Genomic DNA, 115,343 nt, shown 5'->3' with positions numbered 1-115,343 from the left:
CGGCTTCCTTCTCGACCAGGATGTGCGCCAGCGTCTGCACGGTTTTGCCCAGGCCCATGTCGTCGGCCAGAATGCCGGCAAAGCCGTATTCGCGCAGGAATTGCATCCATGACAGGCCATCGGTCTGGTAGTCGCGCAGCGTGGCCTGCAGACCGGCCGGCGTGACCACCCGCTTGACCGAACCGAACTGGTTCAGGCGCGCGCCCATGTCGCGCAGTTCGGCGCCGCCGGTCCATTCCATTTCCACGTTGCGGGCCAGCTCGTCCAGGCGGGCCGCGTCCAGCGTGGCCATGCGCAGCGAGGTCTTGATCTTGTCGCTGAAATACAACTCGCCCAAGGTGTTCAGAATCGGGCGCACGCGGCCCCAGGGCAGGGCCACGCGGCTGCCGTCCGGCAAGGTGGCCAGCATCTGGTCTTCCTCGCCGTGGTTGGCAATGACTTTCGGATTGAAATCGTTGGGCGTGTTGCGGATCAGCTGGACCAGCACCGGCAGCAGCGGCACCCGCTCCTGCTCGACCATGATGCCCAGTTCCAGATCAAACCAGGCGCGCCCGCCGTCAGCCTCGTCTTCCGTGACGTCGGCGTACCAGTCGCCCACTTCCTGGGTGTCGTAGCGGTACTTGACGGTTTTTTCGATTTTCCAGCCGGCTTCTTTCAGTGCGCTGATGCCGTCGCGCGCGAAGCGTATCCATTCGGCCTGGCTCGGCAGCAACAGGCCGCCCTTGACGCTGCTCAGCGGCAGGGTGGCCGGGGCCACAAAATGACGCTCGGTCAGCACCGCCAGCGCATCGTCCTCGGCGCCGCTGTCGCGCTGGATGATCTCGGTCACCTCGCCTTTCTGGCGCACCACGCGCTGCGACGGGTCGAACGACACGCGCTCGCCATCGTAGTCGAAGGACAGCACGGCAAAGTCATTCCAGCGCTGCAGCGAGCCGTCGGCCAGCATGGCGGCGTCCAGCGTCAGCACCGGGCGCGGCTTGACGTCGTCGCGGATGCGCTGCGGCAGCGGCTGCGGCAGCGGCATCAGGCCTTGCAGGCCGTGGGCCAGCAGCAGCTGCGACACCCGCATCTTGTCGTTATTGGTCAGCAGCGGCGCCTGCGCCACCAGCGCCTGCAGGTCGGCCAGCGGGATCTGGGTGCCGCCCTGATTGAGTTGCAATACCCCGCACGACAGGTTATCGATGTACCACGGCGGATCGGTCGGCAGCATGTAGTCGACCTGATCGGCGCCGACGTGCTTGGCGCCCGGCGGCGGCGCCACCTGCCAGCCCAGGCGCAGGCCCTTGCCCTCTTCGCGCCAGGCCAGATTGGCTTCGCGCAACACGCCGCCCTTGAGCGGATACACCAGACCGTTACCGACATCGGCCCACGAGTTCGCCCACAATAATTTGTCTTGCTCGGCGAGCATATTCAACAGCGCCGCGCCGATCTTGCCGCGCGGTTCGGTGGCCGAGCCAGTCTGGGAATTCTGGCCGCTGCGCATGGCCACGAAGAAGCGGATCAGGTCCTCGTCGGCCGGGGTCATGAAGCTGGGCGGGGTCGACAGCAGCGAAAACACTTCGCTGACCGGACTGGCCGCCGCCACGTCGCCATTCGGGCGCAGGCGGGCCTTGTACAGGCACAGCGCCACATGACGGCCGCCGCTGGTGGGCGCCATCACATAAATCAGTTTGTATTGGGTTTGCTTGGGGTCGTTATCGACCGGCGGCGGGGTGAGCTTGGCTTTCGGGTGGGCTGCCGCATCCACACGCTGCAGCCAGGTGGCAACAGCGTACGACAATTGATTCGCAGGCGGCGCAGGGCGCGTTGGGGCCGGTGCTGGAGCAGCAGGGGCGGCAGGGGCGTCGTCGCGGGTAAAATCCATAGGTCGCATTGTTGGTCAAGATGGTTCAAAAACGGCAACAGGCAATATTATCCGCCATTGAAGCGTTCGTGTTCATGTAATTCTGTATAAAAACTGCCTATCAAAGTTGGGCCGCCCACGTTCGTGACCTTTTGGGCGGCCGATGTCGTATTATTCCGGCCTTGTCTGTCTAGGAATCATCACCATGTTGCCTTCCATTGAACAACGTCTTGCCCTGGAACTGTCCGCCAAGCCGGCCCAGGTTGCCGCCGCCATCGCCCTGTTGGACGAAGGCGCCACCGTTCCCTTCATCGCCCGCTATCGTAAAGAGGCGACCGGGGGCCTGGATGACACCCAACTGCGTCTGCTTGAAGAGCGCCTGCGCTACCTGCGCGAGCTGGAAGATCGCCGCGCCAGTATCGTGGCATCGATTACCGAGCAAAACAAGATGACACCAGAGTTGTTAGATGCTGTCATGCACGCAGAAGACAAGACCCGCCTGGAAGACTTATATCTTCCGTATAAGCAAAAACGCCGCACCAAGGCCCAGATCGCCATCGAAGCCGGCCTGGCGCCGCTGGCCGACGCCCTGCTGGCCAACCCGGAACTGCACCCGGAAACCGAGGCCGCCAACTACCTGCGCGTCGCGTTCACCACCGCCGACGGCAACAACCCGGGCGTGGCCGACGCCAAGGCCGCGCTGGACGGCGCGCGCCAGATCCTGATGGAACGCTTTGCCGAAGATGCCACCCTGCTGCAATCGTTGCGCGAATATGTGCAAGAGCATGGCATTGTTGAATCGAAAGTTATTGAAGGTAAGCAAGAAGAAGGCGAAAAATTTGCCGACTATTTCGATTATTCGGAGCCGCTGGCCAGCGTGCCGTCGCACCGCGCGCTGGCGCTGATGCGGGGCCGCCGCGAAGGCATCCTGGACGTGGCCTTGCGTCTTGATAGTGAGCCGGAAAAACCCAAGTGGGACGCGCCGCACAACCCGTGCGAGAGCCGCATCGCCGCCCGTTTCGGCATCAAGAACGCCGGCCGCCCGGCCGACAAGTGGCTGTCCGACACGGCGCGCTGGACCTGGCGCGTGAAGAGCTTCATGCACCTGGACACCGAGCTGATGGGCGCGCTGCGCGAGAAAGCCGAGCTGGAAGCCATCAACGTGTTCGCTACCAACTTGAAAGCCTTGCTGCTGGCGGCCCCGGCCGGCCAGCGCGCCACCATGGGCCTGGACCCGGGCCTGCGCACCGGCGTGAAAGTGGCGGTGGTGGATGCCACCGGCAAGGTGGTGGATACCGCCGTGATTTATCCGCACCAGCCGAAGAACGACTGGGAAGGCTCGCTGCACACCCTGGGCAAGCTGGCCATGAAGCACAATGTGTCGCTGATTTCGATTGGCAACGGCACTGCTTCGCGCGAGACCGACAAGCTGGCGCAAGACCTGCTCAAGCGCTTCCCCGAACAGAAGATGAACAAGATCGTGGTGTCCGAGGCCGGCGCGTCGGTGTACTCGGCCTCCGAGTACGCCTCGAAAGAGCTGCCGGACATGGACGTGTCGCTGCGCGGCGCCGTGTCGATCGCGCGCCGGCTGCAGGACCCGCTGGCCGAGCTGGTGAAGATCGATCCGAAATCGATCGGCGTCGGCCAGTACCAGCACGATGTGTCGCAGACCCAGCTGGCGCGCACGCTGGACGCCGTGGTCGAGGATTGCGTCAACGCGGTTGGGGTGGACGTGAATACCGCCTCGGCGCCGCTGCTGGCGCGCGTGTCCGGCTTGTCGAGCTCGGTGGCGCAGGCGATTGTGTCCTACCGCGACCTGAAAGGCGCTTTCACCTCGCGCGCGGCGCTGAAATCCGTGCCGCGCCTGGGCGACAAGACGTTTGAACAGGCCGCCGGCTTCCTGCGCGTGATGCATGGCGAGAACCCGCTGGACGCCTCGGCGGTGCACCCGGAATCCTACCCGGTGGTGGAAAAAATCCTGGCCGACATCCAGAAGGACATCAAGTCCGTGATTGGCGACAGCGGCCTGATCAAGCGCCTGCAGCCGGCGAAGTACGCCGACGACAAGTTCGGCGTGCCAACCATCACCGACATCCTGAAGGAACTGGAAAAGCCGGGCCGCGACCCGCGGCCGGAATTCACCACCGCCACCTTCAAGGAGGGCGTGGAGGAAATCAAAGACTTGCGTCCGGACATGATCCTGGAAGGCGTGGTGACCAACGTCGCCGCCTTTGGCGCGTTTGTCGACATCGGCGTGCACCAGGATGGCCTGGTGCACATCTCGGCCCTGTCCAACACCTTCGTCAAGGACCCGCACACGGTGGTCAAGGCCGGCCAGGTGGTCAAGGTCAAGGTGCTGGAAGTGGACGAAAAGCGCAAGCGCATCGCCCTGACCATGCGCCTGACCGACAGCGCGCCGCAAGCCGGTTCACAGCCGCAGCAGCGCGGCGACCGCAATGACCGCCGCGCCATGGGCCAGCACCAGAAGGACCAGCAGCGGCAGCAAAACCGCGAACCGGCGATGGCCGGCAGCATGGCCGCAGCCTTCGCCAAGCTGCGGGGGTAAAATAACGGGCACCGGCATTTTCTTATAAAATGCCGGTATTCCACATCTTTTTACCCTAGAGGCAGCTATGAGCGACGTACAAACCTGGATCAAAGAAACCGTGACCAACACCCCGGTGGTGCTGTTCATGAAGGGCACCGCCCAGTTCCCGCAATGCGGCTTTTCCGGCCGTGCTATCCAGATCCTGAAAGCGTGCGGCGTTGAAAACATTGCCACCGTCAACGTGCTGGAAGATCCGGAAGTGCGCCAGGGCATCAAGGACTACTCGAACTGGCCAACCATCCCTCAGCTGTACGTGCGCGGCGAATTCGTCGGCGGCTCGGACATCATGGGCGAAATGTTTGAATCCGGCGAACTGAAGGCCCTGCTGGACAACCATGGCTAATACGCCGCGGCGGATCGTCATCGCCATCACCGGCGCCACCGGCGCGGTGTATGGCGTGCGTCTGCTGCAGCATTTGCAACACAGCGCGGCCGTCGAGACCCATCTGCTGCTCTCCGAAGCCGCGGTCCTCACCCTGCACCAGGAAACCGGCCTGCAGCGGCGCGAGGTGGAAGCACTGGCCCACGTGGTGCACAAGGTGCGCGATGTCGGCGCCACGATTGCCAGCGGCTCGTTCCAGAGCGAGGGCATGATTATCGCTCCCTGCTCGATGAAAACCCTGGCGTCGGTGGCGCATGGCCTGTCCGACAACCTGATCGCCCGCGCGGCCGACGTGGTGCTCAAGGAGCGCCGCCGGCTGGTGCTGATGGTGCGCGAAACGCCGTTCAACCTGGCGCACCTGCGCAATATGACGGCGGTCACGGAAATGGGCGGGATCATCTTCCCGCCGCTGCCCAGCTTTTATCACAAGCCCCGAACCATCGAAGAGATGGTGGACCACACGGTCGCCCGCGTGCTCGACCTGTTTGGCATCGAACACGCCCTGGCGCCGCGCTGGGCGGGGCTGAAACCGGCCAATTAACGCTTGTCGTAGTAAGAGCTGGCGGCGCGCTTCAGTTCACGGGCTTCTTCCACCATGCGGCGCTGGGCAATGCGCTTGCGCATCACTTCAGCATGCTGGGCGGCGCTCATGGGCGGGGCGGTCATCAAATCTTTCAGCTGGGCGGCATTGCTGTAGTTGCTTTTCATCAAACGGCTCAAAGCGTGACTCCCCGAAAAATAGGTTCTGTCCTATTGTGCCTGAAATCCGTGGCGGAACCATGACATTTCGCAAAGGTGGCGAAAATAAAAAGGGCGCTGCCTTGCGCGCGCCCCGCTCCAAACAAAAACCGGCCGATCCTGAACCTGGTTTCATGAATATACGGCGCCAGCATGGGGCGCCGCAGTCCATATTTCTGCGTAGTACTACGTAAAAATAACTACTTTTGGTAGTTCACTCGCACCAGCATGCGGATAAATTCGCGCGCGATCTGGCGGTGATGTTCGTCCAGCCGCTGCAAATCGGCAATCAGCTTGACGTCCGCCGACTCAAAGCGCGACAAACCATTGGCGCTGTCGCTGTTCGGCGCCCCTTCTTCCGGGCCGCCAAAACGCAGCCATTCGGCCGGCACGCCCAGCCATTGGGCGATCATGCGCAGCTTCTCCTGAGTCGGAATCGCCTCGCCTACCAGCCATTTCCGGGCTGCGTGGACGGTAATCGGCCGGCCGTCGAAACGGATATTGAATTCGCGCGCCAACCGGGTCGGACTGTCGGGCGAGTAGTGAGCGTTCTTGAGAGCCTGTTGCAGGCGTTGGCTAAAGCTTTCGCGTTCATTAGAGGAATTCATAATTGAACTATTTCACGTTGCGCCATGAAAGTCAGTCTCTGCGAAGCGGGCCGGGATTGTGACGTCATGGGATTTTTTAATTAACATTCTATCCTCTGCCGGGGCAAACGTCAGCGAAATTGCAGGGTGAATTTTATTCGGCCCCGATGCCTGGTTGATTATCATGCTGCCGCGCCGCCTTTCACGTCGCACGATACCATTGCGCATGCCCGCCAGTCACCTTGTGCCACCAACTCTACGTTTGGCGGTGGGTTTCGCGCTACAATGGCTTGACGTTGACGTAAACGGAAATCCATCAAAACCATGTCCACTTACACCATTACCGAACTGGCCCGCGAATTCGACATCACGGCCCGCGCCATCCGCTTTTACGAAGATCAGGGCCTGCTGAGCCCGTCGCGCGAAGGCGCCGGCGGCCGCAACCGTGTCTACACCGGCCGCGACCGCACCCGCCTCAAGCTGACGCTGCGCGGCAAGCGCCTCGGCCTGTCGCTGGCCGAAATCAAGAGCCTGGTCGACATGTACGAAACGCCCAAGGATTCGGTGGCGCAGATGCACCGCTTCCTGACCGTGCTGGCCCAGCACCGCGAGACGCTGGAGCAGCAGCGCGAAGACATCGAAATGTCACTGGCCGAGATCCAGGCCCACGAAGACGAGTGCAAGCGCCTGCTGGCCGCCCAGCACGCTGCTTGACGTTTACGTTAACGTCACATCGGCGTATCATGGCCGCTTCAAACCCATAACGAATAGAGGAAGACATGCTCCATCTCCCAGGCCTGACCTTTGACCATGGCGAGGACATCGCCGCGCTGCGCGAGGCCGTGCAGCAGTTCGCCGCCGCCGAGATCGCCCCGCGCGCGGCCGACATTGACCGCAGCGACCAGTTCCCGATGGACCTGTGGCGCAAGATGGGCGAACTGGGCGTGCTGGGCATCACCGTGCCGGAAGAATACGGCGGCGCCAACATGGGCTACCTGGCCCACATTGTGGCGATGGAAGAAATCTCGCGCGCCTCGGCCTCGGTCGGCCTGTCGTACGGCGCCCACTCCAATCTGTGCGTCAACCAGATCAAACGCAACGGCACCGAAGAACAAAAGCAAAAATACCTGCCCAAGCTGATTTCCGGCGAACACGTCGGCGCCCTGGCCATGTCCGAGCCGAACGCCGGTTCCGACGTGGTCAGCATGAAGCTGCGCGCCGACTTCAAGGGCGACCGCTGGGTGCTGAACGGCACCAAGATGTGGATCACCAACGGCCCCGACGCCGATGTGCTGGTGGTGTACGCCAAGAGCGACCTGGAGGCCGGTCCAAAAGGCATGACCGCCTTCCTGATCGAAAAAGGCTACAAGGGCTTCTCGATCGCGCAAAAGCTGGACAAGCTGGGCATGCGCGGCTCGCACACCGGCGAGCTGGTGTTTGAAGATTGCGAGGTGCCGGCCGAGAACGTGCTGGGCGGCCTGGGCAAGGGCGTCAACGTGCTGATGTCGGGCCTGGACTTCGAGCGCACCGTGCTGTCCGGCGGCCCGCTGGGCATCATGCAGGCGTGCATGGACGTGGTGGTGCCGTACATCCACGACCGCAAGCAGTTCGGCCAGCCGATCGGCGAGTTCCAGCTGATGCAGGGCAAGCTGGCTGACATGTACTCGACCATGATGGCCTGCAAGGCCTACGTCTACGCCGTCGGCCAGGCCTGCGACCGCGCCACCACGCCGGAGCAGGTGCGCAACCTGCGCAAGGACGCGGCCGGCGCCATTCTGTACAGCGCCGAGAAAGCCACCTGGATGGCCGGCGAGGCGATCCAGACCCTGGGCGGCAACGGCTACATCAACGAGTACCCGGTCGGTCGCCTGTGGCGCGACGCCAAGCTGTACGAAATCGGCGCCGGCACCAGCGAAATCCGCCGCATGCTGATCGGCCGCGAGCTGTTTGCCGAGACCAAGTAAAATGAATGTCGCACCGGCGCAGGCCGGTGCCCATAGAGCGCCGGCGTAGCCAGCTCAGCATGGGTACCGGCTTCCGCCGGTACGACGATGATGACCATCATGACCCAGGCCGCTTTCCCCAAACTGCTGCGTTCGCAAATCGCGTTCGACATCGCGCGCACCATCCGCGACGGTTTCGACAAGCACTACCGGCTGTTCCGCGCGACCAGCCAGCAGGCCAAGCAGCACTTCGAGCGCGGCGCCTGGGCCGAAGCGCAGCAAGCCGCCCGCGCGCGCATCGACTTCTACGACCAGCGCGTGCTGGAATGCGTGCAGCTGCTGGAAGACGAATACGAACCATCCGAACTGACCGACGAAGTGTGGCGCGAACTCAAGCTGCACTACATCGGCATGCTATCCGACCACAAGCAACCGGAGCTGGCCGAAACCTTCTTCAACTCCGTCTGCTGCAACATCCTGCACCGCAGCTACTTCCACAACGAATTCATCTTCGTACGTCCGGTGGTCTCCACCGAGTACATCGAAACCGCCGAACTGCGCCCGACCTACCGCGTCTACTACCCGGCGGCGGACGGCATGCATTTCACGCTCAAGCGCATCATCACCAACTTCCAGCTGGAAGCCAGGTTCGCCAACCTGACGCGCGACGTCGAACAAGTGGAAGCGCGCCTGAAACAGCTGTATGGCGACGCCCGCATCGAACCGAATCACCAGTTCCAGGTGCTATCAAGCCTGTTCTTCCGCAATAAGGGCGCTTACATCGTCGGCAAAAGCATCAACGGCAACCGCGTCTATCCTTTCGTGGTGCCGATCCTGCACAACCGCCATGGCGAACTGGTACTCGACACCGTGCTGTGCGACCCGGAGCAGATTGCCGTGCTGTTCTCGTTCACCCGCGCCTACTTTTTGGTCGACATGGAAGTGCCGTCGGCCTACGTGCAGTTTCTGCGCACGCTCATGCCGCGCAAGCCGCGCAGCGAGATCTACACCATCCTCGGCCTGCAAAAGCAGGGCAAGACGCTGTTCTACCGCGACTACCTGCAGCACCTCAAGCACTCGTCCGACCTGTTCGACATCGCGCCCGGCATCCGCGGCCTGGTGATGCTGGTGTTCGCGCTGCCGTCCTTCCCGTACGTATTCAAGGTGATCAAGGACTTCTATCCGGCGCCGAAGGACACCACGCGCGCGCTGATCAAGGAGAAGTACTTGCTGGTCAAGCACCACGACCGCGTGGGCCGCATGGCCGACACGCTGGAGTATTCCAACGTCGCCTTCCCGCGCAGCCGCTTCAAGGAAGAACTGCTGGCGGAGCTGAAGCAGCATGCGCCATCGATGCTGGAGGAGGACGGCGACCAGATCGTCATCAGGCACCTGTACATCGAGCGCCGCATGGTGCCGCTCAATCTGTGGCTGACCGAAAAAGAACACGACGACGCGCAGCTGGAACATGGCGTGCTTGAATACGGCAACGCCATCAAGGAACTGGTGGCCGCCAACATCTTCCCCGGCGATATGCTGTACAAGAACTTCGGCGTCACGCGCCACCAGCGCGTGGTGTTCTACGACTACGACGAAATCGAATACATCACCGATTGCCACTTCCGCGCCATCCCCGAGCCGCGCAACGAGGAAGAGGAAATGGCATCGGAGCCGTGGTATCCGATCGGCAGGCACGATGTCTTCCCCGAGCAGTTTGGCAGCTTCCTGCTGGGGAACCAGAAGATCCGCAAGTACTTCCTCAAGCATCACGCCGACCTGCTGACGCCCGAGTATTGGCAGTCGCGCAAACAACGCATTATGGATGGGGTACTGGAAGACGTTTACCCCTACCCGCAGCACATCCGCTTCTCGCACAAGCATGACTCGAACATCCCCGCGGTGACACCACCGCCTTTTATGGAGACCTTAGAAAATGAATGATCCTATCGTAATCGTCGGCGCCGCACGCACGCCCATGGGCGCCTTCCAGGGCGACTTCTCCGCCAAGTCCGCGCACGACCTGGGCGCCGTGGCGATCCAGGCCGCGGTCGAGCGTTCCGGCATCGACGGCAAGCTGGTGGAACACGTCTACTTCGGCAACTGCCTGATGGCGGGCCAGGGCCAGGCGCCCGCGCGCCAGGCCCTGCTGAAGGCCGGCCTGCCCACGTCCACCGGCGCAGTCACCCTGTCCAAAATGTGCGGCTCGGCCATGCAGGCCACCATCTTCGCGCACGACCAGCTGGTGGCCGGCAGCGCCGACGTGGTGATCGCCGGCGGCATGGAATCCATGACCAACGCCCCCTACCTGATTCCCAAGGCACGCGGCGGCTACCGCATCGGCCACGGCATGATGTTCGACCACATGATGTACGACGGCCTGGAAGACGCCTACTCGCGCAATGAGAAAACCGGCGAAGGCCGCTCCATGGGCACCTTTGCCGAGGAGTGCTCGGCCAAATACGAATTCACCCGCGAGGCGCAGGACAACTTTGCCATCGAATCGGTGAAGCGCGCGCAAGTGGCAACCAACGAAGGCTATTTCAAGTGGGAGATCGCGCCCGTCACCGTGACCTCGCGCGCCGGCGACATCGTCATCGATAAAGATGAAGGCCCGCTGAAAGCCAAAGTGGAAAAGATCCCGACGCTGCGCGCGGCCTTCAAGAAAGACGGCACCATCACCGCCGCCTCGTCGTCCTCCATCAATGACGGTGCCGCCGCGCTGGTGATGATGCGCGAATCGAAAGCCAGGGAACTGGGCCTGACGCCGATCGCCCGCCTGCTCGGCCACGCCACTTTTGCGCAGGAACCGAACTGGTTCACCACCGCACCGATTGGCGCCATCGAAAAGCTGTACAAGAAAGTCGGCTGGGGCACCAAGGACGTCGACCTGTTCGAGATTAACGAAGCGTTCGCCGCCGTGCCGATGGCGGCCATGCGCGACCTCGACATCCCGCACGAGAAGGTCAACATCCATGGCGGCGCCTGCGCGCTGGGCCATCCGATCGGCGCCTCCGGCGCGCGCATCATCGTCACCCTGCTGGGCGCACTGAAACGCAGCGGCGGCAAGAAGGGCGTGGCTGCGCTGTGCATCGGCGGCGGCGAAGCGACCGCGGTGGCCGTGGAGCTGGTGTAATGGCGACGGCAATGGTCATCGGCGCCTCGCGCGGCATCGGCCTGGAACTGGTGAAACAGTACCGGGCCGACGGCTGGCGCGTGATCGCCACCGCGCGCAAGCAGGAAGACTGCGACGCACTGGCGGCGCTGGGCGCCGAGCCGCACAAGCTGGATGTGAACAACGTTGAAGCGGTGGCCGGCATCGGCTGGAAACTGGATGGCGAAGAGCTGGACGTCGCCATCCTCAACGCGGGCGTGTATGGCCCGCGCCACGACGGCTTCCCGATGGAGACCGACTTCAACGCGGTCATGCACACCAACGTGCTGGCGGCGATGCGCCTGCTGCCGGTCATCGCGCCGATGGTATGTGCGGCCAAGGGCAAGCTGGCGGTGCTGTCTTCGCGCATGGGGTCACTGAGCGAGCGCAATTCGCCGGTGGGATCGCTGTACCGCGCCAGCAAGGCTGCCTTGAATTCGGTATTGATCGACACGGCGCTGATACATGGCAAACAGGGCGCGACCTGCGTGGCCTTCCATCCAGGCTGGGTGCGCACCGACATGGGTGGCAGCGGCGCGGATCTCTCGGTAGAAGAGAGCGCGGCAGGCATCCGCAACACGCTGGCGACGCTACCCGCGTCCGCCCAGGCGACTTATCGCAACTACGATGGCACAACCATCGGCTGGTAAAGAATAGAAGAGACAACATGATACTGAGTCAGGAACACGAAATGATCCGCGACGCCCTGCGCGCTTTTGCACAGGAACGTCTGGCCCCCAACGCGGCGCGCTGGGACAAGGAGCACCACTTTCCGAAAGAGGAACTGAAGGAGCTGGCCGCACTGGGCGCCTTCGGCGTCGCCGTGCCCGAGGAACTGGGCGGGGCGGGCATGGATTACGTGTCCCTGGCTTTGGTACTGGAAGAAATCGCGGCCGGTGATGGCGGCACGTCCACCATCATCTCGGTCAACAACTGCCCGGTATGCAGCATCGGCATGATGTATGCGAACGCGCAGCAGAAGGAACAATGGCTGCGGCCACTGGCGCAGGGCGACATGCTGGGCGCCTTCTGCCTCACCGAACCGCACACCGGCAGCGATGCCGCCGCCCTGCGCACCACCGCCACGCGCGATGGCGACCACTATGTGCTGAACGGCGTGAAGCAATTCATCACCAGCGGCAAGCATGCCGATGTGGCGATCGTGATGGCGGTGACCGACAAGGCGGCCGGCAAGAAAGGCATCAGCGCGTTCTGGGTGCCGACCAGTACGCCGGGCTACATCGTGGCCGGCATCGAACACAAGATGGGCCAGCATTCATCGGACACTGCGCAAATCCTGTTTGAAAACTGCCGCGTGCCGGCTGCGAATTTGATTGGTGAGGAAGGCCAGGGTTACAAGATCGCGCTGTCCGGGCTGGAGGGTGGGCGTATTGGTATCGCCTCGCAATCGGTCGGCATGGCGCGCTCCGCGTATGAAGCGGCGCTGAGCTACGCGCGCGAACGCGAGAGCTTTGGCAAGCCGATTTTCGAACATCAGTCGGTGCAGTTCAAACTGGCCGAGATGGCGATGCAGATTGAAGCCGCGCGCCAGCTGATCCTGCACGCGGCGGCCATGAAAGACGCCGGCCTGCCCTGCCTGAAAGAAGCCGCGATGGCCAAGCTGTTCGCCTCCGAGATGGCGGAGAAGGTGTGCTCGGACGCGATTCAAATCCATGGCGGCTACGGCTACGTCAGCGACTTCCCGGTAGAACGCATCTACCGCGACGCGCGCGTCTGCCAGATCTACGAAGGCACCAGCGACATCCAGAAAATCCTGATCGCCCGCGCCCTCTGACCGTCGTACCGGCGAAAGCCGGAATGAAGTTGCTCAGGTGTCTGCCGCCAGCGCTGCGCCGATGGCGTAGAAGGTCCCGCCGGCGATGTAATGCAGGCTGCGCAGCGAGGAGTCGGCGGTCTCAAAATGCCAGTGGCCGTTGCTGAATATGCGGTCATCGGCATATGCGGCCACCACTTCGCCGATGAACAGGTCATACACCTGCTCATTGCGCGGCTCCGGCAGCACTTTGCAGATCAGCCATGCCGACGATCCGGCCACCAGCGGCACATCATGACCATCCACGCGGAACAGTTCCACGCCGGCTTTTGCCAGCTTATCCGGCGTATCGTTGGCGCTGACGTGGCCTACCTCGTAGGTCAGCTGCAGCTGCCCCACATTTGGCACCTGCAACGCGAAATAGCCGCTCTTCTCCACCAGCGGACGCGTGGCCGTGGCCTTGTCCAGCACCAGCGTTACCTTGGGCGGCGCAAAATCCAGCGCGCACGACCACGCCGCCGACATCACGTTATCCACACCACCATGCGAAGCCGACACCAGCACCGTCGGCCCATGATTCAACAAACGATAAGCCTTCGCCAGTTCCACCGGCTTGATATGCTGATCCAATCCAGACTCCTTAACCTTTAACCGCGCGGCGGCACGATATACACAACCTTGCCGATCATCGCTTTCGCACTCACAAAACCCCAGAAACGGCTATCCAGACTATTGTCCCGGTTATCGCCCATGACGAAATAGCTGGCGGCTGGCACGGTGCAACGTATCGTCTCGTCATCGGTCGTACATTGCTCCGGCAACTCATAGGCACTGCTGCCATGCCAGGGGGTTGCGTCGCTGTTGATCAGAATATCGTGTTCTGTCTGATCCAGCTTTTCCCGATAACGCTTGAAGTAAATTAACCGGTCCGCATCCAGATAGTCTGCCTGCTGGTTGCCCCGCACATCCACGCCATTCACGAACAGACGCTTGTCGCGATAAACGATTTTATCGCCCGGCAGGCCGACAACGCGCTTGAGATAGGTCGTGCGCGGGTCACGCGGATAATCGAAAGCCATGATGTCGCCGCGCTGGATAGGCGCTGATATCGCCGCGCTGCCCAGCCGTACGCCCATCGTGCTGAAATGGCCGTAGCCCCACTTCTGAACCAACAAGGTCGCTCCCCGCATCACGGTCGGCTGCATGGAGGTGGATGGCGCACGAAATGGCTCGTACAGGAAAATTCGCAACGCCGATACCACGATGACCGCGGCAGCCACCACCGCCAACAGTCCGTACCAACGGGAGTACCAGTGCCGCACCTCGCCTCCGGTCCGCTCTGCTGCCAGGCGGTATGCGCGCCAGGCCCAGAACACGGCCAACACGAGCGAGACCACGCCAAGTAACAGTTCCAGTTGCGGCCCCGGCAGTAAAAAACCGGCTAGGCCAACAGTCAGTCCCACGGCAAAGCTGATCGCGCTCCAGCGCGGCGCACCGACGTATAGAAATCCTAATGGCGCAGCAAAAAAGCCGAGGATTAATGCAATCCACTTTTTAGGTTTCAAATAAGCTCCACACGAGAAAGAAAGATGCCAGCCTGACAAACAATGACGGCAAGGTCAAGCATCGGCATTTTCTGGACGAAAAAAAAGCCCGCATCGCTGCGGGCTTCGTTCCAATGTATTACCTATTCTTTAATCGTACCGGGCTCCCTGGCTATCTGCCAGGTGAGGCGGCGTCCCAGGCGCCCATGCTATCTGCGTGGTGCCCCTGGCGTGTAAATCGACCAACGTATTCGGAATTACAACCCCGGCTTCTGCGTCACCTGCGCCATCGAACTTACACAACTCTGGGCGCGGCGCGTCGGCCGGACGTGGGACTGTTTGCATGCAAACCTCAACCACAAACGGAGTGTACCACACTTTTTGTGCGATGCACAAATTATTTTATTTGTGTGGTTTGCGTGGTCATGGGCTGCGGCGCGCGGTTGGGTCGTTCGCGCCCCACGCGCTCGAACTCGGAAATCACCTGCGCGCCAAACAGCAGCAGGGTGGCGCCGATCTCCAGGCTGAACATGACCACAATCGCGGTCGTCATCGAACCATACACCACGTTCACCTGCGACAAGGTAGTGAAGTACCACACCAGTATCCGCCGCGCCACCTCCCACAGCAGCGCCGCCGTCACGCCGCCGATCAGCGCGTGCGACAGCGACAGCCGTCCGACCGGCATCACCAGGTAAATCGAGGTCAGCACCAGCACCTCGCCGCCCAACCCGAGCAAGTACAACAGCACGCCCGAGACGCCGTTCAACGACCAGCTATAGCCAAACAGCCGCACGCTCTCCTGGCCCAGCACCTGCAGGCTGCCCGCCACCAGCGTGACTACCAGCATGCCCGCGCCCAGCGACAGGATGTAGCAATAGGGCATGATGGCCGAGACCATGAAATGGCGCCGCCGTATCGCCACCCGGTGCTTGAAAATCACGCACATGGCGTTCTCCAGCACCGTAAAAGCCAGCGAACTGAAGAACAGCATGGTCACCACCAGTACCCCGCCCACCAGGTCGCGATGCTCCAGAAAATGCGCCACTTCCGTGACAATGGGCTTGGACTGCCCCGGCACCAGCCAGTTCAGGTATCGACCGACGGTCAGCAGCAATTCATCCTGATCGATCACATGCGACAGGGCCACCACCACCAGCATCAACAGCGGCAGGATCGACAGCAGCGAGTAATACGCCACCGCGCCCGCCAGCAGCAGGCCTTGATTGGCGCGGAAACCTTTCAGGCATTGCACCGTGAAATCCATGGGATGGCCGGCCACATAGGCCAGCGCCCTGCGGTTGAATAGGTTCATGCTGTCATTCTAGGCACAGCTCAGTGTGCGGTATGTGCGTCTACGTCCAGATAGCGCCAGTTGGTGAACTCCACCGGGTGACGACGGTAATTTTTCAACCACGGCTGCTGCAAGTCGGCGGATATGGGATGCGTCAGCAGCACCCACGGCGTGTAGGCGTGGATGATGTTCGCCAGCTCATCATACAGGGCCGTGCGCTGCGGCGACTCTCCCATCAAGCGGGCTTGTTCATAGCGCTGATTGTATGCCGGCAGGTTGAAACGGGCGTAATTGGCGCGGCCGGCATTGGGGCCGTACAGCAATTGGTAAAAGTTATCGCCATCGGGGAAGTCGGCCACCCAGTTGGTTTCAAACATCATCACCGCGCCGAGGCGCGAGGCTTTGATGATCTCGGTTTTCTTGTCGCTCTTGAAGACGACCTTGAGGCCGATGGCGTTCAGGCTCTTGCGCCACAGCTCGTCGCGCAGGCGGCCGACGGTGGAGGCTTCGCTGTGCATCACCAGCGTCAGCGGCTTGCCGTCCGGCTGGCTGCGGAAGCCGTCCTTGCCCTTGCGGTAGCCGTAGCGCTCCAGCAGGGCGTTGGCCAGCGCCGGATCGTAAGCGACTGGGCTGCGGTACCGCGGGTCGTTGCCCAGCACATTCGGCGGCAGCGGCGTGACGGCGGGCAGGGCCAGGCCTTTCTTCATGACCGCCACGTCCTCGGCGCGGTTGTAGCCGAGCGCGATGGCGCGGCGCAAGGCGACTTTCTCCTTGCTGTAGCCACCGATCAGCGGGTCGTCCATGTTCATCCACATGTAATACGTTTGCAGTACCGGGAAGGGCGCGAGGACAATGCCTTTGCGGGCCAGTTCCGGCCTGAGCCTGGCGTCGTCGGTCAGCACCATTTCCTTCATCGATTCCGGCAGCTGCTCAAGGAAATCGAATTCGCCGTTCAGGAAGCCCAGCACGCGCGACTGGTATTCCTCAACGATTTTAATGTCGATGCGGTCCAGGATCGGCAGGCGCTGGCCCTGGAATGCTGTTGGGCGGAAATCGCGGTTGGCCAGCAGCACAATCTGGTCGCTGCGCTTCCAGGTGCCGATCTTGAACGGGCCGCTGCCGACCGGGTGGTTGCCGGCTTGGGCGCCGTAAGCTTCCACCACCTCGCGCGCCACCACGCTGGTGGCCGGCATCGCCAGGTAAAACAGGAAATTGGGATCGGGGGCTTTCAGGCGGATGCGCAGGGTGAGGCGGTCCACGGCCTGGATCTCGGCCACGCCGTCGAACAGGTACAGCCAGGGCGATTTCAATGCCGGCTCATGCAGGCGTTTGAAGCTGTAGACGTAGTCGTCGGCCGTGACCTGGCGTTTTGCGCTCTTGAAGGCGGCGTCCGGCGTGAAATAGACGTCGTCGCGCAGGTGGAAGGTGTAGGTTTTGCCATCGTCGCTGAGTTCCGGCATGGCGCTCAGCGTGTTGGGGATGAGTTTGACCGGGCGGGCCAGATAGTCGTAGCGCAGCAGGGGATCGAACAGGTTTTCCAGCAGACTGAGGGTGGCGATGTCCGAGGCGACGGCCGGGTCGAGCGCGGTTTCGCCGGTGCTGAGGAAGGCGTGCAGGACTTTTTGCCCGGCATGGGCGCCGGCGTTCGCCGGAGCGACGGTGGCCAGCGCCACCACCACTGCACAAATTTTCAGCATCCTTTGCATGCGGCCTCGCACGGTAAAGCGGCAGCTTATAACTTTTTGCGCTTGCTTACCCGCTATACTTTGCAGATTCACTACTGCCCCCACGAAAAATGTCGCTCAATTACATCTGGTCCGGATTTTTCCTCGTCGGCTTTCTGGCCGCGCTGGCGCAATTCCTCTTCCTGGGCGACACGGAAATCTTCAAGCGCATCATCGACGGCACCTTCGATTCGGCGCGCACCGGCGTGATGGATATCGCCCTGCCGCTGGCCGGGGTGATGACGCTGTGGCTGGGCATCATGAACATCGGGGAAAAAGCCGGTGCCATCGACCTGCTGGCCAAACTGATCGCGCCGTTCTTCTCGCGCATCTTCCCCGGCGTGCCAAGCAACCATCCGGCCACCGGCCACATGGTGATGAACTTCTCGGCCAATCTGCTGGGCCTGGACAACGCCGCCACGCCGTTCGGCCTGAAGGCGATGGAAAGCCTGCAAACGCTCAACCCCAACAAGGACGAGCCGACCGATGCGCAGATCATGTTCCTGGTGCTGCACACTTCCGGCCTGACGCTGATCCCGCTGGCCATCATGGCGCAGCGCTCTATCCTTGGCGCCGCCGACCCATCCGACATCTTCATTCCCTGCATGGTGGCGACCTATGTGGCGACCATGACCGGCATCATCGCGGTCGCCATCCGCCAGCGCATCAACCTGTTCAACCGCGTGGTGGTGGGCTGGCTGGGCGGCATCACGGCGTTCATTGTGGCCGTGGTCTGGTACTTCACCAACTACCTCACCAAGGGCGAAATCGAAGTCGTCTCCAAAGTGTTCAGCAATTTCGTGCTGATGGCGGTGATCGGCGGCTTCATCATCGGCGCCCTGCGCAAGAAGGTGAATGTGTACGAGGCCTTTATCGAGGGCGCCAAGGGCGGCATCCAGACTTCGCTGACCGTGATTCCATATTTGGTCGGCATGCTGGTGGCGATCAGCGTGATCCGCAACGCCGGCCTGCTGGGCTTTGTGGTGCAGGGCTTCAACTGGCTGTTCAGCGCCATCGGCATGAACACCGATTTCGTCCCCGCGCTGCCGACCGCATTGATGAAGCCTTTGAGCGGCAGCGCCGCCAAGGCCATGATGATCGACACCATGCAAACCTACGGCGTCGATTCCTTTGTCGGCCGCCTGGCCTGCGTGTTCCAGGGCTCGGCCGATACCACCTTCTACATAGTCGCGCTGTACTTTGGCTCGGTCGGCATCCGCAAGACGCGTTACGCGATCTCCTGCGGGCTGATTGCCGACCTGGCCGGCGTGATTGCTGCGATTGCGATTTCCTATGTCTTCTTCCATTAAGTCTTTGGTGCTGGCCGCGCTGCTTGCGGCCGGCCTGGCCCATGCCGCGCTGCCGGAACCGGTGGCGCAGCTGATGCAGTCCGCGCAGATTCCGCAGGAGGCGGCCGGCGTCATCGTCATGCGCGGCGACACCGTGCTGGTGTCGCACAACCCGACGCTGAGCATGCAGCCGGCATCCACCATGAAGCTGTTCACCACGATGGCGGCGCTGGAGCAGCTGGGCCCCGTGTTCCGTGGCCGCACCGAGTTCCGCACCAATGCCGACGTGGTCAACGGCGTTTTGCAGGGCGACCTGATTCTGCGCGGCGGCGCCGATGCGGACTTGAACGAAGATGCGCTGTCGCACATGCTGCAAGCGCTGCGCAACCAGGGCATCCGCCGCATCAAGGGCGATATCGTGGTGGACCGCCAGCTGTTCCAGCCATCGCGCCCGGATGCGGGGCAGCCGCCGTTTGACGAATATCCATGGGCGTACTACAACGTCATTCCGAATGCGGCGCTGGTCAACACCAACCTGCTGAAAGTGGAGATGCGCTCCAGCGCCGACAAGCTGTCGCTGGTGATGCTGCCGGAGCTGGACAAGGTCAGCATCCGCTCGGAGATGAAGCTGAGCGACACCCCCTGCGCCGCATGGGAAAACGGCTGGCGCTCGCCGGACTACACGCGCAAGGGCGACCGCATCGAAGTCGTCCTGCACGGCAGCTTCCCCAAAGACTGCGTGAAATCCACCAGCATCAACGTGCTGGATAGCCAGGACTACCTGGCCCGCCTGCTGCTGGCGGAATGGCGCCAGCAAGGCGGCACGCTGAGCGGCGAAGTACGCGACAGCGGCACCACCATACCTGCCAGCCGCCTGCTGGCCGAACATGTCTCGCGCACGCTGCCTGAAATCCTGCGCGACACCAACAAACAATCCGACAACACGCTGGCCCGCACCATCTTCCTCAGCCTGGGCAGCCTGGAAGCCGACCCCACGCTGGGCAGCCGCCCGCTGGCTGCGGACGCCGGCCGCGCCAGCACCGCCATGCGCGCCGAAACCGCGATCCGCGCCTGGCTCCAGCAGCACAACATCGACGGCAATGGACTGGTAGTGGACAACGGCTCCGGCCTGTCGCGCAGCGAGCGCGCCACACCGGCGCAACTGGCAGGCGTCCTGCAAGCGGGTCTGAAAAGCCTGTGGATGCCGGAATTCCTGGCCAGCCTGCCGATCGCCGCCACCGACGGCACCATGCGCCGCCGTCTCAAGGACAGCCCGGCCGCGCAGCGCGCGCGCCTGAAGACCGGCAGTCTGAAAGGCGTGATCGCAGTCGCTGGCTACGTCCCGGACGCCAGCAACCAGCCCTGCATCGTGGTTGCCATCCTCAACGACGAGCACGTCGCCAATGGCGCCGGTCGCGCCGTGCTGGACGCCCTGACCGACTGGGTGGCGCGGCAGGGGGGCGCTACAGCGCAGGCGCCGCTTCCGCCGCCAGATAATCGATAAAGGCGCGCACCTTCAACGGCAGATGCGGTCCGGGCGGGTACACCGCATACACGTTGCCGGCATAAGGCTCGTCCAGCTCCCAGTCCGCCAGCACCTGCCGCACCCGTCCCTGTTCCAGCGCCGCGCGCGCGGTAAAGTTGGGCAGCAGGCCGATGCCGCTGCCCGCCTCCACCGCCGCCAGCAGCGCCACGCTGTTATTGATCGTCAGCCGCGACGGCACGCGCAGCGTGCTTGCCGCGCCTTCGCGGCGAAACGTCCATTCCTCGCCAAAGCGCGCATAACCGAGATAGCTGCAGGCATGGCGGGGCAAATCGTGCGGCGTGGCCGGCGCCCCATGCGCCGCCAGATATTGCGGCGACGCCACCAGCACATAGCGCACCTTGCCCAGCGGACGGGCGGCCAGTCCCGGCGCCGGCTCGGTGGCGATACGGATCGCCAGGTCCACACCTTCCTCGACCAGATCGACATTGCGGTCGACCAGGATCAGCCGCACCTGCACCTCGGGATACCGCTCCAGAAAGACCGGCAGCCGCGGCGCCAGCCAGATCTGCCCCAGCGCGACCGGCGCCGTCACCGCCAGCACGCCGTTGGGACGGGCGCGATAACTGCCCGCCAGCGCGTGAATCTCGCGCGCGGTGCTCAGCATCCGCACGCAGCCGGCATGGACGTGCTGGCCCAGTTCCGTCAGCGACAGTGCACGGGTGGTCCGGTGCAGCAGACGCCCTCCCATGTGCGTCTCCAGGCGCGACACATGACGGCTGACGGCGGAGGTAGTCAGGCCCAGGATCCGCGCCGCCGCCGAAAAGCCGCCGCTGTCGACCACCTGGGCAAACACTGCCATTTCCTTGAGCATCTCCATGATTTCACCATTGCACAAGCTTCAACAATGTTTTGCATTTTAATGTAATTGTGTATTTTTTAGACGAGGTCCATACTCAGCCCATCACATCGCAAGGAGCCATCATGAAACAACGCAAACTGGGCAATCAGGGCTTGACCGTTTCCGCGCAGGGCCTCGGTTGCATGGGCATGACGCATGCCTACGGACCGTCCGACCAGCAGGAAGCCATCGCCACCCTGCACCGCGCGCTGGAACTGGGCATCAATTTCTTCGATACGGCCGAGGTCTACGGCCCGTATAACAATGAGGAATTGCTGGGCCGCGCTTTTGCCGGCCGCCGCAGCGAGGCCATCATCGCCACCAAGTTCGGTTTCGATATCCGCGATGGCGCCACAGTGGGCGTCACCAGCGATCCGGCGCAGATCCGCGCACACGTTGAAGGTTCGCTGCGCCGGCTGGGCACCGACTACATCGATCTGCTGTACCAGCACCGCATCGACCCCAAGGTGCCGATCGAGGAAGTGGTGGGCGTCATGGGCGAACTGGTGCGCGAAGGGAAGGTGCGTTATCTGGGGCTGTCCGAGGCCGGCGTGGCAAACATCCGGCGGGCCCACGCAGTGCATCCGATCAGCGCGCTGCAAAGCGAGTATTCGCTGTGGGAGCGCAATCTGGAAGACGATATCATTCCCGTGTTGCGCGAGCTGGGCATCGGACTGGTGCCGTTCAGCCCCTTGGGACGCGGCTTCCTGGCCGGCACCGCCAGGCGCGCCGAGGAATATCCGCCGGAAGACTTCCGCCATCAGGACCCGCGCATGCAGGGTGCCAACTTCGACGCCAACATGCAGGCGGCGCAGGCAGTGCGCGATCTGGCGGCCGCGCGTGGACTGGCGCCCGGGCAGGTGGCGCTGGCCTGGGTGATGCAGCAGGGCGAAGACATCGTGCCAATCCCCGGCACCCGCCGCCGCGTCAATCTGGAGCAGAACGCGGCCGCCGCCAACGTCCTGCTCAGCACCGCCGAGATGGCCGCACTGGAAAGCGCGCTGCAACAGGTGGCCGGCCCGCGCTACAGCCAGGAACGCATGGCCACGGTCGACCGCTAGCCGGTCCGGAGCCACGCGGCGACGCTTGACTTGCATGCGACATCTGTCGCACAATGGTGGCAACAGTCGCACACGGGGCATCGCATGGCTATTTCCATTTCCTTTACCGGCATCGATTTGCTGGCATTCCAGTTCCTGCTGGCCAGCCTGGGCTGCGTGGCCGCCGGGCTGGGGGTGTGGGCCGTGACCGCGCTGGCCCGCCGCTGGCTGCCCGGCATTGCCGCGCAGCGCACGGTGTGGCTGCTGGCCCAGTGCACCATCGCCGCCGCCTTCCTGCTGGTGCTGGTGCCGCACAGCGAGCGCCTGCATCTGCTGCCGCCGATCGATATCGAAAGCTTTACCGCCGAACCGGCCGCCACTACCGCTGCTGGCGGGCTGGCCGCCGCCAGCAGCGGCCAGCCCGCCAGCACACCAAACCAGGACCGCACCCCGCGCAACTACCTGGCCTGGGCCGCCAAGGCCTGGGTGCTGATCTACGCGACCGGATTCGGCCTCGCGCTGCGCCAGTGGCTGCACAGCCGCCGCGCACTGCAAGCCCTGGCCAGCGCCGGCGACCACACAGCCACCCGGCCAGTCGACACCATCGAAATCGACGCCCCCATCTCGCCCATGCTGTTTGGCCTGCTGCGCCCACGCCTGCTGTTGCCGCGCCATCTGCACGGCTTTGCCGACCACCAGCGCCAGCTGATCATAGAGCACGAACTGACCCACTGGCGCCGCCGCGACCTGCACTGGGCCGGCGCCGGCATCGCACTGCAAACCCTGTTCTGGTTCAATCCCTTCATGCATTTGCTGCGTCGGCAGCTGTCGTGGGCGCAGGAACTGGGCTGCGACCGCGACGTGCTGCACGGCCGTCCGCCGGCACAGCGCAAAGCCTACGCCGCGGCGCTGGTCGCCCAGCTCACGCTGCAACAGACCAGCATGCCGACCGCGCTCGCCTTCGGCAACGTCACACCCGACAGCATGGCTGGCCGCATTGCGCTGATCCGCGCGCCATCGCGCCACAGCCGCTGGACCGGCGTGGCCGCAGCGGCCGGACTGGCCGCAGTGCTGGGCGCCAGTCTGACGCTGCAACCATCGCTGGCGTCGCAAACCAGCGCTCAGCTGTCCTGCACCGCGCTGATGGACGCCGCCAGCGGCCAGCGCCTGCGCTACGACGGCCAATGCGAACAACAGGTCACGCCAGCCTCCACCTTCAATATCGTGGTCGCGCTGATGGGCTATGACAGCGGCATACTGACCGACGAACACACGCCTCGGCTGCCCTACAAGTCCAGCTACGCCAGCTGGAACAAGGAATGGCAGACCGACACCGACCCATCCAGCTGGATCGCCAACTCCACCGTGTGGTACGCGCAGCAGGTCACCACCCAATTGGGCCAGCAGCGCTTCCAGCGCTATATCGACAGCTTCAACTACGGCAACCGCGATATCTCGGGCGACACCGGCAAACACAATGGCCTGACCCAGTCATGGATTGGCTCTTCGCTGCAGATTTCGCCGGCCGGACAGCTGGAGTTCCTGCGCAGGATCGTCACCCGCCAGCTGCCGGTTTCGGACCAGGCCTACGAGATGACCGCGCGCATTCTGCATCCGCAGACGCTGGCCAATGGCTGGACCATTTACGGCAAAACCGGTACCGCCTCGCCGGTCCAGCCCAATGGCCGCGACGACGAAAGCCGCCAGTACGGCTGGTATGTCGGCTGGGCCACCAAGGGCGCACGCACCATCGTGTTCACCCGCATGACACTGGACCACCGACAGCAGACCTACGCCGGGCCAAGGGCCAGGCAGAGCTTCCTGCGCGACGTGGCGTCCCAGCTCGACACGCTTTAATCCCCAACCCAAGGAGCCAACTTGTCTACTCTGAGCCGCATGGCATTCGCCATCGCAGCGTGCTGCTGCACGCCCTTCGCCTACGCCGCCGACCTGAAAACGGTGGTCGACCAGGCCGTCCAACCGATCATGCAGGAGTACGACGTGCCCGGCATCGCGGTCGCCGTGACGGCTGACGGCAAGACCCGTTTCTTCAACTACGGCCTGGCGTCGCGCGAGCAGAAAACGCCGGTCAGCGAGAACACGCTGTTTGAACTGGGCTCGGTCAGCAAGACCTTCACCGCCACGCTGGCGGCTTACGCGGTGGCGCAGGGCAAGCTGTCGCTGGACGATCATCCCAGCCGCTACATGCCGCAGTTGAAAGGGACGCCTGTGGATAACGCCACGGTTCTCCACTTCGGCACCTATACCGCTGGCGGTTTTCCACTGCAGCTCCCTGAAGCGGTGCAGAACAATGAGCGCAGCATGCTGGCCTACTTCCGCGACTGGCAGCCGAAAGCCGCGCCGGGCAAGCTGCGCGAGTATTCCAATCCGAGTCTCGGCCTGTTCGGCCATCTCACCGCGCTGGCGTTGAAAGAGGATTTTGCCGAGGCTATGCAAAAGCATGTGATCTCGCCGCTTGGGTTGAACAACACCTACGTGCGCGTGCCGGAAAGCGCGATGCCAAACTACGCATGGGGCTACGACAAGGACAAGCCTGTGCGCATGCAACCCGACCTTTTTGCCGAACAGACCTACGGCGTACGCTCCACCAGCGCCGACATGATCCGCTACGTGCAGGCCAACATCGATCCGCAGGCGTCCATGCGGCCGATCATCGCCGGCACCCATGTCGGCTACTTCCGCACGGGCCTCATGACGCAGGGTCTGGGATGGGAGCAGTTTGCATACCCGACCTCGCTGGAGCATCTGCTGGAAGGGAATTCCCCCGAAATGCTTTTCAAGGCCAACGCCACCAAACGTGTCACGTCGCAAGCGGAATCCGGTTTGTACGACAAGACCGGTTCAACGCGCGGTTTCGGCGCGTATGTGCTGTTCGTGCCGGAGAAGAAAATCGGCGTGGTGATTCTGGCGAACCGCAACTATCCGATTCCTGCGCGCGTAAAGGCGGCGCATGCGATTCTGACACAGCTGGAACAGTAAACTGCGCTAAAGCACGCGCGTGTAGTGCTGGCGGACGTGCGTGCGATCGCCGCAATCGAAGTGCCACCATTCGGTGTTGATGCCGTGCCAGCCGTTGTGCAGCATGGCGTTGCGCAACCAGCGGCGGTTTTCGATTTGCTGTTCGGTCAGGGCTCCGATCGCCAGCAGGCCTTCTTCCAGTGCCGGATGCGAACGTTCAGTGAGGTCGTCGAAGCCGGTGCCCATGTCAAGTTCACGGCCTTGGGCATCCAGCAAGGTGAGGTCGAGCGCCATGCCAAAGGAGTGGATCGAGCCGCGTACCGGATCGGCGATGTAGGTCAGCAGATCTGTGCCTTGCAGGGCGGACCAGAGTTGTTCCTGCACGCGCTGAGGGCGCAGGGCATCCAGTACCAGCAGCTTATAATCCGGCTTGCGCGCAGCCAGCCACGCGACGGCGTTTTCCAGCGCGGCGGCGGCGTCCTTGTGCAGCCAGCGGCAATCCAGAGGAGAGTAGAGATCGCGGCCGACGAAGTTGTCGGCCGTGGCGTAGCGCAGATCGGCCGCGATGCCTGCAATGCTGTCCAACCGGCGGAAATCAGGATGGCCGGGGATCGCTTCGCAAGCAACGGGCGGCGCGGTCATGACAATGCCGCGTCAGAGCGACTCGGTCGGCTCGGTCACCGGTGCCGGCGCGGCGGGCAACGGCGCGGGCACGGTGGCTGCAGGCGTGCTGCTTGCGGCGCCTTGCGCGGCAGCGGGCGACGACACAGGCGATGCGCCGTTTGTGGGCCCCTGCGCGGCGGGCGATGGCGTGGACGGGGCGGCGCGGGCGGCGTCTGGCGCGGCGCTGGCTGGCACCGCCGGCACAGGGCTGGTCAGCACGTCCAGCATCGCGGCGGTTTCCGCATCCGGCGTGCCGTCGTAGAGCGATGGGCGGTACTTGGTCTGGAACACCGAAATCACATTGCGCGTGGCCTGATCCAGCTCGCCGTTCTGCGGCACCGCATAGCCGATCTCCGCCAGCTTGCGCTGGAACCACACCACATCCGGCATCTGCTCCTGCAAGCCCGGAAGGCGCGCCGCCACGCGGCTCGGTTCCGGCCAAGGAATCAGTCCCGCATCCGCCAACTGCTTCCACGGAAACGCCGGCCCCGGGTCCTGCTTGCGCTGCGGCGCGATATCGTTATGCCCGAGGATGTTCCCCATCGGGATATTGTGCCGCTTGACGATATCCTTCAACAGCAAAATCAGCTGATCAATCTGCGCCTGGGAAAACGGCGCATACACCCGTCCCTGCGGCGTCTCCTTGAAGCCCGGATTTACAATCTCAATCCCGATCGATGCCGAATTGAGCTGGTTATAAATCTTCCAGCTGCTCAGCCCTGCATGGTTCGACTGACGCGACTCATCCACCAGCGTATAGAAAAACGGCTGCTCCGTATCCGTCAGCAGATAATGCGCACTGACCTGCGTGCCATGCGCCAGCGTGTTGATGGAACGCGGCAGATCGCTCACCGTGTAATGCAGGATCACATACTTGATACGGTCACTCTGCGCACGCGCAGTCAGCGAATGATCGAAGCGTGGACCTTGCGGCGGCGGCACCGTGGCGCAACCGGCCACCAGGGCAGTCAAAGCGAGTAGCGGAACAATTTTCATAAGCGTGTCGGCATCGGTTCAATGATGGGAGTGTAGAGCAATCCGCGCCGCCGCGTGGTGCGCCAGCGTGTGCCGCTGCGCCATCGACAATTCAGCAGGCAACGCGGCGCGCATGCTCTGCGCGATCAGCGGATGCAGATGCGCCGCCCGTCCGCCCAGCGCAATCGGACGCGCACCGTAGCGGCCCACCAGCGCCAGCGCAATCCGCGCCAACTCGCTGCCCGCCCGTTCAAGAATGTTGCGCGCCACCGGATCGGTATCCGCGCTGGCGGCGACGGCCAGCGCCAGCCGCCCGATCGCGCCGCGATCCTGCCCGTAAATAAACTGGCGCGACAGCGACCAATCACTGCCGCCGATCTGCGCAAACACCGCGCGCGCCATGGCCGACTGCTGCCACACGCCCGGCTGCTCATCTTCCAGACGCCAGATATGGCGCATGGCTTCGCGCGCGATCCAGAACCCGCCGCCGCCATCATCCAGCGTCACGCCACGCCCGCCGGCGCGATGGAACTGGCCATCCGCATCGATAAACGCAGCGATCGAACCGGTGCCGGCATACACGAGATAACCCTCGCCCGGCGCAAAGCTGTCCAGATACGCAATCTCCACATCGTTGCGCATGCCAACGGCGGACGGCGCCAGCTTCAGCGCCTCCGCCAGCATCTGCGTGGCCTGCGTGCTGACGCCGTCAAAACCCGTCAAGCCGGCGCACACGCGCACCGGCTGACCGGCAGCCAGCACCTGCGTCGCCAGCATGGCGAAGATGCCGCGCACCGCATCGCGGCCGGCGGTGCTGGCCATCTGCGTGGCCGACATGCCGGCCACGCTGCCCTCGGCCACGATGGCGCCCGCCGCATCAGCCAGTGCCCAGCGGGTTTGCGTGCCTCCTGCATCGATGCCCAGACCGAGATGGCTCATCTTCAACTCCGTGTGTAGACGTTGATACGTTCACTTTCATTGCCCAGGCGGTCCACCGCGCTGACCACCACCGACTGCGCCGCGCCGCCGGCCGCATCGTCAGCCAGCAGCAGCAGCGGACGCGAAGCCGGCGCCACCGCAAAGCGCCACTCGCCACCGTAGCGCGACCAGATCGCGTAATGCGCCACCGCCTTGCCCGCGCCGGCGGACAGCTTCAAGGCCACGCCATTGCTCTCGCGCCGCGCGGCGGCCTGCGGTGCGGCCGGCGCTTCCGCCCCCAGCCACGGCGTGGCCGGCGTCAGCGCGGCGGTTTGATAAGCCTGCGATTTCAACTGATCCGCAATGCCCTTGCGGTTTTCCATCAGCGCCGCGATCGAGAAGTGCAGGTGGCCGCGCACGCCATTGCGGCTGCGCGTGACGCCGATCTGCTTGACGATTTCCTCCGGCGCGAAAGCCTTGGCGGTGTTGTCAATGCGGCTGGTGTACAAGCCTGGCCACACATGGCGTGCGCGCGTGTTCTGCGCCAGCCAGTAATCGAGCAGCACATCAAAAGCCTGCGGCGCCTGCGACACCGGCCAATACAACTGCGGCGCGAGGTAATCCAGCCAGCCATTGGCCAGCCACAGTTCCGCATCGGCATACAGCTTGTCGTACTGGCTGAAACCCATGATGCCGGCCGGACGGCGGTCCGGACGGCCAATGCCGAATGGGCTGATGCCGAATCGCACCCACGACTTTTCCTTGCGGATGCCGAGGTACATCGCTTCGATCAGCGAATTGACATTCTGACGGCGCCAGTGCGCGCGGTCCAGAGAGCCGCCGGCCAGCAAATAGCGCTGCCACGAGGCCTGGTCCGGGAACTCCAGCTCCTGTTTGGCGCCGACGCCGCCATCCAGCGCCACGCCTTCCGGCCCGGCGGCATTCGGCGTATCGATCGGATACGGGTAGAAGTAATCGTCGATGTGGACGCCGTCGATATCGTAGCGGCGCACCACATCCAGCACCACGTCCAGCGTATGCTGCGAAGCGGCCGCCTCGCCCGGGTCCATCCACAGATAGCGGCCATACGGCTTGACCACTTCCGGCTGCGTGCGGCCGATGTGATTGGCCGCCAGCGGCGACTTGGCCGTCGCATGCCGCGCGCGATAGGGATTGAACCAGGCATGCAGCTCCAGTCCGCGCGCGTGCGCCTGCTCGATCCAGAACTGCAGCGGGTCCCAGGCCTGTGCCGGCGGACGGCCCTGCTGGCCGGTCAGGAATTCCGACCATGGCTCCAGCGTGGACGGATAAATCGCATCCGCGCTCGGGCGCACCTGTAGCACGATGGCGTTCAGGTTCAGCGCCCTGGCGCGGTCAAGAATGGCGAGCGCTTCGGCCTGCTGTCTGGCCATGCCCAGATTGCTGCGGCTGGGCCAATCGATATTGGCGACGGTGGACACCCAGGCGGCGCGGAATTCGCGCGGCGCAGGCGGCGGCATATTGGCGTTGACCACGGCCGGCGCCGACGGCGCGGAGGGAACACCGGCAGGCGCAGCCGGGCCACCGGGCACGCTGCCGGCTTCCGGCACAGGCGCCATCGGCGTGCTGGAACATCCCTCAAGCAAGGCCGCGATGCCGGCCGCCACGCCGGCCGACAGGGTCAGCCGCTTCTTCGCATTAAAAACCAAAACCACTCTCCGAATCAGTCGAGATCGTATTGTAATAGCTATTTCCGGCCAAATTCGGCCGGGATGCGCACCAGCGCGGCCATCACAAACGCGGGCAGGGTGGAAACACAGGCCCAGATGAAGAAGTTTTGATAACCCAGCTGCTGCTGTAGCCAGCCGCTCACCATGCCCGGCAACATCATGCCGAGGGCCATGAAGCCGGTGCAGATGGCGTAGTGGGCGGTTTTATGCTCGCCATCCGCCACCAGCACCATGTACAGCATGAACGCGGCAAAGCCGAAGCCATAGCCGAATTGCTCGATCGCGAGGCAAACCGATACCAGCGCCAGGTTGTCCGGCAGCGCCGTGGCCAGATACACAAACACCAGATCCGGCACATGCATGATAAACACCATCGGCATCAGTGCGCGCTTGAGGCCAAAGCGCGACACCGTCACCCCGCCGGCCAGCCCGCCGATCACCAGCGCACAGACGCCGATGGTGCCGTAGACCAGGCCGAAATCCGAGGTGCTGAGGCCCAGCCCGCCCTTGTCGCGCGGATCGAGCAGGAACGGCGCCGCCATTTTCAGCAGTTGTGCTTCGCCCAGACGGTACAGCAGCAGAAATCCCAGCGTGGTCAGGATGGCCGGCTTCTGGAAAAAGCTGCGGAAAGTGTGAACAAAGTCCTGCCACAGCGCGCCGCCGCTGACATGGCTGCGGTCCGCATCCGGGCGCGGCAGCATGACATGGTGATATGCACACAGCGCCAGATAGAACGCGGCCATCAGCGCAAACACCAGCGACCACGCCTGCGCCGGATCGCCGCTCGATTTGATCAGTTCGCCAGCGATATAGACCAGGCCGCCTTGTCCGCCGATCATCGCCAGCTTGTAAAACGCACTGCGCACGCCGACAAACGCCGCCTGCTGACGCTGAGTGGGCAGGCCGAGCATGTAGAAACCATCGGAAGCGATATCGTGGGTGGCCGAACTGAAGGCCATCAGCCAGAAAATCGCCAGGGTCCAGCGGAAGAAATCGGGCGCGTGCAAAGTCAGCGCCACCGCCGCCAGGCTGGCGCCGCCGACCAGCTGCATGGTCACCGTCCAGCGCCGCTTGGTGCCGAACATCTCCACAATGGGCGACCAGAGCGGCTTGACCACCCAGGGCAAATACAGCCAGGCCGTATAAAACGCCAGATCGGCATTTGAGATGCCCAGATTCTTGTACATCACGGTCGACAACATCATCACCGCCACATACGGCACCCCCTGCCCAAACGACACACTCGGCACCCAGGCCCAGGCACTACCTTCACGCATATCCACACTCCGGGGTCAGGTCCGTCATTTCTACACGAACTGAACTGTAACAGGCATTACGGATCAGATCGTGTAGAAATGACGGACCTGACCCCGGATTTATTGCAGGGCGGCGCGGACGTTGCCGTTGGTGTGGTCGAGCAGGGCCTGGGCCTGCTCGGCGGTCTGTTTTTTGAGCAGCATGATGATCGCGACCTTGACCTGGTGCTGGCATTGTTCCAGCGCGGCGCGGGCGGTGGCGGCGTCGGCGCCGGTGGCGTGCATGGTCAGACGGATGGTGCGTTCGGTCAATTTGGCGTTGGTGGCTTGCAGGTCGACCATCAGGTTGCCGTAGACTTTGTGCAGCCGCACCATCAATGCCGTCGACAGCGTGTTGAGGACAATTTTCTGCGCCGTGCCAGCTTTCAGGCGGGTGCTGCCGGAAACCACTTCCGGCCCGGTGTCGAGCAGGATGCCGACGTCGCAGCCGCTCAGCAGGGGCGTGCCGGCATTGTTGGCGATGCTGACCGTCAACGAACCCACCATGCGCGCCGCCTGCAGCGCGCCCAGCACATACGGCGTGGTGCCGGAGGCGGCCACCAGCAGGATCACATCGTTGTAGGAGGGATAGAGCAGCCGCAAGTCGGCAGCGCCCTTGTTGCGGTCATCCTCGGCCCCCTCGACCGCCTCGAACATGGCGCCCAGGCCGCCGGCCAGCACCGCCACCGCGCGCTCATGCGGCCACGAAAACGTCGGGAACAGCTCCACGCTGTCCAGGATGCCTAGCCGGCCCGAGGTGCCGGCGCCGACATAAATCAGCCGGCCGCCCGCCGCGATCCGCGGCGCCATCGCCGCCACTGCCGCGCTGATGCTGGCCGCAGCCGCCTTCACGGCTTGCGCCGCCGAGGCCTGGTCATCGACCAGGGCAGCGACCAGCTCCTCTACCGGGTAGAGGTCCAGCTGCGTATGCTGCGCACTCGGCGTCTCGGTCTTGAGCATGGTTCAGGTTGCGCGGCGCATCTCCGCCACGAAGTCATAGTGATCGCTATGGCAATACGAATGCGTCAGCTCCATCGCCTCGCCCGATTCCAGATAGGCGATACGGGTGATGTACAGTACCGCCTGCCCCTCCGGCACGCCCAGCTGCTTGGCTAGCTCGGCCGAGGCGTTCATGGCGCGGATGTGCTGCAGCGCGCGCGCCGGCGCTTTGTTGATGCCTTCCAGATACTGGTAAAGCGAGTTGCCGACCGCATTCGGGTCGTTCAGCACAGTCTGCGGCAAGACCGAGACTTCGTAGGCCATCACCACATCGTCCGCCAGACGCAGACGTTCCAGACGCGCCACCTTGGAATACGGCGACAGGCCCAGGCTCAGCTGTTCCTCCGGCGTGGGCGTGACAATCGCCCGCTTGAGCCAGCGCGAGCCGGGAATATGGCCGCGCTGCTGCAGCTGTTCCGAAAAACTGGTGAGGTTGGACAGCGGCTGCTCGATCCGCGGCGCAATATAATTGCCCGATCCGCGACGGCGCACCACCAATCCCTGGTCCACCAGCTGGTCAATGGCCTTGCGCGCCGTGACCCGCGACACGTTCAACAGTTCAGACAAAGTCCGCTCGGACGGCAGCGCCTGATCGACCTGGTAGCGGCCATTGAGTACATCGTCGCTCAATTTGCGGGCAATTTGCATGTACAACGGCGAACTGTCGTTGGCGTCCGCCTTGAATTCAACACTTGTCTGGCTCATTCCATTCTCCTCACGCCTCTAGTGTAATAGCGATGGGGAAAACGTGTGCGCATCGCGAGGTGTGAATCAACAATATTTATGCATCTAGCATAACGCGCGGCACGGCAGAATGCGCATATTTGGCGGATAATGCGGGGTTTGCACCACCAGCCCCGGCTGTTTTGACCATGTCCAAGAAGTCCCCCGCGCCTGCCGGCTGCCCCTGCGGCGGCCCCGCGCTTGCCACCTGCTGCGGCCCGTATATTGCCGGCGAGGCCATCGCGCCAACCGCCGAAGCGCTGATGCGCTCGCGCTATACCGCCTACGGCCAGCGCAACGAGCCCTACCTGCTGGCCACCTGGCACGTCAGCACCCGCCCGACCGAGCCCATCATGAGCGCGGAGGAAAAGGTGCAATGGCTGGGACTTGAGGTAAAATCTGCTTTACGTTTACGTCAACGTAAAGCAGATGATGCCGATCTGACCAAAGATACGGTGGAGTTTGTCGCCCGGTTCAAGATCAATGGCCGCGCGCAGCGCCTGCACGAGATCAGCAATTTTGTCCGCGAACCGGCAGAAGGAGGAGACCTGCGCTGGTTTTACGTTGACGGTAGTTTTCCAGAATAAATGATTAATTCGGGGTCAGCTCTGACATTCGGACATCAGGGAACTAAGTTGAAATGGATTAGTTCCGCCATGTCCGAATGTCAGAGCTGACCCCGACGAGAAAAGGAAAAGCAATGCCGCAGATCGAAAGCAAGCTCAACCCTCGTAGCGAGGATTTCCAGGCCAACGCCGCCGCCATGCAGGCTGTCGTCGCCGATTTACGCGATAAGGTCGCCAGGATCGCCCTCGGCGGCGGTGAGGCGGCGTCGGCCAGGCACGTCGCCCGCGGCAAGCTGTTGCCGCGCGACCGCGTGCAGATGCTGCTCGATCCCGGCACGCCTTTCCTGGAACTGTCGCAGATGGCGGCCTACGGCATGTATGACGATGCGGCGCCGGCCGCCGGCATCATCACCGGCATCGGCCGCGTGGCCGGGCAGGAGTGCGTGATCGTCTGTAACGACGCCACCGTCAAGGGCGGCACCTATTATCCGATGACGGTCAAGAAGCACCTGCGCGCGCAGGAAATCGCTGACCAGAACAATCTGCCCTGCATTTATCTGGTGGACTCGGGCGGCGCCAATCTGCCGAATCAGGATGATGTGTTCCCGGACCGCGACCACTTCGGCCGCATTTTCTACAACCAGGCCAACCTGTCGGCCAAGGGCATCCCGCAGATCGCAGTGGTGATGGGCTCCTGCACCGCCGGCGGCGCTTACGTGCCGGCGATGAGCGACGAATCCATCATCGTCAAGGACCAAGGCACCATCTTCCTCGGCGGCCCGCCGCTGGTGAAGGCGGCCACCGGCGAGGTGGTGACGGCGGAAGACCTGGGCGGCGGCGATGTCCACACCCGTCTGTCCGGCGTGGCCGACCATCTGGCGCAGAACGATTTGCACGCGCTGTCGCTGGCGCGCACGATTGTCTCGAATCTGAACCGCACCAAGCCGCAGCAGGGCGCCTTGCGCGAGGCGCAGGAACCGGCATATGCCGCCAAAGAGCTGTACGGCGTGATCCCGGTCGATACCCGCAAGCCGTTCGATGTGCGCGAGGTCATCGCCCGCATCGTCGACGGCAGCGAATTCGATGAATTCAAGGCCCGCTACGGCACCACGCTGGTGTGCGGCTTCGCCCACATCTTCGGCATGAAGGTCGGCATCATCGCCAACAACGGCATCCTGTTCTCCGAATCGGCGCTGAAAGGCACGCACTTCATCGAACTGTGCGCGCAGCGCAAGATCCCGCTGGTGTTCCTGCAAAATATCACCGGCTTCATGGTCGGCCGCAAATATGAAAACGAGGGCATCGCCCGCAATGGCGCCAAGATGGTGACGGCGGTCGCCACCGCAGCGGTGCCCAAATTCACCGTCATCATCGGCGGCAGCTTCGGCGCCGGCAATTACGGCATGTGCGGCCGCGCTTTCTCGCCGCGCTTCATGTGGATGTGGCCTAACGCGCGCATCTCGGTCATGGGCGGCGACCAGGCGGCATCCGTGCTGGCCACCGTCAAGCGCGATGGCATCGAGGCCAAGGGCGGCGCCTGGTCGGCCGAAGAGGAAGCCGCATTCAAGCAGCCGATCAAGGAGCAGTACGAGCATCAGGGCCACCCGTATTACGCCACCGCGCGCCTGTGGGACGACGGGGTGATCGATCCGGCCGATACGCGCATGGTGCTGGGCCTCGGCCTGTCCGCCGCGCTGAATGCGGAAATCGAAGACACCAGGTTCGGCGTGTTCCGCATGTAAGGAGCGACGAGATGACCTACACCACGCTCACCATCGCCCGCGAAGGCCACGTCGCCACCGTCACACTGAACCGCCCGGACGTGCGCAACGCCTTCAACGAAACCACCATCGCCGAAATTAAGCAGGCCTTCAGTGAACTCGGCGATGATGCCGCGCTGCGCGCCATCGTGCTGGCGGCGAACGGCCCGGCCTTCTGCGCCGGCGCCGATTTGAACTGGATGAAAAAAATGGCGGGCTACACGCACGCCGAAAACCATGCCGACGCTCTGCAACTGGCGGGGATGCTGCGCACCATCTACCTGTGCCCCAAGCCCGTGGTGGCCAGGGTGCAGGGCGATTGCTACGCCGGCGGCATGGGTCTCGTGGCCGCGTGCGACATCATCGTCGCGGTGGAGGAGGCCAATTTCTGTCTGAGCGAAGTGAAACTGGGCCTGATCCCCGCGACCATTTCGCCTTACGTGATCAAGGCCATGGGCGAAAACGCCGCACGCCGCTACTTCCTGACGGCCGAACGTTTCGGCGCGCGGGAAGCGTTGCGCATCGGCTTTGCGCATGAAGTGGTTGCCGCCGCGTCGCTCGATGCGAAAGTGGCGGAAATCGTCAAAGCGCTGGTCAACAACAGTCCGAACGCCGTCCACCAAGCCAAAGTGCTGGTGCGTGAGGTGGTCGGGCAAGAAGTCAACGATGCGCTGCTGGCCGATACGGCCGAACGCATCGCGCAAATCCGCGCCTCGGACCAGGGGCGCGAAGGCGTGGCTTCCTTCCTGGAGAAGCGTAAGCCTGCCTGGCTAAGTTAGGAGCAGTTTTGGAATTGAATAAACAAAGCGACTGGGTAGCGCGCAGTTTGCGCAGTGTGTGGCATCCGTGCACCCAGATGCAGCATCACGAAACCGTGCCCTTGATCCCGGTCAGCCGCGGCAAGGGCGCATGGCTGTATGACCATGACGGCCGCCGCTACCTCGACGCGATCAGCTCGTGGTGGGTGAACCTGTTCGGCCATGCCAACCCGCGCATCAACGCGGCGCTGAAGGACCAGCTGGATACGCTGGAACACGCCATGCTGGCCGGTTTCACGCACGAGCCGGTGATTGCGTTGTCCGAAAAGCTGTCGGCGCTGACCGGCCATGTGCTGGGCCACAGTTTCTACGCCAGCGATGGCGCGTCTGCCGTTGAAATCGCGCTCAAGATGAGCTTCCACTCGTGGCGCAACAATGGCCACGAAGGCAAGCAGGAATTCGTCTGCCTGAAGGGCAGCTACCACGGCGAGACCATCGGCGCGCTGGCCGTGACAGATGTGGCTTTGTTCAAGGACGCCTACGGCCCGCTGCTGCGCGCCTCGCAAACCGTGATGTCGCCGGACGCGCGCCTCGCCGCGGAAGGCGAAACCGCGCAAGACGTGGCCCGCCGCGCCGCCGCCGATGTCGAGCGCCTGTTCATTGAACGTGGCGACAAGATCGCCGCCATCATCATCGAGCCGCTGGTGCAATGCGCCACCGGCATGGCGATGCATGATCCGCTTTACCTGCAACTGGTGCGTGCCCTGTGCGACCAGCACAACGTGCACCTGATCCTGGACGAAATCGCGGTCGGCTGCGGACGCACCGGCACCTTCTTCGCCTGCGAGCAAGCTGGCGTGTGGCCGGACTTCCTGTGCCTGTCGAAAGGTATCAGCGGCGGCTACCTGCCGCTGTCGCTGGTGATGACGCGCGACGACATCTATCAGGCCTTCTACAGCAACGACGTCACGCGCGGCTTCCTGCACTCGCACTCCTACACCGGCAACCCGCTGGCCTGCCGTGCCGCCCTGGCGACGCTGCAAATCTTCGAAGAGGACGATGTGTTGAACGCCAACCGCGCAAAGGCCGAGCGTCTGACGCAAGCCCTGCAACCACTGGCGCAGCACGAACAGGTGCGCAACTTCCGCCAGCGCGGCATGATCTGGGCCCTCGACGCCATCGACGCGCCGCAAGACTTCTCGCGCCGCTTCTTCGCCACCGCGACCGAACACGAACTGCTGATGCGCCCCATCGGCGCCACCGTCTATATGATGCCGCCGTATATCCTCAGCGAGGAGGAAATCGAAGGCCTGGCTGCCAACACGCTGGCGGTGTTCAACAAAGTGATGGCGGGCTGACGATGGAACTGCTCAAACGCCTCAACCAGCAGCTGCAAGCGCTGGACGACCAACAGCTGATCCGCAAGCGCCGCACGGTCGATTCGCCGTGCGGGCCGCGCGTCAGCGTGGATGGCCGCGAACTGCTGGCCTTCTGCAGCAATGACTATCTCGGCCTGGCCAATCACCGCAAGATCAAGCTCGCGCTGCAAGAGGGCGCGGCGATCTACGGCGTCGGCAGCGGCGCATCGCATCTCATCAGCGGCCATGTGCGCGCCCATGCGATGCTGGAAGAACGGCTGGCGCAATTCGTCGGCGCTCATCTGGAAGCGCCGCGCGCGATCAGCTTCTGCACCGGCTACATGGCCAACCTGGCCGTCATCACCGGCCTGACCGCAGGCGACAAGGAAGCCGAGATCTTCTCGGAACAGTTGAACCACGCCTCGCTGATCGATGGCGCGCGACTGTCGCGCGTGAAGACCCATGTCTATCCGCACGCCGACCTGCAAGCGCTGGAAGCCCTGCTGAAAGCCAGCAAGGCCGCCACCAAGGTCGTGGTCACCGACAGTGTCTTCAGCATGGACGGCAACCTGGCGCCGCTGCCTGCGTTGCTGGCTCTGTGCGAACAGCACAACGCCTGGCTGGTGGTGGACGACGCCCACGGCTTCGGCACGCTGGGTGCCAATGGCCACGGCGCGCTGGAGCATTTCAAGCTGCGTTCGCCGTATCTGGTCTATATGGGCACGCTCGGCAAGGCGGCCGGCGTCGGCGGCGCATTCGTCGCCGCGCATGAGACAGTCATCGAAACGCTGATCCAGAAAGCCCGTCCCTACATCTTCACCACCGCCACGCCGCCGGCGCTGGCGCACGCCCTGCTGACCAGCCTGGACCTGCTGGAAGGCGAGGAAGGCGTCACGCGGCGCGCACATTTGCAGGCATTGGTGGCACAATTGGACGATGGCCTGCGCCTGGAGCGCTGGCAGCGCCTGCCCTCGAAGACTGCGATCCAGCCTGTCCTGATCGGCGATAATGCCGAAACCATGCGCGCCGGCGCGGCTTTGTACGGACAAGGCCTGTGGGTCGGCGCCATCCGTCCGCCCACCGTGGCGCCCGGAACTGCGCGCCTGCGCGTCACGCTGTCGGCAGCACACAACAGCATGGAAGTCGCAAAATTGATAGGCGCGCTCAATGCATTGGAAAAGGAGCTGAAATGAGCCTGGACGATCCTGTGTTAGCAGTCGCTCCACAAACGCAAGCCTCGGCGGCAGGCAGCGGCGTGCCGCCGCGCTTCAACTGCTTTGTCACCGGCACCGATACCGAAATCGGCAAGACGCTGGTGTCGTCCGCCATGCTGCACGCGCTGGTGCAGAGCGGCGTGCGCGCTTGCGGCATGAAACCCGTCGCCGCCGGCGCGGAACTGGCCGGCGACGGCAAATGGCATAACGACGACTGCGACCGCCTGGCCGCCGCCGGCAATGTCCACCTGCTGCAGTCGATCACCACGCCGTTCCTGCTGAAGGAGCCGGCCGCCCCGCACATCGCCGCCGAGCTGGAAGGCATCACCATTTCGCCGGTGCCGATCCTGGCGGCCTACGTGGAAATCAACGCCGCCTCGGATGCGGTGGTGGTGGAAGGCGTGGGCGGTTTCATCGTGCCGCTGAATGACGAATTTGATACCGCCGATTTAGCCGAGCAGCTGGCGCTGCCGGTGGTGCTGGTGGTCGGCCTGCGCCTTGGCTGCATCAGCCATGCGCTGCTGACGGTGGAAGCGATTTTGTCGCGCGGCCTGAAACTGGCCGGCTGGGTGGCAAATGAAACGCAGGCCGACATGGCTTTTGCCGATGAAAACGTGATGGCGCTGGAGCAGCGCATCCCGGCGCCATTCCTCGGCCGCGTGCCGCGCCTGGACGACCCGACCGCCGAAGCAGCGGCCGACTATATCGATTTTACGCAGCTGCCCAACTGGCCGCTGCCAAACGCAATTTGAACGAAGAAGGAACCAAGATGTCCGAGAACACCCTGCAAGAACCCAAGGTCGTTTCCCTGCACCGCCCGACCGCGCCGATCCAGCCTGCGGCGTCCACCTGGCCGCGCGAAGAAGTGCTGGCATTGTTTGACCTGCCGTTCAACGATCTGCTGTTCAAGGCACAGCAAGTCCACCGCGCCAACTTCCCGGATGGCGACGTGGAACTGGCCACGCTGCTGTCGATCAAGACCGGCGGCTGCGAAGAAGATTGCGGCTACTGCCCGCAAGCGGCGCGCTACGACACCGGCGTGGAAGCCAAGAAGATTCTCGACATCGACACCGTGCTGGATGCGGCCAAACAGGCCAAGGACAACGGCGCGACCCGCTTCTGCATGGGCGCCGCCTGGCGTAGTCCCAAAGACCGCGACATGGACAAGGTGGAAGAGATGGTACGTTCGGTGAAGGCACTGGGCCTGGAAACCTGTGCCACGCTGGGCATGCTGGAAGAGCATCAGGCGCAGCGCCTGAAGGATGCCGGCCTCGATTACTACAACCACAATCTGGATACCGCGCCAGAGTTCTACGACAACGTGATTTCAACCCGCGAGTATCAGGACCGTCTGGACACGCTGGGCCACGTACGCGAAGCGGGCCTGAAGGTTTGCTGCGGCGGCATCGTCGGCATGGGCGAATCGCGCGAGCAGCGCGCCGGCCTGATTGCGCAGCTGGCGAACCTGAATCCATATCCGGAATCGGTGCCGATCAACCATCTGGTGCAAGTGGAAGGCACGCCGCTGCACGGCTTGCCGCCGCTGGACCCGTTTGAATTCGTTCGCACCATCGCTGTGGCGCGCATCACCATGCCGAAAGCGCGCGTGCGCCTGTCGGCCGGTCGCCGCGAACTGGGCGAAGCGGTGCAGGCGATGTGCTTCCTGGCCGGCGCCAACTCGATCTTCTACGGCGACAAGCTGCTCACCACCGATAACCCGGAAGCTAACGACGACCGCGCGCTGCTGGCCAAACTGGGGCTGCAAACCCGCGGCGCCGTACTGGATTCCGCACCGAAGGAAAAGTGCGGCTGCTGATCCAGCCGCATTAAAAGCATCACCATAAAAAAACTTCCAGCCATAAGCTGCAAAGAGAGAGACGATGTTTACAAAAATTCTGATCGCCAATCGTGGTGAAATCGCCTGCCGTGTGGCCGCTACCGCGCGCCGCCTCGGCATCAGGACCGTGGCCGTGTATTCGGAAGCGGACGCCAACGCCAAGCACGTCGCCGTGTGCGATGAGGCAGTGCTGATCGGCCCTGCCGCCGCCAAGGAGAGCTATCTCCGCGGCGACAAGATCATCGCCGCGGCCAAGGCCACCGGCGCGCAGGCCATCCATCCGGGCTATGGCTTCCTGTCGGAGAACGCGGAGTTTGCGGATGCGTGCGCGGAAGCCGGCCTTGTATTCATTGGCCCGCCGGCATCCGCCATGCGCGCCATGGGTTCCAAGTCCGCTGCCAAGCAGCTGATGGAGAAGGCCAATGTGCCGCTGGTGCCGGGTTATCACGGCGATCAGCAGGATGCGGAGTTCCTGCATGGCGAAGCCGATCGCATTGGCTATCCGGTGCTGCTGAAGGCTTCGGCCGGCGGCGGCGGCAAGGGCATGCGGGTGGTGGAGAACTCGGCGCAGTTCAAGGATGCGCTGGCGTCCTGCAAGCGCGAGGCGATCAGTTCTTTTGGTGACGACAAGGTGCTGGCGGAGAAATACCTACAGCGTCCGCGTCACATTGAAATTCAGGTGTTTGCCGATACGCTGGGCAATTGCATTTATTTGTTCGAGCGCGATTGCTCGGTGCAGCGGCGCCACCAGAAAGTGCTGGAAGAGGCGCCGGCGCCGGGCATGTCGGCCGAGCGCCGCGCGGCGATGGGCGAGGCGGCGGTGGCCGCTGCGCGTGCTGTCGGCTACGTCGGCGCCGGTACAGTGGAGTTCATCGCCAATCAGGATGGTTCGTTCTATTTCATGGAGATGAACACCCGCCTGCAGGTTGAGCATCCGGTGACCGAGATGATTACCGGGACCGACCTGGTGGAGTGGCAGTTGCGCGTGGCGGCCGGCGAACCGCTGCCGAAGCAGCAGCACGAACTGGCCATCAACGGTCACGCCATCGAAGCGCGTATCTACGCCGAGAATCCGGAAAAAGGCTTCCTGCCATCGATCGGCACCCTGCGCCATCTCGGCACGCCGGACGCCGTCTCGTTTGAGCTGGGCGGCGTGGCCCTCGGCGCGGCGCCGGCAGCTGTGCGGATCGACTCCGGTGTGCGCGAGGGCGATGCGATTTCACCGTTCTACGATCCGATGATCGCCAAGCTGATCGTCTGGGGCGCCGACCGCAAACAGGCGCTGGCCCGCATGGCGCAAGCGCTGGCCCAGTACCAGATCGTCGGCCTGGCCACCAACATCGCCTTCCTGAAACGCCTGGTGGAAGGCCAGGCCTTCGCCACCGCCGATCTGGACACCGGCCTGATCGAACGCAATCACGACAGCCTGTTCCCCGCCGCGCAGCCGGCACCTGCTACCGCGCTGGCCCTGGCAGCGGCAGCGCTGCTGGCCGGCGAATCGCGCGCGGCCGCGCCGGCCAGCGCCAATCCCGCCGATCCATGGAGCCGCGCGACCGGCTGGCGCATGAACCAGTCCTACGCCCGCAAACTGGCCTTCGCTGATGAACATGCGGCCTACGACACCTACGTAACGTATCGCCCTGAAGACTGGCTGTTCAGCACCGGTACGGCCGCACCACAAATCCTGTCGCTGGCAGCGCGTAGCGGCAACGACTACAGCATCAAACTGGGCGACACCGCTACCCACGGCGCGGTGCTGCGCGACGGCGACGTCTTCCACGTCTTCGCCAACGGCGCCCACTACCAGCTAACGTGGAACGACCCAATGGCGCATGCCGGCGAAACCGAATCCGAAGGCGGCCGCCTCACCGCGCCAATGCCGGGCAAGGTAGTCGCCGTCCTCGCCAGCAAAGGCCAGGAAGTGAAAAAAGGTGAGGCGCTGGTCATCATGGAAGCCATGAAAATGGAACACACCATCGCCGCCCCGCATGATGGTATCGTCGACGACATCCTCTACAGCGTCGGCGACCAGGTGGCAGACGGCGCACCGCTGCTGGCCTTCAAGGCGGCGTAAGGAGAACAGCATGCGCATACTGCTCCACCGCGCCGATGGCAAGACTGAACCGTGGATCAAGGACTTCGCCAAATATCTGCCGGAAGCCGAAATCGAAATCTGGCACGCCGGCGAAAAATGCCAGGCCTGCGATTATGCCGTGGTGTGGTCGCCGCCGGAAGCCATGCTGGACGAACTGGCCACCGTCAAAGCCATCTTTGTCACCGGCGCCGGCGTGGATGCGTTGCTGAAATTCGGCGACGCGCTGCCGGCCCACATCCCCATCATCCGCCTCGAAGACGCCGGCATGGCGCTGCAGATGGCAGAATACGTCACGCACTCGGTGCTGCGCTACTTCCGCCGCTTTGACGAATACGAAGCACAGGCACGCGCCGGCCAATGGGCGCCGCTGCCGCAGCATCACAAGGAAGATTTCGCCATCGGCGTGCTGGGCATGGGCGTATTGGGCACCCGCGTGCTGCAAGCGCTGGCGCCGTTCGGCTTCCCGCTGCGCGGCTGGAGCCGCACCGAAAAAACCATGCCGGGTGTGCAGACCTTCGCCGGCCCCGATGGCCTGGACACCTTCCTGCGCGGCACGCGCGTGCTGGTCTGCATGCTGCCGCTGACGCCGGACACCAGCAACATCATGGACCGCACCAACATGAACAAGCTGCCGGAGGGCGCGTACATCATCAACGTCGCGCGCGGGGCGCACATCGCGGAGCCGGATCTGCTCACGCTGATCAAGTCCGGCCACATCGCCGCCGCCACGCTGGACGTGTTCCGCAATGAACCGCTGCCGGCGCAGCACCCGTTCTGGCAGGAGCCGCGCATCACCATCACGCCGCACATCTCCGCGCTGACCTTGCGCCGCGAGAGCGTGCAGCAGATTGCCGCCAACATTCGCAAGACGGAAGCCGGCGAACAGGTCGCCGGCGTGGTCAACCGCACACTGGGATATTGAAATGAGCAGCTTACCGAAACAAGTCAAAATCGTTGAAGTGGGCCCGCGCGACGGCCTGCAGAATGAAAAGGAAAACGTCCCGGCCGAGATCAAGATCGAACTGGTGAACCGTCTCACCAGCGCTGGCTTCCAGAACATTGAAGCGGCGGCGTTCGTGTCGCCCAAGTGGGTGCCGCAGATGGCCACCAGCGCCGAGGTGATGGCCGCCATCGAGCGCAAGCCGGGCGTGATCTATTCCGCGCTGACGCCGAACATGCAGGGTTTTGAGGCGGCGCTGGCGGCCAAGGCTGACGAGGTGGTGATCTTCGGCTCCGCCTCGGAAGCCTTCTCGCAAAAAAACATCAACTGCTCGATCGCGGAATCGATCGCGCGTTTTGAAGGCGTGGCGAAGGCGGCGAAGGAACACGGCATCCGCCTGCGCGGCAGCATCAGCTGCGCTTTCGGTTGCCCATACCAGGGCGAAGTGCCACTGGACGCGGTGGCCGACGTGGTGGGCCGCATGCGCGATCTGGGCTGCGATGAAATCGACATTGCCGACACCATCGGCGTGGCCACGCCGCGCAAGACGCAGGCGGTGATGGAGCGCGCCATCCGGGAATTCCGCGTGGACGGCTTGTCCGGGCACTTCCACGATACGTATGGCCAGGCGCTGGCCAACATCTACGCCAGTCTGGAGCTGGGGATTGCGATTTACCATTCGTCGGTATCGGGCCTGGGCGGCTGCCCGTACGCCAAGGGCGCGACCGGCAATGTCGCCACCGAGGATGTGCTGTACATGATGCAAGGTCTGGGCATCGAGACCGGCATCGACCTCGACATCGTGGTGGATGCGGGGCAGTTCATTTCGCAGTTCCTTAACCGCAAAGGCGCCAGCCGCGCGGGCAACGCCATCGCCGCCAAGCGCGCTGGTTGATTACATCTGCCGGAACTGGCGCGTGTAGGCCTCGCTGACGGGGAGTTTGTCGGCGCGGCCCTTGATGCGGATTTCCATCGCCGTGCCGTCGCGGTCGATGCGGTCCACCGCTTCCAGATTGACGATGGCGCCGCGGTGGATCTGCGCGAACTGCGAAGGGTCCAGCTGCTCGATCAGGCTTTTCAGCGGCAGGCGTATCAAGGCCTCGCCATCATGCGTGACCACGCGCGTGTATTTGCCGTCCGATTGGAAGAACTGCACATCGCGCACCATCACCAGCCGCACGGTGTTGCCGGCCGATGCCTTGATCCACTTGAGATGCTGCACCGGCACCGGCGCGATCTGCTGCCACACGCCGGCCGGCACCGGCGCCGCGCTGCGCGTCTTCAGGCGCTTCACCGTTTGCAGCAGCCGCGCCGCCGTCACCGGCTTGACGATGTAATCCACCGCGCCCGCTTCAAACGCTTGCACGGCATGCTCGGCGTACGCCGTCACGAACACGATCTGCGTCGCTTCGTCCACATGCTGCGCCACCTCCATGCCGCTCAGGCCCGGAATCTGGATGTCGAGGAAAACCACGTCCGGCTTCAGCGCTTCCAGCATCGACACCGCCTCGACGCCGTTTTCCGCATGGCCGGCGATCTCCAGTTCCGGCCATAGCGCATGCAGCTGGTCGCGCAGTTCGGCCGCCAGCAGCGGTTCGTCTTCTACGATCAGGGCGATCGGCATCCCTACTCCTTGTTGATGGCCAGCGTGGCAATCACGCCACCGGGGTCTCCGGCCGTTACCGACAGCGAGGCGCGATCGCCATACAGCAGCTGCAGCCGCTCGTGAATATTCGACAGGCCAAAACCCTGTCCCATCTGTTCCGTCAGACCGACGCCATCATCGCACACCTGCACGCGCAAGGCGTCGCCGTGCAGCACGGCGCTGATGACGATTTCGCCGGCGCGGCTGGCACGCTCCAGGCCATGCTTGACGGCGTTTTCCACCAATGAGATCAGCATCGCGGGCGGGAAGGGCTGGGCCAGCGCGACGTCATCCGCCTGAATGCGGAAGCGCAGGCGCTGGCCCATGCGGATCTGCATGATGGACAGATAATCGCGCACCAGCGCCAGCTCGCGTTCCAGCGTGGACGACACCGAGCGCATGTCGGGCAGGGCGTTTTGCAGATAGCCGACCAGGTGATCGAGCATTTGCTGCGCGCTGTCGGCATCGGTGCGGATCAGGTATTTGAGGTTGGCCAGCGTGTTGAACAGGAAGTGCGGCTCGACCTGCGCCTGCAGCGCGGACAGCTTGGCGTTCAACGCGGCGCGCTCCAGTTCCTGCTCGCGCTTGATGGCGCGCAGGGCGCGGTCTTTTTGCTCGAACTGCGCATGCAGATGAGCGGCCACCGTCGCCACCGCCTGCAAGGCGCCGCCGCGCTGCACGGTGAAAAAGTCCATGCCAAAGCGGCGGCGGATGCGCACCTCGACCGGCTGCCCCGGCTCGCCGCCCACCACCACCTCGGTGCACTGCGTCAGCCACACCGGCCGGCGCGGGCCGATCAGGATCTTGCCTTCGAATGGCGAATAGCGGAACACGGCCGGCCCGCCATAACCCAGCGCCATGCCCACCGCGAGGCCGGACAGGGTTTCGGTGCAGACGTTGTAAGTGGTCAGCGGATCGAGCGGCGAAATCAGCACCCGGCCCGGGCGCGCGCTCATCATTTCTTCCGTCAGCGGGGTGCCGGCCTCGGATAGTTCTTTCAAGCGCAGCGTCGCCAGATTGTTGCCGATGATGAAAGGCACCAGCGCCGGCCACACCACGCCAAAGAAGATGTTCAGCCAGGTCCAGCCGCCGGCGCGCAAGGCGCCACGGTTCGGCAGCGACAGCAGGAACGCGATCAACACCGCCGCCACGATGACGCCAATGATTGCCACCAGCGCCCACATGCGCAGCAGCGATTGCCAGCGGTAACGCCACACCAGACGCGGATCGTGCTCGACGGCAGCGGACTTGAGGTAAAAGGGTGTTGTATTCATCAGCCCATTCTAGCGCCGGCCACGCGCGGCAGCGGCGCGTGCGACGAAAGGGCCAAAAACCGGCATAAGAAAGGAAAAAACCCTGTTTGACGTTGCCATCAAACAGGGTTTTTAGATTTTGGTCGGAGTACAAGGATTCGAACCTTGGACCCTCTGGTCCCAAACCAGATGCGCTACCGGGCTGCGCTACACTCCGAAGAAGCAAGATAATACAGCCTCGCGGCGCGGCCGTCAAGTGCCCGTTCAAATCGGTGCTATGATCTGAAGATCATGAGTGCCACCATTTCATTCGACAGACCAGCCAGGCTACGGCGTCCGGGCATCATCGCGGGGGGTGTGATCTCGTTGCTGCTGCACGCAATGTTGCTGTTCGGCTATCGGTTGTCGAGTCCACCTGCACCGCCGCAGCCGGCACGCGCGATGACGGTATGGCTGCAGCCGCCGGCGCCGCCGAAGATCGTCGCCAGGGTCGAGCCGCCTGCCGCCAGGCCGGCGCCGCAGCGCCAGCGCGAGCCGCGTGGAGCGGCCCGGACCACACCGCGCGAACGCACGCCCGCGGCCGTCGCGCAGCAGGCGCAAGCGCAGCCATCTTCCGGACCGCAGGCCGTCACCGTGCTGCCGCGCGAGCAAGACCCGCTGTACGCCGATCAGCAGCAGAAAAAGTTCAACATGGACGAGGCGCTGAAAACCGCCCGCAGCGTGGCCAAAGAAAAGGCCGGGCCGGGCACGCTGACGGCACAGCTGGAATCCCATCCGCTGTACCCTGAGGACCATCAGACTCAGTTGCAGAAAGGCGTCGCCAGCGCCAAGAAATACGATTGCCTACAAGCCGGCGCGGGAATGGGCCTGCTTGCCCCGCTGGCCTGGGCATTCGACAAACACTGCAAATTTTAGCCTTTCAGCGCCAGTGCGCGGTCGTACAGGGCGTTCTTCTTGCGACCGGTAATTTGCGCGGCCAGGCCGGCCGCCTGTTTAACAGGCAGCTCCGCCAGCAGAATCTGCAGCAGACGATCGGCCTCGGCGTCGTTTTCATCATCGGCCGGGGCGGCGCCTTCCAGCAGCACCACGAATTCGCCTTTTTCCCGGTGCGCATCGGCCTGGATCCACGCTGCCGCCTCGGACAGCGGGCAACGGTGGATTTCCTCGAACATCTTGGTCAGTTCGCGCGCAAACACCACCTGGCGGGTCGGCTCAAACACCGCGGCCAGCGCGCTGGCGCAATCCAGAATGCGGTGCGGCGCCTCGTAAAACACCATGGTGGCGGTGACCGTACGCAGCGTGCCGAGGACATTCTCGCGCTGTTTGGCCTTGGCCGGCAGGAAGCCGACAAAGTAGAACTGATCGTTCACCAGCCCGCTGGCCGACAAGGCCGTCACCGCCGCCGACGCGCCCGGCAACGGCAGCACCCGCAGCCCGGCCGCGCGCACCGCATCAACGATGCGCGCGCCCGGATCGGACACCGCCGGCGTGCCGGCATCCGACACCAGCGCGATCCGCTCGCCGGCTTGCAGGCGCGCAATCAAGGTTTCCGCCGCCTCACGCTCATTGTGCTGATGCGCGGCAATCAACGGCTTGTGCAGGCCGAAGCGGTTCATCAGGGTGGCGGTATTTCGCGTGTCCTCGCATGCAACAGCATTGACCAAGCTCAAAACGTGCAGCGCGCGCAGGCTAATATCCGTCACATTGCCGATGGGGGTCGCCACGACGTACAAGGTTGCGCTAGGATAGGTCTGGTGCGCCGTTTCGCCCAGGACGGGCAGGCTGGCGATGGTACGGAAATCGAGATCGCTCATTGGGGGTAGGATGAAAAGTGTGAGGTTGACGCTGCTGTGCATGGCTGCCGCAGTGCTGAGTGCATGCAGCACGCCGTTTTGTGACGCGCCGGGTGGATTGTGCTCGCCCCAGCCGGCAAAAACAAGTGTGCCGCCACCGGTAGTCGTCCAGCCCGCCGCGCCGCTGCCGCCCAAGGCGCCGCCCGGCCCCGAGCTGCCGCCGGCGGAAGTGTTTGCCGTCACCGTGCCGGGCGCCACTGCCGAGCCCGATACCAGCGCCGGCGCCGGCGCTGGCGGCCAGCCGGCCAGTCGCCAGGCCGACACCGGCGCCCGCTTCGTCAATGACAGCGCGCCGCCGTCCGGCACGCCGATCCGCATCGGCCTGCTGCTGCCGCTGCGCTCGGACACGCTGGGCGCGGCCGCCGAATCGGTGCGCGCCGGCTTCATGGCCGGCCTGGAGCGCGATCGCGACAACATCAGCGTGACCGTGCTGGAAACCGGCGACGTGCCGCAGGACATCCTCGGCGCCTACACCCGCGCGCTGCAAACCGAAGACATCGTGGTCGGCCCGCTGTCGCGCACGGCAGTGGCGGCGGTGGCCGGCAGCTCGCTGGTCAGCAAGCCCACCATCGCCCTGAATTATCCGGAAGGCCACGGCCAGCCCGGCGCCCTGACGCTGCCGCCGCAGATGCTGGCCATCGGCCTGTCGATCGAGGAAGAGGCGCGTCAGGCCGCGCAATGGGCCGCCGCCGACCAGCCCAGCGGCAGCGCGCTGGTGCTGACCACCAGTTCCGCCTGGCAGCGCCGGGTGGCGGCCGCCTTTGCCAACCAGTGGGAGGGGCGGCTCGGCCGGCCGCTGCGCATCGTCGAGCTGAGCGCGGCGGACGGCTACCTCAGCGATCCGGAACTGGTGCAATTGCGCGCCCGCCTGCGCCAGGACAGCCCGGCCGTGCTGTTCTCGGCCATGGGCGCGGACCAGACCCGCCAGCTGCGCATCGCCCTCGGCAGCGTGCTGACCACCGAGCCGGACAATCCGATTTTCAGCACCGCCGACAAGCTGCCGCCAGCGCCGCCAGTGCCCACCGAGCAGTTTGCCAGCCTGCCGATCTATGGCACCTCGGCGCTCAATCCGGGCGCCGGCTTCCCTGGCCGCGACCTGGATGGCGTACGCCTGCTGGACCTGCCCTGGCAGGTGCAGCGCGACCACCCGGCGGTGATGGTTTATCCGCGCCCGCTGCAGAGCGGCGCCGGCAGCGCCGACATGGCGCGCCTGTACGCGCTCGGCATCGACGCCTTCCGCGTGGCGCGCGAGATCGCCCGCCATCCGGCCGGCCGCTTCCAGCTGGACGGCGTGACCGGCAGGCTGACCGTCGATTTTGGCCAGGGCCCGGCCAGCTTCGAGCGCATCGAGCAATCGGCCATCTACCAGAACGGCGCCCCGCAGCCGGCCCGCCCATGAGGATGCCATGCCGCGCACCCCACAGCAGCGGCTGGGCCGGCAAGGCGAGGACCGGGCGCTCAGCCACCTCCTCGGCCAGGGCCTGACGCTGCTGGAGCGCAATTTCCTGTGCAAGGCCGGCGAAATCGACCTCATCATGCTGGAAGGCCCGACGCTGGTGTTCGTGGAAGTGCGCCAGCGCGCCGGCAAGCGCTACGGCGGCGCGGTCTACAGCGTCACCCCGGCCAAGCAGCAGCGCCTGTTGCGCGCCGCGCAATATTATCTGTTACGCCATAAAATTCCACCGCCGTGCCGCTTCGACCTGATTGCCATCGACGATCAAAAGTTGTCATGGATACAAAACGTGCTGGAGATGTAAGCATTTTTAACAGCGCTTGTCCGGCCAGCCGGACGACTGCACTATAATCAGCACACTATGACTAATCAACGCATCCTCTCGCACTTCCACGAAAGTGCCGAACTCAAAATCCAATCCGCCACCGTCCTCGCCCCGCACATTGCGCAGGCGATCGAGATGATGTTCTCGGCGCTGTCCAACGGCAACAAGATTCTTGTGTGCGGCAATGGCGGTTCGGCCGCCGACTCGCAGCACTTTGCGGCCGAGCTGGTGGGCCGTTTCGAGCGCGAGCGCTTCCCGCTGCCAGCCATCGCCCTGACCACCGATACCTCGATCCTGACCGCCGTGGCCAACGACTACAGCTACCGCGAGATCTTCTCCAAGCAGGTGCAGGCGTTCGGCCAGGCCGGCGACATCCTGCTGGCGTTCTCCACCTCGGGCAACTCGGCCAACGTGATGGCGGCCATCGAGGCGGCGCTGGAGCGCGAGATGCGCGTGGTGGCCCTGACCGGCAAGGGCGGCGGCGCCATCGGCAAGATGCTGACCGACGCCGATGTGCATATCTGCGTGCCGCACGACCGCACTGCCCGCATCCAGGAAGTCCACCTGGTGACCATCCATTGCATTTGCGACGGCATCGACGTCGCCCTGTTCGGAGGAGATGTGAATGAATAATTCCAGCGCTATCTGGAAAAAGGTACAACGTCCGCTGGCCATGAGCGTGCTGTGCGGCGCCATGCTGGCCTCCTTGTCGGGCTGCGTCGCGCTGGTCGCGGGCGGCGCGATTTCCGGTACGCTGGCGGCTTCCGACCGCCGCACCTTTGGCGCGCAGACCGAAGACCGCGCGATTGAAGTCAAGGCAGCCATCAAGGTCAACAACGTGGGCGGCGATGCGGCGCACGTCAATATCAACAGCTTCAACCGCCGCGCCCTGCTGACTGGCGAAGTGCGCGATGAAGCCATGAAAGCGCAGATCGAGCGTGAAATCCGCGGCATTGAAGGCGTGATCGACGTCATCAACGAGCTGGACATCGCCGGCCCGTCGAGCTACACCTCGCGTTCCAACGATACGCTGATCACCACCAAGGTCAAAGCCAGCCTGGTGGACGCGAAAGATATTTCGGCCAACTCGTATCAAGTCGTGACCGAGCGCGGCGTGGTCTACCTGCAGGGCCGGGTGACCCAGCGCGAAGGCCAGATCGGCGCCGACATCGCACGCGGCGTCAGCGGCGTGACCAAGGTGGTGAAGGTGTTTGAATACATCACCGAAGAAGAGTGGAAGACTTACCAGCCGAAGCCAGCCAACACCGCCAATAACGCGAGCAGCCAATGAGCGATACCTCCCGCGCCTGGATCAAGCCGGTCATCGCCGCCGTGGCGGTTGCCGTCATCGGCCTAGGCGCTTACGCCACGGTTTCCAAGCGCGAGGTCGCGCCCGAGCTGACCTTTGTAAGCATCAAGGGCGAGCAAATCACGCCCGAGAGCCTGAAGGGCAAGGTGGTGATGGTGAATTTCTGGGCCACCTCGTGCACCACCTGCGTGGCCGAGATGCCCAAGATGGTCGACACCTACAACAAATTCAAAGGCCAGGGGCTGGAATTTGTCGCCGTGGCGATGAATTACGATCCGCCCAACTACGTGCTGAACTATGCTGAAACGCGTCAGTTGCCCTTCAAGGTGGCGCTGGACACGGACGGCTCGGCCGCCAAGGCCTACGGCAACGTCGCCATGACGCCGACCACCTTCGTGATCGGCAAGGATGGCAAGATCCTCAAGCGCTACCTGGGCGAGCCGGACTTCCCGGCCCTGCACCAGCTGCTGGCAGCCTCGCTGAAAGGCTAGAAACCAGCCTGCAGCGACAGGTACAAGCCGCGCTGCTGCTTCGGATTGAAGATGGTGATGTCCCCCAGGTTGGCGTACGCCGCCGTCACTGAAAAATTCTTGGTCGGGAACCAGGCGAGGAAGGCGTCGTAGTACGCCTTCTCGTCGTCCACGCCGAGGTTGTGCGGCTTGCGGCGGTACTCGGCGCCCAGCGCCAGCTTGCGGTTGATCAGATACGCGGCCGAGAATTCCGGCATCAGGCGGGTATCGTCATTCCTGTCGCCGCCAAAGCCGAGAATGCCCATCTGGTTGGCGCGCGTGGCGCGCAGCGTGGCATTCAGCAGCAGGCTGTGTTCCAGATAAATCTTGGTGGCCGAGAGATAGTAGTCGTAGCCGCTGTCATCCTTCGCGCCCAGTTGCCTGACATTGGTGACGCCCAGCGCCTCCAGCCCGCGGATGCCCTTGTTCTTCTTGTACATGATGCCGATGGCCACCTGCGGCAGCCATACATCCTGCTCATACACCGCGTCGCCCAGCACTTTCAGCTTGAGACCGATGAGGTCCTGCTTGATGTCCAGCTTGTCCAGCGGCGCCAGGCTGCCCTTGAATTCCTGGTTGGCAAAGGACAGTTCCAGACGGTCGGCAATGCCGGCCGTCACCCCATAGGTATTCAGCTGGTAGTCCTGCGTGCTGACGTAGGTGTAGTGCGCGTTGGCGCCCCAGCTGTCGCGCGTGCCGTAGCCGCTGATCAGCGCCCACGGCGTGAGGCCGCCGCCGCCCGCGCCTTCCACCTGCGACACGCCGCCGGTGGCCAGCAGCTTGCCCATGTCCTGCGCGCCCGCAGCGGCGCACACGCAGGCAGCCAACAAGGTTGGAATGATTTTGTTCATGGTTCGGCTCCCGGCGGACTATTGGGTGACGATGTCGCGCTGCATCGGCGCCAGCTTGGCGACCAGCTTGAGCGCAACGCTGCTGGGGACATTGTGCTGTTCCATGGCGATCTGCAAATCCTCGGTCAGCGCGTTGAACATGGCGTTGGTGATCTTCAGATCCTGGTGCACGGTCTTCATGTCGCGCACGGTGCCGACGCCGTCCATGGTCTTGTCGCGGTACTTGCCGGTGTACTTGCAGGGGCCGCCGGCGAACTCGCAGAACTGCTCCTGCAAGCGCACGTTCAGCTGCGGAATATCGAAGTCGGTGAAGTTGTCCTTGATGCGCGGATCGGCCAGCACCAGCGTGAGGAAGGTATCAACAATCTTCTTGATACCTTCCTTGCCGCCCAGGCCCTGGTAGGTGGAGTCTTCAGTGTAGGGCGTCTGGGCCAGCGCCAGCGACGAAGCCAGCAGCAGCCCGACAGCAAGCAGGCGGGGGCGTTTAATCATGGTTCATCCTCATGTGTGGTGCACGCATGAGGATGAATTTATCAGAAGTGATACCCCATGGCTACCCGGAAACTGCGGCCCGGATCAAACCAGGAGCGTCCCGTGTTGCCAATGTACTGCTGATTGGTCTGCTTGGTCACGGTCCGGGTCAGGTTGCTGACCGCGGCGCTGGCCCACAGATTGGCGGTGAAGTTGTAGTTGAAACTGGCGTCCCACTGTCCCACCGCCTCCTGCCACACCGGCAAGCCCCAGCCCACGTCCGTCGGCGCGACGCCGTTGACCAGGCGGGCCGGATCGGCGCTGACGGCATCGTTGCCGCCGGCGCCAAACGCATTGGTCGCCAGCAAGGTACGCGAGCGCCAGCTATATGCCAGTCGTGCCGAAATCGGCCCGCGGTCGTACATCAAGCCCAGGTTGAAGGCGTGCCTGGACATGTTGACCACCGGCAGATCCTTGAAGGGCAGGCCGTTGGTGTCGCAACCGTAGAGATTGTTCATGGAGGTGGCCGTGCCGTTCTTCGGGCAATACGGTGCGGTGTACGGATGGTACAGGTCCTGCTTGCCGTCCAGATAGGTCCAGTTGGCGGACACGCCGAAGCCCTTCGCCCAGTCGGGTATCGCCTCCAGGCCTGGCAGTTTATCCAGGTAAGTCTGGCCGGCGATTTCAATGCCGCCCTGCCACAGCTTGGCCGCATTGGCCGGCCCGGTGATGACGAACTCCTGCGCATTGCCGGCCAGATCCTTCACGCTTCGCGTGTAGGTATCGTTCATGATGATGTCCTTGATCTTCTTGTAGAACACCACTGCCGTGAGCGACTGGCCGGCGCGCGGATACCATTCCAGCGACAGATCGAAATTGTTCGATTTAAGCGGCTTCAGGTTCGCGTTGCCCGAGTTGGTACCAACGTAGCTGACCGACTTGATGGAAGTGACGCCGTTGACAGTGACGTTTTCCACCTTCTGCTGCAGATTGACGTATTCCTGCAACTGGTCGAAGCCAGGACGGGCAATGCCCTGGGACAGCGCAATGCGCGACTGCAGCTTGTCGGTCAGGCTCACCTTCAGGTTCAGGCTCGGGATCACGTCGGTATGATTGCCCTTGACGTCCAGCGGCTCGTTGAATACGCCAAACCGTGGCAGGGCAGGGTTGGTGGTGTCGCTATATTGCGGATTGAATACCGTATAGCCGTGCGACTGCGAGCTCGACCGGATCACCCGCACCCCCGCATTGCCTTCCACCGGGTACTTCAGGTTGTCGAAGCCGAAACGCAGCGTGCCATACAGGGCCTGGGTGTTTTCGCTGGCGGTCGACAACGCGCCCTGCACGGGATTTTGCGGGTTGATGTCCTTGGGATCGTTCGAGAAGATCATCGGCCGCCAGTCGCTGCCCTGGGTCGAGCAATCGGTGTTGGTGTTCCTGAGCTTGTTGGCATCCTCGCATTGCAGACGCTTCACCGCCAGCAGCGCCGCAGCCTGGGCCGGATAATTACGCACCGCGGCCAGCGTCGGCACCACGATGGTGGGCGGCGTGCCGATCCTGCCGTTGAAGAAGTTGGGGAAGGTGTATTGCTGGACCGGGGCCAGATTGGCATAGCGCGGATCGCTCAGGTAGCCGAAATTGCCGCGCGGCTGCCAGTTGCTGCCCCACTCGGAAGGCAGCGGCGGCCGGCCTGCCACCGGGCTCTGCAGCACCGACCATGGCTCGGACAGCGAATACCAGCCGCTGCCGACGCCAATCGCATGCGACATCGAGCGGTGCGTTACCCGCACGCCAAAGCGCAGATCGCGCAGCACGTCGCTGTCGAAGACGAACCTGGCGTCGCCCTTCCAGGCATACATGTCGCCCTTGGCCTTGTTGAGGTAAGGCTGCAGGGTGTTGAAGTAGTAATTGCCCGGATCGGCCAGGGCGGCGCGGGCGGCGGCGTCGAAACTGACGGTGGGCCGCGGCGTGGTCAGGTCGAAGCTCATGCTGGGCACGAAGGTGCCCATATTGATCATGTTGCCGTCGCCGCCATTGGTGGCATGCACCCACTGCAGATCGCTCTGGAAGGTCCAGCGCTCATCCATCCGCCACTTCAGGTTCCAGGAGATATCGCGCGTGCGTCCATGCGCATTGTCGTAAGAGCTGGTGGTGCCTGCGGACAAACCGCCGGCCGCGAACTGGTTCTGGCCGACGCCGCCCGGATAGCTCAAGGTGCCTTTTTGCAGGATGCCGTTGGCGTCATACTGGGCGTTGGTCAGCGTGAGGTCATACGGCGTCAAGCCGAGATTGCCGTCCGACGCGGTGCTGAAGATGCCGCCGTTGACGCTCTCGGAACGGAAACCCGAATCGAAGTAGGTCAGCGACGACTCCTTGTCGTTCTTCTTCCATTGCAATGCGGCATAGATCCCCGCGCGTTCCGACTCGCCCTCGCTGGTGCCCCAGGAGATGCCGTTCGGCACCCACACCGTCTTGCCGGGCACCGGCTTGCTCAGCGGGTAGTAGGCGCCCAGGGTGTAGGAGTCCGAGCGGAACGCCGACTTGCCGTAGGAGATGTCGATCAGGGCGCCAATTTCGCCCATGTCGGTCGACCAGCGGTTGGAATACAGGCCGGAGAAGGATGGCGTATTCTTCTTGCCAAACGGGGTATAGCTGTCCGAGAAGGACAACGCGCCCGATTGACCCTTGGAGTCAAACGGCAGCCGCGTGCGCAGATTGACCTGGCCGCTGATGCCGCCTTCGATCAGCTCGGACGACGGGTTCTTGTACACGTCCACGCCGGCCATCAGTTCCGGCGGGATGTCGCCCCAGCTCAATTCGCGTCCAGGCCAGCCGGCCGAGAAGCCTTCGCGTCCGTTCAGGGTGGACGAGCCCCAGGACAGGCCGCGGATCTGTACGCCCGAGCCCTCGACGTTGTAGGACAACGGATTGCTGGCGGCGTTGGTGCGGGTGCGCGAGGTGTTGCGGTCCATGGTCACGCCCACCACCCGCTGCAGCACTTCGGTGATCGACTTGTCCGGCAGCTTGCCGGCCTCGTCAGCCACGACCGAGTCGACGATCAGTTCGGACTCTTGCTTGATCTTTTGCGAGGTCTCCAGCTGCTTGCGCTGGCCGGTCACGATCACGATTTTGTCCGGCGGCGTGTCCGTGGCGGCCGGCGCCGACGTGTCGGTCTGCGCCAGCGCGCCGCCGCTGTACAGCAGCGCCAGCTGCGCCGCCGCCATCGCCAGCGCGGTCATCTTGAGCGGTTTCCTGTTGCTCATCGTCCCTGTGTTTTTCATTATTGTGTTCCTCTTGTTATTGGAAGCTGATGGCGCCGGTCAGCGTCAGCTTGCTGGTAAAGGTCGGCGCGGCCGTGCCCGTGCTCGATACCGTGGTGTTGGCGTTGACTGCGGAAAACTCGATCTTCGAGATCGGGTAGTCCTGCAATTCACTCCACAGATCCAGCCCGCTCAGGCCGCATGCCTCGTTGACCGTGAACTGGTCGCGGAGACCGACGCTGTAGTCGGCGGCGGCGGCCTGGGTCGGCGTCACCACGGCGCGCAGCTTGACGTTGCAGTCCTTGCCGTCCTTGAGCGCGTAATGGCCGAGGTACAGATCGACGTTGATGGCATTTTTGCCGGTGCTGAGCCACTCGCTGTTCTGCGCCAGATTGAACTTCAGCGCGGCCTGGGCATCGATGCGCACGCCGAGTAGCGTATCGGTGCCCTTGGCCATCTCCTTCAGGGTGCCGGCCATCATGGTGAAGCCATAGTAGGCGCCCAGGCCGGCCGGATCTGCCGGCTGGATGCTGTAGAAATACGAGAAGCTGCTGCCGTCGGCGGAAACGGCGCTGCCGCACCAGCTGCCGCCGCACCACCAGCCGTCGGCGCTGCTGCCCGCATAGGTGCCGACGCTGCCCTGCTCCTTGGTGGTCGCGGTGTCCTTGTAACCGCTCAGGAAAGTCAGCGCGGGCGCTTTTTCCGTGCCGATTGGGATACTGCGGTCCAGCTTGACGCTCGCAAAAATATCATCGCCGCTCTGCGTGGCGGTGACCACGCACAGTCCGTTGGCCAGCTTGGACAATGTGCTGCCGCTGACCGAGCACACCGTCGGCGTGCTGGTCGAGAAGGTCACGGGCCGGCCGGTGTTGACGGTTGCGCTCAGCGTGGCCGGCTGCCCATCCAGCGCCTGCGAGCCGGGGTTGCGGAACACAATCGTCTGCGGCCGTTTGGGAATCACGAACAACTGGCTCTGCGAGGCCGCGGCGTAGCCCTGGTAGCCGGACTGGGTGGCGGTTATCGAGCACTCGCCGGCGATCAGCAGCGACGCGGTGCTGCCGTTGACGGTGCAAACGGTCGGCGTATTCGAGGTGAAGGTGATCGGTCCGCCGGAACTGGCCGTGGCCACCAACTGGGTGGTCGCCACGGCGGGCGGGACAGCCACGGTGGGGCCGCCCGGAAAGTCGAAGGCGATGGTCTGCACCGCGCCGCCGGCACCGCCGCTGCCACTGCCGCCGCCGCCGCAACCGGCCAGCAGTGCGATGCCGGCCAGGCCCAAGGCCGACAGCCGGAATCCTGTCACTCGTTTCATCATGATACTTTGTCTCCTCGATTGTGCTTACAGAAATGTCCCCGCCAGGCTTGCGCCGCTGCGCGGGAAAAACTTGTCGCTAGCGCGCCACCATCCGGCGCAGATAGGCCTCGTGCGTGGGCATGGCCGCGACCACGGCGGCAAAGCGCGCGCGCCGCTGGCGCAAGGCCTGCAACGCCTCCTCGCGCGTGAGCTCCTCCAGCCCCGGGTCGAGGCGCTCGGGCCAATGGCCCATGCCGGCATGGATCGCCAGCCAGCTGTGGGCGTCAAAGCCTTCCCACGCGTACTGGTGCAGCACGCCGGCCTGGCGCCAGGCGTGCAGCTTGAACGCCAGGGTGTCGGGCACGGTCATGCTGGCCATGTCACGCCACAAGGGGCTGTCGCGGCGCGCCGTCAGGCAATAGTGCAGAATGATGAAATCGCGGATGCGCGCAAACTGGCGCGCCATGCCGGTGTTGTAATAATCGATCTCGGCCGCAGTCGGCGGCCGGCCCTGCTGCAGCAAGGGGATCAGATGGCCGAGGCCGCTCTGGATCAGGAAAATGCTGGTCGATTCCAGCGGCTCCAGGAAGCCGGACGCCAGCCCCAGGCCAACCACATTACGGACCCAACTGCGCTGCCGGTGGCCGGTGGTGAAACGCAGCAGACGCGGCTCGGCCAGCGCGCGGCCATCCAATTGCTGCAGCAATTGTTCGCGCGCGCGCTCCTCGTCGAGGTAGCGGCTGGCGAACACATGGCCGTTGCCGATCCGGTTGCTGAGCGGAATACGCCAGGCCCAGCCCGCCTCCAGCGCGGTGGCGCGGGTGTAGGGCGTCAGCGCCGCGCCGGTCAGTTCGCTGGGGACGGCCCAGGCCCGGTCCACCGGCAGCCAGTGGCTGAAGTCGACAAACGGCTCGTTCAGGGTGCGGCCCAGCAGCAGGGCGGCGAAACCGGAACAGTCGATAAACAGATCGCCATCCAGCGCGCGGCCGTCGGCCAGCATCAGCCGGGCCACGCCGCCGTCGGCGCGGCGCACCACCTCGACCACGCGGCCCTCGGTGCGCCGCACGCCGCGTTGCAGCGCCAGCTTGCGCAGGAAGGCGGCGTACAGCGCGGCGTCGAAGTGGTAGGCATAGTTGAAGGGGCGCTCCTCTTCCGAGGCCAGCCCCTGGAAACGGCCCTGGCTGGCCATTACGGTCGACAGGCACTGCTCGCCCAGCGTGCCGAGGCCAGCGTCGCCTACCCGGCGGAAATGGCCCCACAGGGCGTCCGGGCCGCTCAGCGCGCCAAAATCGCCAAAGGTATGGAAATAGCGTTCGCCGCGCTCGCGCCAGTCGCGAAACTCGATGCCCAGCTTGTAGGTGCCGTTGGTGGCGCGCAGAAATTCCGCCTCGTCGATGCCGACCAGGCGGTGGAAATTGCGGATCGACGGAAACGTGGCTTCGCCCACGCCAACGATGCCGATCTCCTCGGATTCCACCAGCTCCACGGTGCTGGCGGGCAAAGCGCTTGCCAAGGCCGTCGCGGCCATCCAGCCGGCCGTGCCGCCGCCAACGACCACAATACGTTTGTATGCGCCGTCCATCCCTGTCCCCGTTGATTTAACCAGCGCCACGAGGCAGTACGTTGATCCCGGAGCGCGAGTTTCTTATATATTTGAAACATCATTTTGGAATGCAACGCTTCACGCAGGCAATTCCAAAAATGCTCAAAACAACAGAGAAAATTGCGTAAATGTAGGGACGGCTAGGCCGGGTACAACACCATTTGTGTGCAACGGAACAACGCGATGGTTTTGCCGGTCGCCTTGTTGATGACGGTAGCGTCCCACACCTGGGTGGTGCGGCCGAGGTGCACCGCACGGGCGGTGGCCACCACCGTGCCTTCCCGCGCGGTGCCGAGATGGTTGGATTTCAGCTCGATGGTGGTGAAATTCTGGGCGCCCTCCGGCAGGTGCGCAAAGCAGGCATAGCCGCAGGCGGTATCGGCCAGCGTGACCACGCTGCCGGCGTGCAGGAAACCGTTCGGCGCCAGATGATGCCGGGCGACCGTGAATTCCGCCACGATCTCGTTTTCCTTCACCGAGGTGATGACGATGCCCAGATGATCCGGCAGCGTGCCCTTGCCGAAGGTGTTGAAGTAGTCGGGAGTGAATTTGCTGGCGTCCATTATGCCCACTGTATCGGCGCTTGGCCGTTGGAGGTTAAGTAATCGTTTGCGCGCGAGAACGGTTTGCTGCCGAAGAAACCCTTGTGCGCGGAGAACGGCGACGGGTGCGGCGAAGTGATCACCAGATGCTTGCGGCTGTCGATCAGCGCGCGCTTGGCGATGGCGTAGCTGCCCCACAGGATAAAGACGAGGTGCTCGCGCTGCTGCGACAGGGCGCGGATGGCGCTGTCGGTAAACGTTTCCCAGCCCTGGTTGGCGTGCGAGCCGGCCTCGCGCGCACGCACCGTCAGCACGCTGTTGAGCAGGAATACGCCTTGTTGCGCCCAGTCGCTGAGGTCGGTCTGGCGCCGTTCAAGGCCGAGGTCGCTGTGCAGTTCTTGGAAAATATTCTGCAGGCTGGGCTGCGGACGGTTGCCGTCCGGGACCGAAAAGCAAAAGCCCATGGCGGCGCCTGGCGTGTGATAGGGGTCTTGCCCGAGGATCACCACCTTGACGTCGTGAAACGGCGTCAGGTCGAAGGCGCGGAAGATGTTCTTGCCGGCCGGGCAGCACTGCCCGGCGGCGTATTCGGCCCGCACAAAGGAGGTCAGGGATGCCCAGTAAGGCTGTTCAAACTGGTGCTGCAGTTGCTGCTTCCACGACTCCTCGATGCGCACACTCATGCTTATACCGGCTGCTTGGTCACGCGCAGGTAAGGCTTGATGGTGCGGAAGCCGGGGAACTTGGTTTCCGCTTCCTCGTTGCTGACGGCGGTGGTGATGATGACGTCTTCGCCGTTTTTCCAGTTCACCGGGGTGGCGACCTTGTGCTTGGCGGTCAGCTGCATCGAATCCAGCACGCGCAGGATTTCGTCGAAGTTGCGGCCGGTGGTCATCGGATAGGTCAGGGTCAGCTTGATGCGCTTGTCCGGGCCGATGATGAACACCGAGCGCACAGTGGCGTTGGTGGCCGGGGTGCGGCCTTCGTGCGTGCCTTCTTCCTCGGCCGGCAGCATGTTGTACAGCTTGGCGACGGCCAGGTCGGTGTCGCCGATCATCGGGTATTTGACGGCCGCGCCCTGGGTTTCCTCGATATCGGCGGCCCACTTCTCGTGGTTTTCCACCGCGTCGACCGACAGGCCGATCAGCTTGGCGTTACGCTTGGTGAATTCCGGCTCGATCTTGGCCATGTAGCCCAGTTCGGTGGTGCAGACCGGGGTGAAATCTTTCGGGTGCGAGAACAGGATGGCCCACTGATCGCCGATCCAGTGATGGAAATCGATCTTGCCGTGAGTGGTATTGGCCGTGAAATTCGGGGCGATGTCATTAATGCGCAGCGACATGATGGTTTTCCTATAATGTGGTGGTAAATTATAGAAATAATACTAAAAAAGGCTCCCGCGGGAGCCTCTTTTTTACTAGCCGGCGGCCAGCACGTTATGTGCCTGTTCGTCCGCGTGGTAGGACGAGCGCACCATGGCGCCCACGGCGGCGTGCTTGAAGCCCATTTTGTAGGCTTCTTCCTCGAACATCTTGAACACGTCCGGGTGCACGTAGCGGCGTACCGGCAGGTGGCTGTTCGATGGCGCCAGGTACTGGCCGATAGTCAGCATGTCGATGTCGTGTTCGCGCATGTCGCGCATCACCTGCAGGATTTCTTCGTCGGTCTCGCCCAGGCCGACCATGATGCCCGACTTGGTTTTCACGTTCGGGTACAGCGCCTTGAAGTCTTTCAGCAGCTTCAGCGAGTGCATATAGTCCGAACCCGGACGCGCTTCCTTGTACAGGCGCGGCACGGTTTCCAGGTTGTGGTTCATCACGTCCGGCAGGCCGTCGGCAAAGATGGCCAGCGCTTTCTCTAGGCGGCCGCGGAAGTCCGGCACCAGCACTTCGATCTGGGTCTTGGGCGACAGCGCGCGGGTGTTGGAGATGCACTCGACAAAGTGCTGGGCACCGCCGTCGCGCAGGTCGTCGCGGTCCACCGAGGTGATCACCACGTAGCTCAGGCGCAGCTTGGCGATGGTGTGCGACAGGTTGGTCGGCTCATCCTTGTCCAGCGGGTCCGGACGGCCATGGCCGACGTCGCAGAACGGGCAACGGCGGGTGCACTTGTCGCCCATGATCATGAAGGTGGCCGTGCCCTTGCCGAAGCATTCGCCGATGTTCGGGCAGCTGGCTTCCTCGCACACGGTGACCAGCTTGTTCTCGCGCAGCGTTTCCTTGATTTCATAGAAACGGGTGTTGGGCGAACCGGCCTTGACGCGAATCCAGTCCGGCTTCTTCAGACGCTCGACCTGTTCGACCGGCACGATCTTGATCGGGATGCGCGAGGTCTTGCTGGCGCCTTTTTGCTTTTCGCTGGGGTTGTAAGCTGGAGTAGTTTCGGTGGTCATAATCAGTTTATTCGTTTGTCGCCAGGACGCGGACTAATTCCTCGGCCAGTTGCTGTTGTACGTCAGACAGCATTGCCTGCGCGCCAACGGTGCGCATATCGACTGTTTCCAGTCCGGCATAGCCGCAAGGATTAATCCAGGAAAACGGGGCCAGATCCATCGCCACATTCAGCGACAGCCCGTGGTAGGTGCAGCCATTGCCGCGTACCTTCAAGCCCAGCGCGGCAATCTTGGCGCCTTTGTGGTCGCCGCCGGCCATGTAGATGCCCGGCGCGCCGGCAACGCGCTCAACGACGAGATTATACGCCTGTAGCACGTTGATGATCGCCTGCTCGATTTTATGCACAAACTGGCGCGCATACAGCTTGCCGCCCGGCTTGTTGCGGCGCAGGTCCATCAACAGATAAATCACCACCTGGCCGGGGCCGTGGTAGGTGACTTCGCCGCCGCGGTCGGTCTGCACCACCGGAATCCCGGCAGCGCCGGCCAGCAGGTGGCCGCGGTCCGCGCCCAGCCCCAGCGTGTAGACCGGCGGATGCTCGACGATCCACAGTTCGTCGCGCGTGTCCGGCGTGCGGGCGTCGGTGAAGGCCCGCATGGCGGCAAAAGTACTGTCGTAATCGGCTTTGCCGAGATGCTTGATCTCGGGAGAGGTTGGGGACGTCATCCCGGCATTATACCCCGGCTGCCGCTTTCAGCCCGGCTGGTGCCTTGCCAGCCAAGCCTGCACCGACGGCCGCTGCCACTGGAAATCGACGTATTCCTGCAGCCTGGCCGGCACCGGATCGCCGTTGCGCACCAGGCGGCTCAGCATGATGGCGAGGTCGGTATCGGCGATCGACCAGGCGCCGAACAGGTGCTGCGGCCCGTGCACGAAATGCTCGGCCACGTGCACCAGCTTGGCGGCGGCCTGCTGCGCGCTCTCGCTCAGCGGCGCGCACGGCTTCCTGAAGAACACGGTCTCGGTATCGCGCTCCACGCGCACCGGCACCAGATCGCTGCGCACCCAGGCCTGGATCTGGCGCGCCTGCGCGCGCTGGCGGCGCTCCCGGGGATACAGCGCCACGTACTCCGGCGCCGGGAAGGTCTCGTCCAGGTATTCCGTGATGGCGCTGGACTCGGTCAGTACGAAATCGCCCTCGACCAGGGCCGGCACGCGGGCGGTCAGCGCGCGGCCGGCGTAGGCGTCCAGCCGCTGCTCGCCGCTGGCCAGGTCCACCGTCTTGACGCTGAACGGCAGCCCCTTCTCGGTCAGCGCCACAAACACGGACAGGGCGTAAGGACTGGTGTAAAGGCTATCGACGTACAGTGCAAAAGACATGGCAGCTCCGCTTAGGTAGATTTATTCACATGGTAAACCTTGTATAAGTCCCTGTATAACGGTATATTTTCGCAATTCTTGTTAGTTTTACTCACATAGTTATCCACAGGATGACACGCCGTTTGCCCAATTTTTCCGCCTTACGCGCCTTCGAGGCGGCGGCCCGCCACGAGAATTTCTCGCGCGCGGCGGAGGAGTTGCACCTGACGCATGGCGCCATCAGCCACCAGGTGCGCGGTCTGGAAGAAGAGTTGGGCCGGCCGCTGTTCGTGCGCCATGGCCGCCAGGTGAAAATAACTAACGACGGGCTGAAGTTCGCCCAGTTCCTTGGCAAGGCCTTTGCCGACATTGCCGCCGCCACCGACGCCATGCGCGCGGCCAGCATCAGCCAGCGGCTGACCATCACCTCGATTCCCTCGTTTGCGGCGCGCTGGCTGGCGCCGCGGCTGGGCAAGTTCATCGAGCTGTATCCGGATATTGAAGTGGTGCTGCAATCGAGCGGCACGCTGCAGGACCTGGCGCGCGAGGGGGTGGACGTTGGCATCCGCTTTGGCCGCGGCCACTATCCGGGCATGGTGGTGCTGCGGCTGATGGGCGATGTCTATTACCCCGTAGTGAGTCCCCACTATCGCAGCGGACAGCTGCCGCTGGTGCCAGCCGACCTCGGGCGGCACACATTGCTGCGCTCGGTCGAGCACTGGACGCCGTGGTTCAACGCGGCCGGACTCGACCTGCCGGAGCCGTCCGGCGGGTTGCTGTTTGAGGATTTGTCGATGCTGATCCGTTCCGCTGCCGATGGCAACGGCGTGGCGCTGGTGCGGCACGTGGTGGCGATGCAGGAGATCGCCTCCGGGCAGCTGCTGCGGCTGTTCAATATCGCCGCGCCCAGCCCGGACGAGTACTTCTTCGTCACGCCGCCCAGCGCGGCCGGCAAGCCGCAGGTGCAGGCGTTCCGTAACTGGCTGCTGGAAGAGATCGAAGCCTTCCAGCGCCAGCAGGCCTGATTTACATCACGATTTTCACCATCGGGTGCGCCGACAGCTCGGTGTACAGCGCATCCAGCTGAGCGCGGCTGGTGGCGCGCACGGTGCAGGTCAGGCCGGTGTAATTGCCCTTGGCCGAAGGACGCACTTCCATGCGGCCTTCGTGAAAATCGGCGTCATGCTTTTGCACGACCAGAATAATGGTGGGGGCGAAATCTTCGTGAGTGGGCCCCATGACCTTGATCGGGAAGTCGCTCGGATATTCAATGAGGGACTCTGATGGGGGGATGGCGCGCATAGTGTTTCCAATCTAATAAAGGTGATTGCCGCCACGATGGCGGCAATCACCCTATATTGTAGCCCGATCAGGACTTTGCAAGCGCCAGCGGCTCGCTGCTGTGGCCGGACAAACGCTGCAAGCGCGCCAGCGCCGACTCATTGCCCAGCGCCGGCTGGCTGACCGATTTGCGGATCGCTTCCAGCTCGGCGGCCTGGTCCAGCGGCTGCTGGCCGATGTCGGTCACGATGCGCAAGCCTTCGGCATCGTTGCGGATGCTTTCGGCGCGGCGGGTCAGGGCGCTCAGCGCGCTCGACTGGCCGCGCATGCCTTGCAGGCCGGCCAGCTGGGCCTGGCGCTCGGCGCGCAGCTGCTGCAGATCCTGCTGGGCACGGGCCGAGGCCAGCGCCTGCATCGCCTTTTTCGCCTGCGCGTCGAACTCGGCCAGCTGTCTGGACAGGGCATCGACGATGGTCTGCAGCTCGTTCATGTACTGTTTGGCGTCGGCTTCTTCCTGCAACTCCTGCGGCAGGCGCGCCTTGTTGCCTTCCAGCTCGTCGCAGAACAGGGTGATGGTCGATTCCGAAATCTTGCCGGCGGCCAGGCGCTCGGCCAGGGTGCCGGCGGCCTGCTCGTCGGTGGCGATCAGCTGGCGCAGCTTGACCACGTCGTCGGCTTCCTTGTTGAAGGCGGCACGCGCGGCGGCCAGCTTCTGGGCGGCGCTGCGCAGATTGTCGGCCAGGCGGTCGCGGTCGGCTTCGGTGGCGGTTTCAGGATCGAAATTGGCGATCGCCTCGGACACGCGATTGCCCAGCGCGCCAAAATGCTTGGTGATCAGTCGCGCGGTCAAACCCCAGCCATTCAAGTTGCTCATGTCAGTCTTCCTCGTTTCAAAAGTTGCGCATCATTGGATAACGATGCGTTGCTGCTCCACCGGGATGCCGATGACGAAGTCGACATGGATCCCGCGTTTCCTCGCATCGCCGTTCACGCTGTGGATGATTTCCGTCGTGATCAGCAGATACTCATGGCCGCCGCCGCGCAGCTCGCGCATGTACGGCATGAAATACATTTCCTGGCGCAAGCCGGTGTTGCCACTGGCGTCGTCCAGCCGGGTTTCGGTGCCGGTGAAGGGCGGCATATAGGGCGTTTCCGGATCGCCGGCGTCGCGCCAGTAATCCAGGCCGTCTGCGGCGCCGAAAATCAGCTCCAGGTCCAGATCCAGACCGGCCAGTTGCTCGCGCCACAGCGTGTAGCTGCGGTCGCCCAGGCCGGCGCCGGCCTGGCCGGTATAGGCATCCTGGTCCTCGGCGGTTTCCGGGATCACGCGCGCCAGCTGGGTGCAATACATCACCTCGCTGACCTGGCCGCTGGCATTCTGGTAGACCTGCAGGAACTTTTCCTTGTCGTCCAGGTCGCCGGTTTCCAGGTAGTAGCGGTACAGGCCGCCGGACTGCCTGAGGCGGATCTGAGAGACGGCCACGATGCGGGTGTCGTCGGCATCCGGCAGCGCGATCAGCGAGCCGTCGGCCACGGCGCGCAGCAGCGGCGACTGCTGTATCCCGACCACGCTGCCGATGCGCGCGCCAAGCGGCAGATCGCCGTCGGTGCGCGCGCCATCGTTGCCGGCCAGCTTGGCCACGCCATTGCGCAGGTAGTTGTATGCATCGGTCCAGCCCATCTTCAATTCCTTTCAAACGAATAATGTGGCGCGTCGCGCAGGCGGCGGAACTTGCGCACCGCGTACACCGCAGCCCAGGCCAGCAGGCTGAGCACTGAGAGCCAGGCGAACCAGCGCAGCACGCGGGCCAGGAACGACGGCTCGGGCGGCGGCGCCGGGACAGCGGCCGGCGCGGGCGCGCCCAGGCCGGGCATGCCGCCCACCAGGCCCGCACCGTCCGCCGCCGGCGTAGCGGCCCCGCTGGTTGCCGGGGCCGGGGCCGGTTGGCCGCTGGTGGTCGGATAGGCCACCGGCTGATTGCTCTGGCTCATCGCGCGACCCAGCATGAAGCCCAGCAGACCGCTCATCAGGCCGCTCGACTGCTGGGTGGGCGGCGCGTACACCGGTGCCGGACCGCCGTAGGGCGCGCCGCCATAAGGCGGAGCCGGGCGCGGTGGCTGGTTCGGCGGGCGCAGGGTATCGTTCAGCGGCGGCAGCGGTTGCGGCGCGTTGGCCGCGGCGCGACGCTGGTCCAGCGTATTCAAGGCCCGCTCGCGGGCGGCGCTGCGGTCCACATCGCGCGACAGCGCCGAAGTCCCGCGCTGCGGCTGGGCCGGCGAACCGGCCTGCTGGCCAAATGCGCCGGGGCCGCTCTGGCGGTTGGCCGGCGGCGGCGCCGGACGGCTGTGCGCGGCGGAGTTGCTCTTTTGTGAAGAAAATCCGCTTTTAAACCCCGACGATGTGCCAGAATGTGAAGCCGGCCGCGCTTCCGCCGGCACATTGCCCAGGAAGGCAAGGCAAACCATCAAAAGCAGCGCAGATCGAAATGACTTCATGATGTTTTTTCACAAAGAAGTTGAATGAAAAACAGCATAGCGCCGCGCGTTTGCGGTTGCATCGGTAATAAAAGGCTCGCTTCACCATGACACGCAAATACCTGGACATGAATCAGCACGACGCGCTTTACAAGGTGGCGCGGGCGTATCCCGGCGGCATCGACGCGCTGGCGCAAGCAATGGGGATCTCGGTCAACGTCCTGCGCAACAAGCTGGCGCCGACGATAGCGTCGCACTATCCCTCGTTTGAAGAGGTATCGACGGTGGTGGACCTGTGCCACAAGGCGGGTGTGGGCGACGCCCACCTGCCGCTGCACGCGCTGCTGACGCGGCACGGCATGGCGGCATTTATCGTGCCGACGCCGGACACCATCGGCGACGATGATTTATCGCAGACAGTGTGCAAGGTGATGAGTCAGGTGGGGGCGGTGGCGGAAGCGGTCTCGAGCGCGCTAATGGACGGCAAGGTGACCGCTGCCGAGGCGGACTTGATCGAGCGCGAATTCCAGGGCGCGCTGTCGGCGCTGGGCGAATGGCGCGCCCGCCTGCGCCTCAAAGCCCAGCAATAATTCGGGGTCAGCTCTGTCATTCGGACACGGGCTCAACTATGTAATTGTTGAGCCCGTGTCCGAATGACAGAGCTGACCCCGAAGTTTACTTGTCGTTTTGCCGGTTGCGGCGGTCGCCGCGTTCTTCGCCGCGGCGCTGCTCCGGCTCGTGACGCGCTTCGCTGCGGCTTTCGCGTTGCGGCTGCTGCGGTGGTTGCTGCACCACCGGCTGCGAAAACTGCCGCGGCGGCTGTTGCATCGGCATCGGGGTGGGCTGCTGCCGGTCTTCGTGCTGACGGAAACGGCGGTTGTCATCGCCACGGTCGAAGCGCTCACGCGCCGACGGCGGCTGCGGCGCCACCTGCACCACCGGCGCCGCCGTCATCGGCGTATGCGGCTGCGGCGGCTGGCTGTAACGCGGCCGCACGTCGATCCGCACCTCGTTCGGATTGATGGTCTGGGTCGGCGTGTCCGGCTGGCCGAACTGGCTGGGCGCCAGGGTGCTGATGCGGCCGCCCGGCTGCTGCGGCGACACCTGTACCGGCTGCGACGGCGCGGTGATCACCCGGTCGTTGCGGTTACGACGATCATTACGATCGTTGCGGTCGTAGCGCTCATTCCGGCCATTGCGGTCGTCGCGCCCGTCATTGCGGTCAAAACGGTCCGGAATGCCATCATGGTCACGGTCGCCCCCACCGCCACGATAAGTGGTCAGCGGGCGGCCGGAAGGCTGCGGCGGCGCCACCGGCGTCACGTTGTGCACAAAATTGGTCGACGGGATCAGCGGTGCATGGCGGTTGACCACCACGTTGCGCCGCCCGTCAAACTGGTCGCGCGGCAGCACCGTCAGGCCGTCGCGCCGGCCATGCCAGTCGCTGCGCGGCGTGAATGGCTTGCCGTTGTGCATCCAGGTCACGCGGCGCTCGTACTCGGACGACACCCGGTAGCCCGGCACAAAACGGTCGCGCGGCGACAGCGGATACCAGCCCAGGCCCGGCCCGGCATGAGCGCCGCCACTGCCGCCCACCCAGCCCACCAGCGCCGGCGCCCACACCGGCCGCCCGGCCGGCCGGCCCGGCGCCCAGCACCAGCGGCGGTTGACGAACACCCAGCGCCCGTAGTGCGACGGCGCATACCCCCACGGCGCGTTGTCCACCCAGGTCCAGCCCCACGGCGACAGCCAGATCCAGCGGCCGTCGCGGTACGGCGCCCAGTCCAGCGCCACGTTGCGCGGCGTCCACAGCGGGCCGTACTCGACGCTTTCGGTCCAGCTGCCGTTGCGGTCCAGCTCTTCATAGCCGGTGATGCCGTTGGAGACATAGCGGGTGGTGGTGGTCACGCTGTCCAGGCGGTCGCGGTCCTCGGCCCAGATGTCAAAGCCATCGCGCCGCGCCACACTGGTGCGCACGTCTTCGGTGCTGACGTCGACATGACGGCCATTGTTCACCACCACCGAGGAACCGGCGCCCTCCACCCGCGCCGTGCCGGCCAGCACGCTGACCTGGGTGGTGTCCGGCGTGCGGTCGACATCCACCCGCAGCACGCCCGGCTCGATCAGGGTGATGCGTGCCTGCGGGGTGCTCAGTTCGAAATCGCGCAGCAGCTCGGGGCTGCGCACGCGGATGCTGACGCTGCCGTAGTTCAGGCGCAGACGCAGCAGGTCGTCATCCATGCCGGTGATTTCCAGATCCGAATCGCCATCCAGCCGCACCGCCGTCGAGCCAACCCGGAATTCCGTGCGGGCGCCGCTGGCGGTGTTGATGTGATTGGACGCGGTCACCGGCCAGTTGAGCGAAGCGCCGACCGGCTCGCCGTCGCCCTCCAGCGTGACCTGTCCCTGCACGCTGGAAATGCGCCCGACCATGGCCGGCGGATCCTCGGCCAGGGCCAACGCACTCCAGCCGGCCAGAGCGGCCAGCACGACGGTATGGATGATGTTGCGGCTCATGGCTGCGTCTCCGTTAGTTATGCCTGATTAAACGCCGCACATTTCAGTCCGACTACACAGGTTACACTGGGTTACAAATCAGGCGGCGGTACCGCCGCGCTTGACAAAGAACAGCGCCGCGCCGATCGCCATCAGCAAGCCGCCAAACACGCGGTTCTGCTTTTTGACCGCGCCCGCGTCGCGGAAAAAGCGCTGCATCGACGAGGCCAGGAACGCATAGCTGTGCATCACCACCAGATCGATGCAGAACATGGTGGCGGCCAGGATCAGCAACTGCGGCAGCAGCGGCGCCGTGTGGGTGATGAACTGCGGCAGCACCGCCACCATGAAGATGATGCCCTTGGGGTTGGTGGCGTTGGTCAGAAAACCGATCAGGAAGCGCTTGCGGGCATGCGGCACCACCACTTCAGCCTGCTTCTGCTCGCTGATGCTGACCTTGGCGCGCCACTGGCTCAGGCCAAGGTAAATCAGGTACAGCGCGCCCACCGTCTTGACGATGTTGAACGCCACTTCCGACGCCATCAGCAGGGAGCCGACGCCGGCGCCGGCGATAAAGAACACCAGCAGCAAGCCGGTCTGCAAGCCCAAGATGGTGGCGCTGGTGCGGCGCACGCCGTAGGACAAGCCATGCGACATCGACAACACCGCGCCCGATCCCGGCGAGACGGCAATGATGCAGGCAGCGACAAAGAAGGTGATCCAGGTGGCGAAGCTCATGGCGGTTCCATTCAAATCAGCGATCCCTATTGTAGCGGTATCGCCGGCCCCCGCGCTTGGGTTAATATTGCTGATCCAACCACACACGGAGTTTCGCAAATGGCCGGTTCCAGCCTGTTAGCCCTGATTGACGATATCGCCACCATCCTCGACGACGTCGCCGCGATGAGCAAGGTGGCGGCCAAGAAAACTGCCGGCGTGCTGGGCGATGACCTGGCCCTGAATGCGCAGCAAGTGGGCGGCGTGCGCGCCGAGCGCGAACTGCCGGTGGTGTGGGCGGTCGCGCTCGGCTCGCTCAGGAACAAGGCCATCCTGGTGCCGGCCGCGCTGGCCATCAGCGCGTTTGCGCCATGGGCCATCACGCCCTTGCTGATGCTCGGCGGCCTGTACCTGTGCTTCGAGGGCTTCGAGAAAATTGCCCACAGTGTGTTGCACCGCGCCGACGGCGAGCACCACAAGCAGGAACTGCACGAGGCGCTGGCCAATCCGGACGTCGACCTGATGGCGCTGGAAAAAGACAAGATCAAGGGCGCGGTGCGCACCGACTTCATCCTGTCGGCGGAAATCATTGTGATCGCGCTGGGCACGGTGGCGGAAGCGCCCTTCCTGCAACAGGTGACGGTGGTGGTCGGCATCGCCCTGCTGATGACGGTCGGCGTGTACGGCCTGGTGGCGGCCATCGTCAAGATGGACGATGCCGGACTCTACCTTAGCCAGCGCGGCGGCGCCGCCGTGCGCGCGCTGGGCCGGGTGCTGCTGAGCGCCGCGCCCAAGCTGATGAAGCTGCTGGGCGTGGTGGGCACGGTGGCCATGTTCATGGTCGGCGGCGGCATCCTGACCCACGGCCTGCCGTTTGCCCATGACCTGATCCACCACGCCGCCGAAGCGGCCGGCCCGGTGCTGGGCGCCGTCATGCCGACCGTGCTGGACGCCGTGGCCGGCGTCATTGCCGGTGCGCTGGCGCTGGTGGCGGTGACCGTCGTTCGCAAAATAATCAGCCGGTTCAAAAAGCCCGCGTAACACGCCCAATCCGGGGGTTTTTGATCTAAATCAATAAATTTGGGAGGTGGACTACGTAAACTGGCTATGTCTATTGCGGATAAGCAATAAAAACCAGCCGGAGTTACGTCATGCGCAACAATCAACCTGTTACCAATCGCGAAGTGGAAGTCCTGGAAGACCAGGCCATCGTCTCGAAAACTGATCTCGACGGCAATATCGTCTATGTGAATCCGTATTTCACCGAGATCAGTGGTTTCAGTGAACAAGAGTTGCTGGGCGCGCCGCAAAACATCGTGCGCCATCCGGACATGCCGGCTGAAGCCTTTGCCGACCTGTGGGCCTCGATCAAGGCCGGCACGCCGTGGACCGGCATCGTCAAGAACCGCTGCAAGAACGGCGACTATTACTGGGTGCGCGCCAACGTCACGCCGATCCGCGAAAACGGCCGCACCATCGGCTACATGTCGGTGCGCACGCGCGCCGAGCGCCAGCAGATCGTGCGCGCCGAACAAGCCTACAAGGCCATCCGGACCGAAGCCAACCACCGCATCCGCATCAAGAACGGCCAGGTGATCGAGCCCGGCGTCGGCTCGCTGCTGTCGCGCCTGAGCCATGTGTCGCTCGGCATGCGCATCTGGCTGGCCACCAGCGTGGTCAACGTGCTGCAGGTGGTGGTGTGCGCCGCCGCCCTGCTGAACGGCACCAGCGCGCATAACTACGGCATCTTTGCCGCCACCTTCTTCGGCCTGCTGATCAACGTCTTCCTGTGGTACACGCTGCGCGTCTCGGTGCTGCAGCCGCTGGACCGCGCGCTGCAGGGCGCGCGCGCCATCGCCGCCGGCGACCTGTCCTCGTCGTTCGAGACCGAAGCCACCGACGAAGTGGGCCAGCTGCTGCGCGCGCTGCAGCAAATGAACAGCAACCTGATTGCCACCATCCGCGACGTGCGCGTCAACGTCGAGACCATGGCAGTGGCCACGCGCCAGATCGCTGCCGGCAACGCCGACCTGTCCGGCCGCACCGAGGCACAGGCGGCCAGCCTGGAAGAAACCGCATCCAGCGTCGAGCAGTTTTCCTCGACCGTGAAGCAGAATGCCGACAACTCCGAGCAAGCCAACAAGCTGGCGCAAAACGCCTCCCAGGTGGCAGTGCAGGGCGGCGAGATCGTGGCCGACGTCATTGCCACCATGGATGAAATCAACAACTCCTCGCGCAAGATCGTCGACATCATCGGCCTGATCGAAGGCATCGCCTTCCAGACCAACATCCTGGCGCTGAACGCCGCCGTGGAAGCGGCACGCGCCGGTGAGCAAGGCCGCGGCTTTGCGGTGGTGGCCGGCGAGGTGCGCAACCTGGCCCAGCGCAGCGCCACCGCCGCCAAGGACATCAAGAACCTGATCGACGTCTCGGTTGGCAAGGTCAGCGCCGGCATGGCGCAGGTGGACCGCGCCGGCGCCACCATGAAGGAGGTGGTGGCCTCGGTGCAGCAGGTCACCGCCATCATGAAGGAAATCTCGGTCGCCTCGCACGAGCAAAGCATCGGCGTCGATCAGGTCAATTCGGCCATCGCCCACATGGACCAGGTCACGCAGCAAAACGCCGCGCTGGTGGAAGAGGCGGCAGCCGCCACCGCCAGCCTGGCGCTGGAAGCGGGCGGCCTGACGCAGGCGGTCAGCCTGTTCAAGTTCGGTCCGCCGCGCGCTGCGCGCCGCCCGGCTCCCCCATTGAAACGCCTTGCAGCATAAACCATCATGAACACGCCTTTCCCACCCGTTGAATTCGATGCAGGGATCATCGGCAAACTGAGTCAGTCCGGTCCGCGCTACACCTCGTACCCGACTGCGGACCGCTTCCAGAACGACTTTGGCTACGGCCAGTTCCTGGAAGCGGTGGCCGGCCTGCGCATGCGCCGCAGCCGCCGTCCGCTGTCGCTGTACATCCACATCCCGTTCTGCGACACGGTGTGCTACTACTGCGGCTGCAACAAGATCGTCACCAAGGACCACAGCAAGGCCGCCGTCTACCTCGGTTATCTGAAACAGGAAATCGACATGCAGGGCCGCCTGTTCGACGGCATGGGCCAGATCGAGCAGCTGCACTTCGGCGGCGGCACGCCGACCTATCTGAGCGACAAGCAGATGGGCGACCTGATGACGCACCTGCATGCCAACTTCGACTTCGCCGACGACGCGCATGGCGAGTATTCGATCGAGATCGATCCGCGCACGGTCAGCGTGGAGCGCGTGCACAGCTTGCGCAAGCAGGGCTTCAACCGCATCAGCCTTGGCGTGCAGGACTTCGATCCGGAAGTGCAGAAGGCCGTCAACCGCATCCAGCCCGAGGCCGAAACGCGCGCGGTGATGGATGCCGCGCGCGCCGCCGGCTTCCGCTCGATCAGCATCGACCTGATTTACGGCCTGCCCAGGCAGACCATGGACAGCATGACGCAAACGCTGGACAAGGTGATCGCCGCCAATCCGGACCGCATCGCGCTGTACAACTACGCGCACCTGCCGCACATCTTCAAGCCGCAGCGCCGTATTTCGGAAGCGGACATGCCGTCGCCGGCGGTGAAGCTGGAATTGCTGGCGATGTGCATCCAGCGCCTGTGCGATGCCGGCTATATCTACATCGGCATGGACCATTTCGCCAAGCCGGATGACGAGCTGGCGGTGGCGCAGCGCCAGGGACGTTTGCAGCGCAATTTCCAGGGCTACTCCACACGCGCGGAGTCGGAACTGATTTCGTGCGGCGTGTCGGCCATCAGCGCGATCGGCGCGACCTACAGCCAGAATGAGAAAACGCTGGAGGCGTATTACGAAAAGCTGGAGAGCGGCGTGCTGCCGGTCACGCGCGGCATCAAGCTGGATAACGATGACCTGCTGCGCCGGATTGTGATTCAGAAGCTGATGTGCAATTTCGAGTTGTCGATGTCGTCGATCGAGCAGGGCTTCCCGATCAAGTTCCGCCAGTATTTTGCGGTGGAGCTGGAAAAGCTGAAGGCGTTTGAAGCAGATGGCCTGCTGACCATCGATGAGGCGTGGATTTCGGTGACGCCGAAGGGCCGTCTACTGATCCGCAACATCTGCATGGTGTTCGACCGTTACCTCGGCACACCGCAGCCGTTGCGTTACTCAAAGACGATCTGAGGCTGATATGAACGGCGCACAGCTACTGCCGGTGTTTGTGGTCGGCCTGGCCGGCAGCATCCACTGCGCAGGCATGTGCGGCGGAATCGTCAGCGCGATTTCCGCCAACGCGCCCAAACCCGTCACCGTCACCGTCATTCCGGCGAAAGCCGGAATCCATGCTGAGCGTGCGGGTACGCCTTCCATGGGTCCCGGCCTGCGCCGGGACGACGGGGCTTACGTCCTCGCTTATAACGCCGGCCGCATCGGCAGTTACATGGTCGCAGGCGCGCTCGCTGGCGGCCTGGCTGGCGGCGCGCGCAGCATGGCGGCGCTGGCCGGCATCCAGCTCAGCTTCTACTGGCTGGCCAACGCCATGCTGATCGCCCTCGGCCTGTACCTGATGAACGCCTGGCGCGGCCTGGCTGTGCTGGAGCAGGGCGGCCGCCTGCTGTGGCGCCACATCGCGCCCGCCATCAAACCGCTCATGCCCGCCGACACGCCCGCCAAAGCCTTCACCCTCGGCGCCCTGTGGGGCTGGCTCCCGTGCGGCATGGTCTACAGCGTGCTCACCACCGCCCTGCTCAGCGGCTCGGCCGCCAACGGCGCCGCCGTGATGCTGGCCTTCGGCCTTGGCACCCTGCCGATGCTGACCGGTCTTGGCCTGCTGGGCGTGCGCGTGCAGCAGGCCATGCAGCGCCGCCCGGTACGCATCGCCGCCGGCCTCCTGGTGCTGGCGTTTGGCATGATCGGCCTGGCCCGCGCCGCCGGCGGCATCACGCCCGAATGGATGGAGTTGCTATGCCTCACACCACACGCCTGAAAGACGCAGCGGCGCTCTGCTACCACTGCGGCCAGGCCTTGCCCGGCGACGCCGCATGGACGGTGACGATCGCCAACGTCGCCCACACCATGTGCTGCCCCGGCTGCGCGGCGGTGGCGCAGACCATCGTCGATCTGGGACAGGAAAACTACTACCGCGACCGCACCGCCTACGCCGCCAGCGCCGAAGGCGCGCAGCAGATGCCGCCCGAACTGCAACTCTATGACAACGCCGACCCGCGCTTCGCCCTCGATGAGGACAGCCGCGAATCCACTTTCACCGTGGAGGGCATACGCTGCGCCGCCTGCGTGTGGCTGATTGAACAGCGGTTGACGCGCCTGCCCGGCGTCGACAGCGCGCAGCTCAACGTCGCCACCGAAAAACTCTACGTGCGCTGGCGCAGCGATGCGTGCCGGCCCGGCGACATCCTCGGCGCGCTGCACACGATAGGCTATGCCGCCTACCCGTACGACGCCGGCCGCCATGCCGACCAGCAGCACCGCGCCGCCAGAACCCTGGGGCGCCAGCTGTTCGTGGCCGGCCTGTCGATGATGCAGGTGATGATGTACGTCGCCCCCGCCTATCTGGCGGAAGACGGCACCCTGGACGACAGCATGGCCTCCCTGATGCGCTGGGCCAGCCTGCTGCTGACGCTGCCGGCCATCTGCTATTCGGCGCTGCCGTTCTGGCGCGGCGCCTGGGCCAGCCTGCGCGCGCGCGCGCTCGGCATGGACGTGCCGGTGGCGCTGGGCATTGCCGCCGCCTTTGGCGCCAGCGTGACCGCCACCGTCAGCGGCAAGGGCGAGGTGTGGTACGACTCGGTCACCATGTTCATCTTCCTGCTGCTGTGCAGCCGCTATCTGGAACTGCGCGCGCGCCGCAAGGCCGGCGCCGCGCTGGAACGCCTGCAGCACGCCCTTCCCGCATCGGCCTCGCTGCTGGAAAACTATCCCGCCAGCCGCGCCGCCACCATCGTGCGCGCGGCGGCACTGGCTGTGGATAACATCATTGTGATCAAACCCGGCGAAGCGGTGGCCGCCGACAGCGTCATCATCGAAGGCCGCACCTCGCTCGACCTGTCGCTGCTGAGCGGTGAAAGCGCGCCACTGCCGAAGAACGTCGGCGACGCCATTCCCGGCGGCGCCATCAACGCCGGCAGCGTGATTCTCGCGCGCGTCACCAAACGCGCACAGGACAGCACCTTGTCCGACCTGATTAAGCTGATCAACCGCGCCGGCGGCGAAAAGCCGCGCATCGCGCAATGGGCCGACCATGTGGCCGCATGGTTCGTGGCCGGGCTGCTGCTGTTCGCGCTGTCCGCCTTCGGCTTCTGGTTCCTGCATGACGGCAGCGCCGCGCGCGCATGGCCGATCGCGATTGCGGTGCTGGTGGTGTCCTGCCCGTGCGCGCTGTCGCTGGCCACGCCGACCGCGCTGGCCGCCGCCACCGACCAGCTGCTGCGGCAGGGTGTGTTGATCACCGGTCCGCAAACACTGGAAACCCTGCACCGCGCCACCCACATCGTGCTCGATAAAACCGGCACGCTGACCTGGGGCCGGCCAGTGCTGCAAACCATACAAGCGCTGGGCGCGATGCGCGCCGACTTCTGCCTGCAAATCGCCGCCGCGCTGGAAGCCGGCAGCGCGCATCCGCTGGCGCGCGCCATTACCGCGGCCGCCGACGAAGCGGGACGCGAACCCTGGAATGCCACCGCCCTGATCGAGAGCGCCGGCAGCGGACTGGAAGGCGTGGTGCATAACCGCCGCTACCGCCTGGGCAGCGCGCAGTTCGTGGCCGGCATCAGCGGCCTGGCGCCGATGCGCGAGCTGCCGCAGGGCGTGACGCCGGTCTACCTTGGTGCCGAAGACCAGTGGCTGGCCTGCTTCCACCTGCACGACGGCCTGCGCCCCGATGCGCAGGAAACCGTGGACTACTTCCGCCAGCGCGGCAAGACCATGGTGCTGGTCAGCGGCGACGATGACGCGCTGGCGCGCCGCGTCGGCGACCAGCTGGGCATCGAAACCACCGTCGGTGGCTATCTGCCTGCCGATAAGCTCAACTTCGTGCAGCAGCTGCAGCGGCGCGGCTGCGTGGTGGCGATGGTGGGCGACGGCATCAACGACGCCGCCGTGCTGGGCGCGGCCGATGTCTCGTTTGCCATGGGCAGCGGCGCCGCACTGGCGCAGGCGCATGCCGATGCGGTGCTGCTGAACGGCCGCCTGAGTGCGGTCGCGGACAGCGCGCGCAGCGCCGCACGCACCATGCGGATCATCCGCCAAAACCTGTGCTGGGCCACGGTGTACAACGTGGCGGCGATACCGGCCGCCGCCTTTGGCCTGCTCAATCCCTGGCTGTCCGGCGTCGGCATGGCGCTCAGTTCCGCCGTGGTGGTGCTGAACGCCTTACGGTTACGCGGGAGCGCATGATGGAAGCCCTTTTTCTGCTGATTCCACTCAGCGTGGCGATGGTGTTTGCCGCGCTGTGGATATTTTTCCGCGCGTCCGACGACGGCCAGTTCGATGATCTTGTTGGGCCGGCGCTACGCGTGCTGCAGGACGACGACCTCCCGCCAACGGATCACAAGTGATCCGGCAGTTTTTGATCCAAATCAAGGTTTTTGCGAGTGCCTATAAGTAACCTTTGATCTACATCATCAAAGTGTTCTGGGGAGAACTCAATTGGATCAACATTACAACTACAAGGTCGTCAAGCAGTTTGCTGTGGCGACGGTAGTCTGGGGCGTCATCGGCATGCTGGTGGGCGTCATCATCGCTGCCCAGCTGGCCTGGCCGGCGCTGAACCTCGACATACCATGGCTGACCTACGGCCGCCTGCGGCCACTGCACACCAACGCGGTGATTTTCGCGTTCGGCATCTGCGGCCTGTTTGCCACCTCCTACTACGTGGTGCAGCGTACCTGCCAGGTGCGTTTGTTCTCGGACAAGCTTGCCGCTTTTACCTTCTGGGGCTGGCAAGCGGTGATCGTCAGCGCGGTCATCACGCTGCCGATGGGCTACACGCGCGGCAAGGAATACGCTGAGCTGGAATGGCCGATCGCCATCCTGATCGCCGTGGTGTGGATTGCCTACGCGGTGGTGTTCTTCGGCACCCTGATCAAGCGCCGCGTCAAGCACATCTACGTGGCCAACTGGTTCTTTGCCGGCTATATCCTGGCGGTGACCATCCTGCACGTGGTGAACGGCGCCGTCATGCCGGCCGCGCTGTTCAAGTCCTACCCGGTGTACGCCGGCGTGCAGGACGCCATGATTCAATGGTGGTACGGCCACAATGCGGTGGGCTTCATCCTGACCGCGGGCTACCTCGGCATGGTGTACTACTTCATTCCCAAGCAGGCCGAACGTCCGGTGTACTCGTACCGCCTGTCGATCGTGCACTTCTGGGCGCTGATCTTCACCTATATGTGGGCCGGTCCGCACCACTTGCACTACACCGCGCTGCCGGACTGGACGCAATCGATCGGCATGGTGTTCTCGCTGGTGCTGCTGGCGCCCAGCTGGGGCGGCATGATCAACGGCATGATGACCCTGTCGGGCGCCTGGCACAAGCTGCGCACCGACCCGATCCTGAAGTTCATGATCGTGTCGCTGTCGTTCTACGGCATCGCCACGTTCGAAGGCCCGATGATGTCGATCAAGACCATCAACGCGCTCTCGCACTACACCGACTGGACCGTCGCCCACGTGCACGGCGGCGCGCTGGGCTGGGTTGGCTTCATCACCATGGGGTCGATCTACTATCTGCTGCCGCGCCTGGCCGGCGAGCAGAAGATGTACAGCACCCGGCTGATCGACCTGCACTTCTGGGTCGCCACCATCGGCATCGTGCTGTACATCGCCGCCATGTGGATTGCCGGCGTGATGCAGGGCCTGATGTGGCGCGCGGTGAATCCGGACGGCACGCTGACCTACACCTTTGCCGAAAGCGTGAAAGCCACCTATCCGTACTACGTGGTGCGCTTCAGCGGCGGCTTGCTGTACCTGAGCGGCATGTGCGTGATGGCCTACAACACGTGGATGACCTTGCGTAACCGCGACACTGCCGTCGCGCCTATCCCGGCCGTGAACGCCGCCCACGCCTGATATCGGAGCATCGAATGAAATTCTCACATGAATGGATTGAAAAGAATCCCTGGCTGCTGATCGCGCTGGTCACGCTGGTGGTCAGCGTCGGCGGCGCGGTGGAAATCGCCCCGCTGTTCTTCCAGAAATCGACCACCGAACCGGTGGCCGGCCTCAAGCCGTATTCGCCGCTGCGCCTGGTCGGCCGCGACATCTATGTGCGGGAAGGGTGCTACAACTGCCACTCGCAGATGATCCGGCCGTTCCGCGCCGAGACCGAGCGCTATGGCCACTACTCGGTGGCCGGCGAATTCGTCTACGACCACCCGTTCCAGTGGGGCTCCAAGCGCACCGGTCCCGACCTGGCGCGCGTGGGCGGCCGCTACAGCGATGAGTGGCACCGCACCCACCTGAACAATCCGCGCGACGTGGTGCCGGAATCGAATATGCCGAACTACCCGTGGCTGGCGAAAACCGCGCTGGCGCCGGCCGACGTGGTGCCGAAGATGAAGGCGCTGCGCCGCGTCGGCGTGCCGTACAGCGACGCCGAAATCGCCGCCGCGCCGGAAGAACTCAAGGACAAAACCGAGGAAGACGCCCTGGTCGCCTACCTGCAAGGCCTGGGCACCCAGATCAAGACGAGGAACTAACATGGCTCTGAATACCCTGTTTGACAACGCCAGCAGCGTGATGACCGTGGTCTCGTTCATCACCTTCAGCGGCATTTTGTGGTGGGCCTATGTGCACCACCAGGAAGCCGATTTTGCCACGGCAGCCCAGTTGCCGTTTGCCGACGACGAGGAGAAGCACCATGGCTGATTTCACCAATGGCTTCTGGGACTGGTACATCGTGGTCCTGACCCTGCTGGGCGTGATCGGCTGCGGCGTGCTGCTGTACTCGCAATCCAAGGTCAAGCTGCACAAAAATGCCGACGGCAAGATCGACACCACCGGCCACGTCTGGGATGAAGACTTGACCGAACTGAACACGCCAATGCCGCGCTGGTGGATGTGGCTGTTCTACCTGACCATCGTGTTCGGGCTGGCCTATCTGTTCCTGTATCCCGGCCTGGGCACCTATGCCGGCAAGCTCGGCTGGACCTCCAGCGCCGAGTACAAGGACGAGCTGAAAAAAGCCGATGCCGATTTCAGCCCGCTGTTTGCCAAGTACCAGAAGCAGGACCTGAAAGCGGTGGCGGCCGACCCGCAAGCGCACGCCATCGGCGAGCGCCTGTTCCTGACCTACTGCGCCCAGTGCCACGGCTCGGACGCACGCGGCAACAAGGGCTTTCCGAACCTGACCGACAAGGACTGGCTGTTTGGCGGTTCGCCGGAAACCATCAAGGAAACCATCCTGCACGGCCGCGTTGGCGCCATGCCGCCGATGGGCGCCGCGCTGGGCGGCGACAAGGATGTGGAAAACGTCGCCCACTACGTGCTGAGCCTGTCCGAGTCGACCCACGATCCGATCAAGGCCGTGTTCGGCAAAGAGAAGTTTGGCGCCTGCATGGCTTGCCACAGCGCCGGCGGCAAGGGCAACCAGACCCTGGGCGCGCCCAACCTGAGCGACAAGATCTGGCTGTTCGGCGGCAGCCCGGAAACCATCATGGAAACCATCCGCAAGGGCCGTACCGCCACCATGCCGCCGTTCGAGGACTTCCTCGGCGACGCCAAGGTGCACGTGCTGGCCGCCTATGTGTGGAGCTTGTCGAATCATCCCAACGAACCGGCCGCGACGCCAGCGGTAGCTGAAAAATGAACGCCCCGCAGCCCCAAGTCATCAAGATGTATGCCGCGCGCGAGGAAATTTACCCGCGCGAGATCGACGGCCGTTATGCCCGCCTGCGCTGGCTGTTTGTCTGGCTGACGCAGCTGGCGTTCTACTGCACGCCCTGGCTGCAGTGGAACGGCCGGCAGGCGCTGCTGTTCGATCTGGGCGCGCGCAAGTTCTACATCTTTGGCCTGGTGCTGTGGCCGCAGGATTTCATCTACCTGGCGCTGCTGCTGATCATCAGTGCCTATCTGCTGTTCCTGGCGACGGCGGTGGCGGGGCGGGTGTGGTGCGGTTTCACCTGCCCGCAAACGGTGTACACCGAAATCTTCCTGTGGATAGAACGCCGGATCGAAGGCAAGCGCAGCGCCCGCATCGCGCTGGACCGCCAGCCGGCCTCGTTTGCCAAGTACGGCAAGAAGACCGCCAAGCACCTGGCCTGGGGCGCGGTGGCCTTGTGGACCGGCTTCACCTTCGTCGGCTACTTCACGCCGATCACCAGGCTGATGGGCGAGGTGGCGACGCTGAACTTCGGCCCGTGGGAATGGTTCTGGGTGCTGTTCTACAGCTTTGCCACCTACGGCAACGCCGGCTGGATGCGCGAGCAGGTGTGCAAGTACATGTGCCCGTACGCCCGCTTCCAGAGCTCGATGTTCGACCGCGACACCCTGATCATCACTTACGACAGCAAGCGCGGCGAGCCGCGCGGGCCGCTGTCGAAGACCGCCAACGGCAACGGCGGCTCGTGCATCGACTGCTCGATGTGCGTGCAGGTGTGCCCGACCGGTATCGACATCCGCAAGGGCCTGCAGTACGAATGCATCGGCTGCGCCGCCTGCGTGGACGCCTGCAACAGCGTGATGGACAAGACCGGCCAGGCCCGCGGCCTGATCCGCTACAGCACCGAACGCGCCATGGAGGACCATCTGACGCCGACCGAGATCCGCCTGCGCGCCTTCCGGCCGCGCGTGAAGATCTACACCGCCGTGCTGGGCCTGATTGTGCTGGCCACCGGCGCCGCGCTGTATCTGCGCACGCCGCTCAAGCTGGACGTGATCCGCGACCGCGGCTCGATGGGCCGCGAAGTGGAGGACGGCATGATCGAAAACGTCTACCGCCTGCAGATCATGAACACGTCCGAGCAGGCCCATGTCTACAAGATCGCCGTCAGCGGCATCGCCTCGCTGACGCAGGTGAGCGCCGACCAGGTGCCGGTGGACGCCACCGAGACCAGGGCTTATCCGATGCGCCTGCGCACCGCGCACGGCGCCGGCCAGCCCGGCTCGAACAAAATTGAAGTCACCCTGACCGCAGTCGACGATCCATCGCTGCATGTGAAAGAATCCGCGGTCTTCATTGTGCCGCGCTAAGGAGCATCATCATGACGACACTGACCATCCCCGTCACACCGTGGTGGAAGCAGCGCTGGCCATGGCTGCTGGCAGCCGGCCCCGCCATCGTGGCGGTCGGCAGCATCTACACCGCTTACCTCGCCATGTCGGCGCCCGATGCGCTGGTGGTGGGCGATTACTACAAGCAGGGCAAGGCCATCAACCAGGATTTGCGGCGCGACCATGTGGCCTCGCAGCTGGGCCTGTCGATGGCGCTTGGCTACGACGCCGCCAGCGGCACCCTGAGCGGGCGCATCAACCGCAAGGATAGCGGCCCGCTGCTGCTGCATCTGTCGCACGCCACGCTGCCGGAAAAGGATATCAAGCTGGTGCTGGTGCCGGATGCGAACGGCAGGTTCAGCGCCAACCTGCCGCTGCTGGAACGCAGCCGCTGGATCGTGCTGGTGGAAGGGCAGAAGCGCGAGTGGCGCCTGGCCGGCGCCTGGAGCTGGCCGGCGCAGCGCGGGATTGCGCTGCTGCCCGACTGATCAGCCGCAGGTTGCCGTCCCGGCCGTGATGGCCTTCAGCATGCGCGGATCGAGCAATTCGATCTCGCGGTTGCTGACGCGCAGCAGGCCTTCTTTCTTGAACTTGGACAGCAGGCGGCTGATGCTTTCGATGGTCAGGCCCAGATAATTGCCGATTTCCTCGCGCGACATGCGCAGCTGGAAAGTATTCGGCGAATAACCGCGCGCCTCGTAACGCGACGACAGGTTGATCAGGAACGCCGCAAAGCGCTGGGTCGCCTGCATATTCCCCAGCAATAGCATCACGCTTTGCTCGCGCGTGATTTCCTGGCTCATCATGCGGTGGAAATGGCGCAACAGGGTCGGCATTTCCGCCAGTAGCTGCTGCAGGGTGGAGAAGGGAATTTCGCACACTTCGCTGTCTTCCAGCGCGACCGCGGTGCAATGGTGCTGGTCGGCGCTGATGGCATCCATGCCCAGCAGTTCGCCAGCCATCTGGAAGCCGGTGATCTGCTCCGCGCCCTCGCGGTTGACCTGGTAGGTCTTGAAGTGGCCCAGACGGATCGCGTACAGGTTCTGGAATGGATCGCCGATGCGGAACAGCGTGCCGCCGCGCGCGACCTTGCGGCGGCGGCCGATGATCTGGTCGAGCCGCTCCATGTCGTTGTTGTCCAGCCCCATCGGCAAACACAGCTGGTGCATGCTGCATGAAGCACAGCTGGCCTTGAGGATATCGATGGTGGCGCCGGGAATAACCAGCGAAGGAAGTTCTTGTATCATGCGGTTAGTGTAGCCCATCACGTGCGATTTGGGCGCCTATTCCGCAGTCATCCAATCAGGTATTCGCGCGCCATTTGCCTTGCACGATGCAAGCGGCTTTTCACCGCCGCCACCGATTGGTTGATCTCGCCGGCGATTTCCGCAATCGACATTTGCGCGAAGTCGCGCAACAGCACCACTTTCAGGTAGTCGGCCGGCAGCGATTCCAGCGCGCGGATCAGTTCGACGCGCAAGCCGGCCGTGTCCTGGCTGGCCAGCCACTGCTCGGCGCGTTCGTCATCCCAGGGATCATGGCCCAGCGCGCTGCGCGCCAGCCGGTGGCACTCGCGCTTGACCACCTGGAACAGCCAGCCGGAAAACGCCGCCAGCATGCGCACCGACGATAGCTTGCGCGACAACACCAGCAGCGCTTCCTGCACGGCGTCGTCGACGTCGCCGACCAAGCAGTTGCGCTGGGCGTAGCGGCGGATGTCAGGCTGGCACAGCCGCAGCAGCTGCGCCAGCGCCGCCGGATCGCCGCGCCGGGCGGCGTCCAGCACCGGCATGTGGTGTTCCGCAAGACTCATTATTTTCCTTGTTTATCCAGGCGGCGGCCAACCATGGCGCACATCGGACAAAAGCCGAACAGGCCGGACGCGACGATGCCGGCCGCCGACAAGGCCGCCACCGTGCCCCACATGCCGCCCAGCAGCGCCAGCGCCGCCGCCGCCACGATCAGGCCCGCCACCACGCGCAGCACGCGCTCCCAGCCGGGTACATTTTTAACGTAAAACATTGTGCTCTCCTATCAGTGATCGAGGAAGTCCCTCGGCAGCTAAGAGGGGGCTGGCCGCGATTCGGATTCGCGCTATCGAAAATATTTTTAAATTTTTTTAAAAAACCTATTGCGTGCGATTTAATTGCTCGCTATGATTCACCCATCAACACATCGAACGCGACTTAATCGCTAACTAATCAACGAAAGGAATCACCATGAAACGCACGCTGATCGCTACCGCCCTGCTGGCCGCCACCGCTTTCGCCCACGCCGCCACCCCGGCCAACGACACCACCATCGTGCTGGTCCACGGCGCTTTTGCCGATGGTTCCAGCTGGGACAAGGTGATTCCTATCCTGCAAGCCAAGGGCTACAAGGTGGTGGCCGTGCAGAACCCGCTGAGTTCGCTGGCTGACGATGTCGCCGCCACCCAGCGCGTGGTCGATGCGCAAACCGGTAAAGTAGTGCTGGTTGGCCACTCGTGGGGCGGCACCGTGATCACCCAGGCCGGCACCAGCGACAAGATCAAGGCGCTGGTCTACGTGGCCGCGTTTGCCCCGTCGGAAGGCGAAGCCACCGGCAACCTGGGCAAGGATTACGCGGTGCCGCCAGGCATCGCCACCCTGCAAGTCGATGCCACCGGCTACGCCTGGCTGCCAGCCGATTCGGTGGCCAAGAACTTTGCGCAGGACGTGACGCCGGCCCAGGCGGCGCTGATTACCGCCACCCAGGGCCCGATCGCCCTGAAGGCCTTCGGTGAAACCACCACCGTGGCGGCCTGGAAGAACAAGGCCAATTACTACATCGTGGCCAGCCAGGACCGCATGATCGCGCCGGAACTGGAACAGGCGTTTGCCAGGAAAATCAACGCCATCACCACCACCCTGCCGACCGGCCACGTGCCCATGGTGTCGCAACCGGCCAAGGTGGCGGAAGTGATCCTGGCCGCAGCCCAGCGTTAATCCGGTTTCATCCGCGGCGAAAAGCCAGCGTGCCCCGCGCACGCTGGCTTTTTCTTTCTTGCCAAGGTAAGCCTTTGATAGGAGAATCGGTCCAGCCCCCATACATCAAGGATGATATGAAGCCTCTCGGCATCAAGGCTAAAGTCGCCCTCGCCACCAGCATTACCTCGGTCCTGATGATCGGGCTGGTCACGCTGGTGCAGACCCAGCGCATGCAGGAAGATTACAAGCGGGTGTTGTTCACGCAACAGACCGCGCTGATCAACCGCACCGCGCAGGATCTCGACGACAAGCTGACCATGCTGCTCGATATCATCGCGCTATCGGCCCGCAACCAGCCGGCCAACCTGGGCAACTCGGCTGAAAAGCTGCGCGAGTATTACCAGAACCGCGCGGTGCTGGCCCTGTTTGACGATTTGCTGGTGATGAGCCCGCAGGGCAAGATCATTTCCGACCTGCCGCTGGTGCCGGGCCGGGTCGGCATCGACGCCTCCGACCGCGCCTACTTCAAGACCGTGATGCGCACCCACAAGCCGCTGATCACCGAACCGCTGATCGGTCGCGCCAACAAGCAGCCCATCGTGCAGATGGTGGCGCCGGTGCTGAACGACAAAGGCGAGGTGGTGTGCGTGCTGATCGGCGTGCTGCGCCTGTACAAGGACAACCTGCTGGGCCACCTGCGCACCGCCAAGGTTGGCCGCAGCGGCTATTACTTCGCGCTGACCCGCAGCGATAACCCGGTGTACGTGCTGCATCCCGACATCACGCGCCTGCTCAAGCCGCGCGCGGCCAACGCCAACCCGGCCACCAACCGCGCGCTGGAGCAAGGCTTCGAGGGCACGGTGATGGGCATGGGCGAAGGCAAGCCCACCCTCAACAGCTATAAAAACCTGAAATCGGTCAACTGGCTGCTGGCCACCTCGCTGCCGGCCGAGGAGGCGTTTGAGCCGTTCGAGGGCGTGATCAAGCGCGTGCTGGTGTGGAGCGGCATTGCCGCCGTGCTGACCGCGCTGCTGATCAGCGCGCTCACCTTGCGCCTGATGGCGCCGCTGATCAAGCTGCGCAACGCCATCGTGGCGCTGCGCGCCAACCCGGCCCGCTTCACGCCGCTGCCGGTGCATGCGCGCGACGAGGTCGGCCAGCTGACCTCGGCCTTCAATGACCTGATGCACGAACGGCTGGCAGCCGACGCGCGCCTGCAAAGCCTGGTCGAGTTCGCCCCCAACACGATAGTGGTGGTGGGCGTGGACGGCCGCATCGAAACCTTCAACCGCGAAGGCGAGCGCTGCTTCGGCTACGAACGCGACGAGGTGCTGGGCCAGCCGCTGGAAATCCTGGTGCCGGAAAAGCTGCGCGAGCAGCACGCGGCGCACCGCAACCGCTTCTTTGCCGACCGCCTGAGCGCCGAGCCGGTGCGCATGGGGCAGGGCAAGGTGCTGTACGGCCGCCGCCGCGACGGCAGCGAGTTCCCGATCGAGGTCAACCTGAGCGCGGTGCGCACCGACCAGGGCACCAAGGTGCTGGCGGTGATTTCCGACATCACCGAGCGCCACCGCCTGCAGCAGGAAGTCGAGACCCGCGCGCTGGAACTGGAGCGCGAACGCGACCGCGCCCAGGCCGCCAACCGCGCCAAGAGCGATTTCGTGGCCAACATGAGCCACGAAATCCGCACGCCGATGAACGCGGTGCTGGGCATGGTCTACCTGCTGGGCAATACCCAGCTGACGCCGCAGCAGCGCAAATACCTGAACATGGTGCGGGTGTCCGGCCAGTCGCTGCTGGGCATCCTCAACGATGTGCTGGACTTTTCCAAGATCGAGGCGCGCAAGCTGGAGCTGTCGCCGGTGGAGTTTGCGCTCAACGATGTGATGGATGCGCTGGCCACCACCATGACCATGAACGCCGGCGACAAGGAACTGGAGCTGGCCATCAGCGTCGATCCGTCCGTGCCCAACCGTCTGCGCGGCGATTCCATGCGGCTGCAGCAAATCCTGGTCAACCTGGCCGGCAACGCCATCAAGTTCACCGAACAGGGCGAGGTGGTGGTGAGCGTGCAGCTGAGCGCGCGCGACGAACAGAGCGCGCTGCTGCGCTTCGAGGTGCGCGACACCGGCATGGGCATGACCGAGGCCCAGCTGGGCCAGCTGTTCAACGCCTTCTCGCAGGGCGACCAGAGCATCACGCGCCGCTTTGGCGGCACCGGGCTGGGGCTGGCCATCACCAGGCGCCTGATCGAGCTGATGGGCGGGCAGATCGCTGTCAGCAGCAAGGCCGGGCAGGGCTCGACCTTCTGGTTCAGCCTGCCGTTTGACATCCAGGCCGACCAGACCGACGAACGGCGCAAGCCGGCGCTGGGCCAGCGCCGCCTGCTGGTGGCCGACGACAGCCGCACCAGCCGCGAACTGGTGGCGCGCCTGATCCGCGCCTGGGGCTGGCAAGCCGACGAAGTCGATTCGGGCGAGGCGGCGCTGCGGCGCTACCGCCAGAGCCTGGACCAGCAGCAGCCGTACGACGTGGTGCTGGCCGACTGGCACATGCCCGGCATGGACGGGCTGGCCACGGCCAAGGGCATCCGCGCGGCGGCGGCCGGCCGGCCGCAACCCATCGTGGTGATGCTGAACGCCTTTGCCCGCGACCGCATCGAGGAAATCTCCAGCGCGCCGGAGGCGGACGTGGTGCTGGTCAAGCCCATCACCAGCTCCAACCTGTTTGACGCCCTGCACGAGGCGCTGGCCACCCAGGGCGAGGCCGATGCCCAGGCCGTGACCGAGCAGGGCATCGTCGGCACCCTGGCCGACATCCACTTCCTGCTGGTGGAAGACAATCTGCTCAACCAGGCGGTGGCGCGCGGCATCCTGGAGCACGCCGGCGCCACGCTGGACATCGCCGGCGACGGTCGCCAGGCGGTGGACATCCTGCGCGCCCGCCCGGCCGAATACGACATGGTGCTGATGGACATGCAAATGCCGGTGATGGATGGCTTTACCGCCACCCGCATCCTGCGCCAGGAACTCAAGCTGAGCTTGCCGATCATTGCCATGACCGCCGGCGTGCTGGAGTCCGAGCGCGAGCGCAGCCGCGAGGCCGGCATCACCGACTTCATCCCCAAGCCGATCGAGGTCGACGAGATGCTGGCGGTGCTGCGGCGCCACCTGCCCAGGCCGGCGCCGCCGGTGATGGCGCCGCCGCAGGCGGCCCCGGTCCCGGACCAGCAAGACCTGCTGGCCGCCATGGCCGCGGCGGCCAGCGCCCCGGCGCAGCCGCCGGCGCCGGCCGAGGCTGTGCCGCTGGCGCCGCCGCGGCGCGTGCCGCCCGGCCCGCCGCCCAAGCTGGTCAGTTCGCCGCTGCCCGCCGGCGAAGCGGCCATCTTCAATATGGACGGCCTGATGCGGGTGATGGGCAAGGATGCCAAGGGCCGCGCCGCCATGGTCAAGATGGTGCGCGGCGCCATCGAAGGCGGCATGGCGCCGCTGGACCAGGCCGCCCTGGCGCTGCAGGAGGGCCGGCTGCGCGACGCCGCCCGCGCCTTCCACAGCCTGCGCGGCGCGGTCGGCGTGCTGGGCGCCAAGCGCCTGATCCAGGCCACCATGGCGGCCGAGGAAGCCATCCAGGGCCAGCGCGAGGACGAGCTGCAGGAGCGCTACCGCGAAGTGCGCGCCGAACTGGAACAAACCCTCAACCACGCGCGCGCCTGGCTGGAACGCACGGATGCCTGAGCCTGGTTGGCGTTTACGCCACGCTTCACCACCTCCGCAGTGCGATATTAAATCATATTGATAATAATTCGCATTTACGTTACGCCATTTTATTGTTACAATCTTTCCCATTCTTTTACTCACATTTACGAACGGAAAGAAGCAAATGGCAATGATCAAGAGTCGCAAACACGCGCAGACGCGCTTCCACCAACACATGAGCGCGGCGCTGGCCGCCATGCTGCTGCCGGTCGCCGCCCACGCCGCGGAAGGCGCTGCCGCCCCGGATGCCGCCGACAAGCCGCAGACCCTGCAGGAAGTGCAAGTCAACGGCAGCCGCGAGAACGACTTCAAAGCCGAGCGCGCCTCTTCCGCCAAGTACACCGAAAAACTGGTGGACACCGCCCAGACCCTGACCGTCATCAAGAAAGAACTGATCGAGCAACAAGGCGCCACCACCCTGACCGAAGCGCTGCGCAACACCCCGGGCGTGGGCGCCTTCTTCCTCGGTGAAAACGGCAACACCAACACCGGCGACGCCATCTACATGCGCGGCTTCGACGCTTCCAGCAGCATCTACGTCGATGGCGTGCGCGACGTCGGCTCGATCTCGCGCGACACCTTCAACATCGAACAGATCGACGTGCTGAAAGGCCCGGCCGGCACCGACAACGGCCGTTCCTCGCCGACCGGCTCGATCAACCTGGTCAGCAAGCAGCCGCTGCTGGAAAACGCCTACAGCGGCTCGGCCACCTTTGGCAGCGGCAAGCAGCGCCGCGCCACCGCCGACATCAACACCGTGATCAACGCCGATTCCGGCACCGCCTTCCGCCTCAACCTGCTGGACCAGGACAGCGAAAACCCGGGCCGCGATTTCGTCAAGAACAAGCGCTGGGGCGTGGCGCCATCGGTGGCGTTCGGCCTGAACTCGACCACCCGCGTCTACCTGAACTACTTCCACGTCAAGCAGGACAATATTCCTGACGGCGGCGTGCTGACCATCGGCCTGCCGGGCTGGACCCCGCCGGCCGACATCGCCGCCGTGCCGGCCACCGGCACCACCCCGGCCAAGCCGGCCAAGAGCTTTGCCTTCATGGCCGGCGCGGCGCCGGTCAATCCGAAGAATTTCTACGGCTCGGTGCTGGACCACGACAACGTCAAGGCCGACATGGCCACTGTCAAGGTCGAGCACGACTTCGCCGGCGGCGCCAGGCTGGTCAACACCAGCCGCTACGGCAAGACCAAGCAGGATTATCTGCTGACCTCGTTCATGGCCAGCAACACCAACCTGAACGCCAACACCGCCAGCACCAACCCGGCCAACTGGACCATGGCGCGCACCAACCTGACCACCAAAGATCAGCTGAACGAAATCCTGACCAACCAGACCACCCTGACCGCCGACTTCACCTCCGGCGCGCTCAAGCACACCGTGGTGGGCGGCGTCGAGCTGACCAGCGAGAAGCAGACCAACTACACCTACGCCAACACGGCGCCGGCCGCCACCGCCGGCCTGCCGGCGACCAGCATCTACTACCCGAATCCGCACACGCCGATCACCACCGCCCAGGTCAACCTGAAGCGCAATGGCGGCCGCACCGAGGGCACCACCAACACCCAGAGCGTGTACGTGTTTGACACCATCAAGTTCGGCGAGCAGTGGATCTTCAACGGCGGCGTGCGCATCGACCACTACAACACCACCTACAACGCCACCACCGTGCAGGCCGCCACCACGCCGCAAGTGATTCCGGTCGGCACCCTGGTGTCCAGCAATATCGAAGCCTCGGACAACCTGGTCAACGGCAAGCTGTCGGCCCTGTACAAGCCAACCAAGGACAGCAGCGTGTATGCGCTGGTGGCGTCGTCGAAAGCGCCGCCGGGCGGCACCACCTTCTCCCTGAGCACCTCGGACAGCAGCGCCGCCAATCCGAAGTTCGATCCACAGGAAACCACCAACTACGAGCTGGGCACCAAGTGGGATCTGCTGGGCCAGAAACTGTCGCTGTCGGGCGCCTTGTTCCGCACTGAAGTGAAAAACGAAGTGGAGCAGGACCCGGTCGATGCCAAGTACTACCAGACCGGCAAGAAGCGCGTGGAAGGTATCGAGCTGAGCGTCACCGGCGAGATCCTGCCGAAGTGGCTGGTCAGCGCCGGCTATGTGCACCAGAAAACCAAGGTCGAGTCGGGCAAGGTGGTGACCGCCAGCGGCGACAACCAGCTGACCTACACGCCGAAGCAATCGTTCACCGCGTGGACCTCGTACACCCTGCCGTTCGGCCTGCAGATCGGCGGCGGCGCCCGCTTCAGCGACAAGCTGGCGCGCGGCACCGATGGCGCCGTCGGCACGCCGAAATACGCCAACTCGTACTGGGTATTCGACGCCATGGCCTCGTACCCGATCAACAAGCACGTCGACCTGCGCCTGAACGTGTACAACCTGGCCGACAAAGAATACGTGCAAGCGATCAACAAGTCGGGTTATCGTTACACCCCGGGCACCCCGCGTTCGGGCACGCTGACGGCCAACTTCAAGTTCTAAGCACCGGTCCCCGGTTCCGGTCCGCTGGCCCCGCCCTTACCGGCGGGGCTTTTCGTTTGTAGAGGAGAGTTTCACCATGATGCTGCACATCCCCGCCGTACTGACGCGCGAGCAGGTGGCCGACATACGGCGCCGGCTCGATGCATCGCCCTGGGTGGACGGCCGCGCCACCGTGGGCGAGCAGGGCGCCAGGGTCAAGCAAAACCGCCAGTTGCCGGAAAGCGCGCCGCTGGCGCTGGAGCTGGGCCAGATCATCCTGACGGCGCTGGCCAACAACCCGCTGTTCTTTGCCGCGGCGCTGCCGCTGCGCACCATCCCGCCGCTGTTCAACTGCTACGCCGGTGGCGAGCACTACGGCGCCCACGTGGACGGCTCCATGCGCCGCATCCCCGGCAGCGGCCAGTGGGTGCGCACCGACGTCTCGAGCACCTTGTTCCTGAGCGATCCGGAGGAATACGACGGCGGCGAACTGATCGTCACCGACCAGTATGGCGAGCACGAGGTCAAGCTGCCGGCCGGCGACCTGATCCTGTACCCCTCGACCAGCATCCACCGGGTCGAGCCGGTCACGCGCGGGGCGCGCATCTGCTCGTTCTTCTGGACGCAAAGCATGGTGCGCGACGACATGCGTCGCAGCATGCTGCTGGAGCTCGACCAGAACATCCAGAGCCTGCGCGCACGCATCGGCGACAGCCCGGAACTGGTCGGCCTGACCGGCCACTACCACAACCTGCTGCGCCAGTGGAGCGAGGTCTAGAGCGGGATGCGCGCGCGCAGATCGCGGGCACGCGCCAGTAGCGGCTCGGCCTGCGCGGTCTGGCCCTGCAGGCGATAGACCTCGCCCAGCTCCAGCAAAATCTCGGCCACGTCGGTGGCGCCATATAGCGGCGTGCTTTCACGCAGCTTTAACGCCTGTTGCAGGGCCGCTGCTGCCTTGGCATATTGCTGCTGTCCTTTGTAAAGCCGGCCCTGCGCGTACAGGACATAGGACAGCTCATGATGGTCATCGCCCAGCACGCGCGTACGCAGCGTCCATGACTCCTGCAAGAGCGCCTCAGCCTCGGCATAGCGTTGCTGGCCGATGCGGATGCTGGCCAGGTTGCACACAAAGGCGGCCTGGCTCAGCCCATCCGGTTCACCGGTTTTGCCCTTCAATGCCCGCGCGCGTTCCATGGCCGCGCTGGCCTTGTCATAATCGCGTAGCTTGTCATAGACCACGCCAAGCGTGTTCAGGGTGGCAGCCTCAACGCGCTCGTTGCCGGGCCGGGTTTTCTGGATCGCGAGCGACCGCTGTAACAGTCGTTCCGCCTCGGCGTAGTTCTCCTTGCGCAGCATCACCCCGGCCAGGTGACGCAACGTGGCTTGCAGTGCCGGATCATCCATCGCCTCGTTCAATGCCAGCGCACGGCGCGTGTAGTCGACTGCTTTGTCGAACTGTTCAGCAACGGCGTACAAGCCGCCGATGCTGTCGAGCATGGCCGCCATCTCTTTACTGCGCGCGCCATAGACGGATTCCTTCAGCGCCAGCACGCGCAGGTAAAACGCCTCGGCGTCGGCGTAGCGGCCCAGGTTCTGGTACAGATCGCCCAGCTCTTCCACATCGCGCATCAGTTCGGGCGACCTGGCGTCGTACAGCTTTTCGGTCAGGACCAGCTGGCGGCGCTGTAGCACCTCGGCTTTCTCGAACTGGTAGATGGACTGGTAAAATTCGGCCACCACCGCAAGGTAGTCGCGCAGGTAGGCATCTTGGGTGGCCGGGTCGCGCTCGGCCAGCTCCAACCCGCGCGTGTAGGCCCATTCGGCCCTGGTCTTGTTGCCGGCCGAACGGTAGACGCGGCCCAGGCTGGCGAAGCCGGCCGGGGAGCTCTGCGCATCGGCTTGCTGCAACAGCTGGCGGGCACGTTCCGGCTGTTGTCCGCTCTGCTGGTACAGCAAACCCAGGCGCACCTGCGCCTTCAACACATCCGGCGCTTTTTCATACCAGACGATGGCTTGCGCCTTATCGGCAGGCACGCCCAGGCCGGCCTCATAAGCATGGCCAAGCGCAACATAGGCGTCACGCCATTGCTGTCCGGCCGCTTGCTGCAGCAGCGTCACCGCCTTGGGCTTGTCGGCCGGCACGCCCCAGCCAAACAGCAGGATTTCACCGAGCTTGCCCTGCGCCGATGCCAGTCCCTGCGCGGCGGACTTGGCGTACCACACGGCCGCTTCCGCCTGATCCTGTGCGATGTTGTCGCCATAAAACAGCGCTTGCGCCAGCGCGTATTGGGCATCCAGGTCGCCGTCCTCGGCTGCACGGCGATACCATTCCAGCGCCTTGACCGGATCGGCCTGGACGCCGCGCCCCTGTTCATACACAAGGGCCAGGTTGAACTCGGCGTCAGGCTGGCGTTGCGCCGCCGCTTTCTCGTACCACGGGATGGCCAGCTCCGGACGCTGACGCTGCCTGTCGTACAGATAGCCTAGCGCAGTCATGGCGCTGCGGTGTCCTTGCTCGGCGGCCTGACGCAGATAGCGCTCGGCCATGTCCAGATCGCGCCCGACGCCGCGCCCGTATTGGTAAAAATTGCCGAGATTCTTCTGGCCGTACATATTGCCCTGCTCGGCGGCACGGCGATACCACGACAGCGCCTCGGCATAGCTCTGCGCCACGCCCTGTCCCGTTTCATACATGAGCCCCAGTTCCACCGCCGCATCGCTATAGCCACGCTCGGCTGCCGCGCGGAACAGGATGGCCGCGCGCGCTTCGTCTTTTTCCTGGCCTTCGCCCTGTTGCGCCGCCAGCCCCAGGTTGTAGGCGGCATGGGCATTGCCGTGCATGGCACCGCGCTGGTTCCAGAATGCTGCCTGGGTGTAATCCTTGGCCACGCCTTCGGCATGGCGGTACATCGCCCCCAGCTGGGCCATGGCGCCATCGTGCCCCTGATCAGCGGCCTGCTGCAGCCACTGCAGCGCCTGGGCGTAGTCCTGCTTGACGCCATCACCCCAGCGATAGCGCCATCCCAGTTCGTACTGGGCCTTGGCATCGCCCTTGGCGCCGGCCGCGCCCAGCAGCTCCAGGCCCCTGGCGCTGTCTTTCGCGCCGCCTTCGCCGTACAGCATCATCAGGCCCAGCAGGGTTTGCGACTCTGCGTTGCCCTGGTCAGCCGCCTGCTGGGCCCACTGACGCGCCTGCTCCAGCGACCGCGGCATGCCCTGGCCGCTTATCGCCAGCAATGCCAAGCCATGCTGGCTGCTGGCGTTGCCGGCTGCGGCGCCTTCGCGCCAGGCCGCCGCGGCGCCGGCGTAATCCTTGTTCAGCATGGCTTTCATGCCGGCATCTGCATGGCGGTCGCTGCGGAAGTCGAGATTGATCTCGCGCTGCGCCTGGCGTTGCAGCAGATGGTTGCGCAAGCCGTTGCCGTTGAGCCAGCGGAACGCCGCAAGCGCGCCTGGCCGGTCACCGGCCAGCAGACGCTGCTGGCCGATGTAAAACCACGCCTCGTTCAGCGCCAGCGCCTTGCTGTCGCGCCGCATGGCCTCGGCTTGCTGCAGCAGCTGTTCCGGCGTCAGCAGGCCCAGCTGCATTGCCAGCACCGGCCGCGGCCACGGGCCATCCGGCAGCTCGCGCGCAAATTGCTCCAGCGCCGGCGGCAACGGCTGGCCGGCGCGCTGCAGCAGGGCGATCTGGCTGGCGGCATCGGCGGCATCGGTCATGCCGCCGGCGGCCAGTTCGCGCGCGGCCCGGTAGCGCCCCATGGTGGCCACAGCCGCCACACGGTCACCGGTGTAGAACTGCGCCCAAGCCAGCTCATGCAGTAAAGGACTGGCATCGTTTTTCAGCGGATCGGCGGCCAGCGCATCGATTGCCGCCTGCGATTTGCCGCGCGCGAACCACAGCTCGGCCAGGCAGGCGCCCATGCCTGCCTGCGCTGGGGCGCCGGTGACGCGCTTTTCCAGCCGCAGGCCAAGAGTGATGGCCTCGGCGCCGACGAATTCCTCCAGGCCATACTGGTGGTTGACGTAGTCGCAAGCGTCGGTCAGAGAAATCTCGGCGTCTTTTTTAGCCTTCAGTTGGGCGCTACGCTCTACCACCGCATAACTGTCGGACAGGCTTTCCAGGTCACGCATGGAATAGGTCTGCAACTTGGGCTCCACAAGGGACGCTTGCTCAATGCGCACGTTGCCTTCCGCGTACTCTTGCAACAGCTTGGATTGCTCCTCCAGCACCGGCAACTCGGCAGCCGGCACGCTGCGCTGCTTGAGGCGAAAATCCACCAGGTAATCCATGTCGCTGCCGCGCAGGGCAAATTCCTCGCGCGCCTGGAAGTAGGGGTTGTCCAGCATCTTGACATGGCGCGGATCGTTGCGCCGCACCTGCTCCGGCCAGTGCACCCGCAGGCGGTAACGGCCGCTGTAGCGGCCGCCGGCCAGCTCAAACGGGAAATTGCGCACCAGCTTGGACGGAATGCCCAGCGTACCGTCCAGCACCTGGCTATTGAACTGCACCTGATAGCGCTTGTCCTTGACGACCACCGCTTTCGGCAGCTTGTAGCGGCTGAGAACTTCGATACGGTTGTCGGCCACCACGTCACGGTATTCCGGCACGCCGTCCAGGCTCACCCCCGGATAGAGCTTCTCGTACCTGGACAGCACGCTCTTCTTTTGCTCGTTGACCGACAGGCGCGTGTAATAGGTGCGCATGCCGTCGGCATAGGTACTGCGGTAGACGTCGCGCGTGACCAGGATGGCGGCGCCGCTGAAATCGGCAATAGTGATTTCTTCGTTGTGCTCAAAGGTCGGCAGGCTGTCACTGCGCTCGGGAATGGTGGCCAGGCCCTGCGCGGCTGCGTCCACCGGCAGCACCTGGCCGCCGGGGAAAGCGATCGGCATGGTCGCCAGCGGTTCCGGCTGATTGATGCGGGTCGGGTCCACAAAGTAATCTCGGCCATCAATGCTGATTTGCACGATCACGTGGTTGAACCAACTGGGCGAGGGTAGCAGCTTGGCCGCCAGCCTGGGCGCATTGGCCGACAACAGCACTGGTTGTGCTTGTACACCAAGTTCGCGCAGCAAGCTTACCAGCAAGTAGCTCTTGTCCTTGCAGTCACCGTAGCGCCGCTGCAGCACCACGTCCGGCGGTTGGGGGCGATGTGAATTCTCCCCGATCGAGACGCTGAAATAGCGGATCTCATTCTGCACCCAGTGCAGCGCGGCGGCGGCACGCGCCTGCGGATCGGCCTCGGCGGCAAACTGCTGCGCCAGGGTTTTGAGGGCCGGGCTGGCTGGCAGCCTGGGGAACAGACCGTTCGCCCACTGCGCCACCTCACTCCAGTCACGGTATTCAGTGACCTGCAGCACGCGCGCTGGCAGGTAATCGGACGGCACCGATGGTTCGCCCTCCACCGCATCCAGCGCGCGGCCTTCAAAGCGCATGCGTGTCATCTCGCCGAGCTGCTCAATTTGCGGCGCAATCCTGGCGCTGTGAAAATCTCCCAGCTGACGCCATTGCAGCGGGCGATTGCGCGGATAGGTAATGGTGACGCGGCGCAACTCCACCGGCATGCCGGCGTCCCAGTTGTAGTCGCTGGCCCACTGTTTGCCAAACACCGGATTTTCACCCTCGACGGTGTAACTGATCCACAACGTATCGCCAATGCGCACATCGTCCAACAACAGTTGCAGGGTCGTGGCCCCGCCCAGCATGCCGCTTTCGATGCTGGTCTCGCGCTGCAATGGGCGGATCTGGACGCTGGCGGTGCGGTCAATGCGCTGCGCACCGCGCAAAATCATGACCCGGTGCAGCACCAGCTTCTGGTACTGCGCAAAATAGCTGAGCGCATACTGGCCGATGGCGCCCAATTCGCTCGAATCGTTAACCTGGATGGCGCGGTTGTACAACGTGGCGGAGCTGGCCCCGACCAGTGACTGTGTTTCGTTGAGGCGTATCACCACCGGATCAGTACGCTCGCTAGGCGGGATTTCCGCCAGCGGCGCTGCCCATTTGGGCAGCACCGCGTTGCGGGTAAAGCCGGCCGCTTCCGTGGCAAGTTTGGCGGCAGGTGCGGCAATAACAACGGCGGGTATCAGGGCCGCAAGGGCAACTGGAGTGGAGCGCATAGATGGAATTAATTTTTTTCTAACAGGTTAGTGTAGCCACGGAATTTCCCGTGGTCAACTACTCATCACTGTTGCAACGGCGCACAACTAAGTTTGTAAAATGTTACAGAACGGCGTTTTACGGGTCGGTAGCGAGTAACATGCTTTTCCATAAGCCAATGTTTCTGAAGCCAGATTGTGAATTCCTCCGACCGCCTCCGCAGCTTGCTGCTCCTGTTGTTTGTCCAGACTTGCCCCGCGCAGGCGTCCGAGGTGTCCGAACAGGATGAACTCAGCGCCATGCCGCTGGAAAGCCTGATGGACGTCACCATGGTGACCTCGGCCTCGCGCTTCGCCCAGCGCACCAGCGATGCGCCGTCGGCGGTGGCGGTGCTGACCTCGCAGGATGTGCGCGAGCACGGCTGGCGCACCCTGGGCGACGCCCTGGCCACGCTACCCGGCCTGTACCTCTCCAGCGACCGCAATTACGATTATCTTGGCGCGCGCGGCTTCCTGCGCCCGGGCGACTACGACAGCCGCTTCCTGCTGCTGATTGACGGCGTGCGCGTCAACGACAGCGTGTATGACCAGGCCTCGATCGGCAGCGACAGCCTGGTCGACATGGATCTGGTGGAGCGCATCGAATACGTGCCGGGCCCGGGCGCGGCGGTGTATGGCTCCAACGCGCTGTTTGGCGTGATCAACGTCATCACCAAGGCCGGCAGCGCCATGAGCGGGCCGCAAGGCACGTTTTCGCTCGGCAGCAAGGGCGAACGGCGCGCCCGCGCCAGCTATGGCTACCATGCCCAGGATGGCACCGACGTGCTGTTATCCGTCAATGCCAGCCGGCGCCGCGGCGACGCCTTGTATGCGGCGGAATTCGATACGCCGGAACAGAACAGCGGCCTGGCCGAGGGCCTGGACTACCAGCGTACCCACGGTGTGTTCTTCAAGGCCAGCCACGGCGGCTGGACCTTCAGCAGCGGCTACAACAACCGCGTGAAAGGCGTGCCGACCGCCTCCTTCGGCGCCGTCTTCAATGCGCCCAACTACACGCGCGATACGCAAAGCTTTGCCAGCCTGTCCTACAACGTGGCCGCCAGCGAGCAGGTGGCGCTGTCGGGCCGGGCGGAATGGGGCCGCGCCGATTACCTCGGCGTGGGCTGGTATCCGGACCTGCAAGGCCAGCCACGCCAGAACGTCGACGGCGACCACGCGGCATGGTACGCGCTCAACCTCAACGCCACCCTGACCGGCGTCCGCGGGCACCAGCTGGCGATCGGCCTCGACGCCCAGCGCAACGCCCGCCGCGACCAGTTCAATTTTGACCTCGGCCCGCTTGAGCAGCGGCTGGACGACCGCCGTGCCGACAGCCGTGTCGGCGCCTATGTGGAAGACGAGATCCGCTTGACGCCTGCCGTGATCGTCAACGCCGGCCTGCGCTACGACCGCGACAGCATCACCGGCACCCGTTTCAGCCCGCGCACGGCGCTGGTGTGGCAGGGCAGCGCCATCGATACCTTCAAGCTGATCTATGGCACCGCCTACCGTTCGCCCAATGCCTACGAGCTGTACTACGCGGTCGGCGTGGGCGAAGGCGGCCTGGCGGCCAACCCGCACCTGCGCGCCGAGGAAATTTCCACCCACGAGCTGGTGTGGGAGCGCCAGCCGGACGCCTACAGCAAGCTGTCGGTGTCGGCCTACCATTACCGCATTTCCGGGCTGATTACCGAGACGGTGCGCGATGACGGCCTGCTGATGTTCGACAATACCGAGCGCGCCTCGGCCAACGGCATCGAGCTGTCGGCCGAGCGCCTGTTCGCCGGCGGCACCCGGCTGCGCGCCAACTATGCCTGGCAGCGCGCCCGCGACGGCGACGGCGCCCGCCTGGTCAATTCGCCGCGCCATCTGGCCAAGCTCAACGCCACCACGCCGCTGCCGGGCGACGCCTTGCGGCTGGGCATCGAGGGCCAGTGCGTGGCGCGTCGCCTGACCGAGCAGGCCACCACCGCCGGCTACTGCAGCTGGAACCTGACCCTGCTGCCGGCGCGCCGTCGCACAGCCGGCCTGGACTGGTCGGTCAGCTTCTACAACGCCGCCAACCAGCGCTATGCCGATCCGGCCGGGCCGGCCTTTGTGCAACAGGCGATCCCGCGCGAAGGGCGCAGCGTGGTTGCCAAGCTCGGTTATGCGTTCTGATTTCAGGCCCCAGGGACGCCGGCTGCGTTACAGCATGGCGCTGGCCATGCTGGCACTGGCGCGCTGCGCCTGGGCGCAGTCGGACGACGCCGCGCTCAAGGCCGCCTACGTCTACAACATTGCGCAGTTCACCGTCTGGCCGGCGGCCGCCGCGCCCGCCACGCGGCCGCTCAATGTCTGCGTCGGCAGCGGCCACGCGCTGGGGCAGAGCTTGCGCAAGCTGCAGGGCAAGCCGGTGGGCGAGCGCCGCCTGGCGGTGCTGGAAGCCGGCCCTGGCATGCAGTGCGACGTGGCCGTGCTGCGCGGCGGCGGTGCGCGTCCCGCCGAGCTGGGCAACGGCACCCTGGTCATCGTCGACGAACCCAGGAACGGCTACGCTGGCGCGGTGGCCCTGATCGAGGAAGATCAGCACCTGCGCTTTGATATCGATACGGCAGAGGCGGCGCGCGCCGGCCTGCATTTCAGCTCGCGCCTGCTGCGGCTGGCAAGGAACGTCCGATGAAACGCACGCCCGACCTGACACCGGTGCCCATCGCCAGCGCCCTCGGCACCAGCCAGATGATTGCGGCCGTGGCCGCGCTGGTGATCACCGGCGTGGTGCTGATCGCCTACCAGTTGCTCGACATGCGCCACTCGCTGACCGAGGGCGCGCGCGTGCAGGCCGCCATCGTGGCCGACAGCGTCACCGCGCCGCTGATGTTTGGCGACCGCGAGGCCGCCCGCGACGTGCTGCGCGCCTTCCGCTACGAGCCCGGCCTGCGCGCCATCGGCATCTACGACAAGGATGGCAAGCTGTTTGCCGAGTTCGCCTATCCGGACAGCCATTTGCCGCCGCAGCAGCCGCCCGCCGACAGCAGCCCGGACGGCGTGGTCACCGTCACCGAGACGGTGCGCCTGCGCAACGCCACGCTGGGCCAGATCGTGCTGCAGACCAGCACCAGCCGCGTGCGCGCCGCCATGCTGCGTTACCTCGGCCTGCTGGCCGTGGCCTCGCTGCTGGCCATGCTGGTGGTGGCCGCGCTCAGCCGCAAGACGCGGGCGCGGGTGGCGGCCGCCGAGCGCAAGCTCGACTACATGGCCCACACCGACCACGTCACCCGGTTGCCCAACCGCCATTCCACCTACGCGCGGCTGGCGGTCGACCTGGAACGCGCACAGGCCCAGGGCCAGCAACTGGCGCTGCTGCTGGTCGACCTCGACAACTTCAAGGTGGTCAACGACACCGCCGGCCACGCCGCCGGCGACGAATTGCTGAAGCAGGTGGCGGCCGCTTTGCTGGGCGCGGTGCGCGCGACCGACCTGGTGGGCCGCATCGGCGGCGACGAGTTTGCCATCATCGCCTGGCCGGTGCCCGACCGCGCCACCGCGCTGGCGGTGGCGGCCAAGGTCACGCAGGCGCTGCAGCGGCCGTTCCAGCTGGACTGCGGCGAATTCTTTGCCACCGCCAGTGTCGGCCTGTGCCTGTATCCGGACGACGCCCACAGCATGACCGAACTGGTGAGCAGCGCCGACACCGCGCTGTACCACGCCAAGCACGGCGGCCGCAACCGCCTGGCCGAATTCGTGCCGGCCATGACCGCCGCCACCCAACGCCGCGCCGCGCTGGAACGCGAACTGCGCCACGCCATCGACCAGCAGCAACTGGCGCTGCATTACCAGCCGCAGTTCGACTGCCACAGCGGCGCGCTGGTGGGGGTGGAAACCCTGCTGCGCTGGCGCCATCCCGAGCACGGGCTGGTGTCGCCGGCCGAGTTCATCCCGATTGCCGAAGACAGCGGCCTGATCGTGCAGCTCGGCAGCTGGGTGCTGCACCGCGCCTGCCACGAGGTGATGGCCTGGGATGCGGCCGGCGCCCCGCCGCTGACGCTGGCCGTGAACATGTCGGCGCGGCAGCTGCGCGAGCCCGGCTTCATCGACGACGTGATGCGCGCCCTGGCCCTGAGCGGGCTGCCGCCGGAACGGCTGGAACTGGAACTGACCGAAAGCGTGTTGATGGAAGACGTGGCCAGCGCGGTGGCCTTCATGCAGGCGGTGCGGGCACTGGGCGTGCGCCTGTCGATCGACGATTTCGGCACCGGCTACTCCTCGCTGGCCTATCTGCAAAGCTTCCCGATCAACCAGCTCAAGGTCGACCGCAGCTTCGTGCAACTGCTGCCGCAGCGCGGCGAGACCGTGATCCACGCCATCCTGGCGCTGGCGCATGGCTTCGGTTTGTCGGTGGTGGCGGAAGGCGTGGAAGACCAGGCGCAACTGGACTGGCTGCGCGCGGCCGGCTGCGAAATGGTGCAAGGCTTCCTGCTCGGCAAACCGATGCCGCCGCAGGACTTCGCCGCCCGCTATCTGGCCGCAAGCAATAAACCGCCGATTTCTGCGTTTCCTTGATGCAATGATCGTTTTATTGATAAAATAATAAATCGATGACCATCAAGGCAAATCTATGACCGTCACTCCTGAGCTTGCAGCGCAACGTTTGCGGGCTGCGATCCGCGAAGCCACAGCCGGCCTGATCAACCGCGACCAACTGGCAGAGCTGATGATCCTTGCAGCTGTGGCGCAAGAGCACGTACTGGTGATCGGTCCGCCAGGCACCGCCAAGAGCGCCGTAGTGCGGCGCGTGGCGCATAGCCTGGGCGGTAATTATTTCGAATACCTGCTAGGCCGCTTCACCGAGCCATCGGAACTGTTCGGTCCAGTCAACCTGAGCAAACTGCGCGAAGGTCTGGTGGAAACCGATATCGCCGGCATGCTGCCAGAAGCAGAAATCGCTTTCCTTGATGAAGTCTTCCTTGGATCGACCGCGATTCTCAACACCTTACTGGGTGTGCTCAACGAAAGGCAGTTCCGCCGTGGACACACCCGTATCCGTTGCCCCCTGCGGGTATGCGTGGGCGCCGCTAACGGCCTGCCAGAAGATGAAGGCCTGGCCGCTTTTGCCGACCGCTTCTTGTTGCATGTATTTGTCGAGGCGGTGCCGGACAACCGGCTGGAGGACTTGCTGGCCGGCGGTTGGCAGGTGAGCCAACGGCCGGTGACGGTATTGGCCGACATCTCCAGCCTGGATGTGCTGAACCAGGCCGTTCCTCTGGTCGATATGGACGGCGTGCGGCTGGCGCTGGCGCATGCGATACGCCAACTGCGTCAGGCCAACATCCAGCTATCGGATCGCCGCATCGTCAAGGCACAGCAACTGATTGCCGCCGCCGCCGTGCTGGCCGGGCGGCAAGCGGCCACCGGCGCCGACCTGTGGCCATTGCTGTACGTGATTCCCACCGCGAGCGGGCAGCAGAGCGCGCGCGAAGTGCTGCGCGAGGTGTTGGCGGAAGCGCGCCACCCGCTGCTGCAAGCCGTCGTCGAGCAAGCCGCACAGCAACCGCTAGCACGCGTAGCACGCCTGGTGGAAAGCGCCGATCTGCTATTAATGCAAGCCGACGCCGCCGTACCCGCCGTCGAAGCCCTATTGCGCGAAATCGACGCCAACTTCGATGCCACGCAGCTGCCGGCCGACCTGGCTCCGCGCCGCGGAAAACTGGTGGCAGCGCTGGGCTCCGCTGTGTATGCGGCAAGCGCAAGCTGATGCCGCAACTGCACTGGCAACCACGTATCAGTGCTCCCACGCCGGCTGGCGTGGTGGCGAAGGCGGCGCTAGCCGGCGCCGTGCTAACCCTGCTACGCCAGCGCGACGCCGACAGCCTGCTTCGGCTGTCGGCCGTGGCTACGCGTGATCTGCTGGTAATTCTTGGCCCCACTGCCGAACTGCCCTGGCTGGACGGCGTACGCTATTGTGCGCCGGAAGCCTGTGCACCGGCACTGTGGCTGCCCACCCATACAGCGCCGGCCTTGCCACTGGACCTGGTGCAGGACGCGCTGCTACGGCGCGCCGACAGCCGGCCTGTGCTGCTATGGCATGCGCCGGAACATATCCTTCCGCTGTCACAGGCGCTGCCGCTGACGACCGCGAGGCTGGACTGGCTAAGCGGAGAACTCGGCTGATGCAATTACCTGCCGCACTGGAACCGTGGGCGCCCTGGCTGGCGCTGCTGCCTCCCGATCTGGCTGAGACACTGGGTGACATGCTGCTGCGCTTGCATCCGCTGGTAGGCCGGCTGAATCCGGCCACGCTGCGCAGCGGTAGCGAGCCCGCCGGTGTGGGCAACATCGTCAGGCGCGGTCACTACGAGCGTTTGCTGATCACCGAATGGGCATATGCCGACGCCGAGCCGGATGAATTTCTGCGCCGCGCTGGCAGCGGTGAATTGTTGTTCACCGGGCCCGAGCCAGCAATGCACCAGCGCTCACTGGAAAGCATCGCCTTGTTTGACGCTGGCCTGAGCCAGTTGGGCGAACCGCGCTTGGCGCAAGTGGCGTTATTTATACTGCTGGCACGACGGGCGCAACAGGCCGGCGCCCGCTTCCGCTGGGGCGTCTGGCAGCAGCCGGGCACGCTCCACGAAGTGAGCGATGCCAGCGGTCTGAAAAAGCTGATCAAAGCGCGTACCTTGGCCGCGCCGTCGGATGCCGCCGATCAATGGCAAACCGCCTTGCCCCCTGTGTTGCAGGATTGCTGGCTGGTTGGCGCTGCCAGCCTGACGCTGCCGCAGCGGACCTGCATGCGCACGCTGATCCGTCCGGCTTTGCTGGCCAGGCAGCTCGACATCACATTGCACCAGCGCGACACCAGGCAGGAGCTCAAACTGGATCTTCCGGACGCGAACGACTGCGTGCGCCTGCTGCGCTTACTGGTCGCGTCGCCCGTCCCGGCGGGGGTTGTGCGCCAGGTCTCCCACAAGCCCTCACGGGCACAGCCGCCGCGCTTCGGCATGAATGGTCAGCGGCTCGCGGTAGCCCAATTGAATGGCGGCGCCATGACCTATCATGTGCCGTCATCATCCGGTACCCAACCGGGCAAATCGCGCAGCGAGGCGGCGCCGGGCAAAGGCATGATTCTGGCGGCCGGCCTGCTCACGCCCAAGCTGTCATACATCCGCGCGGTGGACCACCAGCTGTTTTTCCACAATCTGCCCGGGCCGTTGTTTGCCGGTAGAACATTAAGCGCGCCGCGGCCGGAGATGGAGCAATTCCGCGCACCGCCCGGAATGTCGCGCTGGCTGCCGCTGTTCTTCATGCAGCAGCGGGGACAAAACCGCGTGTTGGTGCTCGATACCAAAAAACAGCTGGTCTGCTGGCAAATCAGCAGCGCACAGCCGGAACTGGCATTCCATCCGGTCGCCAGCAACGTGATCGGGATCATCGACTTTGGCAAAACCGTGCAATTTGCCTGCTTGGAAGGTGAAGGTATCCAGCTATACCAATGGCAAATCTGGCAGGAGCGGCCGCAAAAGTTCACCTATGTGGGCCATCAAGGGACACATTTGTGGTTTGGCGGCAAACATCATTCAGACCATTCTGGCAGGATGATGCTGGCGATCCAGCGTTCGGATACCGACTGGTGGGTAGCGTATGGCGGTGACGGCAGCGTGGTGCAAATCGATGACGGTGCCACCGTGCTGGGGGTCGCAATCAGTGTACGGAATCCCAATCCGGGCTTGGTGGTGCTGCATCCCGGCCGCCAGCGCCTGGAGTTGCGGGTACGCGGCGCACGCTACGAGCTGGCCACCTCGACTGAAGCGATACAGCAGGCCAGCTTCGATGCTGCCAGCCGGCGGATGGCCTGGATCACCGCACGCACCAGCACGGTCATCGTGCGCGGCATCGATGACGACCAGGTGCTGCTGCAAATCAGCGCGCAGGGAGATCAGGATGCAACCTAAAATCCGTCGGCCACTCTACGAGGCCATGCAACACATCCATGCCCTATGGTTCGATCTGGAAATCATTGGGGAGGCAGCCGCACGGTGCCGCGTGCTGGGGCACTGGACACCGGGTTCGCGCCTGTATCAGGTGCACGGCGGTCTGCTGCTGATCTTGGGCACGCCACGCCATGCCCATTGCGCCAACATGAACGGTCTGCCGCTATGCGAGGAAAACGGCGTGCTCAGCAGCGCACCGCTGGCTCAGGATGAACGGGGAGCCACCCCACCTTCCTGCATCTGGCTGGTGCAGGGCGCGCACGCGCATCTGATTTCGCTGGCCCACGTGCCATGCATCGATCCATCGACCTGGCTGGCTCTGGATATGCTGCCGCTGGTCATGCCGCTGGGGCCACCGCAAACCGGCCTGCACGATATGGGGACACAGCCAGAACCTGCGGTGCCGCTGCGTGCGGTGTTCGGGGACAAGGTGCCGCCAGCGAGCGCCAGACGCGAAGCGATGCTGCGCAAACTGCAACACCCCACACGCCATCATAGCCACGCCCTGCAAGGCGCCGTCGCCGCACTGGGTGTGCTCGGCCTGCTCGCTGGCGCTTCGATGGGCCTGTTAGGTTGGGGAGCAGGTTTACTGGGATGGGGCCGCTCGACGGACAAGGGGCTCCGTCCCGACCAGCAGGGCCGGGTGAGCGCAGCGCGCAACAGTGCCGGCTTGTCACCGCTGGCAAAGCGACTAAGCGCGCTTGCTGCGCGGCTGGCCGTCCTCAGCGGAGCAGCCAAGGTGGTTGGCTGGCGCCAAGCCCTGTATTTGCGAAAGATGCTGGAGCTGCTGGAGCAAGGCAATATGCAGGAAGGCTTGCGCCATGCGATTCCGCTCGATGGCAAGCCGGCCGATCGGCCCGCCATGGGAACGCCACGTCCGCGCGCCAGCCTGGAGATCGGTGCCCATGATGGCATCAGCGTTGGCATCGGCCTCAACGTTCAACTGCGCGAGCATCTGCGCGTGACCTACCGCCGCACCTTTGAACGGCTGGATCGCGAAGGCAAAATCGACGAGGCCGCCTATGTCCTGGCCGAGCTGCTGAAATGCCACGCCGAGGCCGTCGATTACCTGGAGCGCAAGGAACGTCTGACGCAAGCGGCTCAACTGGCCGAGACGCTGGTACTACCGGCGGAAACCGCAGTACGCCTTTGGCTGCTGGCCGGGAACACCGAGCGCGTCATGCATCTGGCGCGGTTGACGCAAACCTTTGGCGCCGCAGTCACACTGCTGGAAAATAAAAAGAATCCACAGGCTGCGGCGATGCGCGTGTGGTGGGCACAAGACCTCGCCCAGCGCGGCCGCCTGTGCGAGGCAGCAGATGCCATCTGGCCATTGGAAAACCAGCGCGAGCAAGCTCTGACATGGTTACTGGAGGCGGAACACGCCGGCGGCATGCTCGGCACGCGTGCGCTGCTGCGCAAACTGACGCTGATGCCGGACAGCCTCGCTGCCAGCGAAGCCTATGTTCTGCAACTGTTGAGCGACCACAGCGTGCATGGTCCCCAGCGGCGCTGGCAACTGGCAACGGAACTATTGGGCCTGAGCACCCATTCAACGGCAACCCGGCGTATCGCCACCGAATTGCTGCGACCGTTGTTGGCGGAACGCATGGCCGGGCAAAACCAGCTTGACAAACAGGCACTGAATAAATTGCTGGACCTGTCCGGCAATGCGGCCTTGCGCGTCGACCTGCCCCAGTTCAAACTGGAAGCGGGACGCGCTGCGCTGGCGCTGGCGGCACGTTCTGAGCGGCTCTGTCTGCATCAACAAGAACGCGGCCTGATGACCATCCATGATGCGCACCGCTTGCCCGACGGCCATTACCTGCTGGCACTGGGCGAAGCCGGCGTGCTGCGCATTGACCGCCACGGCAGGCAAGTCATGCAGTTCCCGGTACCGGCCACGCGGCTGGTGCTGGCCGAAGGCGGCCAGCGCGCACTGGCGCTGGTACAGCGCAATGCCATGTGGCGCGTCAGCCGCATCGATCTGATCTCGCGCCGGGTTTCGGACTGGATAGTGCAACCGCTGCGCTTCTGGGCGGCACAGTATGACGGCTTGTTGTGGAACGCCGTCATTGATAACCGGCTGGTTGCTCTTGATACCAGCAAAGACCAGTTGGCGGTGAGTTGGCAAATCGCCGACCTGCCAGGGGAAATCTGCGCCATGGCAGACGACGGTAAGCTGCAAACTCTGCTGCTTGCCAATCCCAACGAATTGCAGCAGTGGCGTTATCACCTGCCGTCGCGCCGCCTGATGCAGCGCGATATTTTTCCGCAACCGGAGCGCGTGTGGCAGTTACTGCCGCATAGTGAGCGTGACGTACCGATGGCCCTATACCTGCACCAGGCGGATAGCACGGCAGCCATCATGCACATTCATATGGGCAGCGGAACCGCGCCGTTCAAACTGCCGTTGCGATCCACTGCCGCAGCGCCGGCAGTTAGTGTTAGCGGTGCGATGCTGATGATCCACGATTACGCGAATGATGAACAGTTGGTCTGCCAGGCTTTCGATCTGCGCTCCAGCCGCGTCTTGGCACAGGTCAGGCTGGACTTCCCTCGGCTTGCGCGCTCCGTCGTAAGTGGCGGCCATATCCTGCTGTTCGATCAGGCCGGACGCATAGTCGACATAAGTTGCGAGGACAGCACCATTCATACGCTAACACTGTGAAATTTTCTGGTTGGAGAAGCGGCAGCTATACTCGCGGTCATTCACCACTTTCCGATGGCCGCATGCATACTCCCACCGTCCCCCCAGCCGCTCCAGGCAGCATCCGCGGCCGCCAAACCCTGACGCTGGTGCTGCTGGTGGTCTGCGGTGTGATCAACTACCTCGACCGCGCCACGCTGGCCGTCGCCAATGAATTCATCCGGGCCGACCTCGGCCTTTCGCTTGGCCAGATGGGCTTGCTGCTATCGGCGTTTTCGTGGAGCTATGCGCTGTGCCAGCTGCCGGTCGGCGCGCTGGTCGACAAGATCGGGCCGCGCTGGCTGCTCGGCATCGGACTGCTGGTGTGGTCGCTGGCGCAGGCGGCCGGCGGGCTGGCCGCCACCTTCGGCTATTTCGTGCTGGCCCGCATCGCGCTGGGCATCGGCGAGGCGCCGCACTTTCCGTCAGCGGCACGCGCGGTCAGCAACTGGTTTCCACCGCGTGCGCGCGGCACGCCGACCGGCATCTTCAACTCGGCCTCGCCGCTGGGCATGGCGCTGGCACCGCTGTGCTTACCGCCGCTGATCCTGGCCACCAGCTGGCACTGGGCCTTCTTCGTCACCGGCGCGCTGGGCATGGTGGCGGCCGTGGTGTGGGTCAGCCTGTACCGCGACCCGGTGCGCGCGCAGATGAGCGCCGAAGAGCGCGCCTACCTGGAAGTCGCCGCCAGCGACGGTGCCAAGCCCACCACCAGCTTTGCCGCCTGGTGCGCGCTGTTCCGCCATCGGACCACGTGGGGAATGATGCTGGGTTTCTTTGGCTCGGTGTACCTGAACTGGGTCTACCTGACCTGGCTGCCCGGCTATCTGCGCGCCCAGCGCCATATGGACCTGGCTTACGCCGGCATCGCGGCGGCGATCCCGTTCCTGTGCGGCTTTGCCGGCGCGCTGGTGGCGGGCTGGGCGTCCGACCGCGTGGTCAGGCACGCCGCCTCGCCCATCAGCGGCCGCCGCAACGCCGTGGTGGCCACCATGCTGGGCATGGTGGCGTTCACCATCCCGGCGGCGCTGGTGGAAAGCAATGTGCTGGCGGTGGCGTGCATCGCCATGGTGATTTTCCTGGCCAATGCCTCGTCGGCCTGCGCGTGGTCGCTGGCCACAGTGGCGGCGCCGCCCAGCCGCATCGCTTCACTGGGCGCGATCCAGAACTTCGGCGGCTTCCTCGGCGGCGCGCTGGCGCCGGTGCTGACCGGCTACATCGCGCAGGGCTGGTCTTTCGTGCCGGCACTGCTGACCGGCGCCGCCATCGCCTTTGGCGGAGCGATGGCGTACCACCTCCTGGTGTCAGCGCCGATCCCCGAGCAGGACTAGTTGCAGACGTCGCCGGTGACGGCCGGAATGACCGCACCGGTGACGCTGAGGCCAACCGTGGCGGTGCCGCCCGGTGCGATGACGGTGTTCCAGCTCTGGTTGGCGGTGGCGCTGTACTCCGGCGCCGAGCCGCTCAACGCCGCATTCCAGGCATTGCCCACCACCGAATTGTCGCTGTAGCGCCAATGCACGCTCCAGCCATTGACGGCGCTCTGGCGGTTGTTGGTGATGCGGATTTCGGCGGTGTATCCACCCTGCCACGACTTGGTGACCACATACTCGCACTTGTTGGCCGAGGACGCGCTGCTGCCGCCGGCCGCCGTCACCGCCACGTCGCCGTCGTCGGCCGGCTGGCCGTAGACCACGCCGCGTCCCACCGTGCTCATGTACACACGGCCAAACACATTGCTGTCGCCGGTGATGAGCCTGGCGTTGCCGATGCCGCCATACTGGTGGTCGTCGTCATTCACGCGCACCCAGGTGTTGCCGCGGTCGACCGAGCGCAGCACGCCGCGCACGCCGCCCACCGTGCCGGCGATGTACACGGTGGGATAGTCGCCGCCCCACGGCGCCACGCCCAGGCCGACCGCGTCGCAGGCGTTGACGGCCGGGATTTTGGTGAAGCTCTGCGCGCTGTCGGTGGTGTGCAGCAGCCCGCCGTCGCCCTGGCAGACCCACAGGTCGCCCTCGGCACCCGGAGTGGCGGCAATGCGCTTCTCGCCGCCGACTTTCAGCGCGGCGCTGGTGGGCCAGAAGGTCCAGCCGGTGTCATAGCTGACCAGCATACGGCCGGCGGCGTTATCGTAGACGTAAAACTTCTTCGGATTGACCGGGTCGCCCACCGGCAAAGCGTTGCTGAGCTTGATGCTGTCCACCAGGGTCCAGCTGTTGCCGTAATCGGACGAGCGATAGGTGTGCGTGCTGTCATTCTTGTCCGAAGGGCTGTGCAGCAACACCGCGCCGTCGGCCGACAGCGCCAGCGTGCCGCGCGTGGCTTGCGGCGGGTTCGATTTGGTCCAGCTCGCCCCCTTATCGGTGGAATAGTACATATCCGTCCCGACCCGCACCAGCAGGCGCGCATCCGGCGTGCTGACCAGGCTGGTGGTGCTGCCCATCGACGGGTTGTGGCGCCAGCCATACTTGCTCAGGTCCCATTGCAGGAAGCCGTCGAAATCGCCGATCGCCGTCACGGTCGGCCCCCAGTTCGGCAGGCTGATCACCTGGTACGGCACCGTCTCTTCCATGCCCTTGACGTCGAACCGCCAGGTGGTGGTCGCGGCCTCAAGGTCGGTGGTGCGGTAGATGCCGTTGCCGGAAATCAGCCAGGCGCTCTTGGTGTCAAACGGATCGAACTGCACGTCGCCGGACCAGTGGATGCCGACGTTCCTGCTCCAGTCCATGTCGTTGCTGTCGATCGCGAAACCGCGTTGCACCACGTCCACCCAATTGCGGCCGGCGTCGCTGGTGGTGAACACATGATCGCCCCAGTTGCCGTTTTGCGCCATCCAGGCGCCGCTGGTCGAGGCCACCAGATGCCGCGGGTTGTTCGGGTCCATGCTGATGCCGCCGAACGGGCCGCCGATGCCGGCCGGCGTGACATTGGTCCAGCGGTAGTTGGCGATGTCGTACTCCCAGATCTGGCCCTTATCCAGCATTTCATACAAATCCTTGTTGGGGGACGGGCCGGCGCCGTTGGCATAGGTGATGTACAACTTGTTGTCCGGCGAGATGACCGCGCGCTGCGGCATCAGGTCGGCGGGGCCGCCCTTGATTTCCCAGAAACTGGCGCCGCCGTCGCCGCTGTAATACAGGTTGGCGCCCACCGACGCCCAGCGCGACACGCCCACCACCAGCCGCCTGGCAGCGCCATTGTTAGCACTGGCAGGATCAAGCAGCACAAAGCTGATGCCGTTGCCATTGGCGGTGGTGGTCACCGGAAGCGAGGTCAGCCGGTTCCAGCTGGCGCCGGCATCAGTGCTCTTGAACAGGCCATCCTGCTGGGTGCCGGCGTACAGCACCTGGCTGTCACCCGGATCGACTTGCAAGCGTTCGCCATTCTGGCGCCCGCCGGCATTGCCATGCACCTTGAATTGCGCGCTGACGTCGACCAGGCTGAAAGTCTGGCCATAGTCGATCGAGCGCAGGATGGCGCTGTTGCCGTTGTTGAAGTAGCTGGTGCCGGCCATCACATACAGGTTGGCGGCGTTTTTGGGATCGACCGCGATCGACAGCACGCCCAGCAAGCCGACACGGCTGTCCGGCAGCCAGTCCAGCAACGGCAGCCAGCGCTCGTTGTGGGCGTCCCAGCGGTAGGCGCCACCGACGTCGGTGCGGGCATAGACCACGCCGCGCTCGGATTTGGCCGGCACCACGCCGGTCACAAAACCGCCGCCGCCCATGGCGATCGCATCCCATTTATAGGTTTCGGCCTGGGCCACAGGCACCAGCAACAGCGCTGCCGACAGCAGCGCGCAGATTGGTTTCACAGTCACGAAATTTTCCCCTTGATATGCTGAGTTGTCTTCGCGCCGCCGGACGCGCCCGCGGCAGAACCGCCGAAGCCGGCGTCGAGCAATGGTATGAATTACTGATGGGGACGGACACTGCGGGATTCTGAAAATGCTGTAGGGTTTTCCTGAGTTTGGGTGAGGCAGCGGGACGCCGCCACGGCATGCAGCAGACCATAGCGCAGCATGACGGCATTGCTCTGGAAGCCCATCTTCTGCATCAGCCTGGCCTTGTGCGCGCTGACCGTGCGGCTGGTGATCGACAACGCCGCGGCGATCTCGTTTACCGTCTTGCCGAGCACCAGCAGCTGGAACACGCTTTGCTCGCGCGCCGACAGTTTTTTGTGGCAATCGAGGTATTGCCCGGGCGTGAGCTCGGCGGCCAGGCCGGGCGCAAGATAGCGGCCGCCGCCGGCCACCTCGCGCACCGCCAGCAACAGGGCTTCCGGATCGCTGTCCTTGGTGATGTAGCCGTTGGCGCCGGCTTTCAGCGCGCGCTGCACCAGCAGCGTCTCGCTGTGCATGCTCAACACCAGCATCGGCAGGGTGGGGGCCGCAGCGCGCACCTGTTGAATCAGCGCGATGCCGCTGAGGCCGGGCATCGACATATCCAGCAGCACCAGCTCGCAGGGCGTGCAGCGCAGCTGATCGAGCAACTGCTCGCCGTGGCTGGCCTCGCCCACCACGGTCAGGTCGTCGGTCTGGCCAAACAATAACACCGTGCCGCCACGGACGATGGCGTGATCATCGGCGATGAGAATGCGGATCATGGAAGACATCGGCAACAGGGAAGAACAGGCTTGGCAGCGTAGCCACGCAGCCGCGCTCCACAGTAGCAGCGGTAACAGCAATGCTAGCAAACTGCAGTTTGTCTTATAAATCCAAGCCCGGGTGTTAGCCGCGTTTGCCAGACAGGTCCAGATGAATATATACTCCATATACGTTTCGTATATTGAGGTGAAGTATGGGCATTGTGAACATCGACGAGGAATTGCACGACCAGATCCGCAAGGCCAGCGCGGTCGGCTGCCGCTCGATCAACGCGCAGGCGGCGTTCTGGATCAAGATCGGCATGCTGTGCGAGATGAATCCGACGCAGAGTTTCAACGAGATCGTCAGCCGCGAATTGCGCGCGGCCGGGGTGGACGCGCAGGCGCTGAGGGCGCTCCCGGTATGACCAAGCGGCCGGAAGAAATCGCCTTGATGGCCGAAGCGGGCCAGTTGCTGGCCAGCGTGTTTGGCGATCTGGACAAGCTCGACCTGATCGGCAGGTCGACCATGGAAGTGAATGACCGGGTCGATGCCTTCATCGTGAACCAGCTCAAGGCGCGTCCGGCCAGCAAGGGGCAGTACGGTTACGCCTATGCCCTGAACGCCTCGCGCAACCACGTGGTGTGCCACGGCGTGCCGTCCGCCTCGGACATCCTGCGCGACGGCGATATCGTCAACTTCGACATCACGCTGGAAAAGAATGGCTACATCGCCGACTCCAGCAAGACCTATCTGGTGGGCACTGTGTCGCAGTCAGCGCAACAGCTGGTGCAAACCACCTACGAAGCAATGTGGAAGGGCATCAGCGCGGTGCGCCCGGGTGCGCAGCTGGGCGATATCGGCTACGCCATCGAACGCCATGCGCGCCGCCACGGCTATTCGGTGGTGCGCGACTACTGCGGCCACGGCATCGGCCGCGAGATGCACGAACCGCCGCAGGTGCTGCACTGGGGCCGCCCGCGCACCGGCCTGATCCTGCGCGAAGGCATGGTGTTCACCATCGAGCCCATGCTCAACGCCGGCCGCCACCAGGTGCATACCGAAGACGATGGCTGGACCGTCGTCACCAGCGACGGCCAGCTCTCGGCCCAGTTCGAACACACGGTGGCGGTGACCCGCAACGGCGCGCAAGTGCTCACCCTGCGCCCGGACGAGGATCAGAACTTGTACTGCAGGTTGCCAAACACCGAGCGGCCGCGCGGATCGCCATAGGTCGGGTCCCAGGTCACTTCAAAGTAGCGCGACTGGTTGGTGAATGGCGGCGGCGTGTCGAACATATTGATCACGCCCAGGCGCAGCTTGAGCTTCTTGCTGAACGCATAGCTGCCGCTCAGGTCCCATAGCGAATAAGCCTTCACGCAATTGTGCACGCGGAATAAAGTGTGACACTTGAGGCCTTTAAAAATCAATAACTTAAGTCATTGGACGGGCAAGAGCCAAAAGAATATAGTTTGACACTCAACTAGTTTGGCCACTTTGACCTCAAAATCTTGCAGTAATAAAGTTTGACACCACAAAATAGTCATGTGGCATTCCACGCTAGTGCCTACTGGTGATCGTCAACACTACGACTGGATCTCACATAAAACTTATTCAGTCATCGTCCCCTAGAATGATGAGTGGTTTTGCATTTTTAGCGGTTACACCAGGTTTTTCTATTAATGCGTTGCTCTTCCTATCAAACGTCCACTGCGTGAGCTTACGCAATTCTTGCGTCTCTTCCGGCAATGTCATTTTTTGATCCGGGAATCTAATCTTCAATAGCATGTGAGAATCTGCGCTGGGATGAGATCGAACCTCTTCAAACGCAGTTTTAGCCACGGTGACGCTCGCGGGATGGTGTCGCTCAGCAGCCAAAAAAGCTTGGTTCAGCCGACAAAAAGCTCCAAGGGCTGGGTCGCCGCGTTTAGAAAATTCAGTGGCTGCCTGCGTATATAAATTATCGCCTTCTGTAAATTGCTGCAGTTGATACGCTAGCAGTCCTTCGGTAGCAATTGCGAAAGGTTCGATTTCTCTGCCATAGATTTGGCGTAATCGTTTCAACGTTGACTTTGCCTTATCTTCGCTTCCCATGCTCGCATGTACAAACGCCAAATTAATTAAAAGGCCTTGGTCAGTAGGGTCGGTTTTCAAACCGGCTTCCAGCCATTTTAGGGCAGGGATATGAGACCCCCTATAAGCGTATAAAGATGACAGCAATTGAATAGGCCGACTTGAAAACGGTTCCTGAGAATGCCAAGCAACGGCATGCTGTTCGATTCCATTTAAGTCCACCTCATTCCAAGCCTTCAACAACAATGGGGCACCTCGAATAACTGGAGATCCCGGAGGTGGCGCTGAAAAATAGCGACATGGGCAGCGGATCGGCTGCTGATCACCCCAGGCTCCAGGTCCTTTGAGGCGCTTTGTGTGCAGATTCCGGTG

The 115,343-nt window shown here is 64.2% G+C and carries 101 protein-coding genes, 1 tRNA gene and 1 pseudogene (1 of these 103 running past the window's edge); 59 read left to right on the top strand and 44 right to left on the bottom strand.

Annotated features, from left to right (window positions below; all coding sequences use genetic code 11):
- Window positions 1-1,864, bottom strand: the 5' portion of a protein-coding gene (locus ABDW57_RS14945) for a DEAD/DEAH box helicase (protein ID WP_343730972.1). Its footprint begins 1,265 nt before the window's first position; the window shows 1,864 of its 3,129 coding nt (coding positions 1-1,864); it begins with the start codon at window positions 1,862-1,864; the stop codon falls past the left edge of the window.
- Window positions 1,865-2,048: 184 nt separating this feature from the next.
- On the opposite strand from ABDW57_RS14945, the gene ABDW57_RS14940 reads away from it, so the two are divergent.
- The 3 genes from ABDW57_RS14940 to ABDW57_RS14930 all read left to right on the top strand — a co-directional run bounded on the left by ABDW57_RS14940 (window position 2,049) and on the right by ABDW57_RS14930 (window position 5,374).
- Window positions 2,049-4,409, top strand: a complete 2,361-nt coding sequence (locus tag ABDW57_RS14940) for a Tex family protein (RefSeq protein ID WP_343730971.1) — start codon at window positions 2,049-2,051, stop codon at window positions 4,407-4,409.
- A 67-nt stretch (window positions 4,410-4,476) separates the two neighbouring features.
- On the top strand, window positions 4,477-4,794 hold the full coding sequence (gene grxD, locus ABDW57_RS14935; protein WP_343730970.1) for a Grx4 family monothiol glutaredoxin: 318 nt from the start codon (window positions 4,477-4,479) through the stop codon (window positions 4,792-4,794).
- Window positions 4,787-5,374 (top strand): UbiX family flavin prenyltransferase, encoded by a 588-nt coding sequence (locus tag ABDW57_RS14930; protein ID WP_343730969.1) that lies wholly within the window; start codon window positions 4,787-4,789, stop codon window positions 5,372-5,374. The genes grxD and ABDW57_RS14930 overlap by 8 nt, the downstream gene beginning before the upstream one ends.
- On the opposite strand, the gene ABDW57_RS14925 is transcribed toward ABDW57_RS14930, so the two are convergent.
- Window positions 5,371-5,541 (bottom strand): hypothetical protein, encoded by a 171-nt coding sequence (locus tag ABDW57_RS14925; RefSeq protein WP_343730968.1) that lies wholly within the window; start codon window positions 5,539-5,541, stop codon window positions 5,371-5,373. The genes ABDW57_RS14930 and ABDW57_RS14925 overlap by 4 nt on opposite strands.
- 230 nt (window positions 5,542-5,771) lie before the next feature.
- On the bottom strand, window positions 5,772-6,179 hold the full coding sequence (locus ABDW57_RS14920; protein WP_343730967.1) for a hypothetical protein: 408 nt from the start codon (window positions 6,177-6,179) through the stop codon (window positions 5,772-5,774).
- Between the two features lie 303 nt (window positions 6,180-6,482).
- Here ABDW57_RS14920 and ABDW57_RS14915 point away from each other — a divergent pair, with 303 nt between their 5' ends.
- From ABDW57_RS14915 to ABDW57_RS14890, 6 genes are all read left to right on the top strand, one after another.
- Complete coding sequence (locus tag ABDW57_RS14915) at window positions 6,483-6,872, top strand: MerR family DNA-binding transcriptional regulator (protein ID WP_343730966.1); 390 nt, start codon at window positions 6,483-6,485, stop codon at window positions 6,870-6,872.
- Between the two features lie 65 nt (window positions 6,873-6,937).
- On the top strand, window positions 6,938-8,122 hold the full coding sequence (locus ABDW57_RS14910) for an isovaleryl-CoA dehydrogenase (protein WP_343730965.1): 1,185 nt from the start codon (window positions 6,938-6,940) through the stop codon (window positions 8,120-8,122).
- Window positions 8,123-8,221: 99 nt separating this feature from the next.
- On the top strand, window positions 8,222-10,042 hold the full coding sequence (aceK, locus tag ABDW57_RS14905) for a bifunctional isocitrate dehydrogenase kinase/phosphatase (protein WP_343731072.1): 1,821 nt from the start codon (window positions 8,222-8,224) through the stop codon (window positions 10,040-10,042).
- Window positions 10,035-11,234 carry an acetyl-CoA C-acyltransferase gene (locus ABDW57_RS14900; RefSeq protein WP_343730964.1) on the top strand — a complete coding sequence of 400 codons (1,200 nt, stop codon included), beginning with the start codon at window positions 10,035-10,037 and terminating at the stop codon, window positions 11,232-11,234. Before aceK ends, ABDW57_RS14900 begins: the two co-directional genes overlap by 8 nt.
- The gene (locus ABDW57_RS14895; RefSeq protein WP_343730963.1) at window positions 11,234-11,902 is read left to right on the top strand and encodes an SDR family oxidoreductase; all 669 of its coding nucleotides are present in this window, start codon (window positions 11,234-11,236) and stop codon (window positions 11,900-11,902) included. Before ABDW57_RS14900 ends, ABDW57_RS14895 begins: the two co-directional genes overlap by 1 nt.
- Before the next feature lie 17 nt (window positions 11,903-11,919).
- On the top strand, window positions 11,920-13,047 hold the full coding sequence (locus ABDW57_RS14890) for an acyl-CoA dehydrogenase family protein (protein WP_343730962.1): 1,128 nt from the start codon (window positions 11,920-11,922) through the stop codon (window positions 13,045-13,047).
- Between the two features lie 33 nt (window positions 13,048-13,080).
- Here the strand turns inward: ABDW57_RS14890 and ABDW57_RS14885 are convergent, their stop codons facing one another.
- The 4 genes from ABDW57_RS14885 to ABDW57_RS14870 form a co-directional block, all read right to left on the bottom strand.
- Window positions 13,081-13,656, bottom strand: coding sequence for a flavin reductase family protein (locus tag ABDW57_RS14885; RefSeq protein ID WP_343730961.1), 576 nt, complete (start codon window positions 13,654-13,656; stop codon window positions 13,081-13,083).
- Window positions 13,657-13,673: 17 nt separating this feature from the next.
- Entirely contained in the window at window positions 13,674-14,591 is a 918-nt protein-coding gene (gene lepB / locus ABDW57_RS14880) for a signal peptidase I (RefSeq protein ID WP_343730960.1), read from the bottom strand.
- Between the two features lie 376 nt (window positions 14,592-14,967).
- Window positions 14,968-15,885 carry a YihY/virulence factor BrkB family protein gene (locus ABDW57_RS14875; protein WP_343730959.1) on the bottom strand — a complete coding sequence of 306 codons (918 nt, stop codon included), beginning with the start codon at window positions 15,883-15,885 and terminating at the stop codon, window positions 14,968-14,970.
- 20 nt (window positions 15,886-15,905) lie between these two features.
- Window positions 15,906-17,561, bottom strand: coding sequence for an ABC transporter substrate-binding protein (locus ABDW57_RS14870; RefSeq protein WP_343730958.1), 1,656 nt, complete (start codon window positions 17,559-17,561; stop codon window positions 15,906-15,908).
- 98 nt (window positions 17,562-17,659) lie between these two features.
- Between ABDW57_RS14870 and ABDW57_RS14865 the strand changes: the two genes are divergently transcribed.
- Complete coding sequence (locus tag ABDW57_RS14865) at window positions 17,660-18,898, top strand: nucleoside recognition domain-containing protein (protein ID WP_343730957.1); 1,239 nt, start codon at window positions 17,660-17,662, stop codon at window positions 18,896-18,898.
- Complete coding sequence (gene dacB / locus ABDW57_RS14860; protein WP_343730956.1) at window positions 18,882-20,381, top strand: D-alanyl-D-alanine carboxypeptidase/D-alanyl-D-alanine-endopeptidase; 1,500 nt, start codon at window positions 18,882-18,884, stop codon at window positions 20,379-20,381. The genes ABDW57_RS14865 and dacB overlap by 17 nt, the downstream gene beginning before the upstream one ends.
- Here dacB and ABDW57_RS14855 read toward each other — a convergent pair.
- Window positions 20,341-21,240 (bottom strand): LysR family transcriptional regulator, encoded by a 900-nt coding sequence (locus ABDW57_RS14855; protein ID WP_343730955.1) that lies wholly within the window; start codon window positions 21,238-21,240, stop codon window positions 20,341-20,343. The genes dacB and ABDW57_RS14855 overlap by 41 nt on opposite strands.
- 104 nt (window positions 21,241-21,344) lie before the next feature.
- Between ABDW57_RS14855 and ABDW57_RS14850 the strand changes: the two genes are divergently transcribed.
- The 4 genes and pseudogenes from ABDW57_RS14850 (at window position 21,345) to ampC (ending at window position 25,301) form a co-directional block, all read left to right on the top strand.
- On the top strand, window positions 21,345-22,322 hold the full coding sequence (locus ABDW57_RS14850) for an aldo/keto reductase (RefSeq protein WP_343730954.1): 978 nt from the start codon (window positions 21,345-21,347) through the stop codon (window positions 22,320-22,322).
- Window positions 22,323-22,406: 84 nt separating this feature from the next.
- Window positions 22,407-23,294, top strand: a pseudogene (locus tag ABDW57_RS14845) (M56 family metallopeptidase); the annotation flags it as partial.
- A 66-nt stretch (window positions 23,295-23,360) separates the two neighbouring features.
- Window positions 23,361-24,158: a class D beta-lactamase gene (gene blaOXA / locus ABDW57_RS14840; protein WP_343731071.1), complete on the top strand. Its 798-nt coding sequence runs from the start codon at window positions 23,361-23,363 to the stop codon at window positions 24,156-24,158.
- Window positions 24,159-24,179: 21 nt separating this feature from the next.
- Window positions 24,180-25,301, top strand: coding sequence for a class C beta-lactamase (gene ampC / locus ABDW57_RS14835; protein ID WP_343730953.1), 1,122 nt, complete (start codon window positions 24,180-24,182; stop codon window positions 25,299-25,301).
- Between the two features lie 6 nt (window positions 25,302-25,307).
- Here ampC and ABDW57_RS14830 read toward each other — a convergent pair whose 3' ends face one another.
- The 7 genes from ABDW57_RS14830 to ABDW57_RS14800 all read right to left on the bottom strand — a co-directional run bounded on the left by ABDW57_RS14830 (window position 25,308) and on the right by ABDW57_RS14800 (window position 32,544).
- On the bottom strand, window positions 25,308-25,922 hold the full coding sequence (locus tag ABDW57_RS14830; RefSeq protein ID WP_343730952.1) for a M15 family metallopeptidase: 615 nt from the start codon (window positions 25,920-25,922) through the stop codon (window positions 25,308-25,310).
- A gap of 12 nt (window positions 25,923-25,934) precedes the next feature.
- Window positions 25,935-26,939 carry an N-acetylmuramoyl-L-alanine amidase gene (locus tag ABDW57_RS14825; protein ID WP_343730951.1) on the bottom strand — a complete coding sequence of 335 codons (1,005 nt, stop codon included), beginning with the start codon at window positions 26,937-26,939 and terminating at the stop codon, window positions 25,935-25,937.
- Window positions 26,940-26,957: 18 nt separating this feature from the next.
- A complete protein-coding gene (locus ABDW57_RS14820; protein WP_343730950.1) occupies window positions 26,958-27,857 on the bottom strand; it encodes a BadF/BadG/BcrA/BcrD ATPase family protein in 900 nt (299 codons plus the stop codon).
- Window positions 27,858-27,859: 2 nt separating this feature from the next.
- Window positions 27,860-29,530 (bottom strand): family 10 glycosylhydrolase, encoded by a 1,671-nt coding sequence (locus tag ABDW57_RS14815; protein ID WP_343730949.1) that lies wholly within the window; start codon window positions 29,528-29,530, stop codon window positions 27,860-27,862.
- Window positions 29,531-29,562: 32 nt separating this feature from the next.
- Window positions 29,563-30,822 carry an MFS transporter gene (locus ABDW57_RS14810; RefSeq protein WP_343730948.1) on the bottom strand — a complete coding sequence of 420 codons (1,260 nt, stop codon included), beginning with the start codon at window positions 30,820-30,822 and terminating at the stop codon, window positions 29,563-29,565.
- A 99-nt stretch (window positions 30,823-30,921) separates the two neighbouring features.
- A complete protein-coding gene (gene murQ, locus ABDW57_RS14805; RefSeq protein WP_343730947.1) occupies window positions 30,922-31,800 on the bottom strand; it encodes an N-acetylmuramic acid 6-phosphate etherase in 879 nt (292 codons plus the stop codon).
- Window positions 31,801-31,803: 3 nt separating this feature from the next.
- A complete protein-coding gene (locus ABDW57_RS14800) occupies window positions 31,804-32,544 on the bottom strand; it encodes a GntR family transcriptional regulator (RefSeq protein ID WP_343730946.1) in 741 nt (246 codons plus the stop codon).
- Window positions 32,545-32,711: 167 nt separating this feature from the next.
- On the opposite strand from ABDW57_RS14800, the gene ABDW57_RS14795 reads away from it, so the two are divergent.
- From ABDW57_RS14795 to ABDW57_RS14750, 10 genes are all read left to right on the top strand, one after another.
- Window positions 32,712-33,149 (top strand): YchJ family metal-binding protein, encoded by a 438-nt coding sequence (locus ABDW57_RS14795; RefSeq protein WP_343730945.1) that lies wholly within the window; start codon window positions 32,712-32,714, stop codon window positions 33,147-33,149.
- 113 nt (window positions 33,150-33,262) lie between these two features.
- Window positions 33,263-34,870: a carboxyl transferase domain-containing protein gene (locus tag ABDW57_RS14790; protein ID WP_343730944.1), complete on the top strand. Its 1,608-nt coding sequence runs from the start codon at window positions 33,263-33,265 to the stop codon at window positions 34,868-34,870.
- Between the two features lie 11 nt (window positions 34,871-34,881).
- Window positions 34,882-35,667: an enoyl-CoA hydratase/isomerase family protein gene (locus tag ABDW57_RS14785; RefSeq protein ID WP_343730943.1), complete on the top strand. Its 786-nt coding sequence runs from the start codon at window positions 34,882-34,884 to the stop codon at window positions 35,665-35,667.
- 8 nt (window positions 35,668-35,675) lie between these two features.
- A complete protein-coding gene (gene bioA / locus ABDW57_RS14780) occupies window positions 35,676-37,004 on the top strand; it encodes an adenosylmethionine--8-amino-7-oxononanoate transaminase (RefSeq protein ID WP_343730942.1) in 1,329 nt (442 codons plus the stop codon).
- Window positions 37,005-37,006: 2 nt separating this feature from the next.
- Window positions 37,007-38,197: an 8-amino-7-oxononanoate synthase gene (gene bioF, locus ABDW57_RS14775; RefSeq protein WP_343730941.1), complete on the top strand. Its 1,191-nt coding sequence runs from the start codon at window positions 37,007-37,009 to the stop codon at window positions 38,195-38,197.
- A complete protein-coding gene (gene bioD, locus ABDW57_RS14770; protein WP_343730940.1) occupies window positions 38,194-38,970 on the top strand; it encodes a dethiobiotin synthase in 777 nt (258 codons plus the stop codon). The genes bioF and bioD overlap by 4 nt, the downstream gene beginning before the upstream one ends.
- 17 nt (window positions 38,971-38,987) lie before the next feature.
- The gene (gene bioB, locus ABDW57_RS14765) at window positions 38,988-40,034 is read left to right on the top strand and encodes a biotin synthase BioB (RefSeq protein ID WP_343730939.1); all 1,047 of its coding nucleotides are present in this window, start codon (window positions 38,988-38,990) and stop codon (window positions 40,032-40,034) included.
- A gap of 64 nt (window positions 40,035-40,098) precedes the next feature.
- Complete coding sequence (locus ABDW57_RS14760) at window positions 40,099-42,129, top strand: acetyl/propionyl/methylcrotonyl-CoA carboxylase subunit alpha (RefSeq protein WP_343730938.1); 2,031 nt, start codon at window positions 40,099-40,101, stop codon at window positions 42,127-42,129.
- A gap of 10 nt (window positions 42,130-42,139) precedes the next feature.
- Window positions 42,140-43,072 (top strand): glyoxylate/hydroxypyruvate reductase A, encoded by a 933-nt coding sequence (locus ABDW57_RS14755; protein ID WP_343730937.1) that lies wholly within the window; start codon window positions 42,140-42,142, stop codon window positions 43,070-43,072.
- A gap of 1 nt (window position 43,073) precedes the next feature.
- Window positions 43,074-43,985 carry a hydroxymethylglutaryl-CoA lyase gene (locus tag ABDW57_RS14750; protein ID WP_343730936.1) on the top strand — a complete coding sequence of 304 codons (912 nt, stop codon included), beginning with the start codon at window positions 43,074-43,076 and terminating at the stop codon, window positions 43,983-43,985.
- On the opposite strand, the gene ABDW57_RS14745 is transcribed toward ABDW57_RS14750, so the two are convergent.
- The 3 genes from ABDW57_RS14745 to ABDW57_RS14735 all read right to left on the bottom strand — a co-directional run bounded on the left by ABDW57_RS14745 (window position 43,986) and on the right by ABDW57_RS14735 (window position 46,205).
- On the bottom strand, window positions 43,986-44,714 hold the full coding sequence (locus ABDW57_RS14745) for a LytTR family DNA-binding domain-containing protein (RefSeq protein WP_343730935.1): 729 nt from the start codon (window positions 44,712-44,714) through the stop codon (window positions 43,986-43,988).
- 2 nt (window positions 44,715-44,716) lie between these two features.
- Window positions 44,717-46,009 (bottom strand): histidine kinase, encoded by a 1,293-nt coding sequence (locus ABDW57_RS14740; RefSeq protein ID WP_343730934.1) that lies wholly within the window; start codon window positions 46,007-46,009, stop codon window positions 44,717-44,719.
- A gap of 119 nt (window positions 46,010-46,128) precedes the next feature.
- Window positions 46,129-46,205, bottom strand: a tRNA-Pro gene (locus ABDW57_RS14735).
- A gap of 74 nt (window positions 46,206-46,279) precedes the next feature.
- On the opposite strand from ABDW57_RS14735, the gene ABDW57_RS14730 reads away from it, so the two are divergent.
- Window positions 46,280-46,903 carry a hypothetical protein gene (locus ABDW57_RS14730; RefSeq protein ID WP_343730933.1) on the top strand — a complete coding sequence of 208 codons (624 nt, stop codon included), beginning with the start codon at window positions 46,280-46,282 and terminating at the stop codon, window positions 46,901-46,903.
- Here ABDW57_RS14730 and rsmI read toward each other — a convergent pair.
- On the bottom strand, window positions 46,900-47,802 hold the full coding sequence (gene rsmI / locus ABDW57_RS14725) for a 16S rRNA (cytidine(1402)-2'-O)-methyltransferase (RefSeq protein WP_343730932.1): 903 nt from the start codon (window positions 47,800-47,802) through the stop codon (window positions 46,900-46,902). The two genes, ABDW57_RS14730 and rsmI, sit on opposite strands and share 4 nt — an antisense overlap.
- Window positions 47,803-47,929: 127 nt before the next feature.
- On the opposite strand from rsmI, the gene ABDW57_RS14720 reads away from it, so the two are divergent.
- Genes ABDW57_RS14720 through ABDW57_RS14700 form a run of 5 tightly spaced genes read left to right on the top strand, consistent with a single transcriptional unit; the run spans window position 47,930 to window position 51,419 of the window.
- Window positions 47,930-49,240 carry a penicillin-binding protein activator gene (locus ABDW57_RS14720; protein ID WP_343730931.1) on the top strand — a complete coding sequence of 437 codons (1,311 nt, stop codon included), beginning with the start codon at window positions 47,930-47,932 and terminating at the stop codon, window positions 49,238-49,240.
- Between the two features lie 7 nt (window positions 49,241-49,247).
- Window positions 49,248-49,598: a YraN family protein gene (locus tag ABDW57_RS14715; RefSeq protein ID WP_343730930.1), complete on the top strand. Its 351-nt coding sequence runs from the start codon at window positions 49,248-49,250 to the stop codon at window positions 49,596-49,598.
- Between the two features lie 57 nt (window positions 49,599-49,655).
- Window positions 49,656-50,252 (top strand): phosphoheptose isomerase, encoded by a 597-nt coding sequence (locus ABDW57_RS14710; protein WP_343730929.1) that lies wholly within the window; start codon window positions 49,656-49,658, stop codon window positions 50,250-50,252.
- Entirely contained in the window at window positions 50,245-50,910 is a 666-nt protein-coding gene (locus ABDW57_RS14705) for a BON domain-containing protein (RefSeq protein ID WP_343730928.1), read from the top strand. Before ABDW57_RS14710 ends, ABDW57_RS14705 begins: the two co-directional genes overlap by 8 nt.
- Entirely contained in the window at window positions 50,907-51,419 is a 513-nt protein-coding gene (locus ABDW57_RS14700; protein WP_343730927.1) for a TlpA disulfide reductase family protein, read from the top strand. Before ABDW57_RS14705 ends, ABDW57_RS14700 begins: the two co-directional genes overlap by 4 nt.
- On the opposite strand, the gene ABDW57_RS14695 is transcribed toward ABDW57_RS14700, so the two are convergent.
- From ABDW57_RS14695 to yfcF, 11 genes are all read right to left on the bottom strand, one after another.
- On the bottom strand, window positions 51,416-52,288 hold the full coding sequence (locus ABDW57_RS14695; RefSeq protein ID WP_343730926.1) for a DUF3034 family protein: 873 nt from the start codon (window positions 52,286-52,288) through the stop codon (window positions 51,416-51,418). The two genes, ABDW57_RS14700 and ABDW57_RS14695, sit on opposite strands and share 4 nt — an antisense overlap.
- An 18-nt stretch (window positions 52,289-52,306) precedes the next feature.
- On the bottom strand, window positions 52,307-52,780 hold the full coding sequence (locus ABDW57_RS14690) for a group 1 truncated hemoglobin (protein WP_343730925.1): 474 nt from the start codon (window positions 52,778-52,780) through the stop codon (window positions 52,307-52,309).
- Between the two features lie 41 nt (window positions 52,781-52,821).
- On the bottom strand, window positions 52,822-56,022 hold the full coding sequence (locus ABDW57_RS14685) for a TonB-dependent receptor (RefSeq protein ID WP_343730924.1): 3,201 nt from the start codon (window positions 56,020-56,022) through the stop codon (window positions 52,822-52,824).
- A 34-nt stretch (window positions 56,023-56,056) separates the two neighbouring features.
- Window positions 56,057-57,334, bottom strand: a complete 1,278-nt coding sequence (locus tag ABDW57_RS14680; RefSeq protein WP_343730923.1) for a hypothetical protein — start codon at window positions 57,332-57,334, stop codon at window positions 56,057-56,059.
- A 76-nt stretch (window positions 57,335-57,410) separates the two neighbouring features.
- Window positions 57,411-58,895 (bottom strand): tryptophan halogenase family protein, encoded by a 1,485-nt coding sequence (locus ABDW57_RS14675; protein ID WP_343730922.1) that lies wholly within the window; start codon window positions 58,893-58,895, stop codon window positions 57,411-57,413.
- A gap of 161 nt (window positions 58,896-59,056) precedes the next feature.
- A complete protein-coding gene (locus ABDW57_RS14670; protein ID WP_343730921.1) occupies window positions 59,057-59,479 on the bottom strand; it encodes a PaaI family thioesterase in 423 nt (140 codons plus the stop codon).
- Entirely contained in the window at window positions 59,479-60,141 is a 663-nt protein-coding gene (locus ABDW57_RS14665) for a uracil-DNA glycosylase (protein ID WP_343730920.1), read from the bottom strand. Before ABDW57_RS14665 ends, ABDW57_RS14670 begins: the two co-directional genes overlap by 1 nt.
- 2 nt (window positions 60,142-60,143) lie before the next feature.
- Entirely contained in the window at window positions 60,144-60,800 is a 657-nt protein-coding gene (locus tag ABDW57_RS14660) for a peroxiredoxin (protein WP_343730919.1), read from the bottom strand.
- 75 nt (window positions 60,801-60,875) lie between these two features.
- Window positions 60,876-61,850 carry a lipoyl synthase gene (lipA, locus tag ABDW57_RS14655; protein ID WP_155464043.1) on the bottom strand — a complete coding sequence of 325 codons (975 nt, stop codon included), beginning with the start codon at window positions 61,848-61,850 and terminating at the stop codon, window positions 60,876-60,878.
- Window positions 61,851-61,857: 7 nt separating this feature from the next.
- On the bottom strand, window positions 61,858-62,517 hold the full coding sequence (gene lipB, locus ABDW57_RS14650) for a lipoyl(octanoyl) transferase LipB (protein ID WP_343730918.1): 660 nt from the start codon (window positions 62,515-62,517) through the stop codon (window positions 61,858-61,860).
- A gap of 27 nt (window positions 62,518-62,544) precedes the next feature.
- A complete protein-coding gene (yfcF, locus tag ABDW57_RS14645; protein WP_343730917.1) occupies window positions 62,545-63,171 on the bottom strand; it encodes a glutathione transferase in 627 nt (208 codons plus the stop codon).
- 110 nt (window positions 63,172-63,281) lie between these two features.
- On the opposite strand from yfcF, the gene gcvA reads away from it, so the two are divergent.
- The gene (gcvA, locus tag ABDW57_RS14640; RefSeq protein WP_343730916.1) at window positions 63,282-64,175 is read left to right on the top strand and encodes a transcriptional regulator GcvA; all 894 of its coding nucleotides are present in this window, start codon (window positions 63,282-63,284) and stop codon (window positions 64,173-64,175) included.
- A gap of 1 nt (window position 64,176) precedes the next feature.
- Here the strand turns inward: gcvA and ABDW57_RS14635 are convergent, their stop codons facing one another.
- From ABDW57_RS14635 to ABDW57_RS14620, 4 genes are all read right to left on the bottom strand, one after another.
- Complete coding sequence (locus ABDW57_RS14635; protein ID WP_343730915.1) at window positions 64,177-64,452, bottom strand: DUF493 family protein; 276 nt, start codon at window positions 64,450-64,452, stop codon at window positions 64,177-64,179.
- Between the two features lie 67 nt (window positions 64,453-64,519).
- The gene (locus ABDW57_RS14630) at window positions 64,520-65,305 is read right to left on the bottom strand and encodes a hypothetical protein (protein WP_343730914.1); all 786 of its coding nucleotides are present in this window, start codon (window positions 65,303-65,305) and stop codon (window positions 64,520-64,522) included.
- Between the two features lie 30 nt (window positions 65,306-65,335).
- Entirely contained in the window at window positions 65,336-66,112 is a 777-nt protein-coding gene (locus ABDW57_RS14625) for a DUF2491 family protein (RefSeq protein ID WP_343730913.1), read from the bottom strand.
- Between the two features lie 2 nt (window positions 66,113-66,114).
- Window positions 66,115-66,927, bottom strand: a complete 813-nt coding sequence (locus ABDW57_RS14620; RefSeq protein WP_343730912.1) for a hypothetical protein — start codon at window positions 66,925-66,927, stop codon at window positions 66,115-66,117.
- A gap of 86 nt (window positions 66,928-67,013) precedes the next feature.
- On the opposite strand from ABDW57_RS14620, the gene ABDW57_RS14615 reads away from it, so the two are divergent.
- Complete coding sequence (locus ABDW57_RS14615) at window positions 67,014-67,496, top strand: phage regulatory CII family protein (protein ID WP_343730911.1); 483 nt, start codon at window positions 67,014-67,016, stop codon at window positions 67,494-67,496.
- Window positions 67,497-67,581: 85 nt separating this feature from the next.
- Here the strand turns inward: ABDW57_RS14615 and ABDW57_RS14610 are convergent, their stop codons facing one another.
- Window positions 67,582-69,423, bottom strand: coding sequence for a DUF6600 domain-containing protein (locus ABDW57_RS14610; protein ID WP_343730910.1), 1,842 nt, complete (start codon window positions 69,421-69,423; stop codon window positions 67,582-67,584).
- 78 nt (window positions 69,424-69,501) lie between these two features.
- Complete coding sequence (locus ABDW57_RS14605; protein ID WP_343730909.1) at window positions 69,502-70,140, bottom strand: LysE family transporter; 639 nt, start codon at window positions 70,138-70,140, stop codon at window positions 69,502-69,504.
- A gap of 99 nt (window positions 70,141-70,239) precedes the next feature.
- On the opposite strand from ABDW57_RS14605, the gene ABDW57_RS14600 reads away from it, so the two are divergent.
- From ABDW57_RS14600 to ABDW57_RS14545, 12 genes are all read left to right on the top strand, one after another.
- Entirely contained in the window at window positions 70,240-71,160 is a 921-nt protein-coding gene (locus tag ABDW57_RS14600) for a DUF808 domain-containing protein (RefSeq protein WP_343730908.1), read from the top strand.
- Window positions 71,161-71,270: 110 nt separating this feature from the next.
- Window positions 71,271-72,887: a methyl-accepting chemotaxis protein gene (locus ABDW57_RS14595; RefSeq protein WP_343730907.1), complete on the top strand. Its 1,617-nt coding sequence runs from the start codon at window positions 71,271-71,273 to the stop codon at window positions 72,885-72,887.
- 6 nt (window positions 72,888-72,893) lie between these two features.
- A complete protein-coding gene (gene hemN, locus ABDW57_RS14590) occupies window positions 72,894-74,291 on the top strand; it encodes an oxygen-independent coproporphyrinogen III oxidase (RefSeq protein WP_343730906.1) in 1,398 nt (465 codons plus the stop codon).
- A gap of 7 nt (window positions 74,292-74,298) precedes the next feature.
- Complete coding sequence (locus ABDW57_RS14585) at window positions 74,299-75,093, top strand: sulfite exporter TauE/SafE family protein (protein ID WP_343730905.1); 795 nt, start codon at window positions 74,299-74,301, stop codon at window positions 75,091-75,093.
- Window positions 75,072-77,519 (top strand): heavy metal translocating P-type ATPase, encoded by a 2,448-nt coding sequence (locus ABDW57_RS14580; protein WP_343730904.1) that lies wholly within the window; start codon window positions 75,072-75,074, stop codon window positions 77,517-77,519. Before ABDW57_RS14585 ends, ABDW57_RS14580 begins: the two co-directional genes overlap by 22 nt.
- Window positions 77,519-77,680 (top strand): cbb3-type cytochrome oxidase assembly protein CcoS, encoded by a 162-nt coding sequence (ccoS, locus tag ABDW57_RS14575; RefSeq protein WP_343731070.1) that lies wholly within the window; start codon window positions 77,519-77,521, stop codon window positions 77,678-77,680. Before ABDW57_RS14580 ends, ccoS begins: the two co-directional genes overlap by 1 nt.
- A 91-nt stretch (window positions 77,681-77,771) precedes the next feature.
- Complete coding sequence (ccoN, locus tag ABDW57_RS14570; protein ID WP_343730903.1) at window positions 77,772-79,193, top strand: cytochrome-c oxidase, cbb3-type subunit I; 1,422 nt, start codon at window positions 77,772-77,774, stop codon at window positions 79,191-79,193.
- Window positions 79,194-79,207: 14 nt separating this feature from the next.
- Window positions 79,208-79,822 (top strand): cytochrome-c oxidase, cbb3-type subunit II, encoded by a 615-nt coding sequence (gene ccoO / locus ABDW57_RS14565; protein WP_343730902.1) that lies wholly within the window; start codon window positions 79,208-79,210, stop codon window positions 79,820-79,822.
- Between the two features lies 1 nt (window position 79,823).
- A complete protein-coding gene (locus ABDW57_RS14560; protein WP_343730901.1) occupies window positions 79,824-79,991 on the top strand; it encodes a CcoQ/FixQ family Cbb3-type cytochrome c oxidase assembly chaperone in 168 nt (55 codons plus the stop codon).
- Window positions 79,984-80,931, top strand: a complete 948-nt coding sequence (gene ccoP / locus ABDW57_RS14555; RefSeq protein WP_343730900.1) for a cytochrome-c oxidase, cbb3-type subunit III — start codon at window positions 79,984-79,986, stop codon at window positions 80,929-80,931. The genes ABDW57_RS14560 and ccoP overlap by 8 nt, the downstream gene beginning before the upstream one ends.
- A complete protein-coding gene (gene ccoG / locus ABDW57_RS14550; RefSeq protein ID WP_343730899.1) occupies window positions 80,928-82,313 on the top strand; it encodes a cytochrome c oxidase accessory protein CcoG in 1,386 nt (461 codons plus the stop codon). Before ccoP ends, ccoG begins: the two co-directional genes overlap by 4 nt.
- An 11-nt stretch (window positions 82,314-82,324) precedes the next feature.
- Window positions 82,325-82,822 carry a FixH family protein gene (locus tag ABDW57_RS14545; protein ID WP_343730898.1) on the top strand — a complete coding sequence of 166 codons (498 nt, stop codon included), beginning with the start codon at window positions 82,325-82,327 and terminating at the stop codon, window positions 82,820-82,822.
- On the opposite strand, the gene fnr is transcribed toward ABDW57_RS14545, so the two are convergent.
- Genes fnr through ABDW57_RS14530 form a run of 3 tightly spaced genes read right to left on the bottom strand, consistent with a single transcriptional unit; the run spans window position 82,823 to window position 84,356 of the window.
- Window positions 82,823-83,581, bottom strand: a complete 759-nt coding sequence (gene fnr, locus ABDW57_RS14540; protein WP_343730897.1) for a fumarate/nitrate reduction transcriptional regulator Fnr — start codon at window positions 83,579-83,581, stop codon at window positions 82,823-82,825. It lies immediately after the preceding gene.
- 47 nt (window positions 83,582-83,628) lie between these two features.
- The gene (locus ABDW57_RS14535; RefSeq protein ID WP_343730896.1) at window positions 83,629-84,147 is read right to left on the bottom strand and encodes a sigma-70 family RNA polymerase sigma factor; all 519 of its coding nucleotides are present in this window, start codon (window positions 84,145-84,147) and stop codon (window positions 83,629-83,631) included.
- Complete coding sequence (locus ABDW57_RS14530) at window positions 84,147-84,356, bottom strand: DUF2892 domain-containing protein (protein ID WP_343730895.1); 210 nt, start codon at window positions 84,354-84,356, stop codon at window positions 84,147-84,149. The genes ABDW57_RS14535 and ABDW57_RS14530 overlap by 1 nt, the downstream gene beginning before the upstream one ends.
- 197 nt (window positions 84,357-84,553) lie before the next feature.
- Between ABDW57_RS14530 and ABDW57_RS14525 the strand changes: the two genes are divergently transcribed.
- The 4 genes from ABDW57_RS14525 (at window position 84,554) to ABDW57_RS14510 (ending at window position 92,294) form a co-directional block, all read left to right on the top strand.
- A complete protein-coding gene (locus ABDW57_RS14525) occupies window positions 84,554-85,300 on the top strand; it encodes an alpha/beta hydrolase (protein WP_343730894.1) in 747 nt (248 codons plus the stop codon).
- Window positions 85,301-85,416: 116 nt separating this feature from the next.
- Window positions 85,417-89,016 carry a response regulator gene (locus ABDW57_RS14520; RefSeq protein ID WP_343730893.1) on the top strand — a complete coding sequence of 1,200 codons (3,600 nt, stop codon included), beginning with the start codon at window positions 85,417-85,419 and terminating at the stop codon, window positions 89,014-89,016.
- A 145-nt stretch (window positions 89,017-89,161) separates the two neighbouring features.
- Entirely contained in the window at window positions 89,162-91,537 is a 2,376-nt protein-coding gene (locus tag ABDW57_RS14515) for a catecholate siderophore receptor Fiu (RefSeq protein WP_343730892.1), read from the top strand.
- 76 nt (window positions 91,538-91,613) lie between these two features.
- Complete coding sequence (locus ABDW57_RS14510) at window positions 91,614-92,294, top strand: Fe2+-dependent dioxygenase (RefSeq protein WP_343730891.1); 681 nt, start codon at window positions 91,614-91,616, stop codon at window positions 92,292-92,294.
- Here ABDW57_RS14510 and ABDW57_RS14505 read toward each other — a convergent pair.
- Window positions 92,291-97,636, bottom strand: a complete 5,346-nt coding sequence (locus ABDW57_RS14505; protein ID WP_343730890.1) for a tetratricopeptide repeat protein — start codon at window positions 97,634-97,636, stop codon at window positions 92,291-92,293. The two genes, ABDW57_RS14510 and ABDW57_RS14505, sit on opposite strands and share 4 nt — an antisense overlap.
- 177 nt (window positions 97,637-97,813) lie before the next feature.
- Between ABDW57_RS14505 and ABDW57_RS14500 the strand changes: the two genes are divergently transcribed.
- The 8 genes from ABDW57_RS14500 (at window position 97,814) to ABDW57_RS14465 (ending at window position 109,641) form a co-directional block, all read left to right on the top strand.
- Complete coding sequence (locus tag ABDW57_RS14500; protein WP_343730889.1) at window positions 97,814-99,814, top strand: TonB-dependent receptor; 2,001 nt, start codon at window positions 97,814-97,816, stop codon at window positions 99,812-99,814.
- Window positions 99,804-100,316, top strand: a complete 513-nt coding sequence (locus ABDW57_RS14495; RefSeq protein ID WP_343730888.1) for a YfiR family protein — start codon at window positions 99,804-99,806, stop codon at window positions 100,314-100,316. The genes ABDW57_RS14500 and ABDW57_RS14495 overlap by 11 nt, the downstream gene beginning before the upstream one ends.
- Window positions 100,313-102,196 carry an EAL domain-containing protein gene (locus ABDW57_RS14490; RefSeq protein WP_343730887.1) on the top strand — a complete coding sequence of 628 codons (1,884 nt, stop codon included), beginning with the start codon at window positions 100,313-100,315 and terminating at the stop codon, window positions 102,194-102,196. The genes ABDW57_RS14495 and ABDW57_RS14490 overlap by 4 nt, the downstream gene beginning before the upstream one ends.
- Window positions 102,197-102,251: 55 nt before the next feature.
- Window positions 102,252-103,388: an AAA family ATPase gene (locus tag ABDW57_RS14485; protein WP_343730886.1), complete on the top strand. Its 1,137-nt coding sequence runs from the start codon at window positions 102,252-102,254 to the stop codon at window positions 103,386-103,388.
- Window positions 103,388-103,804 carry a hypothetical protein gene (locus tag ABDW57_RS14480; RefSeq protein WP_343730885.1) on the top strand — a complete coding sequence of 139 codons (417 nt, stop codon included), beginning with the start codon at window positions 103,388-103,390 and terminating at the stop codon, window positions 103,802-103,804. The genes ABDW57_RS14485 and ABDW57_RS14480 overlap by 1 nt, the downstream gene beginning before the upstream one ends.
- Before the next feature lie 80 nt (window positions 103,805-103,884).
- Window positions 103,885-105,582 carry a hypothetical protein gene (locus ABDW57_RS14475; protein WP_343730884.1) on the top strand — a complete coding sequence of 566 codons (1,698 nt, stop codon included), beginning with the start codon at window positions 103,885-103,887 and terminating at the stop codon, window positions 105,580-105,582.
- Window positions 105,572-108,292 (top strand): bpX6 domain-containing protein, encoded by a 2,721-nt coding sequence (locus ABDW57_RS14470; protein WP_343730883.1) that lies wholly within the window; start codon window positions 105,572-105,574, stop codon window positions 108,290-108,292. Before ABDW57_RS14475 ends, ABDW57_RS14470 begins: the two co-directional genes overlap by 11 nt.
- A 62-nt stretch (window positions 108,293-108,354) precedes the next feature.
- The gene (locus tag ABDW57_RS14465; protein WP_343730882.1) at window positions 108,355-109,641 is read left to right on the top strand and encodes an MFS transporter; all 1,287 of its coding nucleotides are present in this window, start codon (window positions 108,355-108,357) and stop codon (window positions 109,639-109,641) included.
- Here the strand turns inward: ABDW57_RS14465 and ABDW57_RS14460 are convergent.
- Both ABDW57_RS14460 and ABDW57_RS14455 read right to left on the bottom strand, forming a co-directional pair.
- On the bottom strand, window positions 109,638-112,133 hold the full coding sequence (locus ABDW57_RS14460) for a cellulose binding domain-containing protein (RefSeq protein WP_343730881.1): 2,496 nt from the start codon (window positions 112,131-112,133) through the stop codon (window positions 109,638-109,640). The two genes, ABDW57_RS14465 and ABDW57_RS14460, sit on opposite strands and share 4 nt — an antisense overlap.
- A 92-nt stretch (window positions 112,134-112,225) precedes the next feature.
- A complete protein-coding gene (locus ABDW57_RS14455) occupies window positions 112,226-112,918 on the bottom strand; it encodes a response regulator transcription factor (RefSeq protein ID WP_343730880.1) in 693 nt (230 codons plus the stop codon).
- A 194-nt stretch (window positions 112,919-113,112) separates the two neighbouring features.
- Here ABDW57_RS14455 and ABDW57_RS14450 point away from each other — a divergent pair, with 194 nt between their 5' ends.
- Entirely contained in the window at window positions 113,113-113,325 is a 213-nt protein-coding gene (locus tag ABDW57_RS14450; RefSeq protein WP_343730879.1) for a ParD-like family protein, read from the top strand.
- Window positions 113,322-114,131: a type I methionyl aminopeptidase gene (gene map / locus ABDW57_RS14445; RefSeq protein ID WP_343730878.1), complete on the top strand. Its 810-nt coding sequence runs from the start codon at window positions 113,322-113,324 to the stop codon at window positions 114,129-114,131. Before ABDW57_RS14450 ends, map begins: the two co-directional genes overlap by 4 nt.
- Here the strand turns inward: map and ABDW57_RS14440 are convergent.
- Both ABDW57_RS14440 and ABDW57_RS14435 read right to left on the bottom strand, forming a co-directional pair.
- Window positions 114,077-114,277 (bottom strand): hypothetical protein, encoded by a 201-nt coding sequence (locus ABDW57_RS14440; protein ID WP_343730877.1) that lies wholly within the window; start codon window positions 114,275-114,277, stop codon window positions 114,077-114,079. The genes map and ABDW57_RS14440 overlap by 55 nt on opposite strands.
- A gap of 235 nt (window positions 114,278-114,512) precedes the next feature.
- The coding region (locus tag ABDW57_RS14435) for a hypothetical protein (RefSeq protein ID WP_343730876.1) at window positions 114,513-115,343 on the bottom strand (831 nt) is incomplete at its 5' end.

The organism is Duganella sp., from assembly GCF_039595735.1.
In the GTDB taxonomy this organism is placed as follows: Bacteria; Pseudomonadota; Gammaproteobacteria; order Burkholderiales; family Burkholderiaceae_D; genus Rugamonas.
Note: the sequence above shows the minus strand (reverse complement) of the source record. Positions and strands in the feature narration are given on the sequence as shown.

Coding starts and splice junctions, on each gene's coding strand:
- ABDW57_RS14715 (WP_343730930.1), top strand. CDS start 49,248: ATGCCGCGCACCCCACAGCAGCGGCTGGGCCGGCAAGGCGAGGACCGG.
- ABDW57_RS14615 (WP_343730911.1), top strand. CDS start 67,014: ATGACACGCAAATACCTGGACATGAATCAGCACGACGCGCTTTACAAG.
- ABDW57_RS14870 (WP_343730958.1), bottom strand. CDS start 17,561: ATGCTGAAAATTTGTGCAGTGGTGGTGGCGCTGGCCACCGTCGCTCCG.
- ABDW57_RS14695 (WP_343730926.1), bottom strand. CDS start 52,288: ATGAACAAAATCATTCCAACCTTGTTGGCTGCCTGCGTGTGCGCCGCT.
- ABDW57_RS14680 (WP_343730923.1), bottom strand. CDS start 57,334: ATGATGAAACGAGTGACAGGATTCCGGCTGTCGGCCTTGGGCCTGGCC.
- ABDW57_RS14625 (WP_343730913.1), bottom strand. CDS start 66,112: ATGGGCTGGACCGATGCATACAACTACCTGCGCAATGGCGTGGCCAAG.
- ABDW57_RS14630 (WP_343730914.1), bottom strand. CDS start 65,305: ATGAGCAACTTGAATGGCTGGGGTTTGACCGCGCGACTGATCACCAAG.
- yfcF (WP_343730917.1), bottom strand. CDS start 63,171: ATGTCTTTTGCACTGTACGTCGATAGCCTTTACACCAGTCCTTACGCC.
- ABDW57_RS14585 (WP_343730905.1), top strand. CDS start 74,299: ATGAACGGCGCACAGCTACTGCCGGTGTTTGTGGTCGGCCTGGCCGGC.
- ABDW57_RS14785 (WP_343730943.1), top strand. CDS start 34,882: ATGACCTACACCACGCTCACCATCGCCCGCGAAGGCCACGTCGCCACC.
- ABDW57_RS14700 (WP_343730927.1), top strand. CDS start 50,907: ATGAGCGATACCTCCCGCGCCTGGATCAAGCCGGTCATCGCCGCCGTG.
- ABDW57_RS14665 (WP_343730920.1), bottom strand. CDS start 60,141: ATGAGTGTGCGCATCGAGGAGTCGTGGAAGCAGCAACTGCAGCACCAG.
- bioF (WP_343730941.1), top strand. CDS start 37,007: ATGGAACTGCTCAAACGCCTCAACCAGCAGCTGCAAGCGCTGGACGAC.
- ABDW57_RS14480 (WP_343730885.1), top strand. CDS start 103,388: ATGCCGCAACTGCACTGGCAACCACGTATCAGTGCTCCCACGCCGGCT.
- ccoP (WP_343730900.1), top strand. CDS start 79,984: ATGGCTGATTTCACCAATGGCTTCTGGGACTGGTACATCGTGGTCCTG.
- ABDW57_RS14855 (WP_343730955.1), bottom strand. CDS start 21,240: ATGGAGATGCTCAAGGAAATGGCAGTGTTTGCCCAGGTGGTCGACAGC.
- ABDW57_RS14520 (WP_343730893.1), top strand. CDS start 85,417: ATGAAGCCTCTCGGCATCAAGGCTAAAGTCGCCCTCGCCACCAGCATT.
- bioD (WP_343730940.1), top strand. CDS start 38,194: ATGAGCCTGGACGATCCTGTGTTAGCAGTCGCTCCACAAACGCAAGCC.
- lipB (WP_343730918.1), bottom strand. CDS start 62,517: ATGACGTCCCCAACCTCTCCCGAGATCAAGCATCTCGGCAAAGCCGAT.
- ABDW57_RS14760 (WP_343730938.1), top strand. CDS start 40,099: ATGTTTACAAAAATTCTGATCGCCAATCGTGGTGAAATCGCCTGCCGT.
- dacB (WP_343730956.1), top strand. CDS start 18,882: ATGTCTTCTTCCATTAAGTCTTTGGTGCTGGCCGCGCTGCTTGCGGCC.
- ABDW57_RS14545 (WP_343730898.1), top strand. CDS start 82,325: ATGACGACACTGACCATCCCCGTCACACCGTGGTGGAAGCAGCGCTGG.
- ABDW57_RS14515 (WP_343730892.1), top strand. CDS start 89,162: ATGGCAATGATCAAGAGTCGCAAACACGCGCAGACGCGCTTCCACCAA.
- ABDW57_RS14600 (WP_343730908.1), top strand. CDS start 70,240: ATGGCCGGTTCCAGCCTGTTAGCCCTGATTGACGATATCGCCACCATC.
- ABDW57_RS14790 (WP_343730944.1), top strand. CDS start 33,263: ATGCCGCAGATCGAAAGCAAGCTCAACCCTCGTAGCGAGGATTTCCAG.
- ABDW57_RS14620 (WP_343730912.1), bottom strand. CDS start 66,927: ATGAAGTCATTTCGATCTGCGCTGCTTTTGATGGTTTGCCTTGCCTTC.
- lipA (WP_155464043.1), bottom strand. CDS start 61,850: ATGACCACCGAAACTACTCCAGCTTACAACCCCAGCGAAAAGCAAAAA.
- ABDW57_RS14465 (WP_343730882.1), top strand. CDS start 108,355: ATGCATACTCCCACCGTCCCCCCAGCCGCTCCAGGCAGCATCCGCGGC.
- ABDW57_RS14850 (WP_343730954.1), top strand. CDS start 21,345: ATGAAACAACGCAAACTGGGCAATCAGGGCTTGACCGTTTCCGCGCAG.
- murQ (WP_343730947.1), bottom strand. CDS start 31,800: ATGCTCAAGACCGAGACGCCGAGTGCGCAGCATACGCAGCTGGACCTC.
- ABDW57_RS14475 (WP_343730884.1), top strand. CDS start 103,885: ATGCTGCTGCGCTTGCATCCGCTGGTAGGCCGGCTGAATCCGGCCACG.
- ccoS (WP_343731070.1), top strand. CDS start 77,519: ATGGAAGCCCTTTTTCTGCTGATTCCACTCAGCGTGGCGATGGTGTTT.
- ABDW57_RS14915 (WP_343730966.1), top strand. CDS start 6,483: ATGTCCACTTACACCATTACCGAACTGGCCCGCGAATTCGACATCACG.
- map (WP_343730878.1), top strand. CDS start 113,322: ATGACCAAGCGGCCGGAAGAAATCGCCTTGATGGCCGAAGCGGGCCAG.
- ABDW57_RS14635 (WP_343730915.1), bottom strand. CDS start 64,452: ATGCGCGCCATCCCCCCATCAGAGTCCCTCATTGAATATCCGAGCGAC.
- ABDW57_RS14690 (WP_343730925.1), bottom strand. CDS start 52,780: ATGATTAAACGCCCCCGCCTGCTTGCTGTCGGGCTGCTGCTGGCTTCG.
- ABDW57_RS14745 (WP_343730935.1), bottom strand. CDS start 44,714: ATGCCGATCGCCCTGATCGTAGAAGACGAACCGCTGCTGGCGGCCGAA.
- hemN (WP_343730906.1), top strand. CDS start 72,894: ATGAACACGCCTTTCCCACCCGTTGAATTCGATGCAGGGATCATCGGC.
- ABDW57_RS14940 (WP_343730971.1), top strand. CDS start 2,049: ATGTTGCCTTCCATTGAACAACGTCTTGCCCTGGAACTGTCCGCCAAG.
- ABDW57_RS14675 (WP_343730922.1), bottom strand. CDS start 58,895: ATGGACGGCGCATACAAACGTATTGTGGTCGTTGGCGGCGGCACGGCC.
- ccoO (WP_343730902.1), top strand. CDS start 79,208: ATGAAATTCTCACATGAATGGATTGAAAAGAATCCCTGGCTGCTGATC.
- ABDW57_RS14595 (WP_343730907.1), top strand. CDS start 71,271: ATGCGCAACAATCAACCTGTTACCAATCGCGAAGTGGAAGTCCTGGAA.
- ABDW57_RS14455 (WP_343730880.1), bottom strand. CDS start 112,918: ATGATCCGCATTCTCATCGCCGATGATCACGCCATCGTCCGTGGCGGC.
- ABDW57_RS14530 (WP_343730895.1), bottom strand. CDS start 84,356: ATGTTTTACGTTAAAAATGTACCCGGCTGGGAGCGCGTGCTGCGCGTG.
- fnr (WP_343730897.1), bottom strand. CDS start 83,581: ATGATACAAGAACTTCCTTCGCTGGTTATTCCCGGCGCCACCATCGAT.
- rsmI (WP_343730932.1), bottom strand. CDS start 47,802: ATGAGCGATCTCGATTTCCGTACCATCGCCAGCCTGCCCGTCCTGGGC.
- ABDW57_RS14900 (WP_343730964.1), top strand. CDS start 10,035: ATGAATGATCCTATCGTAATCGTCGGCGCCGCACGCACGCCCATGGGC.
- ABDW57_RS14685 (WP_343730924.1), bottom strand. CDS start 56,022: ATGAGCAACAGGAAACCGCTCAAGATGACCGCGCTGGCGATGGCGGCG.
- grxD (WP_343730970.1), top strand. CDS start 4,477: ATGAGCGACGTACAAACCTGGATCAAAGAAACCGTGACCAACACCCCG.
- ABDW57_RS14895 (WP_343730963.1), top strand. CDS start 11,234: ATGGCGACGGCAATGGTCATCGGCGCCTCGCGCGGCATCGGCCTGGAA.
- ABDW57_RS14490 (WP_343730887.1), top strand. CDS start 100,313: ATGAAACGCACGCCCGACCTGACACCGGTGCCCATCGCCAGCGCCCTC.
- ABDW57_RS14755 (WP_343730937.1), top strand. CDS start 42,140: ATGCGCATACTGCTCCACCGCGCCGATGGCAAGACTGAACCGTGGATC.
- bioB (WP_343730939.1), top strand. CDS start 38,988: ATGTCCGAGAACACCCTGCAAGAACCCAAGGTCGTTTCCCTGCACCGC.
- ABDW57_RS14470 (WP_343730883.1), top strand. CDS start 105,572: ATGCAACCTAAAATCCGTCGGCCACTCTACGAGGCCATGCAACACATC.
- ABDW57_RS14705 (WP_343730928.1), top strand. CDS start 50,245: ATGAATAATTCCAGCGCTATCTGGAAAAAGGTACAACGTCCGCTGGCC.
- ABDW57_RS14660 (WP_343730919.1), bottom strand. CDS start 60,800: ATGTCGCTGCGCATTAATGACATCGCCCCGAATTTCACGGCCAATACC.
- ccoG (WP_343730899.1), top strand. CDS start 80,928: ATGAACGCCCCGCAGCCCCAAGTCATCAAGATGTATGCCGCGCGCGAG.
- ABDW57_RS14450 (WP_343730879.1), top strand. CDS start 113,113: ATGGGCATTGTGAACATCGACGAGGAATTGCACGACCAGATCCGCAAG.
- ABDW57_RS14710 (WP_343730929.1), top strand. CDS start 49,656: ATGACTAATCAACGCATCCTCTCGCACTTCCACGAAAGTGCCGAACTC.
- ABDW57_RS14495 (WP_343730888.1), top strand. CDS start 99,804: ATGCGTTCTGATTTCAGGCCCCAGGGACGCCGGCTGCGTTACAGCATG.
- ABDW57_RS14580 (WP_343730904.1), top strand. CDS start 75,072: ATGCCTCACACCACACGCCTGAAAGACGCAGCGGCGCTCTGCTACCAC.
- ABDW57_RS14525 (WP_343730894.1), top strand. CDS start 84,554: ATGAAACGCACGCTGATCGCTACCGCCCTGCTGGCCGCCACCGCTTTC.
- ABDW57_RS14605 (WP_343730909.1), bottom strand. CDS start 70,140: ATGAGCTTCGCCACCTGGATCACCTTCTTTGTCGCTGCCTGCATCATT.
- ABDW57_RS14795 (WP_343730945.1), top strand. CDS start 32,712: ATGTCCAAGAAGTCCCCCGCGCCTGCCGGCTGCCCCTGCGGCGGCCCC.
- ABDW57_RS14930 (WP_343730969.1), top strand. CDS start 4,787: ATGGCTAATACGCCGCGGCGGATCGTCATCGCCATCACCGGCGCCACC.
- gcvA (WP_343730916.1), top strand. CDS start 63,282: ATGACACGCCGTTTGCCCAATTTTTCCGCCTTACGCGCCTTCGAGGCG.
- ABDW57_RS14670 (WP_343730921.1), bottom strand. CDS start 59,479: ATGGACGCCAGCAAATTCACTCCCGACTACTTCAACACCTTCGGCAAG.
- ABDW57_RS14535 (WP_343730896.1), bottom strand. CDS start 84,147: ATGAGTCTTGCGGAACACCACATGCCGGTGCTGGACGCCGCCCGGCGC.
- ABDW57_RS14560 (WP_343730901.1), top strand. CDS start 79,824: ATGGCTCTGAATACCCTGTTTGACAACGCCAGCAGCGTGATGACCGTG.
- ABDW57_RS14800 (WP_343730946.1), bottom strand. CDS start 32,544: ATGAGCCAGACAAGTGTTGAATTCAAGGCGGACGCCAACGACAGTTCG.
- ABDW57_RS14505 (WP_343730890.1), bottom strand. CDS start 97,636: ATGCGCTCCACTCCAGTTGCCCTTGCGGCCCTGATACCCGCCGTTGTT.
- ABDW57_RS14750 (WP_343730936.1), top strand. CDS start 43,074: ATGAGCAGCTTACCGAAACAAGTCAAAATCGTTGAAGTGGGCCCGCGC.
- ABDW57_RS14730 (WP_343730933.1), top strand. CDS start 46,280: ATGAGTGCCACCATTTCATTCGACAGACCAGCCAGGCTACGGCGTCCG.
- ABDW57_RS14485 (WP_343730886.1), top strand. CDS start 102,252: ATGACCGTCACTCCTGAGCTTGCAGCGCAACGTTTGCGGGCTGCGATC.
- ABDW57_RS14830 (WP_343730952.1), bottom strand. CDS start 25,922: ATGACCGCGCCGCCCGTTGCTTGCGAAGCGATCCCCGGCCATCCTGAT.
- ABDW57_RS14875 (WP_343730959.1), bottom strand. CDS start 15,885: ATGAACCTATTCAACCGCAGGGCGCTGGCCTATGTGGCCGGCCATCCC.
- ABDW57_RS14865 (WP_343730957.1), top strand. CDS start 17,660: ATGTCGCTCAATTACATCTGGTCCGGATTTTTCCTCGTCGGCTTTCTG.
- ABDW57_RS14510 (WP_343730891.1), top strand. CDS start 91,614: ATGATGCTGCACATCCCCGCCGTACTGACGCGCGAGCAGGTGGCCGAC.
- ABDW57_RS14825 (WP_343730951.1), bottom strand. CDS start 26,939: ATGAAAATTGTTCCGCTACTCGCTTTGACTGCCCTGGTGGCCGGTTGC.
- ABDW57_RS14910 (WP_343730965.1), top strand. CDS start 6,938: ATGCTCCATCTCCCAGGCCTGACCTTTGACCATGGCGAGGACATCGCC.
- ABDW57_RS14810 (WP_343730948.1), bottom strand. CDS start 30,822: ATGCGTGAAGGTAGTGCCTGGGCCTGGGTGCCGAGTGTGTCGTTTGGG.
- ABDW57_RS14610 (WP_343730910.1), bottom strand. CDS start 69,423: ATGAGCCGCAACATCATCCATACCGTCGTGCTGGCCGCTCTGGCCGGC.
- aceK (WP_343731072.1), top strand. CDS start 8,222: ATGACCCAGGCCGCTTTCCCCAAACTGCTGCGTTCGCAAATCGCGTTC.
- ABDW57_RS14820 (WP_343730950.1), bottom strand. CDS start 27,857: ATGAGCCATCTCGGTCTGGGCATCGATGCAGGAGGCACGCAAACCCGC.
- ABDW57_RS14925 (WP_343730968.1), bottom strand. CDS start 5,541: ATGAAAAGCAACTACAGCAATGCCGCCCAGCTGAAAGATTTGATGACC.
- ABDW57_RS14740 (WP_343730934.1), bottom strand. CDS start 46,009: ATGAATACAACACCCTTTTACCTCAAGTCCGCTGCCGTCGAGCACGAT.
- ABDW57_RS14920 (WP_343730967.1), bottom strand. CDS start 6,179: ATGAATTCCTCTAATGAACGCGAAAGCTTTAGCCAACGCCTGCAACAG.
- ABDW57_RS14890 (WP_343730962.1), top strand. CDS start 11,920: ATGATACTGAGTCAGGAACACGAAATGATCCGCGACGCCCTGCGCGCT.